Below are 114,358 nucleotides of genomic sequence, written 5' to 3'. Positions count from 1 at the left end.
CGGAAAGCAATGGACGCATCACCGACATCAACGGTCCGGGACCTTTGGTCAGTGAGGCCGCGCAGCAGGCGTTGCTTGATCGACTTGATCAGATTGCACCCGATCATGACGCAGTCGTCGTTGCCGGCAGCTTGCCCCAAGGCATCAGTCCGCAGTGGTTGCAGGCATTGATTGTGCGTTTGAAAAATTTCGGTTTGAACGTGGCGCTGGACACCAGTGGTGAAGCCTTGCGGGCGGCGCTCGAGGCTGGACCTTGGCTGATCAAGCCGAACACCGAAGAACTGGCCGATGTGCTGGGCTGCGAGGTGGTTTCGGTGGCAGCGCAAGCGCAAGCCGCGAGCCGCTTGCATGCTCAAGGCATCGAACACGTGGTGATCTCCGACGGCGCCGATGGCGTGAACTGGTTCAGTGTCGGCTCGGCGATGCATGCCACGCCGCCCAAGGTCAGTGTCGTCAGCACCGTGGGCGCAGGCGATTCGTTACTGGCCGGCATGCTCCACGGTTTGCTCAGCGCCGACACGCCTGAACAGACCTTGCGCACCGCCACGGCGATTGCCGCGATGGCGGTCACCCAGATTGGTTTCGGTATTGGCAACGCCACGCAGTTGGCGCGGCTCGAACAGGGCGTGCGCATGCGCACCCTGACAGAACAATAAGAGGGTATGTCATGAAGTTAGCCATTGTTACGGCCTGCCCGAACGGCATGGTCACCAGTGTGCTGTGCGCCCGTTTGCTCGACGCGGCGGCCCAGCGTCAGGGCTGGAGCACCAGTGTCGAAGTCAACGATGCTGCGCACCCTGAACGCCAATTGTCGGCGGCCACGATCGAGGCGGCCGAGTGGGTGTTGCTGGTGACCAGCGCGCCGGTGGATATGTCGCGATTCGTCGGCAAGCGGGTGTTCCAAAGCACTCCGGCGCAAGCCCTGCAAGATGTCGAAGCGGTGCTGCGTCGCGGTGCTGAAGAGGCTCGGGTTTACGTCGCCCCCGAAGCCGTGGCCGAGCCTGCCGCCCCCGTAAAAAACGCCCCGCGCCTGGTCGCGATTACCGCGTGCCCGACTGGCGTCGCTCACACCTTCATGGCTGCCGAGGCTTTGCAGCAAGCGGCCAAGCGTCTGGGCTACGACCTGCAAGTGGAGACTCAGGGCTCGGTCGGTGCCCGCAATCCGTTGAGTGCAGCGGCGATTGCCGATGCGGACGTGGTGCTGCTGGCCTGCGATATCGAAGTCGCCACCGAGCGTTTTGCCGGCAAGAAGATTTACCGCTGCGGTACCGGCATCGCCCTCAAACAAGCCGAGGTGACGCTGAACAAAGCGTTGGCCGAAGGCACGCAGGAAACCGCTTCGAGCGGTGCCAAAGGCCCGGCCAAGCAAGAGAAAACCGGCGTCTACAAACACCTGCTGACCGGCGTGTCGTTCATGCTGCCGATGGTGGTGGCGGGCGGTCTGATGATCGCCTTGTCGTTTGTGTTCGGCATTACGGCGTTCAAGGAGCCGGGCACGCTTGCGGCGGCGCTGATGCAGATCGGCGGCGAGACCGCATTCAAGCTGATGGTGCCGCTGCTGGCGGGTTACATCGCCTACTCGATCGCCGACCGTCCGGGCCTGGCGCCGGGGATGATTGGCGGTCTGCTGGCAAGCACCTTGGGCGCCGGTTTTATCGGCGGGATCATTGCCGGTTTCATCGCCGGTTACGCGGCGCAGGCGATCAACCGTTATGCGCGCTTGCCGCAAAGTCTTGAGGCGCTGAAACCGATCCTGATCATCCCGCTGCTGGCGAGTCTGTTCACCGGTCTGGTGATGATCTACGTGGTGGGCAAACCGGTGGCCGGAATGCTCGAAGGGCTCACGCACTTCCTCGACAGCATGGGCACCACCAACGCGATTCTGCTCGGTGTGTTGCTGGGCGGGATGATGTGCGTCGACCTTGGCGGGCCGATCAACAAAGCCGCGTATGCGTTCTCGGTGGGGCTGCTGGCGTCGCAAAGTTATGCACCGATGGCCGCGACCATGGCAGCCGGCATGGTGCCGCCGATTGGCTTGGGCATCGCTACGTTTATTGCACGGCGCAAGTTTGCCCAGACCGAACGCGAAGCCGGTAAAGCGGCGTTGGTGTTGGGGCTATGCTTCATCTCCGAAGGCGCGATTCCGTTTGCCGCGAAAGACCCGCTGCGGGTGATCCCGGCGAGCATTGCCGGCGGTGCGCTGACCGGTGCGTTGTCGATGTACTTCGGTTGCAAACTGATGGCACCGCACGGCGGATTGTTCGTTCTGGCGATCCCGAATGCGATCAACCATGCGCTGCTTTATTTGCTGGCGATTGTGGCCGGGAGTTTGCTGACGGCGGTGGTTTATGCGGTGGTCAAGCGGCCGGAAGTCGTTGAGTTGGCGCTGGAACCGGCTAACGCCTGACACCCAATCCTGTGGGAGCGAGCCTGCTCGCGAAGACGGACTTACATTCGACATAGACGTCGACTGTCAGGCCGCTTTCGCGAGCAGGCTCGCTCCCACAGGTGATTTGCTGCACTGGCAGATTTTTGTGTCATGCCTGAGTCATGCGGGCGTGTTTTAGTTTTCCTTTTCAGGGAGAACCTCATGAGCGAATTCGACCTCGGCCGTCGTCGTGTCATACAAGCCGTCGGTGCCGGGCTGTTGTTGCCAGGCCTGGCGCCGGCGGTGATCGCTTCGGTCAAGGATCGGCCGCAACTCACCGATGGCGTGCAGTCCGGCGACGTGCTGGGCGACCGGGCGATGATCTGGAGCCGCTGCGATCGCCCGGCGCGCATGGTGGTGGAATGGGACACCCGCAGCCTGTTCAGCAACCCCCGTCGTTTTGTCTCGCCATTGGCCGTGTCCAATACCGATTTCACTGCCCGCGTCGAACTCACTGGCCTGCCCGCCGACCAGGCGATTTTCTACCGAGTGCACTTCGAAGACGCCCAGAGCGGCGTCGCCAGCGAACCCTGGTTCGGCCATCTGCGCAGCGTGCCGCAAACCCGTCGCGACCTCCGTTTCGTCTGGAGCGGCGACACCGCTGGCCAGGGCTTCGGCATCAACCCGGACATCGGTGGCATGCGTATCTACGAAGCCATGCGTTTGCGCCTGCCAGACTTCTTTATCCACAGCGGCGACACCATCTACGCCGACGGTCCCATACCTGCGCAGCTCACCACAGAGAGCGGCCGCGTGTGGCGCAACATCACCACTGAAGCCAAGAGCAAAGTCGCCGAAACCCTCGACGACTATCGCGGTAATTACCGCTACAACCTGATGGACGAAAACATCCGCCGCTTCAACGCCGAGGTCCCGCAGATCTGGCAATGGGACGACCATGAAGTGGTTAACAACTGGTCGCCGGGCAAGCAGTTGGATGATCGCTACAAGAGCAAAGATATCCACAGCCTGGTCGGCCGCGCGCGTCAGGCCTGGCTCGAATACGCACCGATGCGGTTGCAGAGCGCCGATGGCGGCGGGCGGATATATCGCAAGCTCGGTTACGGTCCGTTGCTCGATGTGTTCGTGCTCGACATGCGCAGCTATCGCGGGGCCAATGACGACAATCTTGGCGGCGCAAAACCTTTCCTCGGTCGAGAACAACTGGACTGGCTGAAGGCTTCGTTGAAAGCCTCCAGTGCGCAATGGAAAGTCATTGCCGCCGACATGCCCATCGGCCTGGGCGTATCGGACGGCGAAGTCAGCCCCGGTGTGGCGCGCTGGGAAGCCGTGGCCAACGGCGACCCGGGACCGGCCCAGGGACGTGAGCTGGAAATCGCCGAATTGTTGGGTTTTCTGCGGGCGCAGCAGGTGCGCAATTTTGTCTGGTTGACGGCGGATGTGCATTACTGCGCGGCGCATCATTACCACCCGGACCGGGCGGCGTTTCAGGATTTCGAACCGTTCTGGGAGTTTGTCGCCGGGCCTCTGAATGCGGGGAGTTTCGGACCTGATTCGCTGGATAAGACCTTTGGTCCCGAGGTGGTGTTCGAGAAAGCACCACCGGCACAGAACACCTCGCCGTTTGCCGGGTTTCAGTTTTTTGGTGAGGTGAATATTGATGGGCAGACGGGGGAGATGAGTGTGGTGTTGCGGGATCTGGATGGGGTCAGTGTGTTTCAACAAAAGTTGCAGCCGGTTTGAAATCGCCCCCTCACCCCAGCCCTCTCCCCAAAGGGGAGAGGGAGCCGACCGAGGTGTCTTGCGCTATACATCGACCTGAACGTCCGAGTCGATTATGGATTCAACGCGGCGCTTTCAGGTCGCAGAATTTCTCAAGAAACCTACGGTCAGTCCCCTCGCCCCTCTGGGGAGAGGGTTAGGGTGAGGGGGCGATTTCAGATCAGGATCACAATGTTCGAGTCGCAGCAAACCTGAGGATCTGCTCAAGCACTGCACTCATCCGCTCAATTACCTCCAGATTGCTAAACCGCACAACCTCAATACCTTGCCGCTGAAGGTAAAGCGTTCGACGCCGGTCATGTGTTTTTGCCCCAGTCTCGTAATGCTGACCACCATCCAGTTCAATGGCCAGTTTCAGTTCTACGCAATAAAAATCCAGGATGTACGGCGGCCACGGAAACTGCCGACGAAACTTCAGATTGGCGATTTGCCGGGCGCGGAGTCTTTGCCAGAGGAGGAGTTCGCAGTCGGTTTGGTTGGCGCGCAGGTGGCGGGCGAATTGGCGTTGGTTGGAGGAGGGGCGGGTGGGCATGCTTCACGTCCGTGTGAAGGGGGATGGAGGTTTTACTGTAGCCGAGGTTTTGTCGTTTGCCTGTAGAACCACCCCTCATCGGAACGCCGCCCGCCCATCCCTCTCCCCAGTGGGGAGAGGGGGAAAGGGAGCCGATCTTCATCGTTTTCAAAGCCTGAGTTCGACTCGATTTTCCAGGTCGATGTATAACGTGAGACACCTCGGTCAGTCCCCTCGCCCCTTGGGGAGAGGGCCAGGGTGAGGGGACTTTTAATAGACGTCACGCCGATACCGACCTTGCTCGATCAACCGATCGACCTCTGCAATTCCGAGTATTTCGTTGAGCACGTGATCCACGCCTGAAGCCATCCCTTGCAAGCTGCCGCAGATGTAAATGACCGCACCCTCGGCCAGCCATTTTTTCAACTCGCCCGCCGATTCGCGCAGTCGATCCTGCACGTAGATCTTCTCGGCCTGATCCCGTGAGAACGCCAGGTTCAGCCGCTCCAGATCGCCCGAAATTAACCAGTCTTCAAGCTCATCGCGACACAAGTAGTCATGCTCGCGATTGCGTTCGCCGAACAACAGCCAATGACGTTGCTGCCCATCGGCGATCCGCGCCTTGAGCAAACTGCGCAGACCGGCCAGGCCGGTGCCATTGCCCAGCAGGATCATCGGCACCGGCTCGGTCGGCAGGTGGAAACCGCTGTTGCGCCGCACGCGCAAACTGATGGTGCCGCCCACCGGGGCGTGTTCGGTCAGCCAGCCGGAGCCGACACCAAGGCTGCCGTCAGGATGCAGTTCCTGGCGTACGATCAGTTCGAGGATGCCATCGGCGGCGATCGAGGCGATGGAGTATTCGCGCATGGCCAAGGGCACCAGCGCATCCACCAGCGCCTGGGCATGCAGGCCGACCAGGTGAGCTCTGTTTTCCGGCAGTTGTCGACTGGCGAGGGCTTGCTCCAGCGTTTGCGACAGGCCATCGAGCGCAACCGTGGCGCGGCCGTCAATGCCCAGGCCATCGAGGAAATGTTCGATCGCCCACGGACCATTGCGCGGCAACACTTCCACCAGGTCACCGGCCAGCCAACTACTGGTGGTGGGGGCGGTGAGGCCGAGCAAGTAAACGCCCGAACCGCTGCTGTCAGGGTTGAGTAACTCACGGCGGGTCAGGGTCCAGTTGTCATAGCTTGGCGCTTGCCAGGTGTCCACGGGCGCCTGTCCGGTCAGCAGCCCCAGTTGCTGCTGCCAGTGACGCAAGGCGTAAGGGTCACCGCTGTCGACCTCCACCGGCGCGAACAGGGTCTTGCCGCCGTGCTCGCCCAGCCATGTGTGCAAGCGTCGAGCGAACCCGCAGAAATGTTGATACTGGCGATCGCCAAGTCCCAGCACGGCGTAGTTCAAGCTTTCCAGGCTCAACGTCCGGGCCAGCACTTTGCGCTCAAACCCTCGGGCGCTGTCCGGCGCTTCACCGTCGCCGAAGGTACTGACCACGAACAACGCATTGCTGGAATCACGCAAGTCTTGCTCGCTGACGTCCGCCAGCGGCTGAACCTTCACCGGCAGGCCCGCAGCCTGCAATTGCCCGGCGGTCTGCCACGCCAGTTGCTCGGCAAAGCCGCTCTGGCTGGCGAAGCCGATCAGCCATGCAGGCGCGTCGCTACCCGGTTGTGCGAGGCCTTTGCGGGCCTCCTTGATCTGTTTTTTCTTGCGTCGACGATCGAGGTACAACAACCAGCCAGTGATGAAAAACAGCGGCATCGTCAGCGCGCTGATCGTCAGGATGATCCGCCCGATGATTCCGAAGTAGCTGCCGACGTGCAGTGCGTAAATGCTGGTCAGCAGTTGCGCCTTGAGGCTCTTGTCGCTGTAGCGATCGTGCCGCGCGACGATACCGGTCGCCGGGTCCAGCGTGATCTGGTTCTGCGCGCGGTCGTGAGGTGAGGTGTTCAACAGGTAGAACACGGTGGCCGGTTGTCCGGCCACGGGCGGCATACGGATGTTGTAGGCACTCAGTGCCGGGCCGGCAGCGCTGTAGATGCTGCTCCACATCGCGGCGTAATCGGCGATGGGCGCCGGGCCGCTTGGCGCAGGACCGCGACCGCCGCGAACGCGCTCGTTCTGCGGTGAGTCGGAAAGCAATCGGGTCAGGCCCTTGTTGTACCACTCATAGGACCAGGACAACCCGGTGAGCGCTGCCAGGAGGTAAAACACCAGGCACCAGGTACCGGCGACGGAGTGCAAATCCCAGTTGAAGCTGCGGCCTTTTTTCTTCCAGTCGAGGGTCAGCCAGGCACGCCAGCTTTTCCACTGACGCGGCCAGCGCAGGTAAAGACCGGACAGGCAGAAGAACAGCAGAATCAGCGTGCACGCGCCGGTGATTTGCCGACCGGTATCGCCCATGGCGAGGAAGCGGTGCAGTTGCAGCATCAGGCCGAAGAAATCCTGGCCAGTGGCGTCGCCCATGAACTCGGCGGTGTACGGGTCGAAGTAGCGCATCTGCCCACGTCGTTCGCCCGGTGGCGGGGTAAAGATCACGCGCGCGGCGTTACCGCTGTCGGTTTCGACCCAGAGCATCGAGACTTTTTTGCCCGAGGCACCTTCGATTTTTTCCACCAGTTCGGCGGGCGGCAGGACGCCGGCAACCTGCTTTTCGACCTGCAGCACAGAAGGGTTGAGTGCGCGCAGGATTTCATCCTGAAAAGATACCGTTGCCCCGGTGATGCCCATCAGGGCCAGGACCAGTCCGGCGCTGATGCCGAAAAACCAGTGCAACTGGAACAGGGTTTTCTTCAACACGTCGCTCGCCTTGTTCGTTCGAAAATAATAATCACGGCGCGCATTATGCCGTGGGTTGTCGAGAAACATTCTTTTTACGCACAAAAGCCCCGTTCATAGAGATGAACGGGGCCAGGGTGTTTTGCCCACCACTCTAGTGAGGGAGCGAGCCTGCTCGCGAAGGCTATGTCAGCCGCAACAGATAAAGTGCGACAGACACCGTATTCGTCGGAACGCCGCCCGGAGCCGGCTCGCTCCCACAGATCAGAAGTGGAAGTTGGCACTCAGCAGGGCGGTACGACCCGCCGCCACGTGGGCGTAGTGCGTCTGGAACACCTGGTCGAAGTAACGCTTGTCGGTCAGGTTCTGCACGTTGAGTTGCAGGTCGACGTTCTTGGTCAGGGCGTAGCTGGCCATTGCGTCGTAGCGCCAGTAGGACGGGATCTCCACCGAGTTGGCGACGTTGCCGAACTGCGAGTCGACGAACGTGGCGCCGGCGCCGACGGTCAACTTGTCCGGCACCAGATCGTAGGTCGACCAGAAGGTGAAGTTGTTCCGTGGGGTGCTTGGCATGTGATTGCCTTCATCGGCGGCGAGGGTGGTTTTGACCACTTCGCTTTCCATGTAGGTGTAGCCGCCGAAGACCTTCCAGTTTCGGGTCAGCTTGCCGCTGTAGCTCAGTTCCACACCATTGACCCGCTGCTCGCCGTCCAGCACTTGCGTGGTGGCGCCATCCGGATCGTTCATGCGTGCGTTGGTTTTCTCGGTACGGAACAGTGCGGCGGTCAGCGACAGGTCGTCACCGAAGAAGTCCCACTTGGTGCCGATCTCGTAGTTGCGGTTCTTTTCCGGGTCCAGATCACTGTTGTTCGCCGCCAGGTCCAGGCCACCGTTGCCGCTGGTTTCACCGGACGGGTTGCTGGAGGTGGAGTAAGCCGCGTAGATGCTGCCGTTAGGCAACGGGTTGTAGACCACGCCGATCTGGTAGTTGACCAGGTCGCTGGTGTTCTCGCGGGAGAAGTCGTTCGCTGGCGCTGTGCTGCTGGCGTTGGCGTGGCCGCTGGATTTGACCTGGTAGTTGTCGTAACGCAGGCCCAGGTTCAGGGACCATTGCTCGTTGAACTTCAGTGTGTCGAACACGTAGGCCGCAGCGGTTTTGGTGTCGGTGTCGGTGAACGCGGCGCTGTCGGTGATCGAGCCGTTCCAGTGATCCCCAGGCGTCGGGTTTTGCAGGCTGGTGCAGTCGCCGGAGTTGAACAGGGCGCGATTGCACCGGGTGCCGCTGGCGGCCGAGGTCAGGATGTACGGGCGGTTGTGGGTGTCTTGATAGGAAAACTCAAGGCCGGTGACCAGGCTGTGCTCGATGGCGCCGGTGTTGAACTTGGCGCTCAGGTCGGTCTGGTTGATCCAGCCACTGGACGTCGAGTTACGGCTTTTTGCACCGCGATACACGCTGCCAAGCGCCGCGTTGCCCTTGCTGTCGTCCGGGTTGGTGACGATGTAATCGAGCGTGGAACGCGACATGCGGAAGCTGTTCGACACGGTCAGGTCATCATTCAGATCGTGTTCGATCTTGATGGTGCCGCTGTCGTTGCTGGTCTGGCGATAGTCGCGACCGGTGAGGCCGTAGAAGTTGTCGCGATCGACATGCACAGGTTTATCGACGTTGTACTTGCTGCGGTTGGGGCTCAAGGTCAACGGGAGGCCGTAGTCGGGCATGTCGTCGGTTTCGACGTGGTAGTAGCCGACGGTCAGGCGGGTGTCGGTGCCCAGGCCAAACGCGAAGGAAGGTGCTACGCCCCAACGACTGACGTCCACTGCATCACGGCCGGCGACGTTGGCTTCGTGTTTCATCAGGTTCAGGCGGAAGGCCGAGGTGTCGGTCATCTGCTGGTTCAGGTCGAGGGTGGTGCGCTTGGTCTGGTCCGAGCCCCAGGTGAAACCGCCGTTGTACGAATTGCCGAGTTTGGCGGTCTTGCTCACCAGATTCAGGCTGCCACCGGTGGAACCGGCGCCGGTGAAGGCTGATCCCGGGCCCTTGCTGACTTCGATCGATTCTACGTTGAAGATCTCGCGGCTCTGGGAGGCCGGGTCGCGCATGCCGTCGATGAACACGTCGCTTTCTGCGTTGAAGCCGCGAATGATCGGGCGATCGCCGGCCGGGTTGCCGCCTTCACCGGCACCGAACGTGATACCCGGTGTGGTGCGCAGCGCGTCGACCAGGCTGGTGGCGCCCGTGTCGCGAATCACTTGTTGTGGAATAACGGTGATGCTTTTCGGCGTTTCGCGCAGCGGCGCAGTGTATTTCTTGTTGGCCGACGTATCGGTTTTGTAGGAGGTCTCGTCCTGGGCTTCGCCGGTGACAGCAGTAGCCCCCAGGGAAATCACATTGCTCGGTGCTTTTTCGTCGGCTTTTTCAGCCGCGAAAGCCATGTGGCCGGCAGAGCTGGCAGTGATTGCCACGCCAATTGCAGACGCGAGCAAACGCGGTGAACTGACTGGTAATTGTGGTTGTTGGCGTGACATGAGAATTCCCCTCCCCAAGGATTTGAGGTCGCGGAATATAGGGTAAACAGGTATTTGTATCAATTGCGAAACGTTACTATTCGCGACTAATTTACATTCTTTACAATTTGCCCTTACGGTTTTAGGTGTCTCGCTCGTTACAGGGGTTTTACACGGGCAATAAGAATCAATACCATTGGCGCCCCTTTGCCTTCAGGTGTTATCCCATGCTGCTGCACATTCCCGGCGTGTTCGCGAAAGAAGAAGTGCAGCGCATCCGCGAGGCCCTGGAGCAGGCAGATTGGGCCGACGGCAAGATCACCGCCGGCTACCAGTCGGCCAAGGCCAAGCACAATCTGCAACTGCCGGAAGGTCATCCGCTGGCCAAGGAAGTGGGCGCGGCGATGCTGGAACGGCTGTGGAAAAATCCGCTGTTCATGTCGGCGGCGTTACCGCACAAGGTCTTTCCTCCGTTGCTGAACTGTTACACGGCCGGCGGCAGTTTCGACTTTCACATCGACAACGCCGTGCGCCAGCCCAAGGGCAGCATCGAGCGGGTGCGCACCGATTTGTCGGCCACTCTGTTTTTCAGCGAACCGGACGACTACGACGGCGGCGAGCTGGAAATCCAGGACACCTTCGGCACCCAACGGGTGAAGTTGCCTGCCGGCGACATGGTTCTGTACCCCGGCACCAGCCTGCACAAGGTCAACGCGGTGACGCGCGGCACTCGCTACGCCTCGTTCTTCTGGACCCAAAGCCTGGTCCGCGAAGACAGCCAGCGCGCCTTGCTGTTCGAGATGGACGGGGCGATCCAGCAGCTGACCCAGGACATGCCCGACCACCCTTCGCTGATTCGCCTCACCGGCACCTATCACAACCTCTTGCGTCGCTGGGTCGAGGTATGAGTTATCAACTGCGCCGCGAGGAAGTCCTCGACGGTGATCGTCTCAAAGCCATGCTCGACGAAAGCCCGGCGCGCGCGGCACAGGCGATTCTGATCGCCGCCCGCGAAGGTGTACTCGATGCTCAGGCCTTGCTCGGGCAGATTCTGCTGGATGGGCAGGGCATCGAGCAGGATCGGCCGCTGGCGTTGCGCTGGTTTGACATCGCCGCTCAGCGTGGGCATTTGATGGCGCGCAACATGCTCGGTCGTTGTCATGAACAGGGTTGGGGGTGTGTGGCTGATGCTTCGATTGCTGCGGGGCATTATCGTGTCGCCGCGGAAGCCGGACTGGATTGGGCGATGTACAACTACGCCAACCTGTTGGCCACTGGGCGCGGCGTCGTCGAAGATCAGGCGCAAGCGTTGAGTCTTTATCGCCGGGCAGCGGAACTGGGCCATCCGAAGTCGATGAACCTGCTGGGACGATATCTGGAGCAAGGCCATTATTGTCCTGCTGATCCTGTGACGGCGTTTGATTGGTATCGACGTTCGGCGCTGGGCGGTGATTTTCGTGGGCAGTTCAGTTATGCCAGCGTTCTGGTGGAACTCTCGCACATCGAAGAAGCGCTGGTCTGGTATCGCCGGGCAATGCACGCGGGGCATTCGGCTTTTTTAAGTATCGCGGCGCAGACACTGTCGAGCGTGCCTCACGCGCAAGTGCAAGCAATGGCCGTGGAATATCGCGCACGGGCAGCCAACCAAGTAAGCATTTGAAGTTTGCCGTCGGCTTATCACGCGAGTGGGTGACTGATTAGTTGCTTACTCGCCAGGCCTTGGTATTTTTTATAAACATATCCTCGTGAGTCCACACTATGCGGCGGCGCCGCTTTGTGTTTTATTTCCTGTGCGAAGTTGAATGATCTTAATGTTCTGGCTCTGCGATTACGTATTAAATATCCAATTGTGTTAATTAATTAATTAAAGGAATAATTATGTCTGATAATAAGTTATGGGATGAAGCTCTGAAAGACGCTTCCCCCGAGCAAATCATGCAGTACGCCGCTGAAGCACCGGGGCGGTTAATCAGTGCATCCGCTTCGGACTCCAATAGTGAAGTCCGCGCGACGGGGCTGTTGCTGACCAAGAAACAAATCATCGATCTGCACAAGTATCAGGCTACTGCTTTCAGGCTTCCGCGCACTTTGAAAGACGTTACTGACTATCTGCGCTTCGGTGCCGGTCAGAATGGTGGTCCGGGCCTTTTCCCCGAGGACTTCCTGACCACTTTCCTCAATACTCAAGAACATGCCTCGCGTTGGACGAACTTGCGCGAACGCATCATGATGACGGGCACCCATCTCAAAACCTTCGCAGCGAACATGCGCATTTATAGCGTATCGATGGAAGAAATTTATACCGATGTCAGGGCAGGCAATCTGTTGGACCTGCACGACATTAGAACGCTTGAGCAACTCAGAGCGCTGAAAGTCGCGTTGGGCGACAAGTTTCCAGGTCTACAACTGCAAAGCGATACGCTGGATGAGTTAGGTTATTGTCTCAACAATATATTTGTAGAGGTTAATATAAATTTAGAATCTACCAGCAAGATCAAGAAAGAGCTCGATGAGTTTGGTTCGGATCTTCAGCTAAAAATTCTGCCTGGCATCCAATTAAAAGTTGATCTGATAAAGAATAATACGTTGTCGGCAGAAATCAAAGCGCATCAAGGGAAGATCGAGGAGCGCTCCAAAGAGATTGAACTGAAAAATACCGAGTACAAAGCCGCCGTCCAGGAAGCATTGACAGCGGCCGCCGGTATGAACATTGTCGGGTTGGCGATGGCTATCTATATGGGCGTCGAAGCTGAAAAAGTTCGTGCAGCGCGTAACGAACTGTATGCCCAACAGGATCGCGACATTCTGAAGCTGGCCAGCATGAATCAGACCTTGGGTTCTCTGGCGCGTGTAAAGCACGACTTGCAGAGTCTTGAGATCGTGGCTATCGATGCCGAAATCGCGACAAAAAACCTTATCTATACCTGGAACCTCTTGCACGATGCTGTCGCAAACTCTTCCAGGGCTATTGCTAACATCCACGATGCATTGTCACTCCGACAGTTCATTACACAGTTCAGGCTGGTGGCTAATCCATGGAGAAAAATCGAGACCGACGCCGACGCACTTATTCAGGTGTTCGAGGAGGCTCAGGAGGAGTTTTTGCGCAATAGCCCAATGGGAGCACGTTCGATGAATGTTGTAAAACTGTTCAATTCGGCCTATCCGCCGCTGGATTTGGCCGCATTAAGTACCCATCATCAACAAATGCGTAATGCGCGCACTCAGGCCAATACCTGGCTGGTCAAGCTTGGTTACTTGCCAGGCTTGTTCAGCCGCTTCGACAGCGTTGTCGGAGAGGTAGGTCGGGGAAGCACCGAGTTACAAAGCGCCGCTCAGACCAGCAAGTACGAACTCGAAACCACTCAGCGCGGTCTTGAAGACTACGAAAAAGAACGACTGAGCGGGACTGACCCGCTGGAAATCGAAGAGATCGATGGCGATCGTGAGCGACTCTTGAAACAGGCAGCCGATGTAATCAAGAAGATGTCGTCCAAAATTGACGAATGCCTGGCGAATATCAGCGATTCGTTCGATCGACGTCTGGTCCAGACTTACTTGGTTGATTTTGCGCACGATGAGCAAATGGCCAAAGATGAAATCAATGATCTGCAATCGAAGTTGCAGGCGCTGAGGGATGAGCGCAAAACCATCTCTGAAGCTATCGCTATCCTGGCAAAGGCAGGCATTGAAGAACTCGGCAAGGACATTGAACTGACCCTCAGCAAAGTCACCCAGTTGGGCCTGGCGCCTCCGCAAATTCAACTGGTGATGATGGCGATCGACCAACTTAAAAAAACATTAATCGACGCTGGCAAAACAATTGCTTTTATCGACATGCTTCGCGAGAGTGACAAGTTGAAGCTGAAGATTGATGCCCAAGTCGAGAATATTGATGTCCAGAATTCAATTGTTCAAGCATCACTCGGCAGGACGAAATACTTGCAGGCGATTCTTTCGATAGAGGATGCGCGACATGAATATGCCGCTGTCTATAGCGGTGCTGCGGAAGCTTATCGGCAGTTCCTGGCGGCTACCGCAGCAGTGCCATTTGCCGACGTCGAAGCACTGAGCAACGCATTTAAAGTGCAGGCACCGCTGTTTATCAAGTTCCTCGCGCCCGTGTCGATGCCAATACGCTGACAAACGGATGACCACGGACTGCCAGCGGCAACTTTCACGCTGGCAGTCGAGGATTTGTCAGGCCAAGGAGAGACTGATGCTGGATTATTTATTGGCAGAAAAGAATTTTGCCTCGTTGAAGCAATACATTGTTTTTTTGAACGACTTGCCTGGCGCACTTGGGGAAATCAACCGGTTCTCAGATTCTATCGCCCGATCCGGATATACCTTGCTGCCTCGGCCCGATTCTCAGGCATTGATTCAAGTTGCGGGTAACAACGCGGTCTGCTGGCGAGCGATCGGTATTACCGTACCTAGCCTCGGTAAAGTGTCGACTCGGGTACTGCAGGATGTGAGCGGTTTTATCCGCGAGTTTCAGGCGATTGTCAGCGTTACCGAGAATCGGCGTGTGGCGATTTCGGTGATTGATCCGCAGCAGTTCGCCGTTGTCAGGTCTGCCGGTTGGGGCAATGCACCCCGTGCCAATGTGATTGATGTGATGCGCGAACTCCATGCGCGGCTCGAACGTTGCCAATATGCAGTGACGGACTTCAAGTTTCAGGTAACTAAACTTGCGGTGTCGATCCACAGCATTTTTATTCGTTTCATCGAATCGCTGACATTGCCGTTAAGTACCGAAGGCCCGATGTCCAAGATTGAAGCCTATTACACCTTGGGTCGAATTGGGTTGCCGGGCATGAATTACGATCCTGGCCAGCCGTACTCGCAAACGCAACGGCAAGAGATGTCCCGAGCGCATATGGGACGCCTTGACGATCTTTACCGGCAAGCCAGTGTCGCCGCGAACAACCTCGGTGATTTCTGCTACCGCTGGACCTACATGCTCGATGAAATCAAACGGTTGCTGGCAACTCATCATCCTCACCAAACGATGATGCGTGCCAAGGCCTCTTTGCCGATCATTACCGGCTCACTGGAGGATGTTAAATCCATGTCTGACCAACTGTTGAAAATGGCCAGGCTCTTCTAATAAAAAAACCCATGACACTGTCATGGGTTTTTCATTGGGTGCTTGAAACTCGAAGCGTCAGTTACACGTAAAACGACTTCAACGGCGGAAAGCCATTGAACTCAACCGCGCTATAGCTGGTGGTGTACGCACCGGTCGACAACCAGTACAGACGATCACCAATCGCCAGGTTCAGCGGCAAACCGTACTTGTAGTTCTCGTACATGATGTCGGCGCTGTCGCAGGTCGGGCCGGCGATGACGACTTCTTCCATCTCGCCTTTCTTTTCGGTCCAGATCGGGAATTTGATGGCTTCGTCCATGGTTTCGATCAGGCCGGAGAACTTGCCCACATCCGTGTACACCCATCGCTCTACCGCGGTACGGGATTTACGGGCGACCAGCACCACTTCGCTGACCAGGATGCCGGCGTTGGCGATCAACGAACGGCCTGGTTCCAGGATGATTTCCGGCAGGTCATCGCCGAAGTCTTCCTTGAGAAAACGGATGATTTCTTCAGCGTAGGTTTCCAGGCTGTTGGTGCGGGTGATGTAGTTGGCCGGGAAGCCGCCGCCCATATTGATCAGCTTCAAGTGAATGCCGTCTTCTTCTTTCAGACGTTCGAAGATCACTTTGACCTTGGCGATCGCCGCGTCCCAGACGCTGATGTCGCGCTGTTGCGAGCCGACGTGGAACGAGATGCCGTACGGCACCAGGCCCAGGTCGCGGGCGAGGATCAGCAGGTCCATGGCCATGTCGGTCTGGCAGCCGAATTTGCGCGACAACGGCCAGTCAGCGGTGGTCGAGCCTTCGGTGAGGATGCGCACGTAGACTTTCGAACCTGGTGCAGCCTTGGCGATGTTGCGCAGGTCGGCTTCGGAGTCGGTGGCATACAGACGCACGCCCTTCTCGTAGAAGTAGCGAATGTCTTTGGATTTCTTGATGGTGTTGCCGTAGCTGATGCGATCCGGGCCGACGCCCTGGTTCATCACTTTGTCGAGCTCGTAGATCGACGCGATGTCGAAGTTCGAGCCTTTCTCTTTGAGCAGGTCGATGATTTCGACGGCCGGGTTGGCCTTGACCGCGTAGTAGACCTTGGCGAAATCGAAACCGGCGCGCAGGTCGTCATAGGCCTGGCTGATCATCGCGGTATCGATCACCACGAACGGGGTTTCTTGTTTGTCGGCGAACGCCTTCATTTTGTTGAAGGTATCGCGCGCGAAATAGTCTTCGACGTTGATCGACATGCTGGGAACTCCTACTGGCAAACTGAAATTAACAATGGGTGCGAGGGTGTGTCATCAATGAAATCGCATTCGTGATTTCATTGATGACACACCCTCCTGAACGTCCTCCGTATCCCCACTTTGGTTCGCCTACTTCCCAAGGCATGTCGCCGAAAGCAAAAAGGCCATGGGAAGCGGTGCTTTCCCTTGGCCTTGCTGTCTCGTCGTCAGTACTTGAGCCGGATGGATCGTTTCCAGCATGGACGTTCGGCGCGAACTTTAGGGCGTGAGGGGCTTGAGATCAACAAAAAATGTCGCGTTTTTGCACGCATCCGTCGTGCGGTCCCGGACAGCTACTGATGTAACCGACCTGCATGACAGTGTGATGTTCCCTGAGCAGGGATATTTGAGGTGTTTCAGGGGGAGTAGTGTTGCCCTTATTCGCGAGCAGGCTCGCTCCCACAGTAGATTTTTGTTGATGCGCAAATTACATGCACACCACAGATCCAATTGTGGGAGCGAGCCTGCTCGCGAAGGCGTCGGTCAGGCCACCGCAGTTTCGGCCGGGGAAACAATGCTGGTCTTGCCCCCACGGGACTTACCGGAACTCAGGTACTCGGCAATCGACTCCTGAGTCACTTCCCCCAGGAACACCCGCTCCGCATCCATCACCGGCAACCACGAGCGGTTGAACTCGTACATGCGCGACAGCAGGATGCGCAAATGTTCGTCATAAACGGCGGTGGCGTTGAATTCGCGCAGGTATTGCGTGCAAGTACCGGTCTGACGGTGCAGGTCGCGACGGCGCACATAGCCCAGCGCCTTATTCTCGGCACACGTCACCACTACATAACGACGGTCCAGTTCGTCCATCAACTCCAGCGCTTCAGCCACCGGGGTTTCGGGACTGACCGACGGCGCGTTGTCCGCTGCATCTTCGGCTTTCACCAGCAACAGACGCTTGAGGGTGCTGTCCTGGCCGACGAAGTTGCTGACAAAATCGTCCGCCGGGTGCGCGAGCAGAGTGTCCGGGTGATCGATTTGCAGCAGCTTGCCAGCGCGGAAGATTGCGATCTTGTCGCCCAGCTTGATGGCTTCGTCGATGTCGTGGCTGACCATGATCACGGTCTTGTTCAGCGCGCGCTGCATCTCGAAGAACTCGTTCTGGATCATCTCGCGGTTGATCGGGTCGACCGCGCCGAATGGTTCGTCCATCAGCAACAGCGGTGCATCCGCCGCCAAGGCACGAATCACGCCGATCCGTTGCTGTTGCCCACCGGACAATTCACGCGGGTAGCGATTCAGGTACTGCTTGGGTTCCAGCTTGATCATGCTCATCAACTCGCGGGCGCGGTCGTGGCATTTCTGTTTGTCCCAGCCCAGCAGGCGCGGAACGATGGTGATGTTTTCCTCGATGGTCATGTTCGGGAACAGACCGATCTGCTGGATCACATAGCCGATGTTGCGACGCAGGGTCACGGCGTCGAGGTCGGTGGTGTCTTCGCCGTTGATCAGGATCTTGCCGGAGGTCGGCTTGATCAGGCGGTTGATCATTTTCAGCGTGGTGCTTTTGCCGCAGCCCGATGGCCCGAGGAACACACAGATCTCGCCTTCATTGACGGTCAGGCTTACCGAGTCCACGGCTTTCACATCTTTGCCGTTGCTTTGGAAGGTCTTGCTGAGGTTTTGAAGTTCGATCATTTCAGGAGTCCTTTTGGAGTCAGCGTGCGTTGCAGCCATTGCAGAAGCAGGTCGGCGAAGATGGCCAGGAGACTGACCAGCACGGCGCCGACGATCAGCATCGACATGTCGCTGCGGCTGATGGAAGCGAGAATGAGTACACCGAGGCCACCGGCGCCGATGGTGGCGGCGATGGTCATGACACCAATGTTCATGACCACGGCGGTGCGCACACCAGCGAGGATCACTGGCACCGCGATCGGCAGTTCAACCATGCGCAAGCGCTGGCCGAAGGTCATGCCGATGCCGCGGGCGGCTTCGCGAATGCCGGGATCGACGCCGGTCAGCGCCAGGTAGGTGTTACGCATGATCGGCAGCAGCGAGTACAAAAACACTGCAGTGATCGCCGGCATCGGCCCCAGGCCCTGGCCGAATTTGGAGTAGAACGGCAGCAGCAGGCCGAACAGTGCAATCGACGGCACGGTCAGCAGCACCGTGGCGCTGGCCTGCAAGGGGCCGGCGAGGGTCGGGAAGCGTGTCATCAGGATGCCCAGCGGCACGCCGACGAGGATTGCCAGCGTCACAGCAATGCCGACCAGGGTGATGTGCTGCCCGGTCAGTTGCAGGACCAGCGGCCAGTCGAGATGGGAAAAGGCGTTCAGAAATTCCATGTCTTTTCCTCCTCAGTTGATGGGGTGCTGGCGCAGGAAGTCTGCGGCAACGGATGAAGGGCTTTCGTGATCGACATCGACCCGTGCGTTGAGCTGGCGCATGGTGACGTCGTCGAACAGTTCGGCCAGCGGCTTGAGTTCTTCGGCGAGTTTCGGATGGGCATCGAGGTAAACCTGACGCACCACCGGCGCAGCGGTGTAGTCCGGGAAGTAATGCTTGTCGTCTTCCAGCAGTTTCAGCTTGAAGGCGTTCAAACGACCGTCCGTGGTGTAGACCAGACCGGCAAACACCTGACCATTGCGCAGGGCGGTGTAGACCAAACCAGCATCCATCTGCCGGATGTTTTTGCGGGTCAGGTTCATGCCGTAGAGGTCCACCATGCCGTCCAGACCGTCGGAACGGTTGGCGAACTCGGTGTCGAGCGCGACCAGGTGATTGGTCTTCGCTTCAGCCTGCAGCACCGTGTTCAGCTCGCTGATGGTGTTGATCTGCGGGTAAGCCTTCGCGGTGTTTTCCGGCAGGGCCAGGGCGTAGGTGTTGCTGAATTTCGACGGGGTGAGCCAGATCAGGCCTTTTTTCGCGTCGAGTTCTTTCACCTTGGCGTAGGACTGAGCGCTGTCGAGCTTGTCAGTGATGTGGTTGTAAGCCACCAGCGACACGCCGGTGTATTCCCACATCAAATCCAGCTGACCACTTTCGTGGGCGCTGCGGGCCAGGTTGCTGCCCAGACCGCCGGTCACCTGAGTGTCGTAACCCTTGGTGCGCAGGTATTGGGAGGTGATTTCCGCCAGCAGGGTTTGTTCGGTGAACACCCGGGCGCCGATGCGGATCACCGGTTTTTCAGCGGCTTGGGCAAATCCTGCGAACAGCAGAACGCAGCCTAAAAATAAGCATACTTTTTTCATGAAAATTCCTTTGCCGAGGCTTAAGACGGGCGGAGGCCGCGTTCGAGCCAGAGGCGGCTGGCGAGTGTCACCAGGCCGTCGAGCAGCAAGGCCAGCAGGGCGGTGCAGGCCGCGCCGAGCAGCAGTTGCGGCTGATTGTTCAGGGCGATGCCAGGGAAAATCAGGCTGCCCAGGCTGTTGGCGCCAATCAGGAACGCCAGCGGTGCGGTACCGACGTTGATCGCCAGCGCCACGCGCACGCCACCGATGATGATCGGCACGGCGTTCGGCAGTTCGACCCGCCACAACACCTGAGTGGGTGTCATGCCGATGCCGACGGCCGCTTCCTTCAGCGAACCCTGGACGTTTTTCAGGCCTTCATAGGTGTTGCGCACGATCGGCAACAGCGAGGCGAGGAACAGGGCGAAGATAGCGGGGCCGCTGCCGATGCCGAGGATACCCAGGGCGATGGCCAATACGGCGAGAGGCGGCACGGTGTTGCCGATGTTGAAGATCTGCATGAAGCGTTCAGCGCGGCCCACCATGGTCGGGCGGCTGAGGAAGATACCGGCGGGGATGCCCACAACGAGGGCGGCCAGCATGGAAGCGAGGACGAGAATCAAATGGGCTTGCAGGTAAAACAACAAATCGTCGCGGTAATGTTCGATCGTGTTGATGCCAATCCAGTGGACCAGCAGGGCCAGGAGGGCGACGACAACCGCACCTCCTATCAGCCCCTTGCCATAGCGAATAGCCACAGGCGGACTCCTTTTTCTTTGTCGGCGAACGCAGTCCCGTGGGGCATGCCATTCCTGGCTGCCGGGATTATCAACGTTCGCGAGAAGCAGCTCTTCATGCTGATGAAACCGCATGAGATCGAGCCATAAGCGCAGCCTCGTCAGGCTAACTTGCAGGTTTTTCGAACCCTGCTACGAGAGCTGTAACAGGGGAGTGGACGCCTCCACCTTTTAAAAGGTTCCATATTTAGCAGCAATTAGCCACCGTTGATGTCCCTTCGGGCCCGTCAATCGCCATGGGCGACAGGGCGAACGGTGGTCCGTAACACTCGGTTTGCGCTATACTCGCCGCCCTTTTTTGAATCACCTGCCAGGCGATTTCCCATGACCAAACAGGCCGCCGAAGTCGCGAAACGCCGCACTTTCGCCATTATTTCCCACCCCGATGCCGGTAAAACCACCATCACCGAGAAGCTCTTGCTGATGGGCAAGGCGATTGCGATTGCGGGCACGGTGAAGTCTCGCAAGTCCGACCGCCATGTCACCTCCGACTGGATGGAAATGGAAAAGCAGCGTGGTATCTCGATTACCACGTCGGTCATGCAGTTTCCGTATCGCGACCACATGATCAACCTGCTCGACACCCCGGGCCACGAAGACTTCTCCGAAGATACCTACCGCACCCTGACGGCGGTTGACTCGGCCTTGATGGTCCTCGACGGCGGTAAGGGTGTAGAGCCTCGGACCATCGCGCTGATGGACGTCTGCCGTCTGCGTGACACGCCGATCGTCAGCTTCATCAACAAACTCGACCGTGACATCCGCGACCCGATCGAACTGCTCGACGAAATCGAAGCGGTCCTGAAGATCAAGGCGGCGCCGATCACCTGGCCGATCGGTTGCTACCGCGATTTCAAGGGCGTTTATCACCTCGCCGACGACTACATCATCGTTTACACCGCTGGCCACGGCCACGAGCGCACCGATGTGAAAATCATCGAGAAACTCGACTCCGATGAAGCCCGCGCACACTTGGGCGACGAGTACGATCGCTTCGTCGATCAGCTGGAACTGGTGCAGGGCGCCTGTCACGAATTCAATCAACAGGAATTCCTCGACGGCCAACTGACCCCCGTGTTCTTCGGGACTGCATTGGGCAACTTCGGTGTCGATCACGTGCTCGACGCTGTGGTCAACTGGGCGCCGAAACCGCTGGCCCGTGTCGCCAACGAGCGCACCGTGGAGCCGGTTGAAGAGAAATTCGCCGGCTTCGTGTTCAAGATCCAGGCGAACATGGACCCCAAACACCGCGACCGCATCGCCTTCATGCGTATCTGCTCCGGCAAGTACGAAAAAGGCATGAAGATGCGCCACGTGCGCACCGGCAAGGACGTGCGGATCGGCGATGCGCTGACCTTCTTCTCCTCCGAGCGTGAGCAACTGGAAGAGGCGTTTGCCGGCGACATCATCGGCCTGCACAACCACGGCACCATCCAGATCGGCGACACCTTCACTGAAGGCGAAACCCTGGGCTTCACCGGTATCCCGCACTTCGCCCCGGAACTGTTCCGTCGCGTGCGTCTGCGTGATCCGCTGAAATCCAAGCAACTGCGTCAAGGTTTGCAGCAATTGGCAGAAGAGGGCGCCACGCAGGTGTTCTTCCCTGAGCGCAGCAACGACATCATCCTCGGTGCCGTCGGTGTGCTGCAGTTCGATGTGGTCGCCAGCCGTTTGAAAGAGGAATACAAGGTCGAGTGCTCCTACGAGCCGATCACCGTGTACTCCGCACGCTGGATCGATTGCAGCGATAAGAAGAAGCTCGAAGAGTTCAGCGTCAAGGCTGTGGAAAACCTCGCCATCGACGGCGGCGGTCACCTGACCTACCTGGCCCCGACGCGGGTCAACCTGGCGTTGATGGAAGAGCGCTGGCCGGACGTGAAATTCCGTGCGACGCGTGAGCATCACTAAGCGCTGAGTTGCGAAAGCCAAAAGCCCACTGTGAACAACAGTGGGCTTTTTTTGCTTATTGAGCGAGCTCGAATCGATTGTTGGGTAGGGTTTTTCTGTAGGCCTTTTTTCCTGATTTCGTAGCTTGTCTCTGTTTTTCTGTTCTCGGGACTTTTACCCGCGACAACGAAAGCGTTGACGTCTAACGTTCAGAGGACACTTCACAAGCAGCGACTGCAAGGGATCAATGGAATGACCAGTCGGCTCACTCACCTGCTGCGGCCGGCTGGCTATTTCTGCGTAATGGCCTGGGTGCTGGCGGCGCTGTTGTTCATCAATCGCTTGAGCACCATGGTCAAGCTGTTCATGGCGTTGTACCTGCGCCACGAACTGGGACTTGCGATTGAAACCGTTGGCTGGTTGTTATCCGGATACGGGGCCGGCTTGCTGATAGGGTCAATGGTCGGCGGACTACTGAGTGATCATTTCTCCACGGCGCGGCTCACTGCCGCGTTGTTTTTTGTCTCGGCATGGGTATTGGTTTTGTTGGGGCTGGTCACTGACGTACCTTTGCTGGCTGGGTTGCTGCTGTTCAGCGGTGTACTTGATGGTGCTATTCGCACCCTTCATCAGCGGTTGATCATGGAGTATTGCCAGGTTGCGCAGCGTGCTCGTGCGCAGTCATTGAGTCGTGTTGCCAGAAACCTGGGTATGGCGGTCGCCGGGGTGGTGGGTGGGGTCCTGGCGCAGACTGATTTTCGCTGGGTGTTTTTTGTCAGTGCAGCCATGACGCTGTTGGCGTTGTTGTGGTTTGTCCGGACGACATTTCATCGACCGGTTCTGATACCGGATGTGGTGCCTGAAATTGCTTCAGGTTCATCCGTACCGTATCGAGACAAACCTTTCCTGTGGTTGTTGGCGGCTTCTGTCGTGCTCGGCCTGGCCTTTGACCCGGTCTACAGCATGTTGGGCAATTACTTACTCGAGTACTACCAGCTGAGCACTGAAGTCATCGGGTGGCAATTTGCACTCAATGCATCGCTGGTGGTGCTGCTGCAAATTCCGTTATCTCATTGGAGTGAGCATTGGGGCATGCGTCGCCAACTGCTGGCGGGTAGCCTGTTACTGGCCTGCGGGCTCGGGATGTTGCCCCTGGGTTCCGGGGTGCTCTATGTCTGCCTGTCGACGGTTATTTGGACGCTTGGCGAAGCTCTTTTCATGCCGCCCCTGAACGTGCTGGTCATGCAGCATGCGCAAGGACGGAAAAGCGGGCATTACTTTGGTCTTTTTTTCATGTGCTGGAGTGCGAGTGCGCTGCTTTCGCCTGTGCTTGGAGGTCAGCTCTATGGTCATTTCGGTGGGCATAGCGTCTGGCTCGCCAGCGCGGCTCTGGCGTTGCTGGCCATACCGCTGATTTATCAAGCAACTCGTTTGTCGGAGCGGCAACGGTTTCTCTCCTCGGCGCACGGCGAGCCCGCTTCACTTAGCTGATCTGGTTATAGGCGTTATGCAAAACCAATCTCCCTCTCGGCGGCATTCTGTCCATTCGTTAGCGTCCTATCTGGAGAACCGGGTGAATCGGAACTAGATTTCACTTAGCGCCAGACACGCACCCCATGCACCACTCAAGAAAGGATGGAATCGGCTATGAGCATTTTTCAACGCATTGTGCTGTTGCTTAAGGTTTTGGTGATGCTGTCCGTTGGCATGTCGGCGGCGTGGGCAGAGTGCGAGGATCACGGAGAGCAGGCCTCGAGCGGGCCGGTGACGCATACGGCCCTGATGATCGCCAAATCCGAATCTGAGCCGGGCGACCAGGATCAGGGTGGCAGCGAGGGCGATGACGACTCGACCACTGACGAACCGGACACCGACGAGGATAAAGGGGCTTAAATAACAGGCAAAAGAAAACCCCTTCTATCGGACTGATGCGCAGCCCAGGCAGAAGGGGTTTGGTTAACTCTGAAAAAGCGCGCCTCAGTGACTGAGGCGCGTTTTTTTATGCCGCGCCGTCGAGGAACTGCTCGGCGTAGTGGCAAGCCACCTGGCGGCTGTCGAGCAGGCGCAGGGCCGGCTCTTCAGTGCTGCAGCGCTCGGTCGCGTACGGGCAGCGCTTGTGGAAAGCGCAGCCGGACGGCGGGTTCAGCGGATTGGGCAATTCGCCGACGATCTTGATTTTCGGCTTGTTCGGGTCCGGGTGAATGGTCGGGGTGGCCGACAGCAGCGCCTGGGTGTACGGGTGCAGAGGACGCTCGTAGATGTCGTTCTTCGGGCCCATTTCTACCGGGCGGCCGAGGTACATCACCATTACGTCATCGGCGACGTGTTGCACCACCGCCAGGTTGTGGGAGATGAACACGTAAGCGGTGTTGAACTCTTGCTGCAAGTCCATGAACAGGTTCAGCACTTGCGCCTGAATGGACACGTCCAGCGCCGAGGTCGGTTCATCTGCGACCAGCACTTTAGGCTGCAACATCATCGCGCGGGCCAGAGCGATCCGCTGGCGCTGACCGCCGGAGAACATGTGCGGATAACGCTGGTAATGCTCAGGACGCAAGCCCACCTGCTTCATCATCGCCTGGACTTTCTCGCGACGTTCGGCGGCGCTCAGGTTGGTGTTGATCAGCAGCGGCTCGGCCAGTTGATCACCGACTTTCTGCCGGGGGTTCAACGACGCGTATGGGCTCTGGAACACCATCTGCACGTCTTTGCGCAGTTGCTTGCGTTGAGCCTTGTCAGCGCCAGTGACTTCCTGCCCGGCGATTTTCAAGGAGCCTGAGGAGGGCTCTTCGATCAGCGTCAGGGCACGGGCCAGGGTGGATTTGCCGCAGCCCGATTCACCGACCACAGCGAGGGTCTTGCCGGCTTCCAGTTCGAACGACACACCGTTCAGGGCGCGAACGGTCGCATGGCCCTTGAACAGGCCACGGGACACTTCGTAGTGACGGGTCAGGTCGCGGGCGGTAAGTACGACGGCCATTACGCCACCTCCTGATTCAGCGGGTAGAAGCAGCGGGCGAGGCTGTTGCTTTTCGGGTCAAGGGCTGGACGCTGCACGCGGCAGTTGTCCTGCACATACGGGCAGCGCGGCGACAGCAGGCAACCCTGCGGACGGTCATAACGACCGGGAACGATGCCCGGCAGCGTCGCCAGGCGGGTGGCGCCCAGGCTGTGTTCCGGAATCGCCTTGAGCAGCGCTTCGCTGTACGGGTGCGCCGGAATGTCGAACAGCTGAGGCACTTGACCCACTTCGACCGCTTGGCCGGCGTACATTACGCACACGCGCTGAGCGGTTTCGGCCACGACCGCGAGGTCGTGAGTGATCAGCACCAGGCCCATGTTCTGCTCTTTCTGCAGGGCCAACAGCAGGTCCATGATCTGCGCCTGAATCGTTACGTCCAGTGCCGTGGTCGGTTCGTCGGCGATCAGCAATTTCGGTTCGCCGGCAATCGCCATGGCAATCGCAACACGCTGGCTCATCCCCCCGGACAGTTGATGCGGGTAAGCATCCATACGGCTGGCAGCGCCCGGGATTTCAACTTTTTCCAGCAGTTCGATGGCGCGTGCGCGAGCTTGCTTGCCGGACATTTTCAGGTGCAGGCGCAGCACTTCTTCGATCTGGAAACCGACGGTGTAGCTCGGGTTCAGCGCGGTCATCGGGTCCTGGAAAACCATCGCCAGGTCTTTGCCGACGATCTGCCGACGCTGACGGTTGCTCAGCTTGAGCATGTTCTTGCCATCGAAATTCAGGGCGTCGGCGGTGACGATCCCCGGATGTTCGATCAGGCCCATCAGCGCCATCATGGTCACGGACTTGCCGGAACCCGATTCGCCAACGATGGCCAGAACTTCGCCCTTGTCCACGGTAATGTCGAGACCGTCGACCACCGGAACGGCGTTCTTGTCGCCGAAGCGAACGTTGAGATTCTTGATTTCTAACAGTGACATTTGAATCTCCTCAGGCGGCGTTCTTGAGTTTCGGGTCCAGCGCATCGCGCAGGCCGTCGCCCATCAAGTTGATTGCCAGCACGCTGAGCAAAATGGTCAAACCAGGCAGACTGACGACCCACCAGGCGCGTTCGATGTAGTCGCGAGCCGAAGCCAGCATGGTGCCCCACTCAGGGGTTGGCGGTTGAACGCCAAGGCCGAGGAAGCCCAGTGCGGCGGCATCGAGGATCGCCGAGGAGAAACTCAAGGTCGCCTGAACGATCAGCGGCGCCATGCAGTTAGGCAGCACGGTGACGAACATCAGGCGTGGCAGACCGGCACCGGCCAGGCGCGCGGCGGTCACGTAGTCGCGGTTCAGTTCACCCATCACCGCGGCGCGGGTCAGACGAACATAGGACGGCAACGAAACCACGGCGATGGCAATAATGGTGTTGATCAGGCCAGGGCCGAGGATGGCGACAATTGCCACCGCCAGCAGCAGGGACGGCAGGGCCAGCATGATGTCCATCAGACGCATGATGGTCGGGCCGAGCAAGCGCGGGAAAAACCCGGCGAACAGACCCAAAAGGATGCCCGGAATCAGCGACATCACCACCGACGACAAGCCGATCAGCAGGGACAGGCGCGAACCGTGGATCAGCCGCGACAGCAGGTCGCGACCCAGTTCATCGGTGCCGAGCAGGAACTGGAGTTGCCCACCTTCCAGCCAGGACGGCGGGGTCAGCAGGAAGTCGCGGTACTGCTCGCTCGGGTTATGCGGTGCCACCCAAGGGGCGAACAGGGCGCAGAAAATCACCAGCAGCATGAACAGCAGGCCGGCGACGGCGCCTTTGTTCTTGGAGAACGCTTGCCAGAATTCTTTGTAGGGGGACGGATACAGCAGGCTTTGATCGACTGCTACCGCTGGAATTGAAGTGGTCATGGTCATAATGATCTCAGCGCTGGTGACGAATGCGTGGGTTGGCAAAGCCGTAGAGGATGTCCACTACGAAGTTGACCAGAATCACCAGGCAGGCGATTAACAGGATGCCGTTTTGCACCACGGGATAGTCCCGTGCGCCAATGGCTTCGATCAGCCATTTGCCGATGCCGGGCCAGGAGAAGATGGTTTCGGTCAGGACCGCACCGGCCAGCAACGTGCCGACTTGCAGGCCGACCACGGTCAGTACCGGAATCAGCGCGTTACGCAGGCCGTGGACGAATACCACGCGCGACGGCGACAGGCCTTTGGCGCGGGCGGTACGGATGTAGTCTTCACGCAGCACTTCGAGCATCGAAGAGCGGGTCATCCGCGCGATCACTGCCAGCGGGATGGTGCCGAGCACAATGGCCGGCAGGATCAGGTGATGCAGGGCATCGAAGAACGCACCGACGTCATCGGCCAGCAGCGTGTCGATGAGCATGAAACCGGTCCGCGGCTCAATGTCATAGAGCAGGTCGATCCGCCCGGACACCGGGGTCCAGCCCAGGGACACCGAGAAGAACATGATCAGGATCAGGCCCCACCAGAAGATCGGCATCGAGTATCCCGCCAGGGAGATGCCCATCACCCCGTGGTCGAACAGGGATCCTCGCTTGAGTGCCGCAATCACCCCGGCCAGGAGGCCCAGGACGCCAGCGAACAACAGCGCGGCCATGGACAGTTCCAGGGTCGCGGGGAATAGAGAAGTGAATTCGCTCCAGACGCTTTCACGGGTACGCAGGGACTCTCCGAGATCGCCGTGGGCCAGTTTGCCAACGTAATCCAGATATTGGGCATACAGGGGTTTGTTCAGACCTAGGCGTTCCATTGCCTGAGCATGCATTTCGGGGTCGACTCGACGTTCGCCCATCATCACTTCCACGGGGTCGCCTGGAATCATGCGAATCAACGCGAAAGTCAGCAAGGTGATGCCGAAGAACGTGGGGATCAATAACCCCAATCGGCGGGCAATAAAACTAAACATCTTGTGGTGTACCTCATCAGCCGGTTAGGCGTGCCCGGCATTCCTGGGTCAGGAATGCCGGTAGTTTCTTATCTACTTCACCTGGGTGGTGGCGAAGTTATTAGTGGTGAGGGGGCTAATGTGATAGCCCTCTACGTTGTTGCGCATTGCGGTGAACATACGGGTGTGCGCCATGCTGATCCATGGCTGGTCCTGATTGAAAACCTCCTGGGCTTGCTCGTAGAGCGCTGCGCGTTCCGCCGGGTTCACTTTAGCCCTGGCTTCATCGATCAGCGTCTGGAACTTCTCGTTGCACCAGCGTGCGTAGTTTTCGCCGTTTTTGGCGGCCTCGCAACTGAGCATAGGCGTCAGGAAGTTATCCGGGTCGCCGTTATCGCCCGCCCATCCGGCGGAAACCATGTCGTGTTCGCCATTTTTCGCGCGTTTGAGCATTTCGCCCCATTCCATGACGCGAATATCGATCTTGATCCCGACCTGGGCCAGGTCAGCCTGCATCATCTGCGCGCCGAGCATCGGGTTCGGGTTGGTTGGACCGCCGCCGTTACGGGTGAACAGAGTGAACGTGGTGCCTTCCGGTACGCCGGCTTCCTTGAGCAAGGCGCGAGCCTTGTCCAGATCACGTGGCGGATTCTTCAGGTCGTGGTTGTAGCCCAACAAGGTGTCCGGGTACGGATTGACCGCTACGGTCGCATTGCCTTTGCCGAACAGCGCGTTGACGTACGCGGCCTTGTCGAAGGCGATGTCGATGGCTTTACGTACGCGCACATCGCTCATGTACTTGTGCGAGGTGTTCATGGCGATGTACGAGACGGTCATCGCGTTCAGTTCATCGACACTCAGCTTGGCGTCTTTCTTGATGCTCGGAATGTCATCTGGCTTGGGATACAGCGCAATCTGGCACTCGTTGGCTTTCAGTTTTTGCAGGCGCACGTTGTTGTCGGTGGCGATGGCCAGGATCAGCGAATCAGCCGGTGGCTTGCCACGGAAGTAATCCGGGTTGGCCTTGAAGCGAACTTGAGCGTCCTTGTTGTAACGCTGGAAAACAAACGGGCCGGTGCCGACAGGCTTGTTGTTCAGGTCGCCGGTCTTGTTGGCCTTGAGCAGCTGGTCGGCATACTCTGCGGAGTAGATCGAGGAGAAGGCCATGGCGATGTCGGCCAGGAACGGCGCTTCGCGGCGGGTCAGGGTGAAGGTGACCGTATTGTCGTCGATCTTCTCGACACTTTTGAGCAGTTCCTTGAAGCCCATGCTTTCAAAGTACGGGAAGCCCACGCTCGACAGTTTGTGCCACGGGTGGTTCGGGTCCAGCTGACGCTGGAAGCTCCAGACCACGTCGTCGGCGTTCATGTCGCGGGTCGGCTTGAAGTATTCGGTGGTGTGGAACTTGACGCCTTTGCGCAGGTGGAACGTGTAGGTCAGACCGTCCTCGCTGATGTCCCAGGAGTCGGCCAGTGCCGGAATCACTTCAGTGGTGCCGGGCTTGAAGTCCGCCAGACGATTGAAGATGGTTTCGGCCACCGCATCGGCGGTGACTGCAGTCGTGTACTGGACCATATCGAAGCCTTCCGGACTGGCTTCGGTGCAGACCACCAGGGGTTTGGCCGAGACGCCAACAGCGACACTCAGCAACGCGGCTGCGATGGCCGCACGTAGGGGAAGCATTTTCATCAAAGAACCCTCTGCAATCGGTTAAAAGGACAAAAGCCGAACGGCCGATTCGTCACTGAATCAGCCGTTTGGCAGGTTCATTACAGAATGTTGAACGGGATGGTGGTCACGAGACGGAACTCGTTGATGTTGCCGTCAGCCTGATGTTCGCTGGCGCGGTGAGTGGTGTAGGTCGCGCGAATCGCGGTGGCCTTGAGTGGGCCGCTTTGTACGGCGTAGGAGGTGCCAATGCCGTATTCGTAGTGGGTTTCGCCGTCCATCAGGCTCAGGTCACCGCGTTGTGCGCCCGGATCGGTGTAGGCAGTACCCCGGTAGTGTGTACCGTCAATACCCCAGCCCCGAGCCTGGTAGATGTTGAACTTCAGGCCTGGCACGCCGTATTCGGCCATGTTCAGACCGTAGGCGATCTGGAAGGACTTCTCGTTCGGGCCGTTGAAGTCCGACAGCAGGGAGTTGGCCAGGTAGATGCCGTTGGTTTCGTGCAGGTAGTCGAAGTACTCGTTACCGTTCACTTCCTGGTACGAGAAGGTCAGGCTATGGGCTTGGTGAGTCAGGCCGAGCGACAGCGAGTAAGTATCGTTGTCGATGTCGCCCATCAGCTTTTTGCCGGTGTCTTTGGTTTTGTAGTAGTTCAGGCCGGTGGTCAGGCTTACTACCTGGCTGTCACCCAGTTCGTGGGTGGCGCCGAAGTAGTACTGGTTCCAGAAGTCTTCGACGTTGGCGCCGTATAGGCTGGTTTTCAGGCTATTGAACGGCTGGTAGTTCACGCCTGCGGTGTAGACCTTGTCGGTTTCAACGCCGGTGGCGGAATACTCACTGCGGAACTTCGACAGGCTCTGTTCGGTACGTGGCGAAACGCGGTCGAAACCGGCCAGGTCGAACGACAGGTTGTTGAATTCTTCGCTGTGCAGGCTGATACCTTCAAAGCTCGAAGGCAGCGGACGGTTGCCGATAACGTCGACGATTGGCGTGCTGAAGTTCTGGCGACCGGCGGTCAACGTGGAGTTCGAGACACGAAATTTGACGTTGGCCAGGCCCAGTTTGCTCCACTGGTCTACGGCGTCACCGGTGGAGTTTGCCAGGGTGCGGTTGGAGCCCCCGGCGATGTCTTTACGATCACGGTCCAGCGCGATGGCGTTGTAGGCCGCTACTTCAGTGCTGACGCCGACGGTGCCTTGGGTGAAGCCCGAGGTGTAATTAACGATGGTGCCCTGGAGCCAGTTGATACGACGTTGGGTATTGGTCTTCGGGGCGTTTGGATCGTGCTTCACGCTGTCTTTCTTGTAGCTGAAGGTGTCGTCACGACGTTTCAGTTCGTTGGCATACCAGTTACGCGTTGTGCCGCCCAGGCTTTGTCCATCGATAAAGCCTTTGGCCTCGCTTTGGGCGCTACTGCCGGCCAATGTGGTAGGGACGAACTCCTGACTTGCAGGTTCTGCGTACGCTGTGGCCGTGATGCTGCTGATGGCCAAGGCCAGTAACGCGGTGCTACTCAGTTTCATGGGGTGAAGCTCCTTTCTTTCTTTTTTTTAATGCCGGTCTTTTTTGGTGATCCGGCTATTTGGTTTAGAACTCATACAAGGCATCGCAAACGTTTGCTGTAGGCCAGATTGACGAATTACGGCAATACGCTTGCGTGAGGGCGCAATGCGCCCCCAGCGATTTGGCTAATCGGTTATTGGTCGATACTGACGCCCGAGAACACGTTACGACCGAAAGGACTCACCTTGAATCCTTCGATTTTGGCGCTCAACGGCTGGTTAACCGTCGAGTGGGCGACTGGCGTAATCGGTACCTGCTGCTTGAGGTACTGCTGCGCCTGTTTGTAAAGCACGGTGCGCTGGTCGCGGTCGGTGACGACTTTGGCCTGTTTGATCAGCTTGTCGTAAGCCGGATCACACCACATGGAGTAGTTGTTGCCGCCAATGGCGTCGCAGCTGTAAAGCGTGCCGAGCCAGTTGTCCGGGTCCCCATTGTCACCGGTCCAGCCAATCAGGCTGACGTCATGCTCGCCATTCTTGGTGCGCTTGATGTACTCGCCCCATTCATAGCTGACGATCTTCACTTTGAGGCCGATTTTTGCCCAGTCAGCCTGGAGCATTTCGGCCATCAATTTGGCGTTCGGGTTGTAAGGGCGCTGGACCGGCATCGCCCACAGAGTAATTTCAGTGCCTTCCTTCACGCCGGCAGCCTTGAGCAATTCCTTGGCTTTTTCCGGGTTGTAGGCGGCGTCTTTAATGGTCTCGTCGTAGGACCATTGGGTCGGTGGCATGGCGTTGACCGCCAGTTGACCGGCACCTTGATAGACGGCGTTGAGAATCCCTTGTTTGTTCACCGCCATGTCCAGCGCCTGGCGCACTTCGAGCTGGTCGAAAGGTTTGTGGCGCACGTTGTAGGCGATGTAACCGAGGTTGAAACCGGGCTTCTCGATGAGCTTGAGCTTCGGGTCGTTCTTCAGTGCGGTCACGTCGGCAGGGCGCGGGTGCAGGGTGATCTGGCACTCGTTGGCCTTGAGCTTCTGCACCCGCACCGAGGCATCGGTGTTGATGGCGAAAATCAGGTTCTCAAGCTTGACCCGGCTCGGGTCCCAGTACTGCTTGTTGCCGGTGTAACGGATGTTGGAATCTTTCTGGTAGCTCTTGAACACGAACGGCCCGGTGCCGATCGGCTTCTGGTTGATATCGCTCGGCTTGCCTTCGGCCAGCAGTTTGTCGGCGTATTCGGCGGACAGGATGGCGGCGAAGCTCATGGCGATGTTCTGGATGAACGCGGCGTCCACGCTGTTGAGCGTCATGACCACGGTCAGCGGCCCGGTCTTCTCGACCTTGGCGATGTTCTTGTTCAGGCTCATCCCGTTGAAATACGGGAACTCGGTCGGATAGGCCTTACGAAAAGGTTGCTGCGGATCGAGCATGCGATTGAACGTGAACAGCACGTCATCGGCATTGAAATCACGGGTCGGCGTGAAGTATTTGGTTGTGTGAAATTTCACCCCTTCGCGTAGGTGGAATGTGTACTTGAGGCCGTCCTCGGAAATATCCCAGCGAGTGGCCAGGCCTGGTACGACGTTGGTGGCGCCTTTTTCAAACTCTGCCAGTCGGTTGTACAGCGGCTCGGCGGCGTCATTGTCGGTCGCGGTCGTGTACTGCGCGGTGTCGAAGCCAGCGGGGCTGCCTTCGGAGCAGAACACCAGGCTGTTATTGGCGGCCTGGCTGATGGAAGTGGCGGCCAGCAGGCCGGTGCCCAGCAATGCGGATAAAACCAAGGTATGGCGCATGACGCTCCCTTTCTCTTATGTGTTTTTCAATGATTCGCCATCGTCCGGGGACGTGGAGGCATCACTGATCTCAAGCCATGCCAGGCAGCAACCGAGAGCCCACGCACGAACTGGTCAGATCCCGACGGTAGGAGCCGTGGGTCTGGCAGTAAATGCGTAGATTCCGAAAGACTCGTGGGAAAAGGCAATGCGTCCGAAACCGCTGCTGTAGGAGGCAGTGGATTTGGATGTCAGCGGATTCCTACTTTCTCGGCAGATATAGCAGCGGCGACGTTAAAAACGTCGCCGCTGCAAAACCTTATTTGCTGACGCTGACGCCGTAGAAGGAGTTCAAGCCAAACGGGCTGATCTTGAAGTCCTGCACGTTGTCGCGCATGGGTTGGAACACCGTCGAGTGAGCTATAGGTGTCATTGGAACGGCATCTTTGAGGACGTGTTGCGCCTGCTTGTACAGTTCGGTGCGCTTGGACTGATCGGTCGTGCGCTTGGCTTCTTTCACGATGCCGTCGAACTTCTTGTCGCACCACTTGGAGAAGTTGTTGCCTTGCAGCGAATCGCAGCCGAACAGCACGTTCAGCCAGTTGTCCGGGTCACCGTTGTCGCCGCTCCAGCCAATCAGCATCGCGCCGTTTTCACCGCCTTTGGAGCGCTTGATGTACTCGCCCCACTCGTAGGTCACGATCTTGGCCTTGATACCGATCTTGGCCCAGTCGGACTGCAGCATTTCAGCCATCAGCTTGGCGTTCGGGTTGTACGGACGCTGCACCGGCATCGCCCACAGGTTGATCTCGGTGCCTTCCTTGATGCCGGCTTCCTTGAGCAGCTCTTTGGCTTTCTCAGGGTTGTACGGGGCATCCTTGATGGTGGTGTCGTAAGACCACTGGGTCGGCGGCATGGCGTTGACGGCCAGTTGACCTGCACCCTGGTAAACCGAGTCGATGATCTGCTGCTTGTTGACGGCCATGTCCAGTGCCTGACGCACTTTCAGTTGGGCCATCGGGTTTGGCTGATCGCTGCCCTTGATCTTGTCCATCACGTTGTAGGCGATGTAACCCAGGTTGAAACCAGCCTGGTTAGGCACTTTCAGAGTCTTGTCTTCCTGAAGAGCCTTCAGGTCGGCCGGACGTGGGAACAGAGTGATCTGGCACTCGTTCTTCTTCAGCTTCTGGATACGTACCGACGGGTCGGTGGTGATGGCGAAGATCAGGTTGTCGATCTTGACGTCGTCAGGCTTCCAGTAGTCCTTGTTCCCGGTGTAGCGGATGTTGGAATCTTTCTGGTAGCTCTTGAACACGAACGGACCAGTGCCGACCGGCTTCTGGTTGATGTCGGCGGCTTTGCCTTCTTTCAGCAGCTGGGCGGCGTACTCGGCGGACTGGACGGAAGCGAAACTCATGGCCATGTTCTGGATGAACGCGGCGTCGACTTCTTTCAGGGTGAACTTGACAGTTTTGTCGTCGACTTTATCGATCTTGGTGATGTTGGTGTCCATCCCCATGTCGGTGAAGTACGGGAATTCGGTTGGGTACGCCTTACGGAACGGATCATCCTTGTTAATCATGCGATTAAAGGTGAACAGCACGTCGTCGGCGTTGAACTCACGAGTCGGCTTGAAGTACGGGGTGGTATGGAACTTGACACCTTCACGCAGGTGGAAGGTGTAAGTCAGGCCATCATCGGAGATGTCCCATTTGGTCGCCAAACCAGGAATAACGGCGGTGCCGCCGCGCTCGAACTGAGTCAGGCGGTTGAACATGGTTTCTGCAGAGGCGTCGAAGTCGGTTCCGGTGGTGTACTGACCAGGATCAAAACCGGCCGGGCTCCCTTCGGAGCAAAACACCAGGTTAGTCGCCGCTTGGGCGAAAGGTGCGCTAGCTAACAAGCCTGCGCCGACTAAAAACGGAATGACCGCGTGTTTAAGCATGGTGGCCTCATGATTTGTTGTCATTTTTGGAATTAGAGGACGACCTCGTGAGTCGTGCCTGCGGATACTTATGCAGGGGCCATACCCATTGCAAGATCCGGAGCGACCACAGGCGTTAAACAGTGGCACGAACGTACCTTAATGTCGCATTTGTATAAATTCAGGCGCATTTGACCGTTTGCGCAGGTTTTTTTCAGTGCAAATCGCGCACCGACAGAGGGCAACCGGGGCGGCTGGCGCACCCGGTTAGAGCGCGGTGTTACTTATTTATACCCACACCATAGAAGGGTGTGAGGCCGAACGGGCTGATCTTGAAGTCGGTGACTTCCTTGCGCAGCGGCTGGAACACCGTCGAGTTGGCAATCGGTGTGATAGGTACTTGTTGCTTAAGGATTTGTTGTGCCTGTTGGTACAAATTGACCCGTTGCTGTTTGTCCGTGGACACTTTGGCCTGCTGAATCAATTTGTCGTACGCCGGGTCGCACCACTTGGCGTAGTTGCTACCTTTCACCGCGGCGCAGCTGTAGAGCACGCCGAGCCAGTTGTCGGGGTCGCCGTTGTCGCCGGTCCAGCCGTAAATCATCGCGTCGTGTTCTCCATTTTTGGCGCGTTTGATGTACTCGCCCCATTCATAGCTGACGATGTTGGCCTTGATCCCGACTTTCTCCCAGTCCTGCTGGATCATCTGTGCCGACATTCGAGCGTTGGGGTTGGATGCGCGCTGCACGGTCATGGCCCACAGATTAATAGTGGTACCGGGTGCAACCCCTGCTTCTTTCAGTAGCGCCTTCGCTTTCGTCGGGTCGTGGGGCGCGTCCTTGATGCTTGGGTCATAAGACCATTGAGCGGGAGGCAGGGCGTTCTGCGCCAGTTGGCCGGCACTTTGGTAGACAGCTTTGATGATCGCGGGTTTATCGATGGCCATGTCCAGGGCCTGGCGCACCTTGAGCTGGTCCAGCGGTGGATGAGTCACGTTGTAGGCCAGGAAACCAAGGTTGAACCCGGCTTGTTTGAGCACGGTGAGATTCGGGTCTTTCTCCATGACTTCGATGTCTGCCGGGCGTGGGTAGCCGCTCACCTGGCATTCGCCGGCCTTGAGTTTCTGCAAGCGAACGGCAGCGTCCGGGGTGATCGAGAAGATCAGGTTGTCGAGTTTCACGTCCTCGGGTTTCCAGTAAGCCTTGTTGGCGGCGTAGCGGATCTGCGAGTCCTTTTGATAGCGCTTGAACACGAACGGGCCGGTGCCGACGGGTTTCTGGTTGATGTCCGCGGCTTTGCCTTCTTTTAGTAACTGGGCGCCGTACTCGGCGGATTGCACCGAGGCGAAGCTCATGGCCAGGTTTTGGATGAAAGCGGCGTCGATGTTGTTCAGGCTGAAACGCACGGTGTGGTCGTCGATTTTGTCGACGCTCTTGATCGTTTTGTTCAGGTCCATGTCGGTGAAGTACGGCGACTCGGCGGGGTAGGCTTTGCGGAAGGCGTTCTCCGGGTCGAGCAGGCGTTGGAAGGTGAACAGCACGTCATCGGCGTTGAAGTCGCGGGTCGGGGTGAAGTAGTCGGTGGTGTGGAATTTCACGCCGTCGCGCAGGTGGAAGGTGTAGCTGAGGCCGTCCGAGGATACCTCCCATTTTGTTGCCAGACCGGGTTCGACTTCGGTGCCGCCGCGTTTGAATTGGGTTAGGCGATTGAAGACGGTTTCGGCCGAGGCGTCGAAGTCGGTGCCGCTGGTGTATTGGCTGGGGTCGAAGCCGGCGGGGCTGGCTTCGGAGCAGTAGACCAGGGTGGTGGCGGCTTGGGCGAGTGGGGCGGTCGTTGCGAGGGCGAGAGCGAGCAGGAGTGGTTTGACGGTGGTTCTTTCCATGGAGTCCCCGGGGTCTGTGCGGTGGTGTTCTCCTGAGAGTAGCGGTGTTGGCGGGAGTCGCGGAAATACCCATTTGTGAGGGAGACCCCTCTATCTCGGCATATTCAAGATGGTTATGTGACATGGCGGCCTTATAGCCGACCATTTTCTTTCAGGTGTACATATCCATTTCTGCGGTAACGGCCACTTAGGGTTTCGCCCTTACGGCGACTCACTTTTTTTACAAACGCCTAAAAAAAGTAAGCAAAAAAACGCTCGCCCCAAGCGTCCGGCCCCTCGCCTAGGCTCGGCGTTCCTTCGCTCCGGTATTCATCTGGGGGCATCGCCTCCGGTCGGCTTCGCTTCGACCTCCTCTCGATGTGTTCGACTTCGTCGAACGGCGCTGCGCGCCTGCCCCCCAGATGAACACCTCCACTCAGCCTCCCGAAGGGGCGGGTGGATCAAGATCACAAGCTGCAGGCGAGCTAACGCTCGGCCTGTTGAGTGGTGAGGAGCGAAAGGCGTACGCCGATCTCCTGGGGGAGCGAGCTTGGTCCGGGCGGCGTTCCGACGATGGCGGCCTTACAGCCGACCAATGCCTCGCAGATGTACACCGTTTGATCGTTCCACGCTCCGCGCGGGAATGTAGCCTGGGACGCTCCGCGTTCCGCTTTTTAAGCCTTCGGCAACTCCTACAGAGGGACTACATGGGTTTTGGTGTGGCATAAAAAAACGGCGATCACTTCGGTGATCGCCGTTTTTGTGTACGGGTTATCGAATCAAGGCATCAACACTTCAATCGAACCATCCGCCGTCATGCTGACCTGACTGGTGCCAGCCTCAACTTCCGGCGTCACCGGTGCACCGTCCATGCTCGCCGCTTTCATCATCATTGGCGCGCGCATGTACGGTTGTGGATAACCGTTGCTGTTCAAGTTCAGGTTAACGATTTTGTACCCCTTGCCGCCCAACGCATCGGTAGCCAATTGCGCACGGGCTTTAAACGCGGTGACGGCGTCTTTGAGCAGTGCATCTTCGCTGGCCTTGCGGGTTGGTGTGGCGATGGCGAAGTCCATGCCCCCCATTTTCAGGTCGGTGAGCAGTTCGCCGGTCAGTTTCGACAGTGCCGCAAAGTCCGAGCTTTCCAGGCGCAGTTCGGCGCGCTCGCGCCAGCCGGTGATTTTCTGGCCCTTGGTGTCGTAGATCGGGTAACTGTTGCGACTGCCCTGACGCAGGGTGACTTCCTTGACCTGTTTGGCCTGGGCCAGCGCTTTGTTCATGGTGGTGCTTACGTCGGCGGCAAGTTTGGCCGGGTCGGTGTTTTGTTCTTCGGTGTAGAGGGTCACGATCATCAGGTCGCGGGCCACTTCCTGACTGACTTCGGCGCGCAGGGCGATCTGGTTGTAATGAAGTTCGTCGGCGGCCAGGGCCGGGAGGCTGGCGACGGTGCCAACGCTAAGGGCAAGAAGGGCGGCGCTGCGGCTGAGACTGTGCATGAAAACTCCTTGGACGTTGCGCAGGGGTTAAGGTCCGAGCCTGCGTGAAACCATCAGACTCTAGCGTTTATGATCCGGTTCGCACAGTTACAACTTCTATACAGATCGAAGGTGACCGCCGCGCGGTCAATCGCGAGCAGGCTCGCTCCCACAGGGGAACGCATTTCAATGTGGGAGCGAGCCTGCTCGCGATAGCGGTCTTATAGACACCACAATTCTTCCTGCCATGTGGCCGTTTGCCGCACTTTTGCCTGTCATGCTCCCCGCTTGGTTATACTCCGTGCGATCCGCCTGGAGCGCTCATCAGGAGAGCTCATGCTCGCCCCCGTTCAAATCACTTCCGCAACTCGCCAGAATCTCTGGCGGCTGACGTTCATCCGCACATTGGTGTTGGCCGCTCAGGCCGGTTCGGTAGGCCTGGCCTACTGGCTCGACTTACTACCGCTGCCCTGGTTCCAACTGGCTGCGACCCTCGGTTGCTCGATGTTGCTGTGCGCGTTCACGGCGATTCGCCTGCGCACCTCATGGCCGGTAACCGAACTCGAATACGCCGTGCAACTGGCCTGCGACCTGTTTATCCACAGTGCCTTGCTGTACTTCTCCGGCGGCTCGACCAACCCCTTCGTCTCTTATTACCTGGTGCCGCTGACCATCGCCGCCGTGACGTTGCCGTGGCGTTATTCGGTGATTCTGTCCGGTATCGCGTTGACGATGTACACCTTGCTACTGGCCCGCTTCTACCCGCTGCAAACCTTCCCGATCGCTCGGGAAAACCTGCAGGTCTATGGGATGTGGCTGAGTTTCGCCCTGGCCGCGGCGGTCATCACCTTCTTCGCTGCACGCATGGCCGAAGAGCTGCGCCGTCAGGAAGAACTGCGTGCCATCCGTCGCGAAGAGGGCCTGCGCGATCAGCAACTGCTGGCCGTCGCCACCCAGGCCGCCGGTGCCGCCCATGAATTGGGTACGCCGCTGGCGACTATGAGTGTGTTGCTCAAGGAAATGCGTCAGGACCATCACGACCCGATGTTGCAGGACGACCTGAGCGTGCTGCAGGATCAGGTCAAACTCTGCAAAGAAACCTTGCAGCAACTGGTGCGCGCCGCCGAGGCCAATCGTCGATTGGCCGTGGAGATGCAGGACGTCACCGATTGGCTCGACGAAGCCCTGAACCGCTGGCACCTGATGCGCCCGGAAGCCAGTTACCGCTTCCAGCGCTTGGGCCAAGGCACCGTGCCGCGCATGGCGCCGCCGCCGGACCTGACCCAGGCGCTGCTGAATTTGCTCAACAACGCCGCCGATGCTTGCCCGGAAGGCCTGCAAGTGACGCTGGACTGGAATGCCGAGGACTTGACCATCAGCATCCGCGACCACGGCGCCGGTGTGCCGCTGGCCATCGCCGAACAGATCGGCAAACCGTTTTTTACCACCAAGGGCAAAGGTTTCGGCCTGGGCCTGTTTTTGAGCAAGGCCAGCGTGACACGCGCCGGCGGCTCAGTGAAACTCTACAGTCATGAGGAAGGCGGCACGCTCACCGAGTTGCGCCTGCCCCGTGTCGCCCGAGGAGACGAACATGAGTGACGAGATTCAAGTCGAAGGCGAAGGCGAAGAACTGCCGCATTTGCTATTGGTAGACGACGACGCAACGTTCACCCGGGTGATGGCACGCGCCATGGCCCGTCGTGGCTTTCGCGTCAGCACCGCCGGTTCCGCCGAAGAAGGCCTGACCATCGCTCAGGCTGACCTGCCAGACTACGCCGCGCTGGACCTGAAAATGGACGGCGATTCTGGCCTGGTGCTGTTGCCCAAGTTACTTGAGCTGGACCCGGAAATGCGCGTGGTGATCCTCACCGGTTACTCGAGCATCGCCACCGCCGTCGAGGCGATCAAACGCGGCGCCTGCAATTACCTGTGCAAACCGGCGGACGCCGATGACGTGCTGGCCGCGCTGCTCTCTGAGCACGCCGACCTCGACACGCTGGTGCCGGAAAACCCGATGTCGGTGGATCGCCTGCAGTGGGAACACATCCAGCGCGTGCTGACCGAGCACGAAGGCAACATCTCCGCCACTGCCCGCGCACTGGGCATGCACCGCCGCACGCTGCAGCGCAAACTGCAGAAGCGCCCCGTTCGTCGCTGAACCTGCGCTGAATGAATGCAGGCCGCTCCTCGCGGGGAACCGAACCGATCATCTATGATCGGTTCGTGTGTGTTCTTTTCTTTATCGAGCCTTATACATGAATCAGAACGCTGAATATTCCGCGGTCAACGATGCTGTGCGCGGGCAGTTTTTTCGCAAAGTCTGGGCGATGACCACGCCTTACTGGCGCAGCGAAGAGAAGGGTAAGGCCTGGACGTTGCTGATCGCCGTGATCGCGCTGTCGCTGTTCAGCGTGGCGATTTCGGTGTGGATCAACAGTTGGTACAAGGATTTCTACAATGCCCTGCAGAAAAAGGACGAAGCAGCCTTCTGGCAGTTGATCTTGTATTTCTGCGGTATCGCGGCGGTGGCGATTCTTGGCGCGGTGTATCGGCTTTATCTGACACAGATGCTGACGATTCGCTGGCGGGCCTGGCTCACCGAGAAGCATTTTACCCGTTGGCTCGAAAACAAGAATTACTACCAGCTGGAGCAAGGCGGTTACACCGATAACCCGGACCAGCGGATTTCCGAAGACCTCAATAAATTCACCACCAACACGTTGGGCCTGGGGCTCGGGTTGATTCGCAACATCGTCAGCCTCGTATCGTTCTCGATCATTCTGTGGGGCGTGTCCGGCAGTATCGAAGTATTTGGTTTCACGATTCCCGGTTACATGTTCTGGTGCGCGCTGGTTTACGCCGCCGTCGCCAGTTGGCTGACGCATTTGATTGGCCGTCGCCTGATTGGCCTCAACAACAACCAGCAACGCTTCGAAGCCGACCTGCGTTTCTCCATGGTGCGGGTTCGCGAGAATGCCGAAAGCATTGCGCTGTACAACGGCGAGCCTAATGAGAATCGTCGCTTGAGCAGCCGTTTCGGGATGGTCTGGCACAACTTCTGGGACATCATGAAAGTGTCCAAGCGTCTGACCTTCTTTACGTCCGGCTATGAGCAGATCGCAGTCATCTTCCCGTTCATGGTCGCCTCGCCGCGTTACTTCGCTGGCAAGATCGAGCTGGGAGAGCTGATGCAAATCAACTCGGCGTTCGCTAACGTCCAGGACAACTTCAGTTGGTTCATCACGGCGTACCAGGACCTTGCCGAATGGCGCGCCACCTGTGATCGTCTGCTGAGTTTCCGCCAGGCCATGACCGACAACGAAGAGCGTGCGCCGGCGATTGATGTGCAAAACCTTGGCTCGGTGTTGAAAGTGCATAACCTTGGCCTCGATTTGGCGGATGGTCGTCACCTGCTGACCAACGCCGACATGACCGTGGAGGAGGGCGAGCGCGTCATGCTCAGCGGCCGTTCCGGCAGCGGCAAGTCGACCTTGCTGCGGGCGATGGGGCATTTGTGGCCGGCTGGCCACGGCAGTATTCGTCTGCCGGCGGCGCGTTATTTGTTCCTGCCGCAAAAACCCTATCTGCCGATTGGCACCTTGCGCGAGGCGTTGAGTTATCCACAACCCGGCGACACCTACCCGCACGAGCGCTACGTCCACGTGCTGGAAACCTGCCGCTTGCCGCACCTGGTTGCGCGTCTGGATGAAGCGAATCACTGGCAACGCATGCTGTCGCCGGGTGAGCAACAGCGACTGGCCTTTGCCCGTGCGCTGCTCTATGCACCGCAATGGCTGTACATGGACGAAGCGACCTCGGCGATGGACGAAGAGGACGAAGCGTCGCTGTATCAGGCCTTGATCGATGAGATCCCGGGGTTGAGCATTGTCAGCGTCGGGCATCGCAGCAGTCTGAAGCGGTTCCATCCACGGCATGTTCGTATCGAGAATGGCCATCTGGTGGACCAGACCGTGACCGCATAACACCACAATCCTGTAGGAGTTGCCGAAGGCTGCGATCTTTTGATCTTCAAAATCAAAGTCAAAAGATCGCAGCCTTCGGCAGCTCCTACGAGGTGTGGTGATCGTACAACCGCGTTGAGCTATGATGCGGTTTCAGCCGCAACTTTCGAGAAAGACGTTCACCATGGAAAACCCGATCGACGCACCACGCCTCCCTCGCAAGCGCCGCAGCCTCGCTCAGGAACTGGTGACGGTGCTGTCCGAGCAGATCCGCGACGGTCACCTCAAGCGTGGCGACAAGTTGCCCACCGAGTCGGCGATCATGGATGCCCATGGCGTCAGCCGCACCGTGGTGCGCGAAGCGATTTCCCGTTTGCAGGCGGCAGGCCAAGTGGAAACCCGTCACGGTATCGGCACCTTCGTGCTCGACACCCCAAGCCCGAGCGGCTTCCGTATCGACCCGGCGACCGTGGTCACACTGCGTGACGTGCTGGCGATTCTGGAACTGCGCATCAGCCTCGAAGTGGAGTCCGCCGGCCTTGCCGCGCAGCGTCGCAGCCCCGAGCAGCTGGCGTTGATGCGCGCGGCGTTGGACGCGCTGAATGAAAGTGTCTCCCATGCCAGCGATGCCGTGGCGTCCGACTTCCAGTTCCACCTGCAAATCGCTCTCGCGACAGGCAACCGCTATTTCACCGACATCATGACCCACCTGGGCACCAGCATCATTCCGCGCACGCGGCTGAACTCGGCGCGCCTGGCCCATGACGACCAACAGCACTACATGAATCGTCTGAGCCGTGAGCACGAAGAGATTTACGATGCGATTGCCCGCCAGGATTCGGATGCGGCGCGTGCGGCGATGCGGTTGCATCTGACGAATAGCCGGGAGCGGCTGCGCCATGCGCATGAAGAGGCAGAGGCGCAGCGCTGAAGGTCTGCAGGTTAGATCGTTCCCACGCTCTGCGTGGGAATGCAGCCCGGGACGCTCCGCGTCCCAAAGCGTGACGCAGAGCGTCACAAGAGGCATTCCCATGCGGGAGCGTGGGAACGATCAGGTACGTGGAATCAGCCGGTACTGAGAATCGAACGATCCACCCTCACGGCCCACTCAGAAGCCCCAGCCTTGGCATCGAATGCCACATGCCCATGCTCATCAACCACCGCCCGGGCAATCGGCACTCCCTTGGCCAGCAACTCCAACGGCGCACCCTTCAGCGATTGCCCCGAAGCCAATTCCAGTTTCAATTTGATAGTCATCATCGATCTCCTTATCAGGCAACGTTGCCAGTGGGTTTGTAATCCTTGAGCAGCAAATAAGTGCTCCAGCCCCACCAGTCATCCACGGTGGCAGTGTCGTTCAGGTTGTTGACGTCCTTGCGCCGCAGCACCTTGTTGCCCTCGACCCTGAACAGCGGCGAGAAGTTGGTCGGCAGGTTCAGTACTGCTTGCAGATCAGGCAGCTTTTTCAAGGCGCCGAAATTGGCGGCCGACGGAGCGATTCCGCTGAGATAAGCCGCGAACACTTCATCTGCAGACACCTGCACCGCCTGGTTTACCTGGGTGCGATTGGCGCTGGAGAGGGCGTCGAAGTAGCGTTTGTCCCCGTACGCGCGCCATTGATCGCCGTTGCCATTGCGCACATTGAGGCCGAATTTGCTGTCTTCGTCGTGCATGAAGCGCGTGATCAACGAACCCAGATCGCTCGGCGTGACCACCGCTGCCAATTGTTTGCGTGGCACTCGCAGGTGGCCCGCGGAAAACAGGTCGGTCAGGTAGTGATCGGCAAAAGCGTTCATCGCATAGGCCAGCTCCAGCTGCTTTTCATCGCCACTGGCGTGGGCCAACAGCGCTTGTTGCACCGCCGCGGTGTGCCCGGCGATATAGGCCAGCAGCGCCCATTCGGCGAAGTGATCGGCATTGTTGGCGGCCAGTTTCAGGTAGCGGCCAAAGGGGAACAACGCCGAGACGACACTGCCGCCGCCGGTGATCTTGTTCCACTCCTCCGACAACGTATCACCGAGGGCGTCATAAGCCTCATGAGGTTCTTTACCGTCCTGGATCGCCTGCTTGATCGCGGCGATTTCCTTTTGCATCACGCCGAGAATCAACTTGGCCTCAGCGTTAGAAGCAGGCAGCACGGCCAGCGAGTTGAAGGCATTGGTAAAACGCTGGATTCGGTCTGCGGCTGTCGCGCCTTCGCTGATCGGTTGATCGGGAACTCCATAGAAATCACCCCCCAGCGCAACGACCTGGCCGTAGGTCAGTGCCAGCCCATTGGGTAAATGCAGTTCCACCTGCGAAGCGGGGATAGCCGGTGCGTCCTTGACGAAACGCAGCAGGGTGCTGTCGCCGATTGCAGTGTGTTCGCCACCCTCGAACCTCAGTTGTGGCTTGCCTTTCAGGGCTTTGCCGGAGGCAGTGGGCGCAGGTGCGGGAAGGGGAGTCGTAGCGCTGTGATGATCAGCAATCTGCAAGACCACGTGTTGGTTTTCCCCGATGAGAGGGATGCCATGCTCGGTAAAAAGATCATCCAGTTCGGCAATGACGTGTTTTGGTTTTTCCTTCGGTTGTGCGTGTAGACCTGACATTTCTATCTCCTTGATATGTCGTCGGTACGATCAAAAAATAACTGTATGCATATACAGTTATCTGAATCATAGATGAGAAATTTCCTACGTCAAGAAAATACCTTTCCGACTTAAATTCTGCGGTTGGCGATGAAATGCAGTTGACGGTTATTATTTAAGTTGTACGATGACCTACAACTTCAGCGCAGGCTGAACGGTTTTCTCACACACATACGTCGCTACCCAGGGTGTTCGAATAATGAATCCACAAGAACTGAAGTCCATCCTCTCTTCCGGTCTGCTGTCTTTCCCGGTTACCGATTTCAATGCTCAGGGCGACTTCCATCGCGCGGGCTACATCAAACGTCTCGAATGGCTGGCCCCATACGGCGCCTCGGCATTGTTCGCCGCGGGCGGCACCGGTGAGTTCTTCTCTCTGGCGGCCAGCGAATATTCGGAAATCATCAAGACTGCCGTCGACACCTGCGAAACCAGCGTGCCGATTCTGGCCGGCGTTGGCGGTTCGACTCGTCAAGCCATCGAATACGCACAGGAAGCCGAGCGTCTGGGCGCCAAAGGCCTGTTGTTGCTGCCGCACTACCTGACCGAAGCCAGCCAGGACGGCGTTGCCGCCCACGTTGAAGCCGTGTGCAAATCGGTGAAAATTGGCGTGGTGGTTTACAACCGCAACGTCTGCCGCCTGACCGCGCCGCTGCTGGAACGTCTGGCCGAGCGCTGCCCGAACCTGATCGGCTACAAGGACGGCCTGGGCGATATCGAGTTGATGGTGTCGATCCGTCGCCGTCTCGGTGATCGCTTCAGCTACCTGGGCGGTTTGCCGACCGCTGAAGTCTACGCCGCAGCCTACAAGGCACTGGGCGTACCGGTTTACTCCTCGGCGGTGTTCAACTTCATCCCGAAAACCGCGATGGATTTCTACCACGCCATTGCCCGCGAAGATCACGCCACCGTCGGCAAGATCATTGATGACTTCTTCCTGCCGTACCTGGACATCCGTAACCGCAAAGCCGGTTACGCGGTGAGCATCGTCAAGGCCGGGGCAAAAATTGTCGGCTATGACGCAGGTCCTGTGCGTGCGCCGCTGACCGATCTGACGGGCGAAGAGTACGAAATGCTCGCCGCGCTGATCGACAAGCAAGGTGCGCAGTAACACACCCGATTAACAAGGCCGCTGAGTATTCAGCGGCCTTTTGCGTGAGGAGAACATCCCGTGGCAAATGCAAAGCGTTTTGATAACTACATCGGTGGCCAATGGGTTGCCGGCGCCGACTACTCCACCAACATCAACCCGTCGGAGTTGACCGACACCATCGGCGAGTACGCCAAGGCTGATCTGGCTCAGGTTCACGCCGCCATCGACGCCGCTCGCGCCGCGTTCCCGGCCTGGTCCACGTCGGGCATCCAGGCTCGCCACGATTCGCTGGATAAAGTCGGCAGCGAAATTCTCGCTCGCCGCGAAGAACTCGGCACCTTGCTGGCCCGGGAAGAGGGCAAGACCCTGCCCGAAGCCATCGGTGAAGTGACTCGCGCCGGCAACATCTTCAAGTTCTTCGCCGGTGAATGCCTGCGCCTGTCCGGCGACTACTTGCCGTCGGTACGTCCGGGTGTGAACGTTGAAGTCACTCGCGAAGCGCTGGGTGTGGTCGGTCTGATCACGCCATGGAACTTCCCGATTGCCATCCCTGCGTGGAAAATCGCCCCGGCCCTGGCCTACGGCAACTGCGTCGTGCTGAAACCGGCGGATCTGGTGCCGGGTTGCGCTTGGGCGCTGGCAGAAATCATCTCCCGCGCAGGCTTCCCGGCCGGCGTGTTCAACCTGGTGATGGGCAGCGGTCGTGTGGTGGGTGATGCACTGGTGCAGAGCCCGAAAGTCGATGGCATCAGCTTTACCGGTTCCGTCGGTGTGGGTCGTCAGATCGCGGTCAGCTGCGTGTCGCGCCAGGCCAAGGTTCAGCTGGAAATGGGCGGCAAGAACCCGCAGATCATTCTCGATGACGCCGACCTCAAGCAAGCGGTCGAGCTGTCGGTACAGAGCGCGTTCTACTCCACCGGCCAGCGTTGCACCGCCTCGAGCCGCTTCATCGTCACCGCCGGGATTCACGACAAGTTCGTTGAAGCCGTGGCTGAGCGCATGAAGTCGATCAAGGTTGGTCACGCGCTGAAAACCGGCACCGACATCGGTCCGGTTGTCTCGCAAGCGCAGCTTGAACAGGACCTGAAGTACATCGACATCGGCCAGTCCGAAGGTGCACGTCTGGTCAGCGGCGGTGGTCTGGTGACCTGCGATACCGAAGGCTATTACCTCGCGCCAACCCTGTTTGCCGACAGCGAAGCTGCGATGCGCATCAGCCGTGAAGAGATCTTCGGCCCGGTGGCCAACGTTGTTCGCGTAGCGGATTACGAGGCCGCGTTGGCCATGGCCAACGACACCGAGTTCGGTCTGTCGGCGGGCATCGCCACCACGTCGCTGAAGTACGCCAACCACTTCAAACGCCATTCCCAGGCCGGGATGGTGATGGTCAACCTGCCGACGGCGGGCGTGGATTACCACGTTCCATTCGGTGGGCGTAAAGGTTCATCCTATGGGTCCCGCGAGCAAGGTCGCTACGCGCAAGAGTTCTACACCGTGGTGAAGACCAGCTACATCGGTTCGTAACGCAATACCCTCTGTGGGAGCGAGCCTGCTCGCGAAGGTCTTGAGGACGCGGCGGTAAACCTGATGCCCCGCGTCATCGTTGACCACCATCGCGAGCAGGCTTGCTCCCACAGAAAAACCAAAGATTCACCCGCGCATAAAAATAATCAGTGGGAGTACATCTACATGCAAGCGACCAAGCCGACCCACGTCCGCTATTTGATTTTGTTCATGCTTTTTCTGGTGACCACGATCAACTACGCCGACCGGGCTACCATCGCCATCGCGGGCTCCAGCCTGCAAAAAGACCTCGGTATCGACGCGGTCACCCTCGGTTATATCTTCTCCGCATTCGGTTGGGCCTACGTGGCCGGGCAAATTCCCGGTGGCTGGCTGCTGGACCGTTTTGGTTCGAAAAAAGTTTACGCTTTAAGCATTTTCACCTGGTCGCTGTTCACCGTGCTGCAGGGTTATGTCGGTGAGTTCGGCATGTCCACGGCGGTGGTTGCGCTGTTCATGCTGCGCTTCCTGGTGGGCCTGGCTGAAGCGCCATCTTTCCCCGGCAACGCACGCATCGTTGCGGCCTGGTTCCCGACCGCTGAACGCGGTACGGCGTCTGCGATTTTCAACTCGGCGCAATACTTCGCTACCGTGTTGTTTGCGCCGCTGATGGGCTGGATCGTTTACAGCTTCGGCTGGCAGCACGTGTTCATCGTCATGGGCGTGATCGGCATCATCTTCTCGGGGATCTGGCTGAAGGTTATCCACAGCCCGCGCCAACACCCGATGATCAACGACGCCGAGTTCAAGCACATCGCCGACAACGGCGGCATGGTCGACATGGACCAGGACAAAGGCAAAGGCAAAAAAGTCGACGGTCCGAAGTGGGACTACATCCGCCAGTTGCTCACCAATCGCATGATGCTCGGCGTGTATCTGGGCCAGTACTGCATCAACGGCATCACCTACTTCTTCCTGACCTGGTTCCCGGTGTACCTGGTGCAAGAACGCGGCATGACCATCCTCAAGGCAGGTTTCATTGCCTCGTTGCCGGCGATCTGCGGCTTTATCGGTGGTGTGCTCGGCGGCGTGATTTCCGACTACCTGCTGCGCAAAGGCCATTCCCTGACCTTCGCCCGCAAGGCGCCGATCATTGCCGGCTTGCTGGTCTCCAGCAGCATCGTGGCCTGCAACTATGTGGACATCGAATGGATGGTCGTCGGCTTCATGGCCCTGGCGTTCTTCGGTAAAGGTGTGGGTGCTCTGGGCTGGGCGGTGGTGTCCGACACCTCACCGAAACAGATCGCCGGCTTGAGTGGCGGCCTGTTCAACATGTTCGGCAACATCGCCTCGATCACCACCCCGATCGTTATCGGTTACATCATCAGCTCCACCGGGTCGTTCAAATGGGCGTTGGTGTTTGTCGGTTGCAACGCCCTGGTCGCGGTGTTCAGCTATCTGGTTATCGTCGGTCCGATCAAGCGTGTGGTACTCAAGGAACCGCCAGTCAGCGGTCCTGAAACCCATAACAAATTGTCTCAAGCGCATTCCTGAGGAGCGGCGTCATGCAGTTGATTGAACATTCCGACTCGCCGCGCTACATCCGCCTGCACGAGCGGGATAACGTAGTGATTGTGGTCAATGACCAAGGCGTGCCAGCCGGCACCGAGTTTCCGGACGGCCTGGTCACCGTGGATTTCGTGCCGCAGAGCCACAAGGTCACCCTGGAAGACATTCCCGAGGGCGGCCAGGTGATTCGTTACGGGCAGAACATTGGCTACGCGTTGCAGCCGATTCCGCGCGGCAGCTGGGTCAAGGAAGATCAACTGCGCATGCCCACCGCGCCACCGCTGGACAGCTTGCCGCTGTCCACCGAAGTGCCGGCGGCACAGGCACCGCTGGAAGGCTTCACGTTCGAGGGTTATCGCAATGCCGACGGCACCGTCGGCACGCGCAACATTCTCGGGATTACCACCACGGTTCAGTGCGTCACCGGCGTGCTGGACCATGCGGTCAAGCGCATCAAGGACGAGTTGCTGCCCAAGTATCCGCACGTCGATGACGTGGTGGCGCTGACCCATAGCTACGGCTGTGGCGTGGCGATTACCGCGACTGACGCGTACATCCCGATCCGTACCGTGCGCAATCTGGCGCGTAACCCGAACCTGGGTGGCGAAGCGTTGGTCATCAGCCTGGGCTGCGAGAAATTGCAGGCCGGACAGGTGATGCACGAGAACGACAGCTCGGTGGATTTGAGCGATCCGTGGTTGTACCGCTTGCAGGATTCGAGTCACGGTTTCACCGAGATGATCGAGCAGATCATGGCGCTGGCCGAAACCCGCTTGAAGAAGCTCGATCAACGTCGCCGGGAAACCGTGCCGGCGTCCGAGCTGATTCTCGGCATGCAGTGCGGTGGCAGCGATGCGTTTTCCGGCATCACCGCCAACCCGGCGTTGGGTTATGCCTCGGACCTGTTATTGCGCGCGGGTGCGACGGTGATGTTTTCCGAAGTCACCGAAGTGCGCGACGCGATTTACCTGCTCACGTCCCGTGCGGAAACCGAGGAAGTCGCTCAGGAACTGGTGCGCGAGATGGACTGGTACGACCGTTACCTGGCCAAAGGCGAAGCGGATCGCAGCGCCAACACCACGCCGGGCAACAAGAAGGGCGGGTTGTCGAACATTGTCGAGAAGTCGCTGGGCTCTATCGTCAAATCCGGCAGCAGCGCGATCAACGGGGTGCTGGGTCCTGGCGAGCGGTTCAAGCGCAAAGGGCTGATCTTCTGTGCGACCCCGGCCAGTGATTTTGTCTGCGGGACGTTGCAATTGGCGGCGGGGATGAACCTGCACGTGTTCACTACCGGGCGTGGCACGCCATATGGTTTGGCGATGGCGCCGGTGGTGAAGGTGTCGACCCGGACCGAGCTGGCGCAACGTTGGCCGGATTTGATCGACATCGATGCCGGGCGGATCGCGACCGGGCGCGCCTCGATTGAAGACCTTGGCTGGGAGTTGTTTCACTACTATCTGGATGTGGCTAGCGGGAAGAAGCAGACGTGGGCCGAGAAGCACAAACTGCATAACGACATCACCTTGTTCAACCCTGCACCCATCACGTAAGACCGCGTTATCGTTCTTCGCGAGCAGGCTCGCTCCCACATTTGAATGCATTCCCTTGTGGGAGCGAGCCTGCTCGCGAAAGCGGTCTACCAGACGCCGGAGTCCCTAGTGGCTTATCATTAGCCCCCTAACGACGCTCACCCAAGGTTATTCCCGGCATGCTGGCTATCTTCCTCGAAACCCTGAACATCACCGCGCCGGTGTTTGCCATGCTGTTCCTGGGGGTGCTGCTCAAGCGCATCGACTGGATCAACGACAACTTCATCCACACGGCGTCGGCCCTGGTGTTTAACGTCACCATGCCGGCGTTGTTGTTTCTGGGCATCCTGCATGCCGACCTGCACGCCGCGTTGCAACCGGCGCTGCTCATCTACTTCTCGCTCGCCACTCTGGCGTGTTTCGCCATCGCCTGGGGTTGGGCGATCTGGAAGTGCCCGCGGGAAGACCGGGGGATCTACACCCAGGGCGCCTTTCGCGGCAACAACGGGGTCATCGGGCTGGCGCTGGCGGCAAGCATGTACGGCGACTACGGGATTTCCCTCGGAGCGATTCTGGCGGCGTTGGTGATCCTGTTTTACAACACGCTCTCGACTATTGTGCTGGCGGTATACAGCCCGGTGATCAAGTCCGACCCTTGGAGCATCTGCAAAAGCGTGATGGTCAATCCGCTGATCATCAGCGTGTTTGCCGCGGCGCCGTTTGCCTACTTTAAGATCAGCTTGCCGGGATGGCTGGAGACGTCCGGCCAATACCTGGCGCAAACCACTCTGCCATTGGCACTGATCTGCATCGGCGGCACGCTGTCGCTGGCGGCACTGCGCAAAAGCGGCAATATGGCGCTCAGCTCAAGCCTGGTGAAGATGATCGGCCTGCCGGTTCTGGCGACGCTGGGGGCGTGGCTCTGCGGCTTTCGTGGTGCGGAGTTGGGGATTTTGTTCCTGTACTTCGGCAGCCCGACCGCCGCGGCCAGTTTTGTCATGGCCCGTCAGGCCAATGGCAATCATGAGCTGGCGGCAGCGATCATCGTGATCACCACGTTGATGGCGGCGGTCACCACCAACCTCGGGATCTTTCTGTTGCAGTGGGGCGGGTGGATCTAGCTTCAGGATTTGCAGTGTTTTATCGGGCCTCTTCGCGAGCAGGCTCGCTCCCACAAGGATCGTATGAACACTGAAGATCCACTGTGGGAGCGAGCCTGCTCGCGAAGGCAATCTCACTGCCAATACAAATGTCAGCTTGTTACTCCGGCTTCTGGTAGCTATCGATCACTTCCTGAGCCGCGCGAAACGCATCGATTGCCGCCGGGACACCGGCATACACCGCGCAATGCAGCAGCGCTTCACGAATCTCTTCCACGGTGCAGCCATTGTTCAGCGCACCGCGCACGTGACCTTTCAGTTCCTGCGGGCACTTCAACGCGGTCAGCGCGGCGAGGGTGATCAGGCTGCGGGTTTTCAATGGCAAACCTTCGCGGTTCCAGACGCTGCCCCAGGCGTGCTCGTTGACGAAATCCTGCAGCGGTTGAGTGAACTCGGTGGCATTGCCCAGCGCGCGGTCGACGAAGGCATCGCCCATCACTTGGCGGCGTACTTCAACGCCAGGCTTTTTATCATCGGTCATGGCAATTCCTTATTGTGGTGTTGGCGACGCCAGGCGCGCAGCGACGTGAACAGCAAAAACGCCACCAGCGCCGGCAGGGCAAAAAACAGCATCAGGTGTTCAAGCTTGCCGGCCAGCGGCATGCCGGTGGTGAATGACACCACATGCAGACCGTAAGCCAGATACAAGCCCAAAAACAGCAGACCTTCGGCGCGGGTCACCCGGTAACCGGAATAGAACACCGGCAGGCACAGCACCGCGACGCCGAGCATCACCGGCAAGTCAAAATCCAGGGCGTTGGGCGATACCGACAGCGGCGACGGCGCGACCAACGCGGTGAAGCCCAGCACGCCCAAGAGATTGAACAGGTTGCTGCCGATCACGTTGCCCACGGCGATGTCGCGCTGACCGCGCAAGGCGGCGATCAACGAGGTGGCCAGTTCTGGCAGGGAGGTGCTGACGGCGACGATGGTCAAACCGATGATCCGCTCCGACAACCCCAGATCGGTCGCGACCGAAACCGCCGCGCCCAGCAGCAGGTGCCCGGCGTAGACCAGCATCGCCAAACCCAAGACGATCATCAGCAGGCTGCTGAGCCAGGGCGCTTGCGGGACTTCGTGGGTCGTCGATTGCGGGCGGGTCGAGTGCCGCGACTGGCGCAGCAACAGGCCCAGATACAGCACCAGTGCCGCCAGCAGCAGCACGCCATCGGCGCGGGTCAGTTCTTCGTTCCACGCCAATACGAACACCAGCAGGCTGGCGCCGATCATCAGCGGAATATCCAGGCGCACCAGTTGCCGTGAAACCCGCAGCGGGATGATCAGCGCCGAGAGCCCGAGGGTGACGAGGATGTTGAAGATGCTACTGCCGATCACGCTGCCGACGGCGATGTCGGCGTTCTGTGCCAGGGTCGCTTGCAGGCTGACCGCCATCTGCGGTGCGCTGCTGCCGAGGGCGACGATGGTCAGGCCGATAATCAGCGGTCGTACATGCAGGCGTGAGGCGAGGCGCACGGCTGCGCGCACCATCAGCTCGGCGCCGGCGATCAGCAACAGCAAGCCGCTGAGCAATTCAATCACGTTGACCAGGGGTAAATCGGCAAGTCCGAAAATGGTCAGCGCTCCATCTATCAGTCGTCGAGGGCTTGCACGCGAACCTTCGCGGTGCCGCTTCCGAGCATACCCAGTTGTTCGGCCGCTTCGTGTGAAACATCGATCAGACGCCCACGGGTGTGTGGCCCGCGATCGTTGATGCGAACCACACAGGACTTGTCGTTGTTCAGATTGGTGACCTTCACCCGTGTACCAAAGGGTAGCTGGCGGTGGGCGGCGGTCAGGGAATTCTTGTTGAAACGCTCGCCACTGGCGGTGCGTTTACCTTGGTGTTTGGCGCCGTAATAGGACGCCGTGCCGGTCTTGTCGTAGCCGTGTGGATCGATGACATCGGTGCTGGCGCAACCGGCCAGCAGCGAGAGCAGGGCGCAGGCACTGAGCAGACGTTTCATTCAATGGTTCCCACATACAAGTGTGGGAGCGAGCCTGCTCGCGAAGGGGGCGTCACATTCAACATTTCTGTCGACTGTGACACCGCTTTCGCGAGCAGGCTCGCTCCCACAGGGGGTAGAGCCAGGCTTTATTTCTGGCTCCATGCTCATCAGCCTTCGAGCTTGCTTTTCAGCAGTTCGTTAACCTGTTGCGGGTTGGCCTTGCCTTTGGAGGCTTTCATGGCCTGGCCGACGAAGAAGCCGAACATCTTGCCGCGTTTGGCTTCGTCTGCCGCGCGGTATTGTTCAACCTGCTCGGCGTTGGCCGCGAGCATTTCGTCCAACACGGCCGAGATCGCGCCGGTGTCGGTCACTTGCTTCAGGCCACGCTTGTCGATGATCTCGTCCGCGCTGCCTTCGCCGTTGGCCATGGCTTCAAACACCACTTTGGCGATTTTGCCGGAGATGGTGTTGTCGGTGATGCGCAGCAGCATGCCGCCCAGTTGTTCGGCCGAGACCGGCGACTGATCGATGTCCAGGCCCTGTTTGTTCAACAGGCTGCCCAACTCAACCATCACCCAGTTGGCCGCCAGCTTGGCGTCGCCGCTGATGCTCACGACTTTCTCGAAGTAATCGGCTTGCTCGCGGCTGGTGGCCAGGACGCTGGCGTCATAGACCGACAGACCGAACTGCGCCTGGAAGCGCTCGCGTTTCTGCGGTGGCAATTCCGGCAGGGTGGCGCGAACGTCGTCGAGGAACGAGTCTTCGATGACCACCGGCAGCAGGTCTGGATCGGGGAAGTAACGGTAGTCGTTGGCTTCCTCTTTGCTGCGCATCGGACGGGTTTCGTCCTTGTTCGGATCGTACAGACGGGTCTGCTGGATCACCCTGCCGCCGTCCTCGATCAGTTCGATCTGACGCTGCACTTCGGTGTTGATCGCCTTCTCGATGAAGCGGAACGAGTTGACGTTCTTGATCTCGCAGCGCGTGCCGAATTCAACCTGGCCCTTTGGACGGATCGACACGTTGCAGTCGCAACGCAGCGAGCCTTCGGCCATGTTGCCGTCGCAAATGCCCAGGTAACGGACCAGCGCGTGGACAGCCTTGACGTAAGCCACGGCTTCCTTGGCGCTGCGCATGTCCGGCTCGGACACGATTTCCAGCAGCGGCGTGCCGGCGCGGTTCAGGTCGATGCCGGTGGCGCCGCTGAATTCTTCGTGCAGGCTTTTACCGGCGTCTTCTTCCAGGTGCGCGCGGGTGATGCCGACGCGTTTGACCGTGCCGTCTTCCAGCGCGATGTCCAGGTGGCCCTTGCCGACGATCGGCAATTCCATCTGGCTGATCTGGTAGCCCTTGGGCAAGTCCGGGTAGAAATAGTTTTTACGGGCGAACACGTTGTGCTGGCCGATCTCGGCATCAATCGCCAGACCGAACATCACCGCCATGCGCACCGCTTCCTGGTTCAGCACCGGCAATACGCCAGGCATACCGAGGTCAACCAGGCTGGCCTGAGTATTCGGCTCGGAACCAAAGGTGGTGGAACTACCGGAAAAGATTTTCGACCGGGTAGTGAGCTGGGTGTGAATCTCCAGCCCGATCACGACTTCCCATTGCATGTGTTTCTCCTCAGAAGCCGGTTGGGGTGCGGGTGTGCCAGTCAGTGTTGAGCTGATACTGGTGGGCAACGTTCAACAGGCGACCTTCCTGGAAATACGGGGCGAGCAATTGCACGCCGACCGGCAGGCCGTCGACAAAACCTGCCGGCATGGACAAGCCCGGCAGACCGGCGAGGTTGGCGGTGATGGTGTAGACGTCTTCCAGGTACGCAGCAACCGGGTCGCTGCTCTTGGCGCCAAGCTTCCAGGCCGGGTTTGGCGTGGTTGGGCCGAGGATGATGTCGACCTCATTAAAGGCAGCCATGAAGTCGTTCTTCACCAGACGGCGAATCTTCTGCGCCTTCAGGTAGTAAGCGTCGTAGTAACCGGCGGACAACGCGTAGGCGCCGACCATGATCCGGCGCTGTACTTCCGGGCCGAAGCCTTCGCCACGGGAACGCTTGTACAGGTCGATCAGGTTTTTCGGGTCTTCGCAGCGATAGCCGAAACGTACGCCGTCGAAACGCGACAGGTTGGAAGACGCTTCTGCCGGGGCGATCACGTAGTACGCAGGGATCGCGTGTTGCATGTTCGGCAGGCTGATTTCCTTGACCACGGCACCGAGCTTTTCCAGCTCCTTGACGCTGTTGTGGATCAGCTCGGCAATGCGCGGGTCGAGACCGGCGCTGAAATACTCTTTAGGAACGCCGATGCGCAGGCCTTGCAGCGAACCGTTGAGGCCGGCGCTGTAATCCGGCACGGGCTCGTCGATGCTGGTGGAGTCTTGCGGGTCGAAACCGGCCATGCCTTGAAGCAGGATTGCGCAGTCTTCGGCAGTGCGCGCCAATGGGCCGCCCTGATCGAGGCTGGAGGCGTAAGCGATCATGCCCCAGCGCGAAACGCGACCGTACGTCGGTTTCAGACCGGTCAGGTTGGTAAACGCGGCCGGCTGGCGGATCGAGCCGCCGGTGTCGGTCGCCGTGGCAGCCGGCAACAGACGAGCGGCAACGGCCGCGGCCGAACCACCGGACGAACCGCCGGGCACGTGTTCCAGGTTCCACGGGTTTTTCACTGCGCCGTAGTAGCTCGACTCGTTGGCCGAACCCATGGCGAATTCGTCCATGTTGGTCTTGCCCAGCGTCACGGCACCCGCGGCGGCCAGTTTGGCAACTACAGTGGCGTCGTACGGTGCTTTAAAGTTGTCGAGCATCTTCGAGCCGCAGCTGGTGCGGATGCCTTGGGTGCAGAACAGGTCTTTGTGGGCAATCGGCGCACCGAGCAGGGCGCCGCTCTCGCCATTGGCCCGGCGTGCGTCAGCGGCTTTCGCCTGCTGGAGCGCCAGGTCTTCGGTGAGGCTGATGAAACTGTTGAGCTGCGGATCGAGCTGGGCGATACGCGCCAGCAGGGTTTTGGTCAGCTCTTCGGAAGAAAACTTTTTATCGGCGAGACCGCGGGCGATCTCGGCCAGAGTCAATTGATGCATTGCAGGCTCTTTCCCTTTAGTCGATGACTTTCGGAACCAGGTACAGGCCGTTTTCGACCGCTGGTGCGATGGACTGATAGGCCTCGCGATGATTGGTCTCGGTCACGACGTCTGCACGCAGGCGCTGGCTGGCTTCCAGTGGGTGGGCGAGCGGCTCGATACCGTCGGTATTGACCGCCTGCATTTCGTCGACCAGTCCCAGAATGCTGTTCAGGGCCGAAGTGATGTGTGGAAGATCGGCATCATTAAGGCCCAGACAGGCCAGATGAGCGATTTTTTCCACGTCGGAGCGTTCAAGCGTCATGGGATTCTCCAGTGGAAGGAAAACAGAACGGATGCTATCCGTGTGTTAGATTGTCGGAACACTACCGCATTTCTACGGTCATAAGGCCGCGATTGTGGGGGTTGGTGCACAGAAAAGTGGCCAATTTAACATATTGGCGCCTTGCCCAAAATCCCTGTCGTTGTTAGAGTTTGCCGCACTTTTTTACCCACGCGTTGCCTAGGGTCCTTTCCCCATGTTCAAGAAACTGCGTGGCATGTTTTCCAGCGATCTCTCCATTGACCTGGGCACTGCCAACACCCTTATTTACGTGCGCGAGCGCGGTATCGTCCTGAATGAGCCCTCGGTTGTGGCTATTCGGACACACGGTAACCAGAAAAGTGTCGTTGCTGTCGGCACCGAGGCCAAGCGCATGCTCGGCCGTACGCCGGGCAACATTGCTGCCATTCGTCCGATGAAGGACGGCGTGATTGCCGACTTCAGCGTTTGCGAAAAGATGCTGCAATACTTTATCAACAAGGTTCACGAAAACAGCTTCCTGCAGCCTAGCCCTCGTGTGTTGATCTGCGTTCCGTGCAAATCCACCCAGGTTGAGCGTCGTGCCATCCGTGAATCGGCCCTCGGTGCCGGTGCCCGTGAAGTGTTCCTGATCGAAGAGCCAATGGCTGCTGCGATCGGTGCCGGCCTGCCGGTTGAAGAAGCTCGCGGCTCTATGGTTGTCGATATTGGTGGTGGTACCACTGAAATCGCGCTGATCTCCCTGAACGGTGTGGTTTACGCTGAATCCGTACGGGTTGGCGGCGACCGCTTCGACGAAGCGATCATCACTTACGTGCGTCGCAACTACGGCAGCCTGATCGGCGAATCCACTGCCGAGCGCATCAAGCAGGAAATCGGTACTGCCTACCCGGGCGGTGAAGTTCGCGAAGTCGACGTTCGTGGCCGTAACCTGGCCGAAGGCGTTCCACGCGCATTCACCCTGAACTCCAATGAAGTGCTGGAAGCTCTGCAAGAGTCCCTGGCCACCATCGTTCAGGCCGTGAAAAGTGCGCTGGAGCAATCGCCTCCGGAACTGGCTTCCGATATCGCCGAGCGTGGTCTGGTACTGACCGGTGGCGGCGCCTTGCTGCGTGACCTCGACAAGTTGCTGGCCCAGGAAACCGGCCTGCCGGTAATCGTTGCCGAAGACCCGCTGACCTGTGTGGCTCGCGGCGGTGGCCGTGCATTGGAAATGATGGATAAGCACACGATGGACCTGCTGTCGAGCGAGTGATCAGACGGCGTGAAAGCTACTGCGCTCGGCAATACTGCGTTAAAAACAGGCTCGGAATGCTCATTTACAACCCGTAGACTCCGCTTCCTTGCCTGTTTTTGCCTTGTCTTGCCTTCGCTCGCTACGCTTTCTCGCCATCTGATTCTCGCCCGACGCATCTATGCTGTTGGCGCGCAGGCAGCACTTTGCAGTGCTGCCTGTTGGCGTTTATCTTCTGTCAGTCTGCATCCAGGCCGGTTTGATGCCGTATGAATAAAGAGAACATTTGCCTGGGAGGAGCGGCTTATTAAACCGCTTTTCACCAAAGGGCCTTCACTGGGCGTGCGCTTGTTGGTGCTGGTCGTGCTATCGGTCGCGCTGATGGTGGTCGATGCCCGCTTCACACTGCTCAAGCCAGTGCGTAGCCAAATGTCGCTGGTACTGATGCAGTCCTACTGGATCACCGACCTGCCGCAGCGGCTATGGCAGGGTGTGGCCAGCCAATTTGGCAGCCGTACCGAGCTCGTCGCCGAAAACGAAAAACTCAAAACCGAAAACCTGCTGTTGCAGGGCCGCATGCAAAAGCTTGCCGCCCTCACCGAGCAGAACGTTCGGCTGCGCGAGTTGCTCAACTCCTCCGCGCTGGTCAACGAGAAGGTCGAAGTGGCCGAACTGATCGGCATGGACCCCAACCCCTTCACCCATCGCATCATCATCAATAAAGGTGAGCGCGACGGTGTGGTCCTCGGTCAGCCGGTGCTCGATGCCCGCGGCCTGATGGGCCAGGTGGTCGAGTTGATGCCGTACACCTCTCGTGTGCTGTTGCTGACTGACACCACTCATAGCATTCCGGTGCAGGTGAACCGCAACGGTCTGCGAGCGATTGCCAGCGGCACCGGCAACCCGGAACGCCTGGAGTTGCGTCATGTGGCCGATACCGCCGACATTAAAGAAGGCGATCTGCTGGTCAGCTCCGGTCTGGGGCAGCGGTTCCCGGCGGGTTACCCGGTGGCGACGGTCAAGGAAGTGATTCACGATTCCGGTCAGCCGTTCGCCATTGTGCGTGCCGTGCCGACCGCCGCCTTGAACCGCAGCCGTTACTTGCTGCTGGTGTTCACCGACGGCCGCACAGCCGAAGAGCGCGCCAACGAAGCCGCCCAGGCGCAAGAGGCTTTGGACCAGCACGGTGGTGGGCCAATCATTCCAGCGACCGTGCCCAAACCTGCCCTCGTCCCGGCTGCTGTTGCTGCACCCGCGACTCCAGCTGCACCGACGACTGCCCCTGCTGCCGCAACCCCGGCCAAACCTGCCGCAACTCATCCTGCGCCAGCAAAACCTGCCGCCAGCAAGCCGCCTGCGACGCCACCTGCAACCGCTAAACCGCCGGCCACGCCACCCGCTGCCGTGAAGCCTGCAGCCAAACCGCCTGTCTCTGCGCCGGCTACCACTGGGGGACGAGAATAATGGTTGGTGCTACTGCCTCCCGAAACGGCTGGATGGTCTGGCTGACGTTCGCCATAGGCATGCTGCTCAGCGTTTCGCCGCTGCCGCAATTCATGGAAATTCTCCGTCCACTGTGGCTGGCCCTGCTGCTGGCGTTCTGGGCGTTGGCCATGCCGCAGAAAGTCGGGATGGTCACCGCGTGGTGCCTGGGTCTGGCCGAAGATGTGCTTTATGGCACGCTGCTGGGCCAGAACGCATTGATCCTGACGCTGATCACGTACCTGGTGCTGGCGCTGCAACAACGCCTGCGCATGTTCCCGATGTGGCAACAGAGCCTGATGATCCTGGTGATCTTCGGCCTCGCGCAGCTTGTTCAACTTTGGCTCAGCGCCCTGACCGGCAATCGCCAGCCGACGCTGGCGCTGGTCTTGCCGGCACTGGTCAGCGCATTGCTCTGGCCATGGGTCAGCTACGGTTTGCGCGGTTTGCGTCGACGCTACAAAATCAATTAATTCGGTCAGGCATTTGCCCGCACCTCGACAGGGAGATGTCTGGATGAAACAGCTGTACCTTGCCTCAGGCTCGCCGCGTCGGCGTGAACTGCTCACGCAGATCGGCGTGCCGTTCTCCGCCATCAGTGCGGACATCGATGAAACCCCTTTAGAAGATGAATCCCCGTCGGCCTATGTCGAGCGCCTGGCGCGCGGCAAAGCCGAGGCCGGGCGCAGGACCGTCGTGTCCGACGCAGATTTTTGCGTGCTGGGCGCCGACACCGCCGTGGTGCTGGACGGAAAAATTCTTGGCAAGCCGGTTGATGAAGCCGAGGCGTGCGCCATGCTTATGATGTTGTCCGGGTGTGAGCATGAAGTCCTGACGGCGATTGCACTGCGAGAGGGTGAGCGTTGCGAGTCTCGGGTCGTGCGCAGTCTGGTGCGCTTTCGCAACATCAGTCGTGATGAAGCGGTGGCCTACTGGGCCAGCGGCGAACCGCAGGACAAGGCCGGCGGCTACGGCATTCAAGGGCTCGGTGCGGTGTTTGTCGCCGGGCTCAATGGCAGTTACTCGGCGGTGGTCGGGTTACCGTTGTGCGAAACCGCTGAGCTGCTTGGTCATTTCGGCATACCCTGTTGGCAAACCCTTAACGCGCGTTGAGCGTCGTACTGACAAGATGCGGCCATTATCGTGAACATGCCTGAACGAGACCCTGCCATGAGTGAAGAGATCCTGATCAACATCACGCCGATGGAATCGCGCGTGGCGGTGGTTGAAAACGGTGTTCTGCAAGAGGTCCACGTCGAGCGCACGCAAAAGCGCGGGATCGTCGGCAACATCTATAAAGGCAAAGTCGTGCGAGTATTGCCGGGCATGCAGGCGGCATTCGTCGACATCGGCCTGGACCGCGCCGCGTTCATTCATGCCTCGGAAATCTCCCTGCGCGAAGGCCCGGCGGTCGAGAGCATCAGCGCTCTGGTTCATGAAGGCCAGAGCCTGGTAGTGCAAGTGACCAAGGACCCGATCGGCTCCAAAGGCGCACGCCTGACGACTCAGTTGTCGATTCCGTCGCGTTATCTGGTGTACATGCCGCGCACTGCGCACGTTGGCATTTCGTTGAAGATTGAAGACGAAGCCGAGCGTGAGCGTCTCAAACAAGTGGTCACTGATTGCGTGGCCAAAGAAGGCATCCAAGAGGCCGGTGGCTTCATCCTGCGTACCGCTGCCGAAGGTGCCGGTGCCGATGAAATCCTCATGGACATTCGCTACCTGCGTCGTCTCTGGGATCAGATCAACGAGCAGATCAAAACCATCAGCGCGCCGAGTGTGATCTACGAAGACCTCGGCCTGGCGCTGCGCACCTTGCGTGACCTGGTGAGCCCGAAGATCGAGAAGATCCGCATCGACTCCCGGGAAACCTTCCAGAAAACCACACAGTTCGTCGCCGAGCTGATGCCGGAAATCGCCGATCGTCTGGAGCATTACCCGGGTGAGCGGCCGATTTTCGACCTGTACGGCGTCGAGGACGAAATCCAGAAAGCCCTGGAGCGCAAAGTCCCGCTGAAGTCCGGCGGTTACCTCGTGGTCGATCCGGCGGAAGCCATGAGCACCATCGACGTCAACACCGGGGCGTTCGTCGGTCATCGCAACCTCGAAGAAACCATTTTCAAGACCAACCTCGAAGCCGCGACCGCCATCGCTCGTCAGCTGCGCCTGCGCAACCTGGGCGGGATCATCATCATCGACTTCATCGACATGGAAGATGAAGAGCACCAGCGTCAGGTGCTGCGCACCCTCGAGAAGCAACTGGAACGCGATCACGCCAAGACCAACATCATCGGCATCACCGAGTTGGGCCTGGTGCAGATGACCCGCAAGCGCACTCGCGAAAGTCTTGAACAAGTGCTGTGTGAACCGTGCAGCAGCTGTCAGGGCCGCGGTAAGCTCAAGACGCCGGAAACCGTTTGCTACGAGATTTTCCGCGAAATCCTCCGAGAGGCTCGCGCCTATCAGGCGGAAGGCTATCGTGTATTGGCGAACCAGAAAGTGGTCGACCGTTTGCTCGATGAAGAATCGGGCAATGTCGCCGAGCTCGAAGGTTTTATCGGACGCACCATCCGGTTCCAGGTGGAAACCATGTATTCCCAGGAACAATACGACGTGGTGCTGCTCTGAATCGCTGTCTTTCAACCCTGCTAGAACGGCTGGCCTCAGCTTTTTGCAGTATTTTTGCCATGGGAGCCAACTGACATGGAACGTCTGACACGCATTTTGGCCGCACTGACCCGCTGGGGGCTGGGGCTGTGTGCGTTGGTGTTGGTGTTGTTGGCGTTATACGTCAGCCTCGGCCGAGAGCTGACGCCGCTTGTGGCTGAGTACCGTGCCGAAGTCGAAGCCAAAGCCAGCGCTGCCTTGGGCATGCCGCTGAATATCGGCGAACTGGAAGGCAACTGGAGCGGCTTTGCGCCGATCATGCTGGCTCACGACGTGATGGTCGGCGAGGGCGCCAATGCCTTGCGTCTGGATCAGGTGCGCGCGGTGCCGGATCTTTGGGCCAGTCTGATGGCTCGTGAAGTGCGCATCGCTCACCTGGAACTCAGCGGCCTGAAGATCAGCCTCAAGGAAAGCGAGGACGGCCATTGGGCGCTGGAAGGTTTGCCGGTGCAGCAGGATCAGCCGCTGGATCCTGAGCAATTGCTCAATCGCATGCAGATGGTTCAGCAACTGTCGGTACTCGATAGCCAAGTCACTTTGCAGCCACTGCAAGAGCAGCCGCTGACCCTGACTTACGTCGGGCTGAATCTGAAAACCGGCGCGTCGCATCAGCGACTGGACGTGCGCCTGACGCTGCCCGACGGCCAACCAGTGGCAATGAGCCTGCGCACCCGCCTGCGCGCCAGCGAGTGGAAGGACGGCGAGGCCGAGGCCTACCTGAGCCTGCCGCAAAGCGACTGGTCGAAATGGTTGCCCGAGCGCCTGACCCAGCAATGGAATTTTTCCGAGCTTAAGGCTGGCGGCGAGTTGTGGGTGAACTGGGGCAAAGGCGCCCTGCAAAGCGGTGCGATACGCTTGAATGCGCCGCAACTCAAGGGTGCCTATGCCGAGCGCAAGCCGATCCAGATCAATAATCTGGCGTTGAACGGCTATTTCCAGCGCAGTTCCGAAGGCGTTCTGGTGACCCTGGACTCCTTGGCCATGAACCTTGGCGAGACCCGCTGGGAATCGCATCTGCAACTCAAGCAAAACGAGGCGACGGACAAGACCGAAGAGCTTTGGCACCTGCAAGCCGACCGCCTCGACCTCACTCCGATCACCCCGATACTGAATGCCTTGGGGCCGCTGCCCGAAGGCGTTGCTACGGCCGTCGAGCGGCTCAAAGTGACTGGCGGCCTGCGCAACGTGCTGATCGACTTCCGGCCCAATGCCACCGACGACACCAAGTTCAGCTTTGCCGCCAACCTGGATCGGGTGGGCTTCGATGCCTATCACGGCGCTCCGGCGGCACGAAATGTCAGTGGCAGCATCAGTGGTGATCTGGGCGGTGGTGAGCTGCGCATGGACAGCAAGGATTTTTCCCTGCATCTGGACCCGATCTTCGCCAAGCCATGGCAGTACATTCAGGCCAATGCCCGACTGACCTGGAAACTTGATAAAGAAGCCTTCACCTTGATCGCGCCGTACCTGAAGGTGCTGGGCGAAGAAGGCAAGATTGCTGGCGACTTCCTGATCCGCCTGCATTTCGACCATACCCAGGAAGACTACATGGACCTGCGGGTCGGTCTGGTGGACGGCGACGGTCGTTACACCGCCAAGTACTTGCCGACAATGCTCAGCCCGGGGCTGGACGAATGGCTGCGTACGGCGATTCTCAAAGGTGCGGTGGACGAAGGCTTCTTCCAGTACCAGGGTTCGCTGAATCACGGTGCCGCCGAGACGGCTCGCAGCATCAGCCTGTTCTTCAAGGTTCACGATGCCGAACTGGCCTTCCAGCCAGGCTGGCCACATGTCAGCAAAGTCACGGGTGACGTGTTTGTTGAAGACAGCGGTGTGCGGATCCTGGCCAGCAAGGGGCAGTTGCTCAATACCCAGGTCAGTGACATTTACGTCAATATTCCCCATGTGCCAGCGGGGCAAAACGTCCATCTGTTCCTCGACGGTGGATTCGACGGCGGGTTGGGCGATGGCCTGAAGATTCTCCAGGAAGCGCCGATCGGCACCGCAGCGACCTTTGCCGGTTGGGAAGGCGAGGGCGATCTGCAAGGCAAACTGAAACTGGATATTCCGCTGGTCAAAGGCGAGGAACCGAAGATCCTCGTCGACTTCAAGACCGCCAAGGCCCGTCTGAAACTGGCCGAGCCAACCCTGGAGCTGACTCAGCTCAAGGGCGATTTCCGTTTCGACAGCACCAAGGGTTTGAGCGGGCAAAACATCACCGCGCGCGCCTTCGATAAACCTGTCGCTGCACAGATTTTCGCCGATGGTGGCCCCGGCAACCTCAAGACTCGCGTCGCCGCCTCGGGCCAGGTCGAGGTCAAGAAGCTGACTGACTGGCTGAGTGTTACTCAGTCGTTGCCAGTGTCCGGTGTGATCCCTTATCAGCTGCAACTGAGCCTTGATGGGGCCGACAGTCAATTGACGGTCAGCTCCAACCTCAAGGGCGTAGCAATCGATTTGCCGGCGCCGTTCGGCATGGCGCCCGACGTCGGCCGCGACACCACGTTCCGCATGACCCTGCAGGGGCCCGAGCGGCGCTACTGGGTCAACTACGGTGAGCTGGCGAACTTCACGTTTGCGGCGCCGGCCGGCAACTTTGCCGACGGGCGCGGTGAGTTGTTCCTGGGGGGCGGCAATGCCGTGCTGCCCGGCGCCAAAGGCCTGCGGGTGCGCGGTGTGCTGTCGGAACTGGACGTCGGCCCCTGGAAAGACCTGGTAGACAAGTACGCCGGCCAGGATCCGGGCGGTAACGCCAAACAGTTGCTCAGCGGTGCGGATTTCAAGATTGGCAAGCTCAGCGGTGTCGGCACTACGCTCGATCAGGCTTCCGTACAGTTGAACCGCAAACCCGCCGCGTGGGCCTTGCAACTCGACAGTCAGCAGGTGAAGGGCAGCGCCAGCATCCCCGATGCGAAAGCCGCGCCGATTGCGATCAATCTGCAATACGTGCGTTTGCCGGCACCAGACCCGACGGTCCTGGCCGACGAAAACTCGCCAGATCCGCTGGCCTCGGTGGATCCGAGGAAGATCCCGGCGCTGGATATCACCATCAATCAGCTGTTCCAGGGGCAGGACCTCGTCGGGGCCTGGTACCTGAAAATCCGTCCGACCGCCAAGGGCATTGCGTTTAACACGCTGGATCTGGGCCTCAAGGGCATCCTCTTGCAGGGCAGCGGCGGTTGGGAAGGTGTGCCCGGTTCCAGCAGCAGTTGGTACAAGGGCCGGATCGTTGGCAAGAATCTCGCCGATGTACTGAAGGGCTGGGGCTTTGCGCCGAGTGTCACCAGCGAAGATTTTCATATGGATGTCGATGGTCGCTGGCCAGGTTCCCCGGCTTGGCTGGCCACCAAGCGTTTCTCTGGAACCCTCGATGCTTCGCTGAATAAAGGCCAGTTTGTTGAAGTTGAGGGCAGTGCCCAGGCGTTGCGCGTGTTTGGCTTGCTGAACTTCAACTCCATCGGTCGCCGTCTGCGTCTGGACTTCTCTGACTTGTTTGGCAAAGGCTTGAGTTATGACCGGGTCAAAGGCCTGCTGGTCGCGACCAACGGTGTATACGTGACGCGTGAGCCGATCCGGCTGACCGGTCCGTCGAGCAACATCGAACTCAACGGTACGCTGGACCTGGTGGGCGATAAGGTCGATGCCAAGTTGCTGGTGACGTTGCCTGTGACCAACAACCTGCCGATTGCCGCGCTGATCGTCGGTGCACCGGCTATCGGCGGCGCGCTGTTCTTGATCGACAAGCTGATCGGTGACCGTGTGGCGCGTTTCGCCAGCGTCCAATACACCGTCAAAGGGCCGTGGAAAGAGCCGAAAATCACCTTCGACAAGCCTTTTTGACAAATTTTTTTGAAAAGCCATGCCCGGGGCCGATGGAGTAGCATGACCACACATAGCGGCGCAGGTCCCCTGTAGCAGCTGGCGAAGCCTGCGTCCGGCTGCGCAGCAGTCGTAAAATCAGACACCGCGGTCTTTCAGATAAACCGTGCATCCCGGATATACGACTGCTGCGCAGCCGGACGCAGCCTTCGGCAGCTGCTACAGGTCGGTGTACAGATTTAAAAAAGGAAAGGCCATGTCTGTAGCGGTGATTCAAATGGTCAGCCAGAGCGATGTGCTGGTCAATCTGGCCCAGGCCCGTCGGCTGCTTGAGCAAGCGGCAGCCGGTGGCGCGCAGCTGGCTGTGCTTCCGGAAAATTTCGCCGCCATGGGCCGTCGCGACATCGCCGACATCGGCCGCGCAGAGGCGTTGGGTGAAGGCCCGATCCTGCCATGGTTGAAACAGACCGCTCGCGACCTCAAGTTATGGATAGTGGCCGGCACGTTGCCGTTGCCGCCGGTGGATCAACCGACGGCCAAAGTGCATGCCTGCTCGCTGCTGGTGGATGACCACGGCGAAACCGTTGCACGGTATGACAAGTTGCACCTGTTCGACGTCGATGTGGCGGACAATCGCGGGCGTTATCGCGAATCCGATGACTATGCTTATGGCAGTGGGGTAGTCGTGGCGGACACGCCCGTCGGTCGAGTCGGGCTGACGGTGTGTTACGACCTGCGCTTCCCGGAGCTGTACAGCGAATTACGCGCTGCCGGGGCGGAGTTGATTACCGCGCCGTCGGCCTTTACCGCGGTGACCGGCGCGGCGCATTGGGAGGTGTTGATTCGCGCGCGGGCCATCGAAACTCAATGTTATGTGCTCGCGGCTGCCCAGGGTGGGACGCATCCGGGGCCGCGAGAAACCTTTGGCCATGCCGCGATTATCGACCCGTGGGGACGTGTGCTGGCGCAACAGGATCAAGGCGAGGCCGTGCTGCTGGCCGAACGCGATAGCAGCGAACAGGCGTCCATCAGGGCGCGGATGCCGGTGTCCAGTCACCGGCGCTTTTTCTCGCAGGGCGCCCGGCGACCTGCCTCAGAACGATGAATTTAAGGCGTAAAGCATATGAGCGAGTTGTTGTCCTCAGTCAGTGAACACCTCCTGGCGCCCGGCGGCGTAACAATCGAGAGCCTGCAAGGTGTGCTCGGCGATCTGGCCGGTCCGGGCATCGATGCTGCCGACCTGTATTTCCAGGGGCAGATTTCCGAGTCCTGGGCGCTGGAAGACGGGATCGTCAAGGAAGGCAGCTTCAATCTCGACCAAGGTGTTGGCGTGCGAGCGCAATCGGGTGAGAAAACCGGTTTTGCCTACAGCAATGCCATTACTCTCGAAGCCCTCGGCGCCGCGGCCCGTGCGGCGCGTTCGATCTCCCGCGCCGGTCAGAACGGCACGGTGCAAGCCTTCACGACCCAGGATGCCGCCCAGTTGTACGGGCCGGACAACCCGTTGGAAGTCATGACCCGTGCCGAGAAGGTCGAACTGCTCAAGCGTATCGACGTCGCGACTCGCGCCCTCGACCCGCGTATCCAGCAAGTCACCGTGAGCATGGCTGGCGTCTGGGAACGAATCCTCGTGGCTTCCACCGACGGTGGCCTGGCCGCCGATGTACGGCCGTTGGTGCGCTTTAACGTCAGCGTGATCGTCGAACAGAACGGTCGCCGTGAGCGCGGTGGTCATGGCGGTGGCGGTCGTACCGATTACCGTTATTTCCTCAGCGACGACCGCGCCATGAGCTACGCCCGTGAAGCGCTGCGTCAGGCGTTGGTGAATCTGGAAGCCATTCCTGCGCCGGCCGGTACGTTGCCGGTGGTGCTGGGTTCGGGCTGGTCCGGCGTGTTGCTGCACGAAGCGGTCGGCCACGGTCTGGAAGGCGACTTCAACCGCAAGGGCAGTTCGGCCTACAGCGGGCGCATGGGCGAGATGGTTGCGTCCAAGCTTTGCACCATCGTCGATGACGGCACGCTGGCCGGTCGTCGCGGTTCCCTGAGCGTCGATGATGAAGGCACCCCGACCGAGTGCACGACGCTGATCGAAAACGGCGTACTCAAAGGCTACATGCAGGACAAACTCAACGCCCGTCTAATGGGCGTGGCCCGTACCGGTAACGGTCGTCGTGAATCCTACGCGCACCTGCCAATGCCGCGCATGACCAACACCTACATGCTGGCGGGCGAAAGCGACCCTGCAGAAATCATCGCCTCGGTGAAGCGCGGCATCTACTGCGCCAACCTCGGCGGCGGTCAGGTGGACATTACCAGCGGCAAATTCGTGTTCTCCACCAGCGAGGCGTACCTGATCGAAGACGGCAAAATCACTGCCCCGGTCAAAGGTGCGACATTGATCGGCAACGGCCCGGAAGCGATGAGCAAGGTGTCGATGGTCGGTAACGATCTGGCGCTGGACAGCGGCGTCGGGACGTGTGGTAAGGATGGGCAGTCGGTGCCGGTGGGTGTCGGCCAGCCAACGCTGAAAATCGATGCGATCACTGTGGGTGGCACAGGATCTTAAGGGATGGAGCTTCGGGTGAGCCGCGTGGCGACTCACCCGAGAAGGGACTTAACGCAGACCGCGTTGAGTCTCGTCCAGCTCACGGATGTACTTGAAGATTTTACGGCTCGATGCCGGTGGCTTGTTGGTCGCCAGTTCGTGCTGGGCCTGACGGATCAGGGAGCGCAATTGCTGACGATCAGCCTCCGGGTAGTCGACCACGAACTTCTCCAGGACCGCATCGTCGCCCGCGATCAAGCGATCGCGCCAGCGTTCCAGGCCATGGAAACGTTCGTTGTACTGCCGGGTGGAGGCATCGAGTTGATCGAGCAGAGTCAGAATGGCGTCAGTGTCCTGATCGCGCATCAGTTTGCCGATGAACATAAGGTGCCGTTTACGCGCGATATTCGCGGTGTGCTTGGGCGCATCAGCCAGGGCCCGGCGCATAGCGTCGGTCAACGGCAGTTTTGCCAGCAAGTCAGGCTTGAGCGTTGTAAGGCGCTCGCCAAGGTCAACCAGAGCATGAAGCTCGCGTTTAACCTGGGATTTGCTTTTTTCTCCCGTATCGAGGGAGTCGTCGTAAGAATCAACCATGGTGGCCGTCCGCAAAGAAACGCCGCCATGATAACCAGTCGGGGGCCGCTTGTCCGGCCCGGTCGCTCGAAGGCCCTAGCCGAAAGCAGAATTTGAGTGGAGAACAGCATGAGTGCAGTTGAAAGCGTCGGCCCACAAGCGTTGCCGGCACTGCAAGAACAAGTCGAGCAGATCATCGCTGAAGCCAAGCGCCAGGGCGCCAGTGCCTGTGAAGTGGCGGTGTCCCTGGAGCAGGGCCTGTCGACCTCGGTGCGTCAGCGTGAAGTCGAAACCGTCGAATTCAACCGCGATCAGGGCTTTGGCATCACCTTGTACGTCGGCCAGCGCAAGGGCTCGGCCAGCACGTCCGCCAGCGGTCCGGAGGCGATTCGCGAAACCGTCGCCGCCGCACTGGCCATCGCCAAGCACACGTCTGAAGACGAAGCTTCGGGTTTGGCAGACGCCGCGCTGATGGCCAAGGATCTGCAGGATTTCGACCTGTTCCACGAATGGGACATCACCCCGGAGCAAGCCATCGAGCAGGCCCTGGCCTGTGAAGCGGCGGCGTTTGCAACCGACAGCCGGATCAAGAACGCCGATGGCACCACCCTCAGCACCCATCAGGGCTGCCGTGTCTACGGCAACAGCCACGGTTTTATCGGCGGTTACGCGTCGACCCGGCACAGCCTGAGCTGCGTGATGATCGCCGAGGCCGACGGCCAGATGCAGCGCGATTACTGGTACGACGTGAACCGTCAGGGCAATTTGCTGGCATCTCCGGAGAGCATCGGCCAGCGTGCCGCGCAACGGGCGGCGAGCCGTCTGGGCGCGCGTCCGGTGCCGACCTGCGAAGTGCCGGTGCTGTTTTCCGCGGAACTGGCTGGCGGGTTGTTCGGCAGCTTCCTGTCGGCGATTTCCGGCGGCAGTCTGTATCGCAAATCGTCGTTCCTCGAAGGCACGCTGGGGCAGAAACTGTTCCCGGAATGGCTGACCATCGATGAGCGTCCGCACCTGATGCGCGCCATGGGCAGTTCGGCGTTCGATGGTGATGGCCTGGCGACTTACGCCAAACCGTTCGTCGAAAAAGGCGAGTTGGTCTCGTACATTCTTGGCACGTACTCCGGCCGGAAGCTCGGGATGCCGAGCACCGCCAACGCTGGCGGCGTGCACAACCTGTTCGTCACCCATGGCGACGAAGACCAGGCAGCCTTGCTGCGCCGCATGGGCCGCGGCCTGCTGGTGACTGAATTGATGGGCCAGGGCCTGAACATGGTCACTGGCGATTACTCCCGTGGCGCGGCGGGGTACTGGGTCGAGAATGGCGAAATCCAGTTTGCGGTCCAGGAAGTGACCATCGCCGGCAACATGCGTGACATGTTCAAACAGATCGTTGCCGTCGGTAATGACCTGGAACTGCGCAGCAATATTCGTACAGGTTCGGTGCTGATCGAGCGGATGACGGTAGCCGGCAGCTAACACTTAACCGTTACACAAAAAGGCGCGCCACCCATCGTTGGGTGGCGCGCCTTTTGTCTGGACCAGGCCTGGCGGCCGTTGCGCGATCTGGAACGCCTCTCTCTGTGCAAGTGCCGCCTCAAGCGCTGGCAGAGCTACACCTGGCAATTGGCGACCTGCGAGTTGCAGCCCTCGATTCCTCTCATGGAACTGGTGCAAGGATTTTCTGATGACCAAGACTCGTATTGAGCGCGACAATGATCACGACGAGCTTGCAAGTTTTGGGTTGCTGATCGGGTTTTGCTTGATGATGGTGATGGATACGGCGTTGGCCTAGAGGACTGCGCGGACTATGTGGCCGCTGGCGAAGCCTGCTGCTACAAAGGGCTGCGGTGTTACTCGCCTTCGCCGAAGTAGTCATTGATCAAATTCACCAATGCCTGCAGCGCCTCATCAGCCTGTTCACCTTCGGTGCTCAGGTGGATTTTGGTGCCCTTGCCCGCAGCGAGCATCATCATTGCCATGATGCTTTTTCCGTCGACCGTGGATTCCGGCGTGCGTCCTACTCTGATCGTGCAATCCTTGAACTCACCGGCGACGCCAACGAATTTTGCAGAAGCGCGGGCATGCAGGCCCAGCTTGTTGATGATTTCAATTTCCAGAGCAGGCATCGCGGTGTGAATCCTTTAGCTGAGGTCGCGGTGGCGAACCTGGACGTTCTTCAGGGCTTTTTGCAGGGCCTGGCCCAGACGTTCGGTCAGGTAGACGGAGCGGTGATGGCCGCCGGTGCAGCCAATGGCAATGGTGACATAAGCGCGGTTGCTGGCGGCAAAACGGGGTAGCCACTTGAACAAGTAGGTAGAGATGTCCTGGAACATCTCTTCGACGTCCGGCTGTGCCGCCAGGTACTCGGCAACCGGTTGGTCGAGCCCGGATTGATCGCGCAACTCTGGCTTCCAGTAAGGGTTCGGCAGGCAGCGCACATCGAACACCAGATCAGCGTCCACCGGCATTCCACGCTTGAAGCCGAAAGACTCCACCAGGAACGCCGTGCCGGGTTCCGGCTGGTTCAGCAGGCGCAGCTTGATGGTATCTCGCAGCTGATACAGGTTCAGATTGGTGGTGTTTACTTTGAGATCGGCGAGATCGGCAATCGGCCCGAGCAGGGCGGTCTCATCGTTGATGGCCTCGGCCAGCGAGCGATTGGTATTGCTCAGCGGGTGACGACGGCGGGTTTCCGAGAAACGTTTGAGCAAGGTTTCTTCGTCGGCGTCCAGATAAAGCACATCACACTGGATATGCCGGCTGCGCACTTCTTCCAGCAGTTCGGGAAACCGCGACAAGTGACTCGGCAAGTTACGCGCATCAATCGATACGGCAACCAGCGGTTGCGCCAGCTCGGTGTGAATTAACGCGCGTTCGGCCAGTTCCGGCAGCAGACCGGCGGGCAGGTTGTCGATGCAGTAGTAGCCGTTGTCCTCGAGAACATCGAGTGCGGTACTTTTACCTGAGCCGGAGCGGCCACTGACGATGATCAAGCGCATGGTTAATGACCGTTTTGCTCGTCCAGGACAACCTGATACAAGGCTTCATTGCTCGGGGCGCTGCGCAGTTTTTCGCGCACTTCCTTGCGGTCGAGCATGCTGGCGATCTGGCGCAGTAACTCCAGGTGCGCATCGGTAGCGGCTTCCGGGACCAGCAAAACGAACAGCAGGTCAACCGGGGCGCCGTCGATGGCGTCGAAATCAATGGGTGCATCAAGGTGCATCAGGGCGCTGATGGGCGAGGTGCAGCCCTTCAGGCGGCAGTGGGGAATGGCGATGCCGTTGCCAAAACCGGTTGAGCCGAGTTTTTCACGGGCAATCAGAGCCTCGAAGACATCTTGCATCTCCAGATCCGGCACTTCTTTGTGGATAAGGTTGGCAATTTGCTCGAGGGCTTTCTTTTTACTGCCGCCCGGCACGTTCACGAGGGAACGGCCGGGGGTCAGGATGCTTTCAAGTCGGATCATGGGTTGGGAGTGTTAACGACCGGTCGCGCCCTGGAGGAGGCTTTGGGTCTTTTCCTTATGCTTTTTGAGTTGTTTATCCAGCTTGTCGGTCAGTGCGTCGATCGCCGCGTACATATCGGTATGCTCCGCGTTTGCGACCACTTCATTGCCGGGAATATGCAGCGTGGCTTCGATTTTCTGCTTGAGCTTTTCGACCGTCATCGTGACCTGCACGTTGGTGATCTTGTCGAAATGCCTCTCTAATCGTTCGAGTTTTTCGCCGATGTAGGTGCGAAGAGGTTCGGTCACTTCCAGTTGGTGTCCACTGATGTTGACTTGCATACAGCTTCTCCTTCGTTGCCAGTGCATAAAGCGGCAGGCAGAAATGCCTGCCACTGGAACGCTGTGGCGTGGCTCTACATCAACCGCTTGCGTTCGCTCGAAGGCGCGATCCCTAGAGATTCGCGGTACTTGGCGACGGTGCGGCGAGCCACCTGAATGCCTTGTGCCTCCAGTAAACCAGCGATCTTGCTGTCACTCAACGGCTTTTTCTGATTTTCCGCGGCAACCAGTTTTTTGATGATCGCGCGGATCGCCGTGGACGAGCATTCACCGCCCTCAGAGGTGCTGACGTGGCTGGAGAAAAAGTATTTCAGTTCATATATGCCCCGTGGGGTATGCATGAATTTCTGCGTGGTCACCCGTGAAATCGTCGACTCGTGCATGCCCACCGCTTCGGCGATGTCATGCAGGACCAGCGGTTTCATGGCTTCGTCGCCGTATTCAAGAAAGCCGCGCTGATGCTCGACGATCTGAGTGGCTACTTTCATCAGGGTTTCGTTGCGGCTTTGCAGGCTCTTGATGAACCAGCGGGCCTCTTGCAACTGATTGCGCATGAAGGTGTTATCGGCGCTGGTGTCGGCGCGGCGCACGAAACCGGCGTATTGAGCGTTGACCCGCAGTCGTGGCACGGATTCCTGGTTCAGCTCCACCAGCCAGCGCTCGTTGTCCTTGCGTACGATCACGTCGGGAACGACGTATTCGGCTTCGCTGGACTCGATTTGCGAGCCTGGGCGCGGGTTGAGGCTCTGCACCAGTTCAATTACTTGGCGCAGTTCATCTTCCTTGAGCTTCATGCGACGCATCAGCTGGCTGTAATCGCGGCTGCCGAGCAGGTCGATGTAATCGGTGACCAGGCGTTTGGCCTCGACCAGCCAAGGCGTCTTGGCGGGCAACTGGCGCAATTGCAGCAGCAGGCATTCGCCCAGGTTGCGGGCGCCGATGCCAGCGGGTTCGAATTGCTGGATGCGGTGCAGGACGGCTTCGATTTCGTCCAGTTCGATGTCCAGTTCCGGGTCGAAGGCTTCGAGAATCTCCTCGAGGGTTTCGTCCAGGTAGCCCTGATTGTTGATGCAGTCGATCAGGGTCACGGCGATCAGGCGATCGGTGTCGGACATAGGGGCCAGGTTCAGTTGCCACAGCAGGTGGCTTTGCAGGCTTTCGCCGGCCGATGTCCGGGTGGTGAAGTCCCACTCGTCGTCATCGTTGCTCGGCAGGCTGCTGGCGCTGGTCTGGTAGACGTCTTCCCACGCGGTATCGACGGGCAGTTCGTTGGGGATGCGCTCGTTCCAGTCGCCTTCCTCGAGGTTATCAACCGTCGGGGCGGTTTCCTGGTAGGAGGGTTCCTGAATGTCGGCGTTAGGTTGCTGTTCGGCTTTGTCGGCCAAGGGGTCGGCGTTATCGAAGTCGTCGCCTTCTTCCTGGCGTTCGAGCATCGGATTGGACTCCAGGGCCTCCTGGATTTCCTGTTGCAGGTCCAGGGTCGACAATTGGAGCAGGCGGATGGCCTGTTGCAGCTGCGGTGTCATCGTCAGCTGCTGGCCCATTCTCAAGACTAGCGATGGTTTCATGGCAGGGGCTTAACACCTTATTCGCCGGCGCACATGCGCCATCCACTACAGGGCGCCGGAGCGCCAAACATAAGCAAATTATATGCCCGAAACTGCAGCGTTTGCCTAGAGCGCTGTAACAATAAAAAAATGTTGATTTTTTATCGAGACAAGCGCCCGAGCAACCAGCCAGACACCTCAGTGCTTACAGGCGGAACTCATGGCCCAGATACACTTCCTTGACCAGGTCGTTGGCCAGGATGGTGGCAGAGTCACCTTCGGCGATCAGCTGGCCATCGTTGACGATGTAGGCGGTTTCGCAGATATCCAGGGTTTCACGGACGTTGTGGTCAGTGATCAGCACACCAATGCCCTTGGCCTTGAGGTGATAGATGATCTGCTTGATGTCGCCCACCGAAATCGGGTCCACGCCGGCGAACGGTTCGTCGAGCAGGATGAACTTCGGGTTGGTAGCCAGTGCCCGGGCGATTTCCACACGGCGGCGTTCGCCACCGGACAGGCTCATCCCGAGGTTGTCGCGGATGTGGCTGATGTGGAATTCCTGCAGCAGGCTTTCCAGCTCTTTGCGACGACCGGCCTTGTCGAGTTCCTTGCGGGTCTCGAGGATCGCCATGATGTTGTCGGCTACCGAGAGTTTGCGGAAGATCGATGCTTCTTGCGGAAGATAGCCGATGCCGGCCTTCGCACGACCGTGCATAGGCTGGTGGCTGACATCCAGGTCGTCAATCAGTACGCGGCCCTGATCGGCCTGCACCAGGCCGACAATCATGTAAAAGCAGGTGGTCTTGCCGGCGCCGTTGGGACCCAGCAGGCCGACGATCTGACCGCTGTCGATCGACAGGCTGACGTCACGCACGACCTGGCGGCTCTTGTAGCTCTTGGCCAGATGCTGAGCTTTCAGAGTTGCCATTACTGGGCCTTTTGCTCGTCGGTTTTCTTCTTCGGCTGGATCACCATGTCGATGCGCGGACGCGACTCGGTGACCTTGTTGCCCGTGGCGCGACCGGCGCTCGCAAGCTTCTTGACCGTGTCGTAGACGATTTTCTCGCCTTGGGTGACGTTGTTGTCCTTGTCGACAACTTTTGCCTTATCGATCAGCACGACGCGGTTTTGCGCTGCGTGGTACTGGATGGTCACGCCCCAGCCCTGAACGGGTTTGGTGTCACCTGCAGTTTGCAGTTGCTCGAAATAGGCGAGGTTGCCCACCGAAGTCACCACGTCGATGTCGCCGGTCGGCGTGCGGGTGATGGTCACGGTGTTGCCTTTAACGATCATCGAGCCCTGAGTGATGATCACGTCACCTTTATAGGTGGCAACGCCATTCTTGTCGTCCAGCTGGGCATCGTCGGCCTGAATGCGGATAGGCTGCGATTGATCGGTCGGCAGTGCCCAGGCGCTCACGCTTCCCAGTGCTGCGCTCAGACCGAGCAAAATAGGGAGGGTTTTAACGAGCCTCATACTGTCCTCTTACGTTCGATAGCAGGTGTATCCTGCTTTCTTTCAAATACGCTTTCATTCCCTTGCCAGTCGACACACCACCAGCGCCGTCGATTCTAACGGGTTGCTCGGTCTGCGCATATTGCTGCTGCGGGAACACTGTCATGCGGGTGGAGGTAATCAGGGTCTTGCGGTTTTTCTCGTCGAAGCGCGTGATGCGCACCGAGTCAATCAGTTCGACCTGAGTGCCGTCGGGATTCACTTCGCCGTGCTCGCTCTGGACGTGCCACGGAAACTCGGTGCCGCGGAACATGTTCAGGTCGGGATTGGTCAACAGCGTCACTTCGGTGGCTTTCAGGTGTTCAACCTTGTCGGACGTCATTTCGTATTGCAGTTTGCCGTCCGGCAGGTATTGCACGCTGTGGGCGTTGATCGCGTAATAGTCGATCGCGGTTTCATCGATCTTTGCCACCGGCTGATCGAGGAAGCGTTCCGGGCTGATGTTCCAGTAGCCGACCGCCGCGAATATCGCTGCGATGCAACCGAACACCAGGAATTTGCGAATCTTTTTGCTCAGCATAGTTGGCTCACAGGTACGCGGCGTTTGCCGCATCAAGGCGGCCCTGCGCGCGCAGGATCAATTCGCAGAATTCGCGAGCGGCACCCTCGCCACCGCGGGCCTGGGTGATGCCGTGGGCGTGTTCACGGACGAAACTGGCAGCGTTTGCCACCGCCATGCCCAGGCCGACGCGGCGAATCACCGGCAGGTCCGGCAGGTCGTCGCCGAGATAGGCGACTTGCTCATAGCTTAGGTTGAGTTGGGCAAGAAGTTCGTCGAGCACCACCAGTTTGTCTTCGCGGCCCTGGTACACGTGTGGAATACCGAGGTTCTTCGCTCGTCGCTCGACCACCGGGGTCTTGCGGCCGCTGATGATAGCGGTCTGCACACCGGATGCCATCAACATCTTGATGCCTTGGCCGTCGAGGGTGTTGAACGTCTTGAATTCGCTGCCGTCTTCGAGGAAGTACAGGCGTCCGTCGGTCAGTACGCCATCGACGTCAAAAACCGCCAGTTTGATGTTCTTGCCGCGTTGCAGCAGGTCGGTGCTCATCACATTACTCCTGCGCGCAGCAGATCGGACAAGTTGAAGGCGCCGATCGGACGGTCCTCCTTGTCCACCACTACCAGCGCGTTGATTCGATGGTCTTCCATGATTTTCAGGGCCTCGGCCGCGAGCATGTCGGCCCGGGCGGTCTTGCCGTGGACGGTCATGACCTCGTCGATGGTCGTATGGTGGATGTCGATGGTCCGGTCAAGGGTGCGGCGCAAGTCGCCGTCGGTGAAGATCCCGGCCAGTTTGCCATCGGCCTCCACAATCGCGGTCATGCCCAGGCCCTTGCGGGTCATTTCCATCAAGGCGTCCTTGAGTAGCGTGCCACGTTGCACTTGGGGCAGTTCTGCACCGGCGTGCATGACGGTTTCCACTTTCAGCAGCAGGCGTCGGCCAAGCGCACCGCCGGGGTGGGAAAAGGCGAAATCTTCAGCGGTAAAACCGCGGGCTTCCAGCAGCGCAACGGCCAGGGCGTCGCCCATGACCAGCGCGGCAGTGGTCGACGAGGTCGGTGCCAGGTTGAGTGGGCAGGCTTCGTGCTCGACGTGCACGTTGAGGTTGACCTCGGCAGCTTTCGCCAGCGGTGAATCAGGGTTGCCGGTCATGCTGATCAATTGAATGCCCAGGCGCTTGATTAGCGGCAGCAGGGTGACGATTTCATTGGTTGAGCCGGAGTTCGACAGCGCCAGGATGATGTCGTCGCGGGTGATCATGCCCATATCGCCGTGGCTGGCTTCGGCCGGGTGCACGAAAAAGGCTGTGGTGCCGGTGCTGGCCAGGGTGGCGGCGATCTTGTTGCCGATGTGCCCCGATTTGCCCATGCCGACCACGACCACGCGCCCTTTGCTGGCCAGAATCATCTCGCAAGCGCGTACGAAATCTGCGTCGATACGGGGCAACAAGCCTTGTACGGCTTCCAGTTCGAGGCGGATGGTGCGTTGTGCTGATTGAATCAGGTCGCTGGATTGGCTCATGTCAGAAATCGTATAGCCTGATGAAAAGGCGGCGATTATAACGGTAATGATCGAAACCCTCACGCAAGTTCGTCGCGCTTTGTCATTACCTGTTACCGAATACCCCTAAATAGAAGCTTTTACCTCGTCATGTTCCTCAACATGGCCCGGCTTGGGCCTTGGGCGCTTGGCCTTTGCAGTGATATAGTTCGCCGCCAGTTCGGCCTGCCCGGGATGTATGTGCTTTCGCCAGAAAGTCAGGCGTCCGAATGAGAGGCTGCATCGCAAGGAGTTTAGATGAGTGCCGATAAAGCCTACGCGGTCGAGCTGAAGGGACTGACCTTCAAGCGCGGAACGCGCAGCATTTTCAATAACGTCGATATACGTATCCCGCGCGGCAAGGTCACCGGCATCATGGGGCCTTCCGGGTGTGGCAAGACTACGCTGTTGCGGCTGATGGGCGCACAGTTGCGGCCCACCAAAGGCGAAGTCTGGGTCAATGGACAGAACCTGCCAAAACTGTCGCGCAGTGATCTGTTCGATGCGCGAAAGCATATGGGCGTGCTGTTTCAGAGTGGTGCACTGTTCACCGATCTCGATGTGTTCGAGAACGTGGCCTTTCCGCTACGCGTTCATACCGAACTGCCGGAAGAAATGATCCGGGACATTGTCCTGCTCAAATTGCAGGCCGTGGGATTGCGTGGCGCCATCGACCTGATGCCTGACGAGTTGTCCGGCGGCATGAAACGTCGTGTTGCTCTGGCCCGGGCGATTGCCCTGGATCCGCAGATCCTCATGTATGACGAGCCCTTTGTCGGCCAGGATCCCATCGCCATGGGCGTACTGGTGCGCCTGATCCGCCTGCTCAACGATGCGCTGGGCATCACCAGTATCGTGGTCTCCCACGACCTGGCCGAGACCGCGAGCATCGCCGATTACATTTATGTCGTCGGCGAAGGCCAGGTGTTGGGGCAGGGCACTCCCGAGGAGCTGATGAACTCGCAGGAGCCACGCATCCGTCAATTCATGACAGGCGAGCCTGACGGTCCGGTCGCCTATCACTTTCCAGCGACGGATTACCGCGCAGATCTTCTGGGGCAGCGTTGATGCGCAAGATTTCACTAATAGAACGGGTTCGCCGGTTCGGCCACGCTGGCATCGACGTGCTGGGGGTGTTCGGCCGTTCGGCGATATTTCTGTTTCATGCCTTGCTTGGCCGTGGCGGCATTGGCGGCGGTTTTGGCTTGCTGATCAAGCAACTGCATTCGGTGGGCGTAATGTCCCTGGTGATCATCGTGGTCTCCGGGGTATTCATCGGCATGGTGCTGGCGCTGCAGGGCTTTAACATTCTGTCCAGCTACGGTTCGGAGCAGGCGGTCGGCCAGATGGTTGCGCTGACGCTGCTGCGTGAATTGGGGCCCGTGGTCACGGCGTTGTTGTTCGCCGGGCGCGCCGGTTCGGCATTGACTGCCGAAATCGGCAACATGAAGTCCACCGAGCAGTTGTCCAGTCTGGAAATGATTGGTGTCGACCCGCTCAAGTACATCATTGCCCCGCGCCTGTGGGCCGGCTTCATTTCCCTGCCGGTGCTGGCGATGATCTTCAGCGTGGTAGGTATCTGGGGTGGTTCATGGGTGGCTGTCGACTGGCTGGGTGTCTATGAAGGTTCCTACTGGTCCAATATGCAGAACAGCGTGACGTTCACTGATGATGTGCTCAACGGCATCATCAAAAGCATCGTTTTCGCCTTTGTCGTGACCTGGATCGCCGTATTCCAAGGCTATGACTGCGAGCCCACTTCCGAGGGGATCAGTCGTGCCACTACCAAGACCGTGGTGTATGCCTCATTGGCTGTACTCGGCCTGGACTTTATTCTGACCGCCTTGATGTTTGGAGATTTCTGATGCAAAACCGCACCCTGGAAATCGGTGTCGGCCTTTTCTTGCTGGCTGGCATCCTGGCTTTGCTGTTGCTGGCGTTGCGGGTGAGTGGCCTGTCCCCGAGCGCAACCACCGACACTTATAAACTTTATGCGTATTTCGACAATATCGCCGGTTTGACGGTCAGAGCTAAAGTGACCATGGCCGGTGTGACCATCGGCAAGGTCACGGCGATCGATCTGGATCGCGACAGTTTCACCGGTCGAGTGACCATGCAGCTGGAAAAGCGCGTAGATAACCTGCCGACTGACTCCACTGCATCTATCCTGACCGCTGGCCTGTTGGGCGAGAAGTACATCGGTCTCAGCGTGGGCGGGGAAGAAGCCTTGCTCAAGGATGGTTCAACCATCCACGACACGCAGTCGTCGCTGGTACTTGAGGACCTGATCGGTAAATTTCTGCTCAATACCGTTAGTAAAGACGCCAAATGAGGAGCTTTTGAATGATATCTACCTTGCGACGTGGCCTGTTGGTACTACTCGCGGCCCTGCCGTTGATGGCTAACGCCGTGGCAGCGCCCTCGGCGCACGATATCGTGCAGGACACCACCAGTCGGTTACTTGCCGATCTGTCGGCCAACAAAGAGAAGTACAAGCAGGATCCGAAAGACTTTTATGCTGCGCTGGACAGCATCGTCGGACCTGTTGTGGATGCCGAGGGCATTTCCAAGAGCATCATGACGGTTAAATACTCGCGCAAAGCCACGCCTGCGCAAATGAAGACCTTTGAAGAAAACTTCAAAAAGGGTCTGTTCCAGTTCTATGGCAACGCTTTGCTCGAGTACAACAATCAGGGGATCGTCGTCGATCCAGCCAAGGACGAGTCGGGAGACCGTACAAGCGTTGCCATGACAGTCAAAGGCACCAACGGCGCGATCTATCCGGTGTCTTACACACTCGAAAAGATCAATGGCGAGTGGAAACTGCGCAACGTGATCATCAATGGCATTAACATCGGCAAGCTGTTCCGTGATCAGTTCGCTGATGCGATGCAGCGTAATGGTAACGATCTGGACAAGACCATCAATGGTTGGGCCGGGGAAGTTGCCAAAGCCAAGGAAGCCAGCCAGAAGCAAACTCCTGAGAAGCAAGCTCAATGAGTGTGTCGGCCATTCGCATGAGCGAATCCGGCGAGCTGGCACTTAGCGGCATGCTGGATTACCGCACTGGCCCCGGTTTGCGCAAGCAGGGGCAGGCGCTGATCAAATCCAGCAAGGCCGCGGCACTGGTGGTTGATTGCTCGGCAGTGTTGAAGTCCAGCAGTGTCGGCTTGTCGCTGCTGCTGTGCTTCATGCGTGATGCGGAGGCGGCCGGCAAGGCGTTGAGCATCCGCGGAATGCCAGAAGACATGCGCGAAATCGCTCAGGTCAGCGAATTGACCGAGCTGTTGGCGCATCCCTAACCGCATCTATAAAGAAGCCCCCCGTCAGAGTCCTGCTTCGCGGGGTTCGCAGGCGCGGGGCTTTTTTGTATGATGTCCGACCCGCGCGCACAGGGCGCCGATTGAGGTTGAGCATGCAGGCCGTAGAAGTGAAGAGCTTCCTTGAAGGAAAGCTGCCAGGAACCCTAGTAGAAGTCGAGGGTGAAGGCTGCAACTTTCAGCTGAACGTGATTAGCGATGAACTGGCGGCGTTGAGCCCGGTGAAGCGTCAGCAGCAGATCTATGCCCATTTGAACCCATGGATCACCGATGGCAGCATCCATGCGGTCACTATGAAATTTTTCAGCAGCGCGGCCTGGGCCGAGCGCACCTGAGCCCAAGGGCGTCGAGATTCTTATGGATAAATTGATAATTACCGGTGGCGTTCGTCTTGATGGCGAAATCCGCATCTCCGGGGCAAAGAACTCTGCCCTGCCGATCCTGGCCGCAACCTTGCTGTGCGATGGCCCGGTGACCGTGGCCAACCTGCCACACCTGCACGACATCACCACCATGATCGAGCTGTTCGGTCGTATGGGCATCGAGCCGGTGATCGACGAGAAACTCAGCGTCGAAATCGATCCGCGCACCATCAAGACCCTGATCGCTCCGTACGAACTGGTGAAAACCATGCGTGCGTCGATCCTGGTGCTGGGCCCGATGGTTGCGCGTTTTGGTGAAGCCGAAGTTGCACTGCCCGGCGGTTGCGCCATTGGTTCGCGTCCGGTTGACCTGCACATTCGTGGCCTCGAAGCCATGGGCGCGGTCATCGACGTCGAAGGCGGCTACATCAAGGCCAAGGCGCCTGAAGGTGGCCTTCGCGGTGCGCACTTCTTCTTCGACACCGTCAGTGTGACCGGTACCGAAAACATCATGATGGCGGCCGCTCTGGCCAAGGGCCGCAGCGTTCTGGCAAACGCCGCTCGCGAGCCTGAAGTCATCGACCTGGCGAATTTCCTGATCGCCATGGGCGCCAAGATTACTGGCGCAGGCACTGACACCATCACCATCGATGGCGTCGAGCGTCTGCACCCTACCACTTACAAAGTGATGCCTGACCGTATCGAGACCGGCACTTACCTGGTCGCAGCTGCTGTGACCGGCGGTCGTGTGAAGGTCAAGGACACCGATCCGACCATCCTCGAAGCCGTTCTTGAGAAACTCAAGGAGTCGGGTGCCGAAATCACCTGCGGCGAAGACTGGATCGAGCTGAACATGCATGGCAAGCGGCCAAAAGCCGTTAACGTGCGCACCGCTCCGTACCCGGCATTCCCGACCGACATGCAAGCGCAGTTCATCTCCCTCAACGCCATTGCCGAAGGCACCGGCGCGGTGATCGAGACGATCTTCGAAAACCGCTTCATGCACGTGTACGAACTGCACCGCATGGGCGCCAAGATCCAGGTTGAAGGCAACACCGCCATCGTCACAGGCACCGAAACGCTGAAGGGCGCGCCAGTCATGGCCACCGACCTGCGTGCATCGGCCAGCCTGGTGATCTCGGCGCTGATCGCCGAAGGCGACACCCTAATCGATCGCATCTACCACATCGACCGTGGTTACGAGTGCATCGAAGAGAAACTGCAGATGCTCGGCGCCAAGATCCGCCGCGTACCGGGCTAGTTTCTGCTGCATGGGCGCAGGGACGCGCCCGTTGAATTCGTTTCAAGTCGAGCCTGTTTCAGGCTCGATGTGTGTCCGGCGCCATTTGCGACCGGGCATGAGTACCTTGATAAGGACTGACGTTTCCCATGTTGACCATCGCACTGTCCAAGGGCCGCATCCTTGACGACACCCTGCCGCTTCTGGCTGAAGCGGGCATCGTGCCGACCGAGAATCCGGACAAGAGCCGCAAGCTGATCATCCCCACGACTCAGGCCGATGTACGTCTGCTGATCGTGCGCGCCACCGATGTGCCGACTTACGTCGAACATGGTGCCGCTGACCTGGGCGTCGCCGGTAAAGATGTGCTGATGGAATATGGCGGCCAGGGTTTGTACGAGCCGTTGGACCTGCGAATTGCCCTCTGCAAGCTGATGACCGCCGGCCGTGTCGGCGATGTCGAGCCCAAGGGCCGCCTGCGTGTGGCGACCAAATTCGTCAACGTTGCCAAGCGCTACTACGCCGAACAGGGCCGTCAGGTCGACATCATCAAGCTCTATGGCTCGATGGAACTGGCGCCGCTGATCGGTCTGGCAGACAAGATCATCGACGTGGTCGACACTGGCAACACCCTGCGCGCCAATGGTCTGGAACCCCAGGATTTCATTGCCGACATCAGCTCCCGGCTGATCGTGAACAAAGCTTCGATGAAAATGCAGCACGCCCGTATCCAGGCGTTGATCGACACCCTGCGCAAGGCAGTGGAGTCTCGACACCGCGGCTGATTCACCTGCGCGACCTTGAGTCGCGCCCGTCTATCCGCCTCATAGCCAGAATTCTCAGGTGCCCAAGCGGAAACGACTGCTAAGTTAGGGCGCCTGAGTTTATTGCCAATCCTATGAGGCTCTCGCTATGACCGCACCGACTGCAATTCGCCGACTCAACGCTGCTGACCCGGATTTCGCACATCATCTGGATCATCTGCTGAGCTGGGAAAGCGTGTCTGACGACTCGGTCAATCAGCGGGTGCTGGATATCATCAAGGCCGTGCGCGAGCGTGGCGATGCGGCGCTGGTGGAATTCACCCAGAAGTTCGACGGCCTGCAGGTCGCGTCCATGGCGGACCTGATCCTGCCACGTGAGCGCCTGGAACTGGCCCTGACCCGAATCACCGTGCCTCAGCGTGAAGCGCTGGAAAAAGCCGCGTCCCGAGTACGCAGCTACCACGAAAAACAGAAACAGGATTCCTGGAGCTACACCGAAGCCGACGGCACGGTGCTGGGCCAAAAGGTCACGCCGCTGGATCGCGCCGGCCTGTATGTACCGGGCGGCAAGGCGTCTTATCCGTCCTCGGTACTGATGAACGCGATTCCGGCCAAGGTGGCCGGTGTGACCGAAGTGGTCATGGTGGTGCCGACACCTCGCGGTGAAATCAACGAACTGGTGCTGGCCGCAGCCTGCATCGCCGGCGTCGACCGCGTGTTCACCATCGGTGGCGCTCAAGCGGTCGCCGCACTGGCTTACGGTACCGAAAGCGTACCGAAGGTCGACAAGGTGGTCGGCCCGGGCAACATCTATGTCGCCACCGCCAAGCGCCACGTATTCGGCCAGGTCGGTATCGACATGATCGCCGGCCCCTCCGAGATCCTGGTGGTCTGCGACGGCCAGACCGATCCGGACTGGATCGCCATGGACCTGTTCTCCCAAGCCGAGCACGACGAAGACGCCCAGGCGATTCTGGTCAGCCCGGACGCCGAGTTCCTCGACAAGGTCGCCGCCAGTATTGCCAAACTGCTGCCGACCATGGAACGCGCCGAGATCATCGAAACATCGATCAATGGCCGTGGTGCGCTGATCAAGGTCCGCGACATGGACCAAGCCATCGAAGTGGCCAACCGCATCGCACCGGAACACCTTGAGTTGTCCGTTGCTGATCCGCAGGCCTGGCTGCCGAAGATTCGCCACGCTGGCGCGATCTTCATGGGCCGTCACACCTGCGAAGCCTTGGGCGACTACTGCGCAGGTCCCAACCACGTGTTGCCAACCTCCGGCACCGCGCGTTTCTCCTCGCCGCTGGGTGTGTACGACTTTCAGAAGCGTTCGTCGATCATCTTCTGCTCCGAGCAGGGGGCGTCGGAACTGGGCAAGACCGCTTCCGTGCTGGCCCGTGGCGAGTCGCTGACCGCCCACGCCCGCAGCGCTGAATACCGCATCGTCGACGACAAGCAGGGGAACTGAAGATGAGTAAATTCTGGAGCCCGTTCGTCAAGAATCTGGTGCCTTATGTACCGGGCGAGCAGCCGAAACTGGCGAAACTGGTGAAGCTCAACACCAACGAAAACCCGTACGGACCATCGCCAAAAGCCTTGGCGGCGATGCAGACCGAACTGAATGACAATTTGCGTCTGTACCCGGACCCGAACAGTGATGTGCTCAAGCAAGCGGTCGCCAAGTACTACGGCGTGCAGAGCAATCAGGTGTTTCTCGGCAACGGTTCCGATGAAGTCCTGGCGCACATCTTTCACGGTTTGCTGCAACACGATCAGCCGCTGCTGTTCCCGGACATCAGCTACAGCTTCTATCCGGTTTACTGCGGGTTGTACGGCATCGCCTTCGACGCGGTGCCGCTGGACGAGCAGTTCCAGATCAACCCGGCGGACTACGCCAAGCCGAACGGCGGGATCATCTTCCCTAACCCGAACGCACCGACCGGTTGCCTGTTGGCGCTGGACGCCGTGGAGCAAATCCTCAAGGCCAGCCCGGACTCGGTGGTCGTGGTAGATGAGGCTTACATCGACTTTGGCGGTGAGACGGCGATCAGTCTGGTGGATCGTTATCCGAACCTGCTGGTGACCCAGACCCTGTCCAAGTCCCGTTCGCTGGCCGGCCTGCGTGTGGGGCTGGCGGTGGGGCATCCGGACTTGATCGAGGCGCTGGAGCGGATCAAGAACAGCTTCAACTCCTATCCGCTGGATCGTCTGGCGATTGTGGGAGCTGCGGCGGCGTTCGAGGATCGTGAGCACTTCGACAAGACATGCCGATGGGTGATCGAGAGTCGCAACAAGGTGATCGGGCAGCTGGAAGCGAAGGGCTTTGAAGTCCTGCCGTCGGCGGCGAACTTCATCTTCGCCCGTCATCCGAAACACGATGCGGCAGGGCTGGCGGCGAAGTTGCGTGAGCAAGGCGTGATCGTTCGGCACTTCAAGCAGGAACGGATTGCCCAGTTCCTGCGGATTTCGATTGGCACGCCGGAGCAGAATCAGGCGTTGATCGACGGCCTGGGCGACCTCTAAAGCAACACTGATCCTGTGGGAGCGAGCCTGCTCGCGAAAGCGTCGACACATTCAACATGAATATGTCAGGGAAACCGCTTTCGCGAGCAGGCTCGCTCCCACAGGGTTTTGTGTTGGCTGCTTACTCTTCTTCTTTCTCTTTGACCGGCGCAGGCGGTGGCCGCAAACCGATCTCGGCGGTGAGCTTGAGCTCTTTGCCGTTGCGCATCACCTGGATCGTGACCTTGTCGGTCGGTTTGATCCGCGCGACCTGGTTCATCGAACGACGACCATCGCCGGCCGGTTCGCCGTCGATGCTGAGGATCACGTCACCCAGTTGCAGGCCGGCCTTCTGCGCCGGACCGTCACGGAAAATCCCCGCGACCACAATGCCCGGGCGCCCCGACAGGCCAAACGATTCCGCCAGTTCCTGGCTCAACGGCTGCACTTCGATACCGAGCCAGCCGCGAATCACCTGGCCGTGTTCGATAATTGACTTCATCACTTCCATGGCCAGTTTCACCGGGATTGCGAAACCGATGCCCTGCGAGCCGCCGGACTTGGAGAAGATCGCCGTGTTGATGCCGGTCAGGTTGCCGTTTGCATCCACCAGCGCACCGCCGGAGTTGCCGGGGTTGATCGCAGCATCGGTCTGGATGAAGTCTTCGTAGTTGTTCAGGCCCAGCTGATTGCGCCCGGTGGCGCTGATGATGCCCATGGTCACGGTCTGGCCGACGCCGAACGGGTTGCCGATGGCCAGGGCCACGTCGCCGATGCGGATGTTGTCGGAGCGCCCGACAGTGATCGATGGAAGATTCTTCAAGTCGATCTTCAGGACCGCGAGGTCGGTTTCCGGGTCGCTGCCAATCACTCGGGCCAGGGTTTCACGACCGTCCTTGAGCGCCACCACGATCTGGTCGGCACCGCTGGTCACGTGGTTGTTGGTCAGCAGGTAACCTTCCGGGCTCATGATCACGCCGGAGCCGAGGCTCGATTCCATGCGCTTTTGTTTGGGCGAGTTGTCGCCGAAGAAGCGGCGGAACTGCGGGTCCTCGAACAGCGGATGGTTCGGTTTGTTGATGACTTTGGTGGTGTACAGGTTGACCACCGACGGTGCGGCCGTGGTCACCGCGTCGGCATAGGACACCGGACCCTGTTGCATGGTGGTGGATTGCGGGGCTTGTTGCATGTTGACGTCAAGGCTTGGGAGCCCGACCCACTGCGGGTAACGCTGGATGATTAACAGGGCAATAAGCACGCCGGCCAACAGCGGCCAGCCGGAAAAACGCAGCGCCTTGAGCATTAAGCACGTCCTGAGAGGTTGCAGGCGGTATGAGACCGCCCATAATGTCGCGCATTATACGAGGCGAAGCGTGCCTCTGAACGGGATATTTAGGAGTCTTTTATGGCCGTCGCCTTGAGCACCCTGGTCGAAGAAGCCGACCGTTACCTTAACAGTGCAAAGATTGCCGATTACTGCCCCAACGGGTTGCAGGTCGAAGGCCGGCCGCAGGTCATGCGCATCGTCAGTGGCGTCACCGCCAGCCAGGCGTTGCTCGACGCCGCAGTGGAAGCCAGTGCCGATCTGATACTGGTGCATCACGGCTATTTCTGGAAAGGCGAGAACCCGTGCATCACCGGCATGAAGCAGCGTAGGTTGAAAACCCTGCTCAAGCACGATATCAGCCTGTTGTCCTACCATCTGCCGCTGGATCTGCACCCGGATGTCGGCAATAACGTTCAGCTGGCACGTCAGCTCGATATCACAGTGGAAGGCCCATTGGATCCGGGCAATCTCAAAGTTATCGGCCTGGTCGGTTCATTGAACGAGCCGGTGACGGCCCGCGATTTTGCCCGTCGCGTACAAGAAGTCATGGGCCGCGAGCCGTTGCTGATCGAAGGCAGCGAGATGATTCGCCGCGTTGGCTGGTGCACCGGTGGTGGTCAGGGGTACATCGATCAGGCCGTGCTGGCGGGCGTCGACTTGTACCTCAGCGGTGAGGCGTCCGAGCAGACCTTCCACAGCGCCCGGGAAAACGACATCAGCTTCATCGCCGCCGGCCATCACGCCACCGAGCGCTACGGCGTGCAGGCGTTGGGCGACTATCTTGCCCGGCGCTTTGCCCTCGAGCACATCTTCATCGATTGCCCGAATCCCATCTGAATCACCCCCCTATCCACTGTGGGAGCGAGCCTGCTCGCGATGGCTGCGTCACATTCGACATTGATGTGACTGACACACCGCTATCGCGAGCAGGCTCACTCCCACAGGACCCAGTACACCCGAACAGGCAGGTATATTCATATACCCTTTCGATCTAGTCGACGTCCTGATTAGAAGAGGTCGCTGTGCTAGGATTCCCCGCTCGAACACGGCCCGCTGGCCGTCCATAAGATCGTTTTCGTGAGTAGCCATGGTCGACAAACTGACGCATCTGAAACAGCTGGAGGCCGAAAGCATCCACATCATCCGCGAGGTCGCCGCCGAGTTCGATAACCCGGTGATGCTGTACTCCGTCGGTAAAGACTCCGCCGTGATGCTGCACCTTGCGCGCAAGGCATTCTTCCCGGGCAAATTGCCGTTCCCGGTGATGCACGTCGACACCCGGTGGAAGTTCAAGGAAATGTACGCGTTCCGCGACCGCATGGTCGAAGAGCTCGGCCTGGACCTGCTGGTGCACGTGAATCCCGAGGGTGTTGCGCAGGGTATCAACCCGCTCACCCACGGCAGCGCCAAGCACACCGATATCATGAAAACCGAAGGCCTCAAGCAGGCCCTCGACAAGTACGGTTTCGACGCTGCTTTCGGTGGTGCCCGTCGCGACGAAGAGAAGTCCCGTGCCAAAGAGCGCGTGTATTCCTTCCGCGATACCAAGCACCGCTGGGACCCGAAAAACCAGCGTCCCGAGTTGTGGAATGTCTACAACGGCAAGGTCAACAAGGGTGAATCGATCCGTGTTTTCCCGTTGTCGAACTGGACCGAACTGGACATCTGGCAGTACATCTACCTCGAAGGCATCCCGATTGTGCCGCTGTATTTCGCCGCCGAGCGCGACGTTATCGAGATGAATGGCACCTGGATCATGATCGACGACGAACGCCTGCTCAATCACCTGAGCGATGAAGACAAGGCGCGCATCGTCAAGAAGAAGGTCCGCTTCCGTACGCTCGGCGACTACCCGCTGACCGGTGCGGTCGAGTCCGAGGCCACCAGCCTGACCGACATCATTCAGGAAATGCTCCTGACGCGAACTTCCGAACGCCAGGGCCGGGTCATTGATCACGATGGCGCAGGTTCGATGGAAGAAAAGAAACGTCAGGGTTATTTCTAAGGGGTTGTCATGTCGCACGCATCTGATTTGATCAGCGAGGACATCCTCGCCTATCTGGGCCAGCACGAACGCAAGGAAATGCTGCGCTTTCTAACCTGTGGCAACGTCGACGACGGCAAGAGCACCCTGATCGGGCGCCTGCTGCACGACTCCAAAATGATCTACGAAGATCACCTGGAAGCCATTACCCGCGACTCGAAAAAAGTCGGCACCACTGGCGATGACATCGACCTGGCATTGCTGGTCGACGGCCTGCAGGCCGAGCGTGAGCAGGGCATCACCATCGATGTCGCTTACCGTTATTTCTCCACCGCCAAACGCAAATTCATCATCGCCGACACCCCTGGCCATGAGCAGTACACCCGCAACATGGCCACCGGTGCATCCACCTGTGACCTGGCGATCATCCTGGTCGACGCCCGTTACGGCGTGCAGACCCAGACCCGTCGCCACAGCTTCATTGCCTCGTTGCTCGGCATCAAACACATCGTTGTCGCCATCAACAAGATGGACCTCAACGGTTTCGACGAAACAGTCTTCGAGTCGATCAAGGCCGATTACCTGAAGTTCGCCGAAGGCATCGCGTTCAAGCCGACCACCATGGCCTTCGTACCGATGTCGGCACTGAAGGGCGACAACGTGGTGAACAAATCCGAGCGCTCGCCGTGGTACACCGGCCAGTCGCTGATGGAAATTCTTGAAACCGTCGAAATCGCCAGCGACCGCAACTACACCGACCTGCGTTTCCCGGTGCAGTACGTCAACCGTCCGAACCTGAACTTCCGTGGTTTCGCCGGCACCCTGGCCAGCGGTGTCGTGCACAAGGGCGACGAAGTCGTTGTGCTGCCGTCGGGCAAGAGCAGTCGCGTGAAGTCCATTGTCACCTTCGAAGGTGAGCTGGAGCACGCCGGTCCTGGTCAAGCGGTGACGCTGACCATGGAAGACGAGATCGACATCTCCCGCGGCGACTTGCTGGTGCATGCCGACAACCAGCCGCAAGTGACTGATGCCTTCGACGCCATGCTGGTGTGGATGGCCGAAGAACCGATGCTGCCCGGCAAGAAATACGACATCAAGCGCGCCACGAGTTACGTGCCGGGTTCGATCACCAGCATCGTCAACCGCGTTGACGTGAACACCCTGGAAGAAGGTCCGGCCAGTTCGTTGAACCTGAACGAGATCGGTCGGGTCAAGATCAGCCTCGACGCGGCCATCGCGCTGGACGGTTACGCGAGCAACCGCACCACCGGTTCGTTCATCGTCATCGATCGTTTGACCAATGGCACCGTCGCGGCCGGCATGATCATCGCTCAGCCGTTGAGCCATGGCACCAGCACGCATCACGGCAAACTGGCACACGTCGCCACCGAGGAGCGCGCCCAGCGTTTCGGCCAGCAACCGGCCACCGTGCTGTTCAGCGGTTTTTCGGGCGCCGGCAAAAGCACCCTGGCTTACGCAGTTGAACGCAAGTTGTTCGACATGGGCCGTGCGGTGTTCGTACTCGATGGTCAGAACCTGCGTCACGACCTGAACAAAGGTCTGCCACAGGATCGCGCCGGGCGTACCGAGAACTGGCGTCGTGCGGCGCACGTTGCGCGTCAGTTCAACGAAGCGGGTCTGCTGACGCTGGCAGCCTTCGTTGCGCCGAGTGCCGAAGGTCGTGAGCAGGCCAGGGAACTGATCGGCAAGGAGCGTCTGCTGACGGTCTACGTCCAGGCTTCTCCGACGGTCTGTGCCGAGCGTGACCCGCAAGGCCTGTACGCGGCGGCCGGGGATAACATCCCGGGTGATTCCTTCCCGTACGACGTGCCGCTGGACGCCGACCTCGTGGTCGATACCCAGTCGCTGTCGCTGGAAGAAAGCGTCAAGCAAGTGCTGGATCTGCTGCGCAAGCGTGGCGCGATCTAAGCATTAGCCGTTAAAAAGAAACCCGCCGATGAGTGATCATCGGCGGGTTTTTTTGTGTCCCTGAAACCGCCTTCGCGAGCAGGCTCGCTCCCACAAGTTCAGTGTTCGCCGAAGATCCACTGTGGGAGCGAGCCTGCTCGCGAAAGGGCCAGTACAGGCTCCTGATTACTTCGCTGGATACTCGCGATGCATCTGCGCAAGCAGCGCATCCTTGTCGTTCCACAACTGATTGATCCAGCCCTGAAACTGCAAGCGATACTCGCCGTCCTGGTCGTAGTTCTTGCCGATGAACTGCGGCGGAATCTTCAGTTCCTGAAAGTGCACCACTACGTCCTTCACGTTCCCACAGAGCAAATCCCAGTAACCGGGACGCCCGGCCGGGTAGTGAATGGTCACGTTGACGATGGCTTCCAGCTGCTCACCCATGGCATCCAGCACAAATGCAATACCGCCCGCCTTGGGCTTGAGCAGGTACTTGAACGGCGATTTCTGCTGGGCATGCTTGCCTTCGGTAAAACGCGTGCCTTCGACGAAGTTGAAAATCCCCACCGGGTTATGGCGGAACTTGTCGCAGGTCTTGCGGGTGGTTTCCAGGTCTTTGCCTTTCTTCTCCGGGTGCTTCTCCAGGTAGGCCTTGGAGTAGCGCTTCATGAACGGAAAGCCGAGCGCCCACCACGCCAGACCAATCACCGGCACCCAGATCAGTTCCTGCTTGAGGAAGAACTTCAGCGGACGAATCTTCCGGTTCAGCACGTATTGCAACACCATGATGTCGACCCAGCTCTGGTGGTTGCTGGTGATCAAGTACGAGTGCTGATAGTCCAGACCTTCCAGGCCGCTGAGTTTCCAGCGCGTGTGTCCGAGCAAGTCCATCCAGGCCTTGTTGTTGCTGATCCAGGCTTCGTGGATATGGCTCATCAGCCAATCGGTAAAACGTTGGGCGGTGGGGAAGGGTAAAAGCAGTTTGAAAATCGCTACGATGAACAGCGGTGTGCAGCAGGCAATCGTGTTCAGCGCCAACAGCAGCGAGGCAATGACGCCTCGCAGCGGTGCAGGTAGGGAATCCAGCATTTAAAGATCCAAAGGTCGGTTGGCAGCTTGAATCGCGGTCAACGCGATGGTGTAGACGATGTCGTCGACTTGCGCGCCGCGCGGCAGGTCGTTCACTGGTTTGCGCAGGCCTTGCAGCATCGGCCCGAGGCTGACGCAGTCGGCGCTGCGCTGCACGGCTTTGTGGGTGGTGTTGCCGGTGTTCAGGTCGGGGAACACGAACACTGTGGCGCGACCGGCGACCTGGCTGTTCGGCGCCAGTTGCCGGGCAACGGTTTCGTTGGCGGCGGCGTCGTATTGCAATGGGCCGTCGATCAGCAGCGAGTTCTGTTGTTCATGGGCGAGCAACGTCGCTTCGCGCACCTTCTCGACTTCTTCGCCGCTGGCCGATTCACCGCTGGAGTAGCTGATCATCGCCACGCGCGGGGTGATGCCGAAGGCGGCTGCCGAGTCGGCGCTTTGCAGGGCGATCTCGGCCAGTTCGCTGGCGCTCGGGTGCGGGTTCATCACGCAGTCGCCGTAGACCAGCACTTCCTCGGGGAAGAGCATGAAGAACACTGACGACACCAGCGTGCAGCCTGGCGCGGTCTTGATCAGTTGCAAGGCCGGGCGGATGGTGTTGGCGGTGGAGTGAATGACCCCGGACACCAATCCGTCGACCTCATCCAGCGCAAGCATCATGGTGCCGATCACCACGGTGTCTTCCAGTTGCTGCTCGGCCATCGGCGCGTTGAGGCTTTTGGTTTTGCGCAGGGCGACCATTGGCTCGACGTAACGCTCGCGAATCAGGTCCGGGTCAAGAATTTCCAGTCCCGGAGGAAGTTCGATGCCTTGGGCGCGAGCGACAGCTTCGACGTCCGCCGGTTTCGCCAGCAGCACGCAACGGGCAATGCCGCGGGCCTGACAGATCGCTGCGGCTTGCACGGTCAGCGGCTCGCTGCCTTCGGGCAGGACGATGCGTTTGTTGGCAGCCTGGGCACGCTGGATCAATTGATAACGGAACACGGCGGGCGACAGGCGCATTTCCCGTGGCGTGCCGCAGCGTTGGTGCAGCCACTTGGCGTCGAGGTGGCTGGCAACGAAATCGGTGATGATTTCCGCGCGCTCGCGGTCGTCGATCGGGATTTCCTTGTTCAAACCGTTCAACTGGTTAGCGGTGTCGTAGGAACCGGTGCTCACCGACAACACCGGCAGGCCCGCCTGCAAGGCGCCACGGCACAGGTCCATGATGCGCGGGTCGGGCAGGGTGTCGCTGGTCAGCAACAGACCGGCCAGCGGCACGCCATTCATGGCCGCGAGGCTGACGGCGAGGATGATGTCGTCGCGATCGCCGGGCGTCACCACCAGCACGCCGGGCTTGAGCAGCTCCACGGTGTTACGCACGGTGCGGGCGCAGATGATGATGTTGGTCATGCGCCGGGTCTCGTAATCACCGGCATTGAGAATTTGCGCGCCCATCAGATCGGCGACGTCGCGGGTGCGCGGGGCGTTCAATTCCGGCTGGAAAGGGATGCAACCCAGCAGACGGAAATCGCCACTGCGCAGCAAGGGCGAATGCTCTTTCAAGCGCGAGGCGAAGGCCTCCATGCTCTCGTCGGTTTTGACCTTGTTGAGGATCACGCCGAGGACTTTCGGGTCTTTGGGGCCGCCGAACAATTGCGCCTGCAATTCCACTCGGCCGGACAGTTCGGTCAGCACTTCGTTTTCCGGCGCCGAGACCAGGATCACTTCGGCGTCGAGGCTTTTCGCCAAATGCAGATTGACCCGTGCGGCGTAACTGGCGCTGCGGGTCGGGACCATGCCTTCGACGATCAGCACATCCTTGCCGACAGCCGCCTGCTGATAGAGGGTGATGATTTCTTCGAGCAACTCGTCCAGCTGACCGTCGCCGAGCATGCGCTCGACGTGCGCCAGACCAAGCGGCTGAGGCGGTTTCAAACCGTGTGTGCGCGCGACCAGTTCAGTGGACCGTTCAGGCCCGGTGTCACCCGGGTGCGGCTGGGCAATCGGTTTGAAGAAGCCGACCTTGAGGCCGGCCCGCTCAAGGGTACGCACCAGCCCAAGGCTGATGGAGGTCAGACCCACACCAAAATCGGTGGGCGCGATAAAAAAAGTTTGCATGCGGATTCTCTGGAGGTGCATGGCAATGGTGACGACCTATGTCTGGCCGTTTACCGAAATTCAGTCGCCAAGGTTAGCGCTAACCGAGCCTTGTGCGCACCAACCGCAATCAAAGGGCTGGCCTATTTTTTCAATACGTTGCGCGGGGTCCAGCACCCAGGCGCGCGATTGCCACGGTGGCTGGTGGCGCAGGTGCTGGGTGTGACCGCAGGAAAGCTCGGCCACCCAGTGCCCGTCCTCATCTTGATGGAAGCCTGTGACCGTCGAGCCTTTCGCCGTCACCCGTCTGTCCGGGTTGTGTTCGCTTTCGGGCGATTGCTTCGCTAAACTTGGCCATTCTTCATTCTTATGCAAAAGGTCTCGCCCCATGCTGATCGCCGCCAATAAGGCTGTCTCCATCGACTATACCCTGACCAACGACGCTGGTGAGGTCATCGACAGCTCCGCCGGCGGCGCGCCGCTGGTCTACCTGCAAGGCGCAGGTAACATTATTCCGGGCCTGGAAAAGGCTCTGGAAGGCAAAACCGTCGGTGACGAACTGACGGTTGCCGTAGAACCTGAAGATGCCTACGGCGAATACGCTGCCGAACTGGTCAGCACGTTGAGCCGCAGCATGTTCGAAGGCGTCGACGAGCTGGAAGTAGGTATGCAGTTCCACGCATCCGCTCCGGACGGCCAGATGCAGATCGTCACCATTCGCGATCTGGACGGCGACGATGTCACCGTCGACGGCAACCACCCGTTGGCGGGTCAGCGCCTGAATTTCCAGGTCAAGATCATCGACATCCGTGACGCCAGCCAGGAAGAAATCGCTCATGGTCACGTCCATGGCGAAGGTGGCCATCACCACTGATTTTCTGCGCTAAGCTTTCGAGTACTGGAGAGGCGCCCGAGGGGCGCCTTTTTAGTCCGCGGCTGTCCCTGGTGACACCGCCAAGTGGCTGTTTCGAGAAGAACACGGGAATCTGGAGTTCGTCATGAGTGCTTTTCACGACCTTAAATTGACAGGCCTGGATGGTCAGGAGCTACCTCTGGCGCCCTTCAAGGGGCACGTCGTGCTGGTGGTCAACGTCGCCTCCAAATGTGGCTTGACCCCACAGTACGCGGCGCTGGAAAACCTCTACCAGCAATACAAGGACAAAGGCTTCAGCGTGCTGGGCCTGCCGTGCAACCAGTTTGCCGGGCAGGAACCGGGTACCGAGCAAGAGATCCAGGAGTTTTGCAGCCTCAACTACGGCGTGAGTTTTCCGTTGTCCAGCAAGCTGGAAGTCAACGGTCACGATCGTCATCAGTTGTACCGTCTGCTGGCGGGCGAGGGGGCTGAATTTCCCGGTGACATTACCTGGAACTTCGAAAAATTCCTGCTGGGCAAGGATGGTCGCGTGCTGGCGCGGTTCTCGCCGCGCACGGCGCCGGATGATCCGTCTGTCGTTCATGCGATCGAAAAAGCGCTGAGCTGAAAAAGAAAGATCAAAAGATCGTCCGAACGCGGCCCGAACCTTCGGCAGCTCCTACGGGTGTACACATTCCCCCTGTAGGAGCTGTCGAAGGTTCGGGCCGCGTTCGGACGATCTTTTTTCGTTTCTAATCCTTAATCACTTAAATCAATAGTGCTGTTCAAGGCTTGTGACTCTCCATATTATCGCCGTCATAAAGTCATTTCCCGTGGAGCGTCCCATGCCCGTCAAAGCCCTGTTCAAACCGTTCCACCTCGGCACCCTCGAACTGCCGACCCGCGTCGTCATGGCGCCGATGACCCGCTCGTTTTCGCCGGGTGGCGTTCCCAATTCCAAAGTGATCGAGTACTACCGTCGTCGCGCCGCTGCGGGTGTGGGTCTGATCATCACCGAAGGCACCACCGTCGGTCACAAGGCTTCGAACGGTTACCCGAACGTGCCGCATTTCTACGGCGAAGCGGCGCTGGCTGGATGGAAAAAAGTAGTCGACGCGGTTCATGCTGAAGGCGGCAAGATCGTTCCTCAGCTGTGGCATGTCGGCAGCGTGCGCCGCATCGGCACCGAGCCGGACGCCAGCGTGCCGGGTTACGGTCCGTCGGAGAAATTGAAGGACGGTCAGGTCGTGGTTCACGGCATGACCCAGCAAGATATCCAGGACGTGATCGGCGCATTTGCCCAGGCCGCCAAAGATGCCCAGAGCATTGGCATGGACGGCGTGGAAATTCACGGTGCCCACGGCTACCTCGTGGACCAGTTCTTCTGGGAAGGCAGCAACCAGCGCACCGACGAATACGGCGGCAGCCTGGCCAACCGTTCGCGTTTTGCCATCGAACTGATTCAGGCGGTGCGTGCAGCGGTCGGCGAAGGCTTCCCGATTATTTTCCGTTTCTCTCAATGGAAGCAGCAGGATTACACCGCGCGTCTGGTGGAAACACCGCAAGCGTTGGGCGAATTCCTCAAGCCGTTGTCCGACGCCGGCGTGGATATTTTCCACTGCTCGACGCGTCGTTTCTGGGAGCCGGAGTTCGACGGTTCCGAGCTGAACCTGGCCGGCTGGACCCGTAAGCTCACCGGTAAACCGACCATCACCGTGGGCAGTGTCGGCCTGGATGGCGAGTTCCTGCAGTTCATGGTCAACACCGACAAGATCGCGCAGCCGGCCAGCCTGGAAAAACTGCTGGAGCGTTTGAACAATGATGAGTTCGATCTGGTGGCGGTAGGTCGTGCGCTGCTGGTAGACCCGGACTGGGCGCAGAAAGTGCGTGACGGCCGTGAAGAAGACATCCTGCCGTTCAGCCGTGAGGCGTTGATGACCCTGGTTTAAGCCGAGGATCAATGCCTGAGGCAAGCGGGGTCTGACAAGCCCCGCGCAACTGCCCTTCAAATTGCTCGATAATCGCTGCCCACCCTTGGCGACTCGCATGCTGACGCGCATTAAGCCGCACGCAGCGCAAGGTTTCGCGCTCCTCCAACAGCCAACACGCCGCATCGCAGAACGCCTCTTCGTCCCCCGGCATCGCCAGTACGCCGTTGTAGCCATGGCGGATGTGCTGAGCCGCTGCCGCCTGATCGTACGCCACCACACCCAATCCCGACGCCAGCGCCTCAAGCACCACATTGCCGAAGGTTTCGGTCATGCTCGGAAACAGAAACACATCCCCCGACGCATAGTGGCTGGCCAAGGTTTCGCCGCGTTGTGATCCGCAAAAAATCGCCTCGGGCAGTTCCTTCTCCAGTGCCGCCCGTTGCGGACCGTCACCCACCACAATCAGTTTCAGTTTTCGCTGTGGATAAGTGGCTTTCAGGGTGTTGAAACAACGCTGTAGCAGGCCAAGATTTTTCTCCGAGGCCAGACGTCCTACGTGGATAACGGCAATGTCGTCATCACCCAGGCCCCAACTCTCACGCAGGGAAGTAAGACGTTTGGTCGGGTGAAATAATTGACTGTCGACCCCACGCGACAGCAACGCCAGACGCTCGAAATGCCGTCGCTCCAGTTCCATTCTTTGACTCACGCTCGGCACCAATGTCAGCGTCGAGCGATTGTGAAACCAGCGCAGGTAGTGGGTCAGCAAGCGAGTCAGCAGTCCCAGCCCATACTGGCGAGAGTACTGCTGAAAGTTGGTGTGAAAACCGCTCACCACCGAAATCCCCAATCGCCGCGCCGCACGCAATGCGGACAATCCCAGCGGTCCTTCGGTAGCGATGTAGAGCACGTCCGGCCGATGACGCTTCCAGCGCCGCAGCAGCTTGTGCATCGACGACTGACCCCATTGCAAGCCGGGATAACCCGGCAGCGGCCAGCCACGACACAGCAACAACGCATCGTCGCTGCCCAACTGCTGATCGCAACCCTGACGCGGTCGCACCAATTCCACCTGATGCCCACGCGCGCGCAAACCGTCGCACAAGCGGCCGAGGGTATTGGCCACTCCGTTGATTTCGGGAGGGAAGGTTTCGGTGATCAGAGTGATATGCAGAGCTGTCGTCATGACCTCAGTGTCGGCTGAGGCCATGTCGTCAGTGTGACGGTGGGATGATGAATTTGTGACTGGGTGAGCGCAGGTTCACCAGACATACGGTGTTGCGCTCAGGTGTTCAGTTACTTTGGGTCAGTATTCTGTTCTTTATGACTTTTGCAGGGTTTCCTACTGCGACAGTGTAAGGCGGAATGTCTTTGGTCACCACGGAGCCTGCTCCAATAACCGCACCTTCACCGATTGTCACGCCCGGTAGAATAATGCTCTTTCCGCCAATCCAGGCATGTTTTCCCACTGTTACAGGCGCAGATATATCGGGAAGATGGAGGGCTGTGTAGTCGTGACCAGAAGCGAAAATAATGACGCCTGGCCCAAGTACGACATGATCCTCCAAGGTGATAATACCTTGATCTGTTTGCATGGATGGATAAAGTTCGCAGCCCCGATTGATCGCCACACCGTTACCCAGGGAAACCCGCCATGGATATCTAACAAAACTACGATAGTCCAGCATGGTCTCCCTTCCGTATGTTTTGAATACAAGGCGAAACATAGCGTTTCTAATGAAGTGCGGGAGAAGGTCGACGATGATCCATAACATGCCGGAAATATAACTAAACATGGAATAAACAAAAACAACCAGATTTCTATTTTTTATTGGGCTCTTCATGATTTTTCGCTTTCATGAACATAAAATTTATTGATGAGGTAGAAAAAAACGGAGACCAGAATGACAGATGTAATCTGAATTAACCAGGCTGGCGCGTTGTATAAGTCAACAAAAACATACAGCATCAGTATGTTCAGAATATAACCAGCCAGCAGCATGATAAAAAGTCGGATCAAGCTGGTACGGATCTGTACGGCGCTATCAAATACCAGTTTTCGATTAAGCCAAAAGCTGATCAGTGCGCCAATGACGTAAAGAATTGATGCTGCGAGTTTTGGCTCGATTTTTTCATGTAATAGTATGAGAAATGCAACGTAGCCGCCCGCGTTGACGAGTGCGCCAACCAGGTAATATCTGACAAGTTGTAACAAGTCGAACGATGTGAAACGTTGAAAATAGTGCTTCATGATTCGAGTACAGCCAGGCCAAATCCGGTTATTCCGTAATTATTTCCATTGTATAACATGTAGCGTTTGCCATCATGGTCAAATACGAAAGGGTACTCGATCATTTCAGAGTCCCAGCCGGTCTCCGATACATCAATACCTACCTGGTCATCCATTCTTGTCCAGTTAATGCCGTCAGCGGACTCGGCATAACCGATTCTGTAAGATTGACCTCGGTAGGAATACCACATTTTCCAACCATCCGGGTCATGTATGACAGACGGCCTGGAGATAGCGTGCTCATTGTCTTGAGCATAATCAATTGCGACTTTACCCTCGCGCAACCAGTTTATGCCGTCGGCGGATTCAGCATATTTTATATGATACTTGTGCTTGGGTACTCCATTCACCATCTCCCATTCGGTACAGGACAAATACCACATTCTCCATTTTTCATTCTCCACCAATACGCAGGGTGTAGCGGTGAAGTGAGGTTCGAACATGGATCGGTCGACAATAGGGCCGGGCGAGTAACGTTTGAATGTGCTGCCTGAAGTGCTGGTTGCGACACCAATTGAGTTTCGGAATGGAACTGTGACGCCCAGGTTCCAGCCTTGATAATACAAATAGCGGGTGTCGTCTTTTTTTAAGAGCCAGCAGCCCATGGCACCGCTATCATCAAATTCGCCCAGCGACCCGGGAACGAGTACGGGGTCCTCAGAGACATTCAATATCTTAAAAGGGAGGCTGATATCCACGTCGACAAAAGCAGTGTGAGAGCGGCTTTTGGTGTCGCGGGTGGTAAAGTAAATTCGAAATACATTGTCAGCCAGATGCTCGCAGAAAGGCACCGCTGCATGGCTGTGCATCCAGGGCGAATCTCCGGAAGGTGTGTATAGGTGTCCAAGTTTCCGCCACTGATGGTTCATATCTTTCTCAACTTGCTGCTGGGAACTCTTGAGCGTTCTGTTGCGGAACCTATGTACACACCTTCTGCTTCTACATCGGCCAGTATTAATGTACCGGCACCAATGACGCTTCGTTCACCGATATTTATATGGTCTCTCAGCGTTGCATTAACGCCAATGAAGCATTGCTCTGCGATCTTGACGCCGCCTGAAACAACGACGTGAGATGCAATAAAGCAATGGTCGTGGATAGTCGAGTGATGACCGATATGATTTCCACTCCAAAGCGTGACGTTATTACCAATCGTCACGAAAGGCTGGAGGGTGTTGTCTTCCAGAATGAAGCAGTTCTCACCGATGGATTCGTTCAATACTGTTGCGTGCGAACTGATGTAGCTTGCGAGTTGGTAACCTAACGCTTTGGCTGCCAAATACTTCTCCTTTCGTACGGCATTGATTTTTGAATAGCTCAATGCTACAAAAAAATCATTGGATTCAGGAGGGTATTGGTTATGGATGTCTTCGAAAGGAACAACCGGTAGACCGCAGAATTGATGTTCGATAATGTAGGCGCTGTCAACGGTAAAGGCGACAACATTGTAGTCGGAGTCGGTACGGAAATAATAATAGGCAAGTTGGGCAATATCACCAAATCCAAAAATCACCAGATTTTTTTTCATGACGTCTTCCTGACAAGAATGGTAAATTCATAGAGATCGTAGTCATGCAGTATCGCTACGTTCCGTGAGTAGCGTTTCTTGCAGAGATCAAACAAAGCGCAGGGGTCAGCATAATAGAGATAATCGCGCATTTTATCTGCGTCTGAATATGATGTAAGACAGTTAAATGCAAAGCCGGATCGACTTGTCCGATCAAGGGCGTCCAGAGTTTCTTCAACGTATACCAACCATTCGGCATCCGAACGACCTTGGCGAACATTAAAAATTCCACTGGCGATGGAGTAGTCAGAAATGGCGTCCGGTTCTCCTGCTAATACAAATCGCGCCTGAGGTATATCTTTGTAGCGCTCTGTGGCCGCGTCAGTCATGCCTTGGGAAATATCAATGCCGGTATAGGAGAAAGATGTGTACCTTTGCGCCAGGCAATCGTAAAGCGCTCCGTAGCCGCAGCCCAGATCGTTCAAGGAGAAGTTTTCATCATCCTTGATAATTTTAAACAGTTGCTCAAATCTCAATGTTTGGCTTTCTGTGCCATTCCAGTCAACACCTTGAGGTGTTTCTCCATGTTGAGATAGCTTGTCAGTGTAGTAGTTGGCTACTTCGCTCAATAATTCATTCTTGTTCTTTTGCATAAATCTGTCTCACTATTGTATAGGGGCGCTGCTTGGTCTCAGAGAATATCTTTGAAAGGTAGATTCCAACCACGCCAATAAACGAGATGATCATTCCACCCAGTAGCCAGATTGACGCCATAACTGATGTCCAGCCACTGACGGGCTGCGATAGGAATACCCAATGCAAGACCAGATAGCTGATGTAAATAGTTGCAATTAAAGAGATTGAGATTCCGATGTAAAATATGCCGATCAGCGGTGCATTGCTAAATGAAGTTACGGAGTTAACCAATAACGACATTTTTTTACGGAAGGTATAGGTTGTCTCGCTTGTACTGTGTTTTTTTACATAAAGCGGGCGTTGATCAAAACCGGTGATATACCATAGCCCGGCCATGAAGATTTCTCTTTCCGTATGACGCAATAGCGCTTCAACGTAGCGGTGAGTCATTAACCGACAGGTGACAACATTCTTGGGCAGCGCCAACCCGGTCAGTGCTTTGAAGAAGTGGTAAAACCACTGACCACTCCAGGACTCGATCCGGCCGCCCTTACGTTTTTCCTGAACGCCATAGACCACGTCACAGGCGCTACTCTTCATCTGCTCGTTAAATGGCAAAAGCCACTCTGGTTCTTCTTCCAGATCGCTGTCTATCAAAAAAACCTGTTCACCTTTCGCATGGGCGAGGCCCGTCATCATCGCCTTGTGGTGACCGAAGTTTCTCGATAGATCCACTACGACAACGTGATGGTCATTTTTTGAAAGCTGGACTGCCAGCTCCAGGCTGTCATCCGGCGACCCATCGTTGACCAATACAATTTCAAAGTCTTCTCCCGCAACGTGTCGGGCGCAGGCGCAGGCGCGCTGGTAGAACTCGGCGATGTAGGATGATGACTGGTATAAAGTTGCAACGATAGAAAGTTTCATGGGCTGACGTGTCTCATGTATTTGTATGAACCTTTCCCGCAATTGAACAGTAAATCGAGAATGGTTACACCGTGAGTAAACTCGCCCCACAGCTGAGGGTATTCGCGGTAACCAGAATAGTCGAACCAGGTTAGCTTGATGTTCAGTTGGCTGAAGACGGATTCGTCAACGTAGTCCTTTGCCGAAGGTCCGGATATATATTCGCCTGCGCCCGCCTGGACGCACAGATCAGCCAGGCGTTCTGTTTTTCCGTCAAGCAGCGTGTAGTCCGATGAGCTACTAATCAATGTAGTTATGCCGAGATACTGGCAGATGGCTTGAATGAAACGAAGATTCAATTGGGAAATATGGGTGTAAATGTTGGCCGTATAGAGCGGCTCCAGCCATGACGCTACTTCGTTAAAGTAAGGCGCGCGGCGGTAGTTCTGCACGAGAGACTTCCAGTGCGACTCCATCCAGTCGAGACCATCAATCTCGGTTTCGTTTATTTTTTGATGGTACTTGCCTTTCACCTGTACCGGAACGGTTAACCACTGCACGCCTTGGGGTGTTTTGATTTGATTGCGATTACGCCAATCACGACGGGTGTACTGCATGTCGTCGTAGAGAATAAACTCGTCTACTGCGGCGATCATGTCGAAATATCCCTTCCAAGGGATGTAATTGGATTGGAGAATAGCAATTTTTTTCAATGCTCATGTCCCGTCTGCTTCGTTTTTGCCAACTTGGGTAGTCGGACCGTTTTCACGGGGTTTGGTAGCGCCAGTAATTGTCTTGCCGCATTCGCGGTTCTTAAAATGCTCGCCCATTGAAAGCGCGTTTTTTAACTTCCTTCTTTCGACAGTCACTGGACCGCTTCCGCGCGGACTGGCCATGCCTGCTTTCCGTAAACTCTGCTACTTTAATGCCGGAGGAAGGGGGTGTCACTTTTTTCGCCCACTGATGATTGCTTTCCTTCCACTTGAGGGACCATAAAACAGATTTTTATGGGCACCTCAGAGACGTTGTTGGTTGAAAAACTTTGTCCTGCATCCTATCGGTGAGCAGGACTTTGATCTCCACCTTCCCTCACCCAAAATAACGTCGCACCCGCCACAGCCGCCGGCATCATCAGAATGTTGACCACCGGAATCAGCAGCACCAGATAAACACTTCCGCCAAAACTCATGCTCTGCCAGCGCTTCTCGCGCAGCCAGGCGAGCATCTCGTTCCAGCCCAGTTTGTGGTTATCCGCCGGGTAGTCGATGTACTGGATCGCCATCATCCACACCCCGAACAGCAGCCACAACGGTGCGGCAATGATGTTAACCACCGGGATGAACGAGAGGATGAACAGCCCGATGGCGCGTGGCAGGAAGTAGCCGAGTTTGCGCATTTCCCGGGCCAGGGTGCGGGGGATCATGGCGATCAGTTCACCCCAGCTGAAGGACGGAAAATCGTCGGTGCCGCGCACCACCACTTCGACTTTTTCCGCGAGGAAACCGTTGAATGGCGCGGCGATGACGTTGGCCAGCATGGTGAAGGTGAAGAACACCATCAACACCACCAGCACCACGAACAACGGCCAGAGCACATAACTGAGAAAACCCAGCCAGTCGGGCAGGGACGGCATCAACGTATCGACCCACAGGCTGAATTGATGGCTGGCCAGGTAGATCAATCCGACGAACAGCACCAGGTTGATCATCAGAGGCAACAGCACGAACAAACGCAGGCTTGGGCTCAGGACCAACTTGAGGCCTTCGCGCAGGTATTGCGGGCCGGACAGAACGGGGGCGGGCATAACGTGCTCCGAGCAAAGGGGAAAACGCGCCGACCTTACCGGCTTTGCCTGACGGGCGAAAGCGCGGTAGCAGCATCGACATTAACTGTAACAAAGGCGCCTATGTATCCATCGTGATGGGATAGAGACCGCCTATGAGCTGGATTGTTAAACCGTATTTCCTTAATCTTCGCCCCCTCGATACGCTGCACCCCATACTTTTTACAGGGCTGTCGAGCTCAAGCCTTCCCCAAGTGCTTTCAACGGTCCTTTTTTATTCCCGCCGGCAACCCGGCGTTCCGCGCCAGAAGTTTCGGGCCGGTCAACAGGAGCAGGTCATGTCTGAAGTCCGTCATTCGCGAGTGATTATTCTCGGTTCCGGCCCTGCCGGTTACAGCGCCGCGGTCTATGCCGCCCGTGCCAACCTCAAGCCATTGCTGATCACCGGCATGCAAGCCGGCGGTCAACTGACCACCACCACCGAAGTCGATAACTGGCCTGGCGACGTCCACGGCCTGACCGGCCCGGCGCTGATGGACCGCATGAAAGAGCACGCCGAGCGCTTTGAAACCGAAATCGTCTTCGATCACATCAATGCCGTGGACTTCGCTGCCAAGCCGTACACCCTGACCGGCGACAGCGCGACTTACACCTGCGACGCGCTGATCATCGCCACCGGCGCCAGCGCTCGTTACCTGGGCCTGCCGTCGGAAGAAGCGTTCATGGGCAAAGGCGTTTCGGCCTGCGCGACCTGCGATGGTTTCTTCTACCGCAACAAGCCAGTGGCCGTGGTCGGTGGCGGCAACACCGCTGTTGAAGAGGCGCTGTACCTGGCCAACATCGCCAGCAAGGTCACCCTGATCCACCGTCGCGAAACCTTCCGCGCCGAGAAGATCCTGATCGACAAGCTGAATGCCCGGGTTGCCGAAGGCAAGATCGTGTTGAAGCTGAACTCGACTCTGGACGAAGTCCTGGGCGACAACATGGGCGTGACCGGTGCCCGCCTGAAGAACAACGACGGCAGCTTCGACGAGCTGACAGTCGACGGCGTATTCATCGCCATCGGCCACACCCCGAACACGTCGTTGTTCGAAGGTCAGCTGACCTTGAAAGACGGCTACCTGGTTGTGCAGGGCGGCCGTGACGGTAACGCCACTGCCACCAGCCTCGAAGGTATCTTCGCGGCCGGTGACGTGGCTGACCACGTTTACCGTCAGGCTATCACCTCGGCCGGCGCGGGCTGCATGGCAGCACTGGACGCCGAGCGTTACCTCGACGACCTGCAGAACGCTTCGTTCTAATTGCGTAGCAAATGAAAAAACCGGCCTCGGCCGGTTTTTTTGTACTCGCAGAAATGTCCGATCAACCCTGTGGGAGCGAGCCTGCTCGCGAAAGCGGTGTGTCAATCGACATCAATGTTGAATGAAAAATCGCTTTCGCGAGCAGGCTCGCTCCCACAGGGGAGTGTGGCGCCGTCAGCCTTTTAGCCGTTCCTGAACAAAGTCCATGACCTTCAACGATTGATAGATGGCATTGGCGGCAATCCGCCCGAACGGTCCGCCGTTCCAGTCCAGCAAGTACGGTTTGAACAGCTGATAACGCGAACTTTCCCCGCACACCGCTTCGGCGATGACCCTGCCGCCAATCGAGCCGGTATTCAAGCCATGGCCACCAAACGAGGTGCAGGCCCAGACGCCCGGTTCGAGCAATCCCAGGTTGGGCATCTTGTTGGTGGAGTAACCCATCAGGCCGGACCAGGCCAATTCGATTTTGACCGGGGCCAGTTGTGGATAGACCGACACCATGTCGGCCTTGAGCATGGTGGCGAGGGCCTTTTCGTTCTGTTCGTTGCGGGTGGTGATGCGTCCGCCCCAGAGCAGGCGGTCGCCTTCAACCACGCGGTAGTAGTCCGAGGCGCGGCGGTCGTCGGAGAACGCGGCGCCGGAGTCCAGGACGTTTTTGATCGAGTCGCCCAGGTGTTCGGTCAGCACCACATAGGTAGCAATGGGCAGGTAGGCGCGGCTGAGTTTTTGCAGTTCCGGGCCGCCATAACCGCCGGCGCAGAACACCAGGTTCTGGCAGCACACGGTGCCGTGAGCGGTCTGGACAATTTTGTCGTCGCCTTCGCGATGCCAGGCCAGCATTTTTGATTGTTCGAAAATCCGGCCTCCCGCTGCTTCGATGGCGAGGGCCAGTCCCAGGCAATAGTTCAGCGGGTGAAAGTGCAGCGCCTTCGGATCCTCGATGCCCTGGAAATAGCGCAGGGTGTGAGCTCGTTCGCGGACTTGGCCTGTGTCGAGGAAGTTGAGTTCATAGCCGAAGTCGCGGCGTATCGTGTCGATGTGGTTTTTCACACCAGCACCGTCGTCGTAACGCTTGACCTGAATCGTACCGGCGGATGGATCGCAACCGGGCAATGCCAGTTCGGCGATGTTGCGGCGGACAATCTCCACGCCCTCGACCGATAGTTGAAAGAGCGCTTTGGCTTGTTCCAATCCAAGTTTCTTGCGGATCGCCCCCGACCCTTCAGCCCAGCCCGGCGAGACCACGCCACCATTTCTACCGGACGCGCCCCAGGCGACTTGCTGGGCTTCGAGGATGATCACGCGTTTGCCGCGCCGGGTCAGCTCCAGGGCAGCGGTCAGGCCTGCGATACCAGCACCGATGATGCAGACGTCGCAGGTTTCATCGGTGTTCAATTCGGACCTGGCCGCTCGGGGCAGCGAGGTTTGGGAGTACCAGGTGGTGGGGAAGGACATTGTCGATCCTTGAGAAATTATCTTTTGTGGGAGCGAGCCTGCTCGCGAAGACGCCGGCACATACACCATCAATGCAAGCTGACCCACCGCTTTCGCGAGCAGGCTCGCTCTCACAGGGGGGCAGGCGTTTATTTGATGGTCGAGTAGTCGACGCCGTACCACTTGTCCGACAGCTTGGTCAGCGTGCCGTCCTTGTGCATCTCACCAACGATTTCACCGAGCTTGGCGGTCAGTTCCGGGTCACCCTTGTCGGTGGCGATGGCCAGCGGCTCGTAGAACGCCACAGCATTGTCGACGGCCCGCAATGGGTAACCCTTCTTGACGGCGGCATCCAGTGTGCTGCGTTGAGTGAGGATGGCGTCCAGCCGTGCGCCGTCGCCCAGGCGCAGGTCGTCCAGCGGCCCGACGGAACCGGAGTAGGTCTTTATTTTTGTGGTCTTTACGTCATAAACGACGGGTGGCACGTCAGTGGTTTCAATAGCCAGCGCCTGGCTGAAATAGTCCTCGGACGTGGTGCCACCTTCGACGCCGATGGTTTTGCCATTAAGTGCTTTGTGGTCGGTGACAGTGGATTTGTCGTGCACTGCAAAGACGTAGGGAACGTAGTAATAGGTCCCGGGGAAATCGAGGATTCGTGAGCGGCTCTTGGTCGCAGTCATCGAGCCCACGGACACGTCCCAGCGCCCACTCCACTTGCCGGCGGTGATCACGTCCCAGTCAGGCGTGATGAACTTGACCGCGACGCCGAGACGCTTGGCGATCTCCTTGGAAACGTCGATATCAAACCCGTCGATTTCATTCTTGTCGTTGATAAACCCTTGGGGTGGCCAGGTCGCCGACGTGGCGACGGTCATTGTTTTGCTGCTCTGGATTTTGTCCAGAACGGCTCCGGCGTTGGCGGCGCCGACGAACACCAGCGACATTGCGGCTGCGACTACGTGTTTTTTGCTGACCATGTCCATCTCCACTTATCGTTATTGTTATGAAGGGGCGAAGCGGTGCTCAGTGACCAATGATCTGTGACAGGAATTTCTGTGCGCGTTCGGTTTGCGGGTTGTTGAAAAATTCGGAAGGGGTGGCTTGTTCGATGACCTGGCCCTGGTCCATGAACAGCACGCGGTCGGCGACCTTGCTGGCAAAACCCATTTCGTGGGTTACGCAAATCATGGTCATGCCGTCGGTGGCCAACTCACCCATCACGTCCAGCACTTCGTGGACCATTTCCGGGTCGAGGGCCGAGGTGGGTTCGTCGAACAGCATCACTTTGGGGTTCATGCACAGCGCCCGGGCAATCGCCACGCGCTGCTGCTGGCCGCCGGACAGTTGCGAAGGGTACTTGTCGGCGTGTTCGGCAATTCGCACCCGCTCCAGGTAGACCTGAGCGCGCTTTTTCGCCTCGGCGCTCGACACTCCTTGCACCAGTTGCGGGGCCAGGGTCAAGTTGTCGATCACACTCAAATGCGGGAACAGGTTGAAGCTCTGGAACACCATGCCGATTTCCCGGCGCACCGCGCTGACACTTTCTGCCTCGCTGGTGAGGGTGATGCCGTTGACCTGAATGTGGCCTTTCTGGAAATTCTCCAGATGGTTGATGCAACGAATCATCGTCGACTTGCCCGAGCCTGACGGCCCGCACACCACCAGGATTTCGCCCGTGGCGACGTTCAGGTCGACATCGCGCAAGGCGTGGAAGTCGCCGTACCACTTGTTCAAACCGATGATGGAAATCATCGAAGGGCTGGCCTGCGCAACAGGTGCCAGGTCGAGTCGTTCTGCCGTAGTCATCACCCATCAACCCCTTGCAATGGATCGGTTGACCCGTTTTTCGATCCGCGCCTGCACCCGTTCGAGGATGAACGACAGGGCCCAGTAAATCATTGCAGCGGTAATCAGCATTTCCAGGTGGCGGAAGTCCGCGCGACCCTGGGTCTTGGCCAGGTACATCAATTCCCAGACACCGATCACCGACACCAGCGAACTGTCCTTGAGCATGGCGATGAACTGGTTGCCGGTGGGCGGGATGATCACCCGCAAGGCTTGCGGCATGATCACCCGGCTCAGGGTCTTGAACGGGCTGATGCCCAGGGCTCGTGAGGCCTCCCACTGACCCACCGGAATGCTCTGGATGCCCGCACGAAAAATCTCGGTCATATAGGCGCCGTAGCACAACGACAACGCGAGGATGCCGGCCGGCACTGCGTCCACCACATAACCCAGTTGCGGCAGTCCGAGGTAAATCAGGTAGATCTGGATCAGCAGCGGAACACCGCGAAAGAACGAGGTGTAGAACGAGGCGATGGCATTGGCCAGGCCGTTGTTCGACAGCTTGGCCACGGCACCGATCAACGCCAGCACGAAGGCAATCACAATCGCGATGGCGGAGATGTATAGCGTGGTCGCGGCGCCCTGGATGATCAGGAAGCCGATCTTGTCGAGGATGAAGCTGTAAGAGAGATCGAAGGTGTCGAAGAACGCCAGGAACAGGATCAGCAGTTCGATCCAGACCACGGTGGTCTGCACTTTGAATTTCAAGTGTCCGAGGACGTGAAAGTTCAGCGTGCCCAGTGCGGCAATCACCAGGCCGATGGCGATATTGCGCGCGGTCAGGCTGTCCGGGGCATTGCCCAACAGCGGATGCAGGAAATGACTGAGGGCGCTGTTGCCCAGGTTCATCAGGTAGGAGCCGAGAAACAGCACCACGGCTACGCCAAGCAGGAATTGAGGATCATTGGACTTTTTTTTATAAATTATATTGTCGTGATACATGACTGCCTCAGGCTTGTAGGTGGTAGTGATCTCGCTTGGTAAAAGGGGTATTTGGCCAGTATTGCGACGCAAAATCGGGGACTACAAGCGAACATAATTCGCTATGTCAGTCCCTGATCGTAGTTTGCTTTTCAGGAAAGGTTCGACAGGCAGGCCTCGAGGATATCCAGCCCTTCCTCCAGCACCGCTGCCTCGGTAGTCAGCGGTGCCAGCAGTCGAATGATGTTTCGCGACTTGCCGCTGGGCATCAGCAGCAAGCCCGCGTCGCGGGCCAGGGCCAGCAGTTGGGTCAACTGCGCTGAGGCGGGTGTGCCGTCGGGATTGATCAGTTCGATGCCACGCATCGCGCCAACGCCGGTCAAGCGGCCCAGAAACGGGGAAAGCTTATTGGCGCGCCAGGCCTCGTAGCGGCTGACGATGGCTTCTTCCTGTTGCGAGCCCCAGGTGTGAAGGTTCGCATCGGTCATCTCGTCCAGGGTTGCCAGTGCCGCGGCGCAGGCAATCGGGTTGCCCGAATAGGTGCCGCCCAGTCCGCCCTTGGGCAAGGTGTCGAGCAACGACTTGCGTCCGACCACCGCACCCAGCGGCACACCGCCAGCGATACTTTTGCCCAGCAGAATCAGGTCCGGCTCAATGCCCAGTCGAGAAAATGCAAAACGCTGGCCGGTGCGACCGAAGCCGGACTGGATTTCATCAGCGATCAGCAGGATGTTTTTTTCATCACAGAAGCGGCGTAGCGCCTGGGCGAACTCGACGTCCAGCGTCAGGAAGCCCGATTCGCCCTGCACCGGTTCGACGATAAAACAGGCGACGTCATCGATGTCGATCTCGACGCTGAACAGCCGGTCCATGGCTTTCAGGGCCTCGGCGCAGGTCACGCCGTTGTCCTTGCTCGGGAAGGGCAGGTGAAAAACCGGACCCGGCAGCACGCCGACTTTCTGTTTGTAGGGCGCGACTTTGCCGTTGAGGTTAAGCGTGGCGAGGGTGCGGCCATGGAAGGCGCCGTCGAAGGCGATGACGGCCGTGCGACCGGTGGCGCCACGCACGATCTTCAAGGCGTTTTCCGCCGCTTCCGCACCGCTGTTGGTGAGCATGCCGCTGACCGGGTAGTCCACCGGAATAAACGCGGTGAGACGATCCATCAGTTCGATGTAGGGCACATGCGGGGCGGCGTTGAACGCGTAGTGGGTCAGTCGGGTGGCTTGTTCGCGAATGGCCTCGACGATGCGCGGATGGCAATGGCCGAGGTTCAATACACCGATGCCGCCGACGAAGTCGATGTAGCGTTTGCCATCGGTGTCCCAGACCTCGGCATTTTTGCCGTGGCTGAGCGTGACGGGATGAACGATGTTGATCGACTGGCTGATGGTTTCGCTGCTCATGGATGACCGACTCTGAAGAAGGGATGCTTCTTTTTATCTAAGCCGTGAGCAGCGGTGCCCGGCAAACGAAATAAAGTTGCCGGATCAATCTTAAAAGTCGGGATGTGCTGTAGAAGCGAAAAGATCGCAGGCTTCGCCAGCTCCTACAGGGGAATACGTACACCCTGTGGAGCTGGCGAAGCCTGCGATCTTTTGATTTTTAACTTTCGTGAATCAGCGGCGGTTTAGCGGCTGCTGAGCGAACTTCACACCGGCCAATCCATGAGCAATCAACGCACGGATATTGCCGTGATCGCTGCCCTCGGGCGTGGCCACCACCGAACGGTAATGCTCGCCGAACGCCAACAGTGCTTCTTCATCGCTCAAGCCTTCCAGCAGCGCCAGACCCAGGGTCTTGCACGAGCCTTCATTCTGCCCGGCTGCGTTTTCCACGCCGCCGTTGTTGAAAGCCTGAGGCTGATAGTCGTAGCCGGCGGCGATGAAGGCCAGGGTATCGGCAAAAACGTGTTCGCCGCTCTTGAGGCTGGCGCGCAGGGTGTTCAAATCACTCATTGGGTTTTCCTTTGGCGAACGCCGCTTGTTGTTCGGCGTTGGCTTCTTGCTGGTATTGGGCTTTCCACTCGGCGTACGGCATGCCGTAAACCACTTCGCGGGCGTCATCGAGGCTGACCTCGATCTGGCGTTCATCGGCAGCGGCCTTGTACCACTTGGACAAGCAGTTACGGCAGAAACCGGAGAGGTTCATCAGGTCGATGTTCTGCACATCCTTGCGGCTGTCCAGGTGGGCGACCAGCCGGCGAAAGGCGGCGGCTTCGAGTTCCAGGCGTTGTTGATCGGTCATGGCGGGCTCTGTGCAATCAATTCGTGCGCGGATGATAAAAGTCTGACGAGCAATGTGCCAGACGGTCAGCGGCTCGCGGCCAGGGTAATCGACACCGACTCGGCGAATCGCAGGGCGTGGGGCTTGTCGACTTCGACCTCGGCGTACAACACCGACTCGTTGGCCATGACCAGATCGAGAATTTCCTGGGTCAGGCGTTCGAGCAGGGCGAAGCGATTACCTTCCACGTGGGCGATGATCGCCTTGGTGATGGTGCGGTAGTTCAGCGCGTGATCGATGTCGTTGTCACGCACCGCTTCCTGAGCGGCATACAGGATGGTCAGGTTGATCTGCACATCCTGCTTGTTGAGGATTTCATCCTCGTTGATCCCGATGAAGGTCCGCAGACACAGGTTCTTGACCCGGATGCGTGCCGTTCCTGGTTGAAGTTGTGGCATTGCTACTTGCTCCGTCCAATCAATTGCAGGAACTCCTGGCGGGTATTGCTCGACTCGCGGAAGGCGCCGAGCATCACCGAGGTGTTCATGGTCGAATTCTGTTTCTCGACGCCGCGCATCATCATGCACATGTGCTTGGCTTCGATGACCACCGCGACACCCGCCGCGCCGGTCACTTGCTGTACAGCTTCGGCGATTTGCCGGGTGAGGTTTTCCTGGATTTGCAGGCGACGGGCGAACATGTCCACCAGTCGTGCAATCTTCGACAGGCCCAGCACTTTGCCCGTTGGAATATAAGCCACATGCGCCTTGCCGATGAAGGGCAGCATGTGATGTTCGCAGAGCGAGTACAGCTCGATGTTGTCGACGATGATCATTTCATCGTTATCGGAAGCGAACAGCGCGCCGTTGACGATCTCTTCGACACTTTGCTCATAACCACGGCAGAGGTACTGCATGGCTTTTGCCGCGCGAACCGGGGTGTCTTGCAGACCCTCGCGGTCGGGGTTTTCACCGAGGCCGATGAGGATTTCGCGGTAGCTCTGGGACAGGGCGTTCTGGGGCAGGGATAACGTCATGGAACATCCTCGCGGGGGCCGCTTATTTGATGTGCCGTCCGCCGTTGACGGTCAGGGTCGTGCCGGTGACATAAGGGTTGTCGAGCAAATAACGCAGGCTCTGGTAGATCACTTCGCTGCCGGGTTCGATACCCAGCGCGGACTTGGCCAGTGCCTTGGCGCGGTATGCCGCGTCGTCGTCGGGGTTGAACATTAGCAGGGCTGGCGCGATACCGTTGACCTTGATTGTCGGCGCGTATTTCGCGGCGAAGGACAGGGTGAGGCTGTCGAGCCCGGCTTTGCTGGCGCAGTAGCCAATGTGCTTGCTGCTGCCCTTGCGGGTCACGTCGTCGCTGATGTGCACGATGTCGGCGGGGCTTGAGCGTTGCAGCAAGTCGGCACAATGCAGATTGATCAGGTAGGGCGCCAGCATGTGTACGTTGAACATGCGGGTGAAGGCAGTGGCGTCGGTGTCCGGGGTTTCGGCCAGCCATTCGGAGGCGTTATGGACAATCGCCCGCAGGCTGCCGGTATGGTTTTTCAGTTCGCTGATGAACGCGAAGATCCCGGTTTCAGTGGAGAAGTCGGCAAACACCGCGGTCGCCCCCAGGTCGCGCAGGATTTGCACGCCGGGGCGTTCACTGCGGTAGCTGAAGATCACCGGCTGGCCATCCTCGAGCAAACGCTGCGCGCAGTGCAGGCCGACACGTTGGCCGGCACCGGTGATGAGGATTGGAGCTACGAAAGAGGTCATGAACGGCTCGCGTCGCGGTAAGAGCAAAACTATACCAGCGCACGGCGGCATTCACCTATCGTGGGGCTTTCCCTGTGGGAGCGAGCCTGCTCGCGATGGCGGTATTACAGC

At 58.6% G+C, this 114,358-nt stretch carries 105 protein-coding genes and 1 pseudogene (1 of these 106 only partly in view); 46 read left to right on the top strand and 60 right to left on the bottom strand.

Going from position 1 to position 114,358, the window contains the following annotated elements; all coding sequences use genetic code 11:
• The 3 genes from pfkB to JFU47_RS13390 all read left to right on the top strand — a co-directional run.
• A protein-coding gene (pfkB, locus tag JFU47_RS13400; protein WP_201183477.1) for a 1-phosphofructokinase crosses the window boundary here: on the top strand, positions 1-656 show its 3' portion. Its footprint begins 286 nt before the window's first position; the window shows 656 of its 942 coding nt (coding positions 287-942); its start codon lies beyond the left edge, outside the window; it ends in the stop codon at positions 654-656.
• An 11-nt stretch (positions 657-667) separates the two neighbouring features.
• Positions 668-2,407, top strand: coding sequence for a PTS fructose-like transporter subunit IIB (locus JFU47_RS13395; RefSeq protein WP_201183475.1), 1,740 nt, complete (start codon positions 668-670; stop codon positions 2,405-2,407).
• Positions 2,408-2,590: 183 nt separating this feature from the next.
• A complete protein-coding gene (locus JFU47_RS13390) occupies positions 2,591-4,132 on the top strand; it encodes an alkaline phosphatase D family protein (protein ID WP_201183473.1) in 1,542 nt (513 codons plus the stop codon).
• A 205-nt stretch (positions 4,133-4,337) separates the two neighbouring features.
• Here the strand turns inward: JFU47_RS13390 and JFU47_RS13385 are convergent, their stop codons facing one another.
• From JFU47_RS13385 to JFU47_RS13375, 3 genes are all read right to left on the bottom strand, one after another.
• The gene (locus JFU47_RS13385; protein ID WP_201183471.1) at positions 4,338-4,703 is read right to left on the bottom strand and encodes an endonuclease domain-containing protein; all 366 of its coding nucleotides are present in this window, start codon (positions 4,701-4,703) and stop codon (positions 4,338-4,340) included.
• A 249-nt stretch (positions 4,704-4,952) separates the two neighbouring features.
• Positions 4,953-7,481 (bottom strand): PepSY domain-containing protein, encoded by a 2,529-nt coding sequence (locus JFU47_RS13380; RefSeq protein ID WP_201183469.1) that lies wholly within the window; start codon positions 7,479-7,481, stop codon positions 4,953-4,955.
• 243 nt (positions 7,482-7,724) lie between these two features.
• On the bottom strand, positions 7,725-9,986 hold the full coding sequence (locus JFU47_RS13375; protein WP_201183467.1) for a TonB-dependent receptor: 2,262 nt from the start codon (positions 9,984-9,986) through the stop codon (positions 7,725-7,727).
• 206 nt (positions 9,987-10,192) lie between these two features.
• Between JFU47_RS13375 and JFU47_RS13370 the strand changes: the two genes are divergently transcribed.
• The 4 genes from JFU47_RS13370 (at position 10,193) to JFU47_RS13355 (ending at position 15,078) form a co-directional block, all read left to right on the top strand.
• Positions 10,193-10,873, top strand: a complete 681-nt coding sequence (locus tag JFU47_RS13370; RefSeq protein ID WP_008148973.1) for a Fe2+-dependent dioxygenase — start codon at positions 10,193-10,195, stop codon at positions 10,871-10,873.
• Complete coding sequence (locus JFU47_RS13365; protein WP_201183465.1) at positions 10,870-11,625, top strand: tetratricopeptide repeat protein; 756 nt, start codon at positions 10,870-10,872, stop codon at positions 11,623-11,625. Before JFU47_RS13370 ends, JFU47_RS13365 begins: the two co-directional genes overlap by 4 nt.
• Positions 11,626-11,843: 218 nt before the next feature.
• The gene (locus JFU47_RS13360; RefSeq protein ID WP_201183463.1) at positions 11,844-14,108 is read left to right on the top strand and encodes an alpha-xenorhabdolysin family binary toxin subunit A; all 2,265 of its coding nucleotides are present in this window, start codon (positions 11,844-11,846) and stop codon (positions 14,106-14,108) included.
• Positions 14,109-14,184: 76 nt separating this feature from the next.
• The gene (locus JFU47_RS13355) at positions 14,185-15,078 is read left to right on the top strand and encodes a hypothetical protein (RefSeq protein ID WP_201183461.1); all 894 of its coding nucleotides are present in this window, start codon (positions 14,185-14,187) and stop codon (positions 15,076-15,078) included.
• Between the two features lie 61 nt (positions 15,079-15,139).
• Here JFU47_RS13355 and JFU47_RS13350 read toward each other — a convergent pair whose 3' ends face one another.
• The 5 genes from JFU47_RS13350 to JFU47_RS13330 all read right to left on the bottom strand — a co-directional run bounded on the left by JFU47_RS13350 (position 15,140) and on the right by JFU47_RS13330 (position 20,276).
• On the bottom strand, positions 15,140-16,303 hold the full coding sequence (locus JFU47_RS13350; protein WP_123405201.1) for a type III PLP-dependent enzyme: 1,164 nt from the start codon (positions 16,301-16,303) through the stop codon (positions 15,140-15,142).
• Positions 16,304-16,825: 522 nt separating this feature from the next.
• Positions 16,826-17,983 (bottom strand): osmoprotectant ABC transporter ATP-binding protein OsmV, encoded by a 1,158-nt coding sequence (locus JFU47_RS13345; protein WP_140681601.1) that lies wholly within the window; start codon positions 17,981-17,983, stop codon positions 16,826-16,828.
• On the bottom strand, positions 17,980-18,633 hold the full coding sequence (locus JFU47_RS13340; protein ID WP_008148960.1) for an ABC transporter permease: 654 nt from the start codon (positions 18,631-18,633) through the stop codon (positions 17,980-17,982). Before JFU47_RS13340 ends, JFU47_RS13345 begins: the two co-directional genes overlap by 4 nt.
• A 12-nt stretch (positions 18,634-18,645) precedes the next feature.
• Entirely contained in the window at positions 18,646-19,539 is an 894-nt protein-coding gene (locus JFU47_RS13335; RefSeq protein WP_201183459.1) for a glycine betaine ABC transporter substrate-binding protein, read from the bottom strand.
• 20 nt (positions 19,540-19,559) lie between these two features.
• Positions 19,560-20,276 (bottom strand): ABC transporter permease, encoded by a 717-nt coding sequence (locus JFU47_RS13330; RefSeq protein WP_008148956.1) that lies wholly within the window; start codon positions 20,274-20,276, stop codon positions 19,560-19,562.
• Between the two features lie 363 nt (positions 20,277-20,639).
• On the opposite strand from JFU47_RS13330, the gene JFU47_RS13325 reads away from it, so the two are divergent.
• The 3 genes from JFU47_RS13325 to JFU47_RS13315 all read left to right on the top strand — a co-directional run bounded on the left by JFU47_RS13325 (position 20,640) and on the right by JFU47_RS13315 (position 24,095).
• The gene (locus JFU47_RS13325; protein ID WP_201183457.1) at positions 20,640-22,223 is read left to right on the top strand and encodes a peptide chain release factor 3; all 1,584 of its coding nucleotides are present in this window, start codon (positions 20,640-20,642) and stop codon (positions 22,221-22,223) included.
• 231 nt (positions 22,224-22,454) lie between these two features.
• A complete protein-coding gene (locus JFU47_RS13320; RefSeq protein WP_201183455.1) occupies positions 22,455-23,693 on the top strand; it encodes an MFS transporter in 1,239 nt (412 codons plus the stop codon).
• 156 nt (positions 23,694-23,849) lie between these two features.
• The gene (locus tag JFU47_RS13315) at positions 23,850-24,095 is read left to right on the top strand and encodes a hypothetical protein (RefSeq protein ID WP_201183453.1); all 246 of its coding nucleotides are present in this window, start codon (positions 23,850-23,852) and stop codon (positions 24,093-24,095) included.
• Between the two features lie 106 nt (positions 24,096-24,201).
• Here JFU47_RS13315 and JFU47_RS13310 read toward each other — a convergent pair whose 3' ends face one another.
• From JFU47_RS13310 to JFU47_RS13265, 10 genes are all read right to left on the bottom strand, one after another.
• Positions 24,202-25,182, bottom strand: coding sequence for a peptide ABC transporter ATP-binding protein (locus JFU47_RS13310; RefSeq protein WP_140681593.1), 981 nt, complete (start codon positions 25,180-25,182; stop codon positions 24,202-24,204).
• Positions 25,182-26,150: an ABC transporter ATP-binding protein gene (locus tag JFU47_RS13305; protein WP_201183451.1), complete on the bottom strand. Its 969-nt coding sequence runs from the start codon at positions 26,148-26,150 to the stop codon at positions 25,182-25,184. The genes JFU47_RS13310 and JFU47_RS13305 overlap by 1 nt, the downstream gene beginning before the upstream one ends.
• A gap of 10 nt (positions 26,151-26,160) precedes the next feature.
• Positions 26,161-27,072 carry an ABC transporter permease subunit gene (locus tag JFU47_RS13300; protein WP_033058231.1) on the bottom strand — a complete coding sequence of 304 codons (912 nt, stop codon included), beginning with the start codon at positions 27,070-27,072 and terminating at the stop codon, positions 26,161-26,163.
• Between the two features lie 13 nt (positions 27,073-27,085).
• On the bottom strand, positions 27,086-28,096 hold the full coding sequence (locus JFU47_RS13295; RefSeq protein ID WP_201183449.1) for an ABC transporter permease subunit: 1,011 nt from the start codon (positions 28,094-28,096) through the stop codon (positions 27,086-27,088).
• A gap of 72 nt (positions 28,097-28,168) precedes the next feature.
• Positions 28,169-29,764 carry an ABC transporter substrate-binding protein gene (locus JFU47_RS13290; RefSeq protein ID WP_201183447.1) on the bottom strand — a complete coding sequence of 532 codons (1,596 nt, stop codon included), beginning with the start codon at positions 29,762-29,764 and terminating at the stop codon, positions 28,169-28,171.
• Positions 29,765-29,844: 80 nt separating this feature from the next.
• Entirely contained in the window at positions 29,845-31,266 is a 1,422-nt protein-coding gene (locus JFU47_RS13285) for an OprD family porin (protein WP_149630812.1), read from the bottom strand.
• 173 nt (positions 31,267-31,439) lie between these two features.
• Complete coding sequence (locus JFU47_RS13280; RefSeq protein WP_140893838.1) at positions 31,440-33,041, bottom strand: ABC transporter substrate-binding protein; 1,602 nt, start codon at positions 33,039-33,041, stop codon at positions 31,440-31,442.
• A 298-nt stretch (positions 33,042-33,339) separates the two neighbouring features.
• Positions 33,340-34,965, bottom strand: coding sequence for an ABC transporter substrate-binding protein (locus JFU47_RS13275; RefSeq protein ID WP_123365253.1), 1,626 nt, complete (start codon positions 34,963-34,965; stop codon positions 33,340-33,342).
• A 259-nt stretch (positions 34,966-35,224) separates the two neighbouring features.
• Positions 35,225-36,826, bottom strand: coding sequence for an ABC transporter substrate-binding protein (locus tag JFU47_RS13270; protein WP_201183444.1), 1,602 nt, complete (start codon positions 36,824-36,826; stop codon positions 35,225-35,227).
• A gap of 758 nt (positions 36,827-37,584) precedes the next feature.
• Complete coding sequence (locus tag JFU47_RS13265; protein ID WP_201183442.1) at positions 37,585-38,301, bottom strand: SIMPL domain-containing protein; 717 nt, start codon at positions 38,299-38,301, stop codon at positions 37,585-37,587.
• 315 nt (positions 38,302-38,616) lie between these two features.
• Between JFU47_RS13265 and JFU47_RS13260 the strand changes: the two genes are divergently transcribed.
• From JFU47_RS13260 to JFU47_RS13245, 4 genes are all read left to right on the top strand, one after another.
• The gene (locus JFU47_RS13260; RefSeq protein WP_095129467.1) at positions 38,617-39,879 is read left to right on the top strand and encodes an ATP-binding protein; all 1,263 of its coding nucleotides are present in this window, start codon (positions 38,617-38,619) and stop codon (positions 39,877-39,879) included.
• A complete protein-coding gene (locus JFU47_RS13255; RefSeq protein ID WP_008148925.1) occupies positions 39,872-40,438 on the top strand; it encodes a response regulator transcription factor in 567 nt (188 codons plus the stop codon). The genes JFU47_RS13260 and JFU47_RS13255 overlap by 8 nt, the downstream gene beginning before the upstream one ends.
• 97 nt (positions 40,439-40,535) lie before the next feature.
• Complete coding sequence (locus JFU47_RS13250) at positions 40,536-42,263, top strand: ABC transporter ATP-binding protein/permease (protein WP_140893836.1); 1,728 nt, start codon at positions 40,536-40,538, stop codon at positions 42,261-42,263.
• Between the two features lie 163 nt (positions 42,264-42,426).
• Positions 42,427-43,173, top strand: a complete 747-nt coding sequence (locus JFU47_RS13245; protein WP_008148921.1) for a FadR/GntR family transcriptional regulator — start codon at positions 42,427-42,429, stop codon at positions 43,171-43,173.
• A gap of 134 nt (positions 43,174-43,307) precedes the next feature.
• Here JFU47_RS13245 and JFU47_RS13240 read toward each other — a convergent pair whose 3' ends face one another.
• Together JFU47_RS13240 and JFU47_RS13235 are read right to left on the bottom strand one after the other, a co-directional pair.
• The gene (locus JFU47_RS13240) at positions 43,308-43,499 is read right to left on the bottom strand and encodes a hypothetical protein (RefSeq protein WP_140681577.1); all 192 of its coding nucleotides are present in this window, start codon (positions 43,497-43,499) and stop codon (positions 43,308-43,310) included.
• A 14-nt stretch (positions 43,500-43,513) separates the two neighbouring features.
• Positions 43,514-44,830, bottom strand: coding sequence for a phospholipase (locus JFU47_RS13235; protein ID WP_201183439.1), 1,317 nt, complete (start codon positions 44,828-44,830; stop codon positions 43,514-43,516).
• Positions 44,831-45,068: 238 nt separating this feature from the next.
• Here JFU47_RS13235 and kdgD point away from each other — a divergent pair, with 238 nt between their 5' ends.
• The 5 genes from kdgD (at position 45,069) to JFU47_RS13210 (ending at position 51,684) form a co-directional block, all read left to right on the top strand.
• On the top strand, positions 45,069-45,980 hold the full coding sequence (gene kdgD / locus JFU47_RS13230; protein WP_046045831.1) for a 5-dehydro-4-deoxyglucarate dehydratase: 912 nt from the start codon (positions 45,069-45,071) through the stop codon (positions 45,978-45,980).
• Between the two features lie 60 nt (positions 45,981-46,040).
• Positions 46,041-47,486: an aldehyde dehydrogenase family protein gene (locus tag JFU47_RS13225; protein WP_201183438.1), complete on the top strand. Its 1,446-nt coding sequence runs from the start codon at positions 46,041-46,043 to the stop codon at positions 47,484-47,486.
• Positions 47,487-47,561: 75 nt separating this feature from the next.
• The gene (locus JFU47_RS13220; protein ID WP_446739638.1) at positions 47,562-49,019 is read left to right on the top strand and encodes an MFS transporter; all 1,458 of its coding nucleotides are present in this window, start codon (positions 47,562-47,564) and stop codon (positions 49,017-49,019) included.
• Positions 49,020-49,030: 11 nt separating this feature from the next.
• On the top strand, positions 49,031-50,584 hold the full coding sequence (gene garD, locus JFU47_RS13215) for a galactarate dehydratase (RefSeq protein WP_201183433.1): 1,554 nt from the start codon (positions 49,031-49,033) through the stop codon (positions 50,582-50,584).
• Between the two features lie 158 nt (positions 50,585-50,742).
• The gene (locus tag JFU47_RS13210) at positions 50,743-51,684 is read left to right on the top strand and encodes an AEC family transporter (protein WP_140681569.1); all 942 of its coding nucleotides are present in this window, start codon (positions 50,743-50,745) and stop codon (positions 51,682-51,684) included.
• A 139-nt stretch (positions 51,685-51,823) separates the two neighbouring features.
• Here JFU47_RS13210 and JFU47_RS13205 read toward each other — a convergent pair whose 3' ends face one another.
• From JFU47_RS13205 to gatC, 6 genes are all read right to left on the bottom strand, one after another.
• Positions 51,824-52,204, bottom strand: a complete 381-nt coding sequence (locus JFU47_RS13205; protein ID WP_140681567.1) for a carboxymuconolactone decarboxylase family protein — start codon at positions 52,202-52,204, stop codon at positions 51,824-51,826.
• Positions 52,201-53,262, bottom strand: coding sequence for a calcium/sodium antiporter (locus tag JFU47_RS13200; protein WP_201183431.1), 1,062 nt, complete (start codon positions 53,260-53,262; stop codon positions 52,201-52,203). Before JFU47_RS13200 ends, JFU47_RS13205 begins: the two co-directional genes overlap by 4 nt.
• Positions 53,263-53,312: 50 nt before the next feature.
• A complete protein-coding gene (locus tag JFU47_RS13195) occupies positions 53,313-53,687 on the bottom strand; it encodes a septal ring lytic transglycosylase RlpA family protein (protein WP_201183429.1) in 375 nt (124 codons plus the stop codon).
• Between the two features lie 149 nt (positions 53,688-53,836).
• Entirely contained in the window at positions 53,837-55,282 is a 1,446-nt protein-coding gene (gene gatB / locus JFU47_RS13190) for an Asp-tRNA(Asn)/Glu-tRNA(Gln) amidotransferase subunit GatB (RefSeq protein ID WP_123365266.1), read from the bottom strand.
• A gap of 10 nt (positions 55,283-55,292) precedes the next feature.
• Entirely contained in the window at positions 55,293-56,744 is a 1,452-nt protein-coding gene (gene gatA, locus JFU47_RS13185) for an Asp-tRNA(Asn)/Glu-tRNA(Gln) amidotransferase subunit GatA (protein ID WP_123365267.1), read from the bottom strand.
• Positions 56,745-56,760: 16 nt separating this feature from the next.
• Positions 56,761-57,048 (bottom strand): Asp-tRNA(Asn)/Glu-tRNA(Gln) amidotransferase subunit GatC, encoded by a 288-nt coding sequence (gene gatC, locus JFU47_RS13180; protein ID WP_008026876.1) that lies wholly within the window; start codon positions 57,046-57,048, stop codon positions 56,761-56,763.
• A gap of 214 nt (positions 57,049-57,262) precedes the next feature.
• Here gatC and mreB point away from each other — a divergent pair, with 214 nt between their 5' ends.
• From mreB to tldD, 8 genes are all read left to right on the top strand, one after another.
• Positions 57,263-58,300: a rod shape-determining protein MreB gene (mreB, locus tag JFU47_RS13175; RefSeq protein ID WP_002555108.1), complete on the top strand. Its 1,038-nt coding sequence runs from the start codon at positions 57,263-57,265 to the stop codon at positions 58,298-58,300.
• A 285-nt stretch (positions 58,301-58,585) separates the two neighbouring features.
• On the top strand, positions 58,586-59,743 hold the full coding sequence (mreC, locus tag JFU47_RS13170; RefSeq protein ID WP_201185229.1) for a rod shape-determining protein MreC: 1,158 nt from the start codon (positions 58,586-58,588) through the stop codon (positions 59,741-59,743).
• Complete coding sequence (gene mreD / locus JFU47_RS13165) at positions 59,743-60,234, top strand: rod shape-determining protein MreD (RefSeq protein WP_123365269.1); 492 nt, start codon at positions 59,743-59,745, stop codon at positions 60,232-60,234. Before mreC ends, mreD begins: the two co-directional genes overlap by 1 nt.
• A gap of 43 nt (positions 60,235-60,277) precedes the next feature.
• Positions 60,278-60,874 carry a Maf family protein gene (locus JFU47_RS13160; protein WP_201183427.1) on the top strand — a complete coding sequence of 199 codons (597 nt, stop codon included), beginning with the start codon at positions 60,278-60,280 and terminating at the stop codon, positions 60,872-60,874.
• A gap of 57 nt (positions 60,875-60,931) precedes the next feature.
• Positions 60,932-62,389 (top strand): ribonuclease G, encoded by a 1,458-nt coding sequence (rng, locus tag JFU47_RS13155; RefSeq protein ID WP_033058026.1) that lies wholly within the window; start codon positions 60,932-60,934, stop codon positions 62,387-62,389.
• Between the two features lie 75 nt (positions 62,390-62,464).
• A complete protein-coding gene (locus tag JFU47_RS13150) occupies positions 62,465-66,268 on the top strand; it encodes a YhdP family protein (RefSeq protein WP_201183425.1) in 3,804 nt (1,267 codons plus the stop codon).
• A 235-nt stretch (positions 66,269-66,503) separates the two neighbouring features.
• Positions 66,504-67,352: a carbon-nitrogen hydrolase family protein gene (locus JFU47_RS13145; RefSeq protein ID WP_140681558.1), complete on the top strand. Its 849-nt coding sequence runs from the start codon at positions 66,504-66,506 to the stop codon at positions 67,350-67,352.
• 18 nt (positions 67,353-67,370) lie between these two features.
• Positions 67,371-68,813 carry a metalloprotease TldD gene (tldD, locus tag JFU47_RS13140; RefSeq protein WP_201183423.1) on the top strand — a complete coding sequence of 481 codons (1,443 nt, stop codon included), beginning with the start codon at positions 67,371-67,373 and terminating at the stop codon, positions 68,811-68,813.
• A gap of 48 nt (positions 68,814-68,861) precedes the next feature.
• On the opposite strand, the gene yjgA is transcribed toward tldD, so the two are convergent.
• Positions 68,862-69,386 (bottom strand): ribosome biogenesis factor YjgA, encoded by a 525-nt coding sequence (yjgA, locus tag JFU47_RS13135; protein ID WP_033058015.1) that lies wholly within the window; start codon positions 69,384-69,386, stop codon positions 68,862-68,864.
• Between the two features lie 108 nt (positions 69,387-69,494).
• Here yjgA and pmbA point away from each other — a divergent pair, with 108 nt between their 5' ends.
• Positions 69,495-70,841 carry a metalloprotease PmbA gene (gene pmbA / locus JFU47_RS13130; RefSeq protein ID WP_123365273.1) on the top strand — a complete coding sequence of 449 codons (1,347 nt, stop codon included), beginning with the start codon at positions 69,495-69,497 and terminating at the stop codon, positions 70,839-70,841.
• Positions 70,842-70,883: 42 nt separating this feature from the next.
• Positions 70,884-71,069, top strand: a pseudogene (locus JFU47_RS13125) (FagA protein); the annotation flags it as partial.
• Positions 71,070-71,215: 146 nt separating this feature from the next.
• Here the strand turns inward: JFU47_RS13125 and JFU47_RS13120 are convergent.
• The 10 genes from JFU47_RS13120 to JFU47_RS13075 form a co-directional block, all read right to left on the bottom strand.
• Positions 71,216-71,491 carry an HPr family phosphocarrier protein gene (locus JFU47_RS13120; protein WP_033058002.1) on the bottom strand — a complete coding sequence of 92 codons (276 nt, stop codon included), beginning with the start codon at positions 71,489-71,491 and terminating at the stop codon, positions 71,216-71,218.
• A 15-nt stretch (positions 71,492-71,506) separates the two neighbouring features.
• Entirely contained in the window at positions 71,507-72,364 is an 858-nt protein-coding gene (gene rapZ / locus JFU47_RS13115; RefSeq protein ID WP_201183421.1) for an RNase adapter RapZ, read from the bottom strand.
• Positions 72,365-72,366: 2 nt separating this feature from the next.
• Positions 72,367-72,831 (bottom strand): PTS IIA-like nitrogen regulatory protein PtsN, encoded by a 465-nt coding sequence (gene ptsN / locus JFU47_RS13110; protein WP_056742951.1) that lies wholly within the window; start codon positions 72,829-72,831, stop codon positions 72,367-72,369.
• Positions 72,832-72,843: 12 nt separating this feature from the next.
• Positions 72,844-73,152: a ribosome hibernation-promoting factor, HPF/YfiA family gene (hpf, locus tag JFU47_RS13105; protein WP_007941242.1), complete on the bottom strand. Its 309-nt coding sequence runs from the start codon at positions 73,150-73,152 to the stop codon at positions 72,844-72,846.
• A 74-nt stretch (positions 73,153-73,226) separates the two neighbouring features.
• The gene (locus JFU47_RS13100; RefSeq protein ID WP_033053633.1) at positions 73,227-74,720 is read right to left on the bottom strand and encodes an RNA polymerase factor sigma-54; all 1,494 of its coding nucleotides are present in this window, start codon (positions 74,718-74,720) and stop codon (positions 73,227-73,229) included.
• A gap of 184 nt (positions 74,721-74,904) precedes the next feature.
• Complete coding sequence (gene lptB, locus JFU47_RS13095) at positions 74,905-75,630, bottom strand: LPS export ABC transporter ATP-binding protein (protein ID WP_027924532.1); 726 nt, start codon at positions 75,628-75,630, stop codon at positions 74,905-74,907.
• Entirely contained in the window at positions 75,630-76,178 is a 549-nt protein-coding gene (gene lptA / locus JFU47_RS13090) for a lipopolysaccharide transport periplasmic protein LptA (RefSeq protein ID WP_140681552.1), read from the bottom strand. The genes lptB and lptA overlap by 1 nt, the downstream gene beginning before the upstream one ends.
• Positions 76,165-76,737: an LPS export ABC transporter periplasmic protein LptC gene (lptC, locus tag JFU47_RS13085; RefSeq protein WP_140681550.1), complete on the bottom strand. Its 573-nt coding sequence runs from the start codon at positions 76,735-76,737 to the stop codon at positions 76,165-76,167. Before lptC ends, lptA begins: the two co-directional genes overlap by 14 nt.
• A 7-nt stretch (positions 76,738-76,744) precedes the next feature.
• Entirely contained in the window at positions 76,745-77,269 is a 525-nt protein-coding gene (locus JFU47_RS13080; RefSeq protein WP_123365276.1) for a KdsC family phosphatase, read from the bottom strand.
• Positions 77,269-78,243 (bottom strand): KpsF/GutQ family sugar-phosphate isomerase, encoded by a 975-nt coding sequence (locus JFU47_RS13075; protein WP_008150750.1) that lies wholly within the window; start codon positions 78,241-78,243, stop codon positions 77,269-77,271. Before JFU47_RS13075 ends, JFU47_RS13080 begins: the two co-directional genes overlap by 1 nt.
• A 276-nt stretch (positions 78,244-78,519) precedes the next feature.
• Here JFU47_RS13075 and JFU47_RS13070 point away from each other — a divergent pair, with 276 nt between their 5' ends.
• From JFU47_RS13070 to hisC, 10 genes are all read left to right on the top strand, one after another.
• On the top strand, positions 78,520-79,329 hold the full coding sequence (locus JFU47_RS13070; protein ID WP_008150748.1) for an ATP-binding cassette domain-containing protein: 810 nt from the start codon (positions 78,520-78,522) through the stop codon (positions 79,327-79,329).
• Positions 79,329-80,126 (top strand): lipid asymmetry maintenance ABC transporter permease subunit MlaE, encoded by a 798-nt coding sequence (mlaE, locus tag JFU47_RS13065; protein ID WP_140681544.1) that lies wholly within the window; start codon positions 79,329-79,331, stop codon positions 80,124-80,126. The genes JFU47_RS13070 and mlaE overlap by 1 nt, the downstream gene beginning before the upstream one ends.
• Positions 80,126-80,593, top strand: a complete 468-nt coding sequence (mlaD, locus tag JFU47_RS13060) for an outer membrane lipid asymmetry maintenance protein MlaD (protein WP_123365278.1) — start codon at positions 80,126-80,128, stop codon at positions 80,591-80,593. The genes mlaE and mlaD overlap by 1 nt, the downstream gene beginning before the upstream one ends.
• A gap of 11 nt (positions 80,594-80,604) precedes the next feature.
• On the top strand, positions 80,605-81,261 hold the full coding sequence (locus JFU47_RS13055; RefSeq protein ID WP_140893828.1) for an MlaC/ttg2D family ABC transporter substrate-binding protein: 657 nt from the start codon (positions 80,605-80,607) through the stop codon (positions 81,259-81,261).
• A complete protein-coding gene (locus JFU47_RS13050) occupies positions 81,258-81,563 on the top strand; it encodes an STAS domain-containing protein (RefSeq protein ID WP_076028637.1) in 306 nt (101 codons plus the stop codon). Before JFU47_RS13055 ends, JFU47_RS13050 begins: the two co-directional genes overlap by 4 nt.
• Before the next feature lie 113 nt (positions 81,564-81,676).
• Positions 81,677-81,916, top strand: coding sequence for a BolA family protein (locus JFU47_RS13045; protein WP_007912386.1), 240 nt, complete (start codon positions 81,677-81,679; stop codon positions 81,914-81,916).
• 22 nt (positions 81,917-81,938) lie between these two features.
• The gene (murA, locus tag JFU47_RS13040) at positions 81,939-83,204 is read left to right on the top strand and encodes a UDP-N-acetylglucosamine 1-carboxyvinyltransferase (RefSeq protein ID WP_111450400.1); all 1,266 of its coding nucleotides are present in this window, start codon (positions 81,939-81,941) and stop codon (positions 83,202-83,204) included.
• Positions 83,205-83,332: 128 nt separating this feature from the next.
• Complete coding sequence (gene hisG / locus JFU47_RS13035; RefSeq protein WP_007901570.1) at positions 83,333-83,968, top strand: ATP phosphoribosyltransferase; 636 nt, start codon at positions 83,333-83,335, stop codon at positions 83,966-83,968.
• A gap of 127 nt (positions 83,969-84,095) precedes the next feature.
• Entirely contained in the window at positions 84,096-85,421 is a 1,326-nt protein-coding gene (gene hisD, locus JFU47_RS13030) for a histidinol dehydrogenase (RefSeq protein ID WP_140681538.1), read from the top strand.
• Between the two features lie 2 nt (positions 85,422-85,423).
• Positions 85,424-86,476: a histidinol-phosphate transaminase gene (gene hisC, locus JFU47_RS13025; RefSeq protein WP_140681536.1), complete on the top strand. Its 1,053-nt coding sequence runs from the start codon at positions 85,424-85,426 to the stop codon at positions 86,474-86,476.
• Between the two features lie 121 nt (positions 86,477-86,597).
• On the opposite strand, the gene algW is transcribed toward hisC, so the two are convergent.
• Entirely contained in the window at positions 86,598-87,758 is a 1,161-nt protein-coding gene (gene algW / locus JFU47_RS13020) for a Do family serine endopeptidase AlgW (protein ID WP_123365282.1), read from the bottom strand.
• Positions 87,759-87,860: 102 nt separating this feature from the next.
• Here algW and JFU47_RS13015 point away from each other — a divergent pair, with 102 nt between their 5' ends.
• The 3 genes from JFU47_RS13015 to cysN all read left to right on the top strand — a co-directional run bounded on the left by JFU47_RS13015 (position 87,861) and on the right by cysN (position 91,695).
• Positions 87,861-88,619 carry a Nif3-like dinuclear metal center hexameric protein gene (locus JFU47_RS13015; RefSeq protein ID WP_201183419.1) on the top strand — a complete coding sequence of 253 codons (759 nt, stop codon included), beginning with the start codon at positions 87,861-87,863 and terminating at the stop codon, positions 88,617-88,619.
• Between the two features lie 250 nt (positions 88,620-88,869).
• Positions 88,870-89,787 (top strand): sulfate adenylyltransferase subunit CysD, encoded by a 918-nt coding sequence (cysD, locus tag JFU47_RS13010; protein ID WP_030128620.1) that lies wholly within the window; start codon positions 88,870-88,872, stop codon positions 89,785-89,787.
• Positions 89,788-89,796: 9 nt separating this feature from the next.
• Positions 89,797-91,695, top strand: a complete 1,899-nt coding sequence (gene cysN / locus JFU47_RS13005; protein ID WP_201183417.1) for a sulfate adenylyltransferase subunit CysN — start codon at positions 89,797-89,799, stop codon at positions 91,693-91,695.
• A 165-nt stretch (positions 91,696-91,860) separates the two neighbouring features.
• Here cysN and JFU47_RS13000 read toward each other — a convergent pair whose 3' ends face one another.
• From JFU47_RS13000 to JFU47_RS12990, 3 genes are read right to left on the bottom strand one after another with little or no spacing between them, the layout of a single operon-like run.
• Entirely contained in the window at positions 91,861-92,766 is a 906-nt protein-coding gene (locus tag JFU47_RS13000; protein WP_201183415.1) for an acyltransferase, read from the bottom strand.
• Positions 92,767-94,866, bottom strand: a complete 2,100-nt coding sequence (gene pta, locus JFU47_RS12995; RefSeq protein WP_008150719.1) for a phosphate acetyltransferase — start codon at positions 94,864-94,866, stop codon at positions 92,767-92,769. It abuts the gene before it with no gap.
• 60 nt (positions 94,867-94,926) lie between these two features.
• The gene (locus JFU47_RS12990) at positions 94,927-95,265 is read right to left on the bottom strand and encodes a DUF3565 domain-containing protein (protein WP_140681526.1); all 339 of its coding nucleotides are present in this window, start codon (positions 95,263-95,265) and stop codon (positions 94,927-94,929) included.
• Here JFU47_RS12990 and JFU47_RS12985 point away from each other — a divergent pair.
• From JFU47_RS12985 to JFU47_RS12975, 3 genes are all read left to right on the top strand, one after another.
• Complete coding sequence (locus JFU47_RS12985) at positions 95,234-95,719, top strand: FKBP-type peptidyl-prolyl cis-trans isomerase (protein ID WP_008150718.1); 486 nt, start codon at positions 95,234-95,236, stop codon at positions 95,717-95,719. The two genes, JFU47_RS12990 and JFU47_RS12985, sit on opposite strands and share 32 nt — an antisense overlap.
• Positions 95,720-95,843: 124 nt before the next feature.
• Positions 95,844-96,326 (top strand): glutathione peroxidase, encoded by a 483-nt coding sequence (locus JFU47_RS12980; protein WP_140681524.1) that lies wholly within the window; start codon positions 95,844-95,846, stop codon positions 96,324-96,326.
• 217 nt (positions 96,327-96,543) lie between these two features.
• A complete protein-coding gene (locus tag JFU47_RS12975) occupies positions 96,544-97,647 on the top strand; it encodes an NADH:flavin oxidoreductase (protein WP_140893823.1) in 1,104 nt (367 codons plus the stop codon).
• Here the strand turns inward: JFU47_RS12975 and JFU47_RS12970 are convergent.
• The 9 genes from JFU47_RS12970 to cysZ all read right to left on the bottom strand — a co-directional run bounded on the left by JFU47_RS12970 (position 97,616) and on the right by cysZ (position 104,772).
• A complete protein-coding gene (locus JFU47_RS12970; protein WP_201183413.1) occupies positions 97,616-98,839 on the bottom strand; it encodes a glycosyltransferase family 4 protein in 1,224 nt (407 codons plus the stop codon). The two genes, JFU47_RS12975 and JFU47_RS12970, sit on opposite strands and share 32 nt — an antisense overlap.
• An 82-nt stretch (positions 98,840-98,921) precedes the next feature.
• Positions 98,922-99,473, bottom strand: coding sequence for an acyltransferase (locus JFU47_RS33295; protein WP_201183412.1), 552 nt, complete (start codon positions 99,471-99,473; stop codon positions 98,922-98,924).
• Positions 99,470-99,880, bottom strand: coding sequence for a GtrA family protein (locus tag JFU47_RS12960; RefSeq protein WP_201183410.1), 411 nt, complete (start codon positions 99,878-99,880; stop codon positions 99,470-99,472). Before JFU47_RS12960 ends, JFU47_RS33295 begins: the two co-directional genes overlap by 4 nt.
• Positions 99,877-100,788, bottom strand: a complete 912-nt coding sequence (locus JFU47_RS12955) for a hypothetical protein (RefSeq protein ID WP_201183408.1) — start codon at positions 100,786-100,788, stop codon at positions 99,877-99,879. Before JFU47_RS12955 ends, JFU47_RS12960 begins: the two co-directional genes overlap by 4 nt.
• Entirely contained in the window at positions 100,785-101,447 is a 663-nt protein-coding gene (locus tag JFU47_RS12950; RefSeq protein ID WP_201183406.1) for an acetyltransferase, read from the bottom strand. Before JFU47_RS12950 ends, JFU47_RS12955 begins: the two co-directional genes overlap by 4 nt.
• Positions 101,444-102,079, bottom strand: coding sequence for a class I SAM-dependent methyltransferase (locus JFU47_RS12945; protein ID WP_201183404.1), 636 nt, complete (start codon positions 102,077-102,079; stop codon positions 101,444-101,446). The genes JFU47_RS12950 and JFU47_RS12945 overlap by 4 nt, the downstream gene beginning before the upstream one ends.
• Entirely contained in the window at positions 102,060-102,989 is a 930-nt protein-coding gene (locus JFU47_RS12940) for a glycosyltransferase family 2 protein (protein WP_201183402.1), read from the bottom strand. The genes JFU47_RS12945 and JFU47_RS12940 overlap by 20 nt, the downstream gene beginning before the upstream one ends.
• On the bottom strand, positions 102,986-103,681 hold the full coding sequence (locus JFU47_RS12935) for a WbqC family protein (RefSeq protein WP_201183400.1): 696 nt from the start codon (positions 103,679-103,681) through the stop codon (positions 102,986-102,988). The genes JFU47_RS12940 and JFU47_RS12935 overlap by 4 nt, the downstream gene beginning before the upstream one ends.
• Positions 103,682-104,022: 341 nt before the next feature.
• Entirely contained in the window at positions 104,023-104,772 is a 750-nt protein-coding gene (gene cysZ, locus JFU47_RS12930) for a sulfate transporter CysZ (protein ID WP_201183398.1), read from the bottom strand.
• A gap of 317 nt (positions 104,773-105,089) precedes the next feature.
• On the opposite strand from cysZ, the gene trxB reads away from it, so the two are divergent.
• Entirely contained in the window at positions 105,090-106,052 is a 963-nt protein-coding gene (gene trxB, locus JFU47_RS12925) for a thioredoxin-disulfide reductase (RefSeq protein WP_123365291.1), read from the top strand.
• Between the two features lie 174 nt (positions 106,053-106,226).
• Here the strand turns inward: trxB and JFU47_RS12920 are convergent, their stop codons facing one another.
• From JFU47_RS12920 to folM, 10 genes are all read right to left on the bottom strand, one after another.
• Positions 106,227-107,510 (bottom strand): NAD(P)/FAD-dependent oxidoreductase, encoded by a 1,284-nt coding sequence (locus JFU47_RS12920; RefSeq protein ID WP_201183397.1) that lies wholly within the window; start codon positions 107,508-107,510, stop codon positions 106,227-106,229.
• Between the two features lie 128 nt (positions 107,511-107,638).
• Entirely contained in the window at positions 107,639-108,466 is an 828-nt protein-coding gene (locus JFU47_RS12915; protein ID WP_201183395.1) for a transporter substrate-binding domain-containing protein, read from the bottom strand.
• A gap of 46 nt (positions 108,467-108,512) precedes the next feature.
• A complete protein-coding gene (locus tag JFU47_RS12910) occupies positions 108,513-109,241 on the bottom strand; it encodes an amino acid ABC transporter ATP-binding protein (RefSeq protein WP_140681761.1) in 729 nt (242 codons plus the stop codon).
• 60 nt (positions 109,242-109,301) lie between these two features.
• Positions 109,302-110,276: an amino acid ABC transporter permease gene (locus tag JFU47_RS12905; RefSeq protein ID WP_201183393.1), complete on the bottom strand. Its 975-nt coding sequence runs from the start codon at positions 110,274-110,276 to the stop codon at positions 109,302-109,304.
• Between the two features lie 131 nt (positions 110,277-110,407).
• Positions 110,408-111,658 (bottom strand): 2-aminoadipate transaminase, encoded by a 1,251-nt coding sequence (locus JFU47_RS12900; protein ID WP_201183391.1) that lies wholly within the window; start codon positions 111,656-111,658, stop codon positions 110,408-110,410.
• Between the two features lie 213 nt (positions 111,659-111,871).
• The gene (locus tag JFU47_RS12895) at positions 111,872-112,210 is read right to left on the bottom strand and encodes a HopJ type III effector protein (protein WP_201183389.1); all 339 of its coding nucleotides are present in this window, start codon (positions 112,208-112,210) and stop codon (positions 111,872-111,874) included.
• Complete coding sequence (locus JFU47_RS12890) at positions 112,203-112,499, bottom strand: DUF1244 domain-containing protein (RefSeq protein WP_008150700.1); 297 nt, start codon at positions 112,497-112,499, stop codon at positions 112,203-112,205. The genes JFU47_RS12895 and JFU47_RS12890 overlap by 8 nt, the downstream gene beginning before the upstream one ends.
• Before the next feature lie 65 nt (positions 112,500-112,564).
• Entirely contained in the window at positions 112,565-112,936 is a 372-nt protein-coding gene (gene folX / locus JFU47_RS12885; RefSeq protein ID WP_008150698.1) for a dihydroneopterin triphosphate 2'-epimerase, read from the bottom strand.
• Positions 112,937-112,938: 2 nt separating this feature from the next.
• On the bottom strand, positions 112,939-113,514 hold the full coding sequence (gene folE / locus JFU47_RS12880) for a GTP cyclohydrolase I FolE (protein ID WP_123365296.1): 576 nt from the start codon (positions 113,512-113,514) through the stop codon (positions 112,939-112,941).
• Between the two features lie 22 nt (positions 113,515-113,536).
• Complete coding sequence (gene folM, locus JFU47_RS12875; RefSeq protein WP_201183386.1) at positions 113,537-114,247, bottom strand: dihydromonapterin reductase; 711 nt, start codon at positions 114,245-114,247, stop codon at positions 113,537-113,539.
• Positions 114,248-114,358: the final 111 nt, after the last annotated feature.

The organism is Pseudomonas sp. TH39(2020) (assembly GCF_016650715.1).
GTDB lineage: Bacteria > Pseudomonadota > Gammaproteobacteria > Pseudomonadales > Pseudomonadaceae > Aquipseudomonas > Aquipseudomonas mandelii_C.
Note: the sequence above shows the minus strand (reverse complement) of the source record. Positions and strands in the feature narration are given on the sequence as shown.

Bases quoted from the DNA above. Each gene is read 5' to 3' on its own strand.
- JFU47_RS13395 (WP_201183475.1), top strand. From the start codon at position 668: ATGAAGTTAGCCATTGTTACGGCCTGCCCGAACGGCATGGTCACCAGT.
- JFU47_RS13390 (WP_201183473.1), top strand. From the start codon at position 2,591: ATGAGCGAATTCGACCTCGGCCGTCGTCGTGTCATACAAGCCGTCGGT.
- JFU47_RS13385 (WP_201183471.1), bottom strand. From the start codon at position 4,703: ATGCCCACCCGCCCCTCCTCCAACCAACGCCAATTCGCCCGCCACCTG.
- JFU47_RS13375 (WP_201183467.1), bottom strand. From the start codon at position 9,986: ATGTCACGCCAACAACCACAATTACCAGTCAGTTCACCGCGTTTGCTC.
- JFU47_RS13370 (WP_008148973.1), top strand. From the start codon at position 10,193: ATGCTGCTGCACATTCCCGGCGTGTTCGCGAAAGAAGAAGTGCAGCGC.
- JFU47_RS13365 (WP_201183465.1), top strand. From the start codon at position 10,870: ATGAGTTATCAACTGCGCCGCGAGGAAGTCCTCGACGGTGATCGTCTC.
- JFU47_RS13360 (WP_201183463.1), top strand. From the start codon at position 11,844: ATGTCTGATAATAAGTTATGGGATGAAGCTCTGAAAGACGCTTCCCCC.
- JFU47_RS13355 (WP_201183461.1), top strand. From the start codon at position 14,185: ATGCTGGATTATTTATTGGCAGAAAAGAATTTTGCCTCGTTGAAGCAA.
- JFU47_RS13350 (WP_123405201.1), bottom strand. From the start codon at position 16,303: ATGTCGATCAACGTCGAAGACTATTTCGCGCGCGATACCTTCAACAAA.
- JFU47_RS13345 (WP_140681601.1), bottom strand. From the start codon at position 17,983: ATGATCGAACTTCAAAACCTCAGCAAGACCTTCCAAAGCAACGGCAAA.
- JFU47_RS13340 (WP_008148960.1), bottom strand. From the start codon at position 18,633: ATGGAATTTCTGAACGCCTTTTCCCATCTCGACTGGCCGCTGGTCCTG.
- JFU47_RS13335 (WP_201183459.1), bottom strand. From the start codon at position 19,539: ATGAAAAAAGTATGCTTATTTTTAGGCTGCGTTCTGCTGTTCGCAGGA.
- JFU47_RS13325 (WP_201183457.1), top strand. From the start codon at position 20,640: ATGACCAAACAGGCCGCCGAAGTCGCGAAACGCCGCACTTTCGCCATT.
- JFU47_RS13320 (WP_201183455.1), top strand. From the start codon at position 22,455: ATGACCAGTCGGCTCACTCACCTGCTGCGGCCGGCTGGCTATTTCTGC.
- JFU47_RS13315 (WP_201183453.1), top strand. From the start codon at position 23,850: ATGAGCATTTTTCAACGCATTGTGCTGTTGCTTAAGGTTTTGGTGATG.
- JFU47_RS13310 (WP_140681593.1), bottom strand. From the start codon at position 25,182: ATGGCCGTCGTACTTACCGCCCGCGACCTGACCCGTCACTACGAAGTG.
- JFU47_RS13305 (WP_201183451.1), bottom strand. From the start codon at position 26,150: ATGTCACTGTTAGAAATCAAGAATCTCAACGTTCGCTTCGGCGACAAG.
- JFU47_RS13300 (WP_033058231.1), bottom strand. From the start codon at position 27,072: ATGACCACTTCAATTCCAGCGGTAGCAGTCGATCAAAGCCTGCTGTAT.
- JFU47_RS13295 (WP_201183449.1), bottom strand. From the start codon at position 28,096: ATGTTTAGTTTTATTGCCCGCCGATTGGGGTTATTGATCCCCACGTTC.
- JFU47_RS13290 (WP_201183447.1), bottom strand. From the start codon at position 29,764: ATGAAAATGCTTCCCCTACGTGCGGCCATCGCAGCCGCGTTGCTGAGT.
- JFU47_RS13285 (WP_149630812.1), bottom strand. From the start codon at position 31,266: ATGAAACTGAGTAGCACCGCGTTACTGGCCTTGGCCATCAGCAGCATC.
- JFU47_RS13280 (WP_140893838.1), bottom strand. From the start codon at position 33,041: ATGCGCCATACCTTGGTTTTATCCGCATTGCTGGGCACCGGCCTGCTG.
- JFU47_RS13275 (WP_123365253.1), bottom strand. From the start codon at position 34,965: ATGCTTAAACACGCGGTCATTCCGTTTTTAGTCGGCGCAGGCTTGTTA.
- JFU47_RS13270 (WP_201183444.1), bottom strand. From the start codon at position 36,826: ATGGAAAGAACCACCGTCAAACCACTCCTGCTCGCTCTCGCCCTCGCA.
- JFU47_RS13265 (WP_201183442.1), bottom strand. From the start codon at position 38,301: ATGCACAGTCTCAGCCGCAGCGCCGCCCTTCTTGCCCTTAGCGTTGGC.
- JFU47_RS13260 (WP_095129467.1), top strand. From the start codon at position 38,617: ATGCTCGCCCCCGTTCAAATCACTTCCGCAACTCGCCAGAATCTCTGG.
- JFU47_RS13255 (WP_008148925.1), top strand. From the start codon at position 39,872: ATGAGTGACGAGATTCAAGTCGAAGGCGAAGGCGAAGAACTGCCGCAT.
- JFU47_RS13250 (WP_140893836.1), top strand. From the start codon at position 40,536: ATGAATCAGAACGCTGAATATTCCGCGGTCAACGATGCTGTGCGCGGG.
- JFU47_RS13245 (WP_008148921.1), top strand. From the start codon at position 42,427: ATGGAAAACCCGATCGACGCACCACGCCTCCCTCGCAAGCGCCGCAGC.
- JFU47_RS13240 (WP_140681577.1), bottom strand. From the start codon at position 43,499: ATGACTATCAAATTGAAACTGGAATTGGCTTCGGGGCAATCGCTGAAG.
- JFU47_RS13235 (WP_201183439.1), bottom strand. From the start codon at position 44,830: ATGTCAGGTCTACACGCACAACCGAAGGAAAAACCAAAACACGTCATT.
- kdgD (WP_046045831.1), top strand. From the start codon at position 45,069: ATGAATCCACAAGAACTGAAGTCCATCCTCTCTTCCGGTCTGCTGTCT.
- garD (WP_201183433.1), top strand. From the start codon at position 49,031: ATGCAGTTGATTGAACATTCCGACTCGCCGCGCTACATCCGCCTGCAC.
- JFU47_RS13210 (WP_140681569.1), top strand. From the start codon at position 50,743: ATGCTGGCTATCTTCCTCGAAACCCTGAACATCACCGCGCCGGTGTTT.
- JFU47_RS13205 (WP_140681567.1), bottom strand. From the start codon at position 52,204: ATGACCGATGATAAAAAGCCTGGCGTTGAAGTACGCCGCCAAGTGATG.
- JFU47_RS13195 (WP_201183429.1), bottom strand. From the start codon at position 53,687: ATGAAACGTCTGCTCAGTGCCTGCGCCCTGCTCTCGCTGCTGGCCGGT.
- gatB (WP_123365266.1), bottom strand. From the start codon at position 55,282: ATGCAATGGGAAGTCGTGATCGGGCTGGAGATTCACACCCAGCTCACT.
- gatA (WP_123365267.1), bottom strand. From the start codon at position 56,744: ATGCATCAATTGACTCTGGCCGAGATCGCCCGCGGTCTCGCCGATAAA.
- gatC (WP_008026876.1), bottom strand. From the start codon at position 57,048: ATGACGCTTGAACGCTCCGACGTGGAAAAAATCGCTCATCTGGCCTGT.
- mreB (WP_002555108.1), top strand. From the start codon at position 57,263: ATGTTCAAGAAACTGCGTGGCATGTTTTCCAGCGATCTCTCCATTGAC.
- mreD (WP_123365269.1), top strand. From the start codon at position 59,743: ATGGTTGGTGCTACTGCCTCCCGAAACGGCTGGATGGTCTGGCTGACG.
- JFU47_RS13160 (WP_201183427.1), top strand. From the start codon at position 60,278: ATGAAACAGCTGTACCTTGCCTCAGGCTCGCCGCGTCGGCGTGAACTG.
- rng (WP_033058026.1), top strand. From the start codon at position 60,932: ATGAGTGAAGAGATCCTGATCAACATCACGCCGATGGAATCGCGCGTG.
- JFU47_RS13150 (WP_201183425.1), top strand. From the start codon at position 62,465: ATGGAACGTCTGACACGCATTTTGGCCGCACTGACCCGCTGGGGGCTG.
- JFU47_RS13145 (WP_140681558.1), top strand. From the start codon at position 66,504: ATGTCTGTAGCGGTGATTCAAATGGTCAGCCAGAGCGATGTGCTGGTC.
- tldD (WP_201183423.1), top strand. From the start codon at position 67,371: ATGAGCGAGTTGTTGTCCTCAGTCAGTGAACACCTCCTGGCGCCCGGC.
- yjgA (WP_033058015.1), bottom strand. From the start codon at position 69,386: ATGGTTGATTCTTACGACGACTCCCTCGATACGGGAGAAAAAAGCAAA.
- pmbA (WP_123365273.1), top strand. From the start codon at position 69,495: ATGAGTGCAGTTGAAAGCGTCGGCCCACAAGCGTTGCCGGCACTGCAA.
- JFU47_RS13120 (WP_033058002.1), bottom strand. From the start codon at position 71,491: ATGCCTGCTCTGGAAATTGAAATCATCAACAAGCTGGGCCTGCATGCC.
- rapZ (WP_201183421.1), bottom strand. From the start codon at position 72,364: ATGCGCTTGATCATCGTCAGTGGCCGCTCCGGCTCAGGTAAAAGTACC.
- ptsN (WP_056742951.1), bottom strand. From the start codon at position 72,831: ATGATCCGACTTGAAAGCATCCTGACCCCCGGCCGTTCCCTCGTGAAC.
- hpf (WP_007941242.1), bottom strand. From the start codon at position 73,152: ATGCAAGTCAACATCAGTGGACACCAACTGGAAGTGACCGAACCTCTT.
- JFU47_RS13100 (WP_033053633.1), bottom strand. From the start codon at position 74,720: ATGAAACCATCGCTAGTCTTGAGAATGGGCCAGCAGCTGACGATGACA.
- lptB (WP_027924532.1), bottom strand. From the start codon at position 75,630: ATGGCAACTCTGAAAGCTCAGCATCTGGCCAAGAGCTACAAGAGCCGC.
- lptA (WP_140681552.1), bottom strand. From the start codon at position 76,178: ATGAGGCTCGTTAAAACCCTCCCTATTTTGCTCGGTCTGAGCGCAGCA.
- lptC (WP_140681550.1), bottom strand. From the start codon at position 76,737: ATGCTGAGCAAAAAGATTCGCAAATTCCTGGTGTTCGGTTGCATCGCA.
- JFU47_RS13080 (WP_123365276.1), bottom strand. From the start codon at position 77,269: ATGAGCACCGACCTGCTGCAACGCGGCAAGAACATCAAACTGGCGGTT.
- JFU47_RS13075 (WP_008150750.1), bottom strand. From the start codon at position 78,243: ATGAGCCAATCCAGCGACCTGATTCAATCAGCACAACGCACCATCCGC.
- JFU47_RS13070 (WP_008150748.1), top strand. From the start codon at position 78,520: ATGAGTGCCGATAAAGCCTACGCGGTCGAGCTGAAGGGACTGACCTTC.
- mlaE (WP_140681544.1), top strand. From the start codon at position 79,329: ATGCGCAAGATTTCACTAATAGAACGGGTTCGCCGGTTCGGCCACGCT.
- mlaD (WP_123365278.1), top strand. From the start codon at position 80,126: ATGCAAAACCGCACCCTGGAAATCGGTGTCGGCCTTTTCTTGCTGGCT.
- JFU47_RS13055 (WP_140893828.1), top strand. From the start codon at position 80,605: ATGATATCTACCTTGCGACGTGGCCTGTTGGTACTACTCGCGGCCCTG.
- JFU47_RS13050 (WP_076028637.1), top strand. From the start codon at position 81,258: ATGAGTGTGTCGGCCATTCGCATGAGCGAATCCGGCGAGCTGGCACTT.
- JFU47_RS13045 (WP_007912386.1), top strand. From the start codon at position 81,677: ATGCAGGCCGTAGAAGTGAAGAGCTTCCTTGAAGGAAAGCTGCCAGGA.
- murA (WP_111450400.1), top strand. From the start codon at position 81,939: ATGGATAAATTGATAATTACCGGTGGCGTTCGTCTTGATGGCGAAATC.
- hisG (WP_007901570.1), top strand. From the start codon at position 83,333: ATGTTGACCATCGCACTGTCCAAGGGCCGCATCCTTGACGACACCCTG.
- hisD (WP_140681538.1), top strand. From the start codon at position 84,096: ATGACCGCACCGACTGCAATTCGCCGACTCAACGCTGCTGACCCGGAT.
- hisC (WP_140681536.1), top strand. From the start codon at position 85,424: ATGAGTAAATTCTGGAGCCCGTTCGTCAAGAATCTGGTGCCTTATGTA.
- algW (WP_123365282.1), bottom strand. From the start codon at position 87,758: ATGCTCAAGGCGCTGCGTTTTTCCGGCTGGCCGCTGTTGGCCGGCGTG.
- JFU47_RS13015 (WP_201183419.1), top strand. From the start codon at position 87,861: ATGGCCGTCGCCTTGAGCACCCTGGTCGAAGAAGCCGACCGTTACCTT.
- cysD (WP_030128620.1), top strand. From the start codon at position 88,870: ATGGTCGACAAACTGACGCATCTGAAACAGCTGGAGGCCGAAAGCATC.
- cysN (WP_201183417.1), top strand. From the start codon at position 89,797: ATGTCGCACGCATCTGATTTGATCAGCGAGGACATCCTCGCCTATCTG.
- JFU47_RS13000 (WP_201183415.1), bottom strand. From the start codon at position 92,766: ATGCTGGATTCCCTACCTGCACCGCTGCGAGGCGTCATTGCCTCGCTG.
- pta (WP_008150719.1), bottom strand. From the start codon at position 94,866: ATGCAAACTTTTTTTATCGCGCCCACCGATTTTGGTGTGGGTCTGACC.
- JFU47_RS12985 (WP_008150718.1), top strand. From the start codon at position 95,234: ATGCTGATCGCCGCCAATAAGGCTGTCTCCATCGACTATACCCTGACC.
- JFU47_RS12990 (WP_140681526.1), bottom strand. From the start codon at position 95,265: ATGGAGACAGCCTTATTGGCGGCGATCAGCATGGGGCGAGACCTTTTG.
- JFU47_RS12980 (WP_140681524.1), top strand. From the start codon at position 95,844: ATGAGTGCTTTTCACGACCTTAAATTGACAGGCCTGGATGGTCAGGAG.
- JFU47_RS12975 (WP_140893823.1), top strand. From the start codon at position 96,544: ATGCCCGTCAAAGCCCTGTTCAAACCGTTCCACCTCGGCACCCTCGAA.
- JFU47_RS12970 (WP_201183413.1), bottom strand. From the start codon at position 98,839: ATGGCCTCAGCCGACACTGAGGTCATGACGACAGCTCTGCATATCACT.
- JFU47_RS33295 (WP_201183412.1), bottom strand. From the start codon at position 99,473: ATGAAGAGCCCAATAAAAAATAGAAATCTGGTTGTTTTTGTTTATTCC.
- JFU47_RS12960 (WP_201183410.1), bottom strand. From the start codon at position 99,880: ATGAAGCACTATTTTCAACGTTTCACATCGTTCGACTTGTTACAACTT.
- JFU47_RS12955 (WP_201183408.1), bottom strand. From the start codon at position 100,788: ATGAACCATCAGTGGCGGAAACTTGGACACCTATACACACCTTCCGGA.
- JFU47_RS12950 (WP_201183406.1), bottom strand. From the start codon at position 101,447: ATGAAAAAAAATCTGGTGATTTTTGGATTTGGTGATATTGCCCAACTT.
- JFU47_RS12945 (WP_201183404.1), bottom strand. From the start codon at position 102,079: ATGCAAAAGAACAAGAATGAATTATTGAGCGAAGTAGCCAACTACTAC.
- JFU47_RS12940 (WP_201183402.1), bottom strand. From the start codon at position 102,989: ATGAAACTTTCTATCGTTGCAACTTTATACCAGTCATCATCCTACATC.
- cysZ (WP_201183398.1), bottom strand. From the start codon at position 104,772: ATGCCCGCCCCCGTTCTGTCCGGCCCGCAATACCTGCGCGAAGGCCTC.
- trxB (WP_123365291.1), top strand. From the start codon at position 105,090: ATGTCTGAAGTCCGTCATTCGCGAGTGATTATTCTCGGTTCCGGCCCT.
- JFU47_RS12920 (WP_201183397.1), bottom strand. From the start codon at position 107,510: ATGTCCTTCCCCACCACCTGGTACTCCCAAACCTCGCTGCCCCGAGCG.
- JFU47_RS12915 (WP_201183395.1), bottom strand. From the start codon at position 108,466: ATGGTCAGCAAAAAACACGTAGTCGCAGCCGCAATGTCGCTGGTGTTC.
- JFU47_RS12910 (WP_140681761.1), bottom strand. From the start codon at position 109,241: ATGATTTCCATCATCGGTTTGAACAAGTGGTACGGCGACTTCCACGCC.
- JFU47_RS12905 (WP_201183393.1), bottom strand. From the start codon at position 110,276: ATGTATCACGACAATATAATTTATAAAAAAAAGTCCAATGATCCTCAA.
- JFU47_RS12900 (WP_201183391.1), bottom strand. From the start codon at position 111,658: ATGAGCAGCGAAACCATCAGCCAGTCGATCAACATCGTTCATCCCGTC.
- JFU47_RS12895 (WP_201183389.1), bottom strand. From the start codon at position 112,210: ATGAGTGATTTGAACACCCTGCGCGCCAGCCTCAAGAGCGGCGAACAC.
- JFU47_RS12890 (WP_008150700.1), bottom strand. From the start codon at position 112,499: ATGACCGATCAACAACGCCTGGAACTCGAAGCCGCCGCCTTTCGCCGG.
- folX (WP_008150698.1), bottom strand. From the start codon at position 112,936: ATGCCACAACTTCAACCAGGAACGGCACGCATCCGGGTCAAGAACCTG.
- folE (WP_123365296.1), bottom strand. From the start codon at position 113,514: ATGACGTTATCCCTGCCCCAGAACGCCCTGTCCCAGAGCTACCGCGAA.
- folM (WP_201183386.1), bottom strand. From the start codon at position 114,247: ATGACCTCTTTCGTAGCTCCAATCCTCATCACCGGTGCCGGCCAACGT.